Raw genomic sequence first — 111904 nt, forward strand, 5'->3', positions numbered from 1 at the left:
GGGTGTTGTTTAAAAGACACAGCGGCTTTATATGGACGCTGCTGAAGCCTGATCGTTGCCCCGGGTCGGCCCGCCCCCTCGCCGGCCGCTTCGCGGCCACCTCTCCCCCACTTTGTGGGGGCGAGGAACCCAGGCTTCGTGAGGCTTCGGCGATTGGCGGTTTCCTCGCCCCACGAAGTGGGTTGGGGGAGGTGGTTTGCGAAGCAAACCGGAGAGGGGTCTCTTGCTTGGCAACGTCGCGCGTCTTGCGGGCGCAAATGCGGGGATCACCTCTTCCACCCATCCCGCCGCCATGCCATGTTCCCTCACGCGGCCGGGCAGGCCGTTTCATTCCGGGGGGAATCATCATGTTATCCTACGCTTTCGTGCGCCGCGCTGCCGCGGCGCTTTGCCTTGCCGCCTTGTTTGCGCCCGTTGCGCATGCCGGCGATGTCACGTTCGAGATCAGGAACAGCCATCCGAACGCCATGCGCGTCGAGCTCTACAGCCAGGACCGCGACCATGTCTGGCCGGGCAACAATCAGGATTATTATCTCAATGACGGCGAGACCAAGTCGATCCCGCTGTCTTGCAAGGACGGCGAATCGATCTGCTACGGCGCCTGGGTCGACGGCGACGACAGCATCTATTGGGGCGTCGGTCCCGGCAACACGGAAAAATGCGACGATTGCTGCTACACCTGCAGCGGCGGCGAGACCGAGGAGATCGATCTGGTGCCGTAGCGCGCGAATCTCCCCCCTTGAGGGGGAGATGGCCGGCAGGCCAGAGGGGGTCGGTACGTCCTGATGCGACGTCCCATCGCGGACAGATGATGCCGGCGCTCCACGCGCAACGACCCCCTCTGTCGCCTTCGGCGACATCTCCCCCTCAAGGGGGGAGATCAGGCGCCCAGCCTCTCAGGCAGCTTGACGCCGTCCCGGCCGCCGCCATAGCGTGACGCCTTCAGCAAGGAGATGCACCCATGGCAGTGGTCGAAGGCGAAAAAATCGATATCGGCTTTTCCGGGCGCCGCTGCATCCATTCGCGCAATTGCGTGCTGGGCGATCCGCATGTCTTCGTGCCCAATGCGCCCGGCCAATGGATCCACCCCGAGGCGGCCAGCGTCGAGAAGATCGTGGCGCTCGCCGAAGCATGCCCGTCCGGCGCCATCACCTATGTCCGCAAGGATGGCGGGCCGCAGGAACAGCCGCCGGTGGTCAACACCGTGCGCATAAGGGAAAACGGTCCGCTGGCGGTCCACGCCGAGATCGTGCTGGGCGGCGAGACGTTCTTTCGCGCCACGCTGTGCCGCTGCGGCGCCTCGGAAAACAAGCCGTTCTGCGACGGCAGCCACACCAAGGCAGGCTTTGCCGCCACCGGCGAGCCGGCGCTGAAGGACACGCCGGCGCTGGAGGTGCGGAATGGCCCGCTGACCGTGACGCCGACGACCAACGGCCCGCTCAAGCTCGAAGGCAATGTCGAAATCGTCACCGGCACCGGCCACACGGTAGACCGCACCCAGCGCGCCTTCCTCTGCCGTTGCGGCCATTCCGCCAACAAGCCGTTCTGCGATGGATCGCACAAGCGCGTGGGGTTTGTGGGGTAGGAGGGCTGTCCGGCCAAGCTGCCAATCTCCCCCCAAGTGGGGGAGATGTCCGGCAGGACAGAGGGGGGCGCCATAGAGCGCCAATTTCAGCAGTACAATGCCTCATACGCCATTGCCTCCAAAACACCGCGCAAATGCCCGATCGATGCGTAAGGTCATGACCTCTGCTGAATTGAAGCTCTGGAACGAGCTTCGCGCGCACCGGCTGATGGGGCTTGGCTTTCGGCGACAACTTCCGGTCGCCGGTTACATTGTCGATTTCGCCTGCCCGGAGCAGAAGCTGATCGTGGAAGTCGACGGCTCCTAGCATACCGAAGCCGATGCTGTTGCCAGAGACGAAGCAAGGACAGTGCGCCTGGAACAGGACGGCTGGACCGTCCTGCGTTTCTGGAACGATGACATCATCCACATCGACAATGTCTGCCAGCATATCGTGATTGCGGCGGGGCTCGCCGAGCTGCCTTAGATCGTGGCAAGGTCGGCGGGACAGCGCCCCCTCTGTCCTGCCGGACATCTCCCCCACGAGGGGGGAGATTGGCCGTCACCACGATCATCGCCCGTGGCCCAGCCATCACGGCTTTATCGATCGGCCGGTATCCGCTAAGGGGCGGAGACGAATTCTCCGGACGCAAATATGACCGCCAGGCCCAAACCCTCACCCCTGTTCCTCGGCATCGACACCGGCGGCACCTACACCGACGCGGTGCTGTGGTCGGAGGCCGGTGGCCCAAGCGGCAAAGTGCTGGCAAAGGCCAAGGCGCTGACGACGCGCCACGATCTCGCCGTCGGCATATCGGGCGCGGTCGATGCGGTGCTGCAAAAAGCCGGCACCGACCCGACTGCGATAAAACTGGTGTCGATGTCGACGACGCTTGCCACCAATGCGCTGGTCGAGGGCCAGGGCGGGCGCGTAGCACTTGTGATGATCGGCTTTGCCGAAGGCGACCTGGCCCGTGACGGGCTGAAGACGGCGCTCGGCACCGATCCGGTGGTGTTCTGCCCCGGCGGCCACGATGTTCATGGCAATGCGGCAAAGCTCGACCTGTCCGGGCTGGAGGCAGCCTTGCCGGAACTGGAAAAGTCGGTGTCCGGCTTTGCCGTCTGCGCCTATTTCGCCACCCGCAATCCGGCGCACGAGCTAAGCGCGCGGAACCTGATCCGCGACATAACAGGCCTGCCGGTCACCGCCAGCCACGAACTGTCGGCCAAGCTCGGCGGGCCGCGCCGGGCGCTGACGACCTTGCTCAACGCCAGGCTGATCTCGATGATCGACCGGCTGGTCGCGGCAACCGAAGGCTTTTTGGCCGCGCGCAACATCGCCGCGCCGCTGATGGTGGTGCGCGGCGACGGCGCTTTGGTCTCGGCCGCCTTTGCCCGCCAGCGGCCGATCGAGACGATCCTGTCCGGCCCGGCCGCCAGCCTCGTCGGCGCCCGCCACATGACCGGCCTCGACGATGCCGTGGTCTCCGACATCGGCGGCACCACCACCGACGTCGCCGTGCTCGACAAGGGCCGGCCGCGGCTCGATCCGGAAGGCGCCACCGTCGGCGGCTTCCGCACCATGGTCGAGGCCGTCGCCATGCGCACCTTTGGGCTGGGCGGCGATTCCGAAGTGGCGCTGGAGGACGGCGTGCTCAGCCCGAAGATCCTGCTCGGGCCGCGCCGCCTGGTGCCGCTGGCGCTGGCCGGCATGATGCATGGCGAAGCGGTTACATCAGAGCTGGAACGCCAGTTGCGGGCTCCCAATCCTGGCCGCATGGACGGACGCCTGGCGGTTCGGACCGGGGTGCCGGAGCGGCTCGCAGCCGGACTGACCGGTGCCGAAGCCAGGCTTTACGAGCTGATCGGTGCCATGCCGCAGGCTCTCGACAGATTGCTGACCTCGAATGCCCAGAACGCCACCTTGAACCGGCTGGTGTCGCGCGGGCTGGTGCATGTCGCCGGCTTCACGCCGTCGGATGCCGCGCATGTGCTGGGCAGGCAGGCCAATTGGGATGCGGCCGCGGCGCGTCTCGGTGCCGAGCTGTTCGCGCGCAGGCGTGACGGCCGCGGCCAGTTCATCGCCGCGTCGCCGGAGGCGATCTCGGAACGGGTGCTGACCGCGCTGACCCGGCTGTCGGCGGAAGTCATCCTCGAAACCGCCTTCGCCGAGGATGGGCTGGATGGTGCGGCGACCGTGGCGCATGCGCTGGTGCAGCGTGCCGTAGACGCGCATCCCGGCATCGCCCGGCTCAGCGTCGCGCTCGACCGCCCAGTCATCGGCCTCGGCGCCTCGGCGCCGCTGCATTATGCCGGCCTCGCCGAGCTGGTCGGCAACGACTGCGTCGTGCCGGAGGATACCGATGTCGCCAACGCGCTCGGCGCTGTCGTCGGCCAGGTCCGGGTTTCGGCCGAGGCGCGGGTCAGTCAGCCCAAGGAAGGCCTGTTCCGCGTCGCCTCAGGCGAAAGCGTGCGCGATTTCAACGACGAAGCGGCGGCAATCGCGGCGGCGGAGAAAGATGTGCGCGCGATTGCCGCTGGACGGGCGAAGGACGCCGGCACCGACAGCGCGGAGATCGAAATCGCCAGCGAGTTCCGCGTCTCGACCGTCGAGGGCCAGCGCATGTTCATCGAGGCGCATGTCGTGGCGGTGGCGTCGGGACGGCCAAGGATTGCGGTGTGAGCGCGTAATCTCCCCCCTCGAGGGGGAGATGTCGCCGAAGGCGACAGAGGGGGTCGCCTCGCATGAAGCGCGACTTCCTTGTGCCGCAGGAGGCCGAGCCCGGTCGAACCGACCCCCTCTGGCCGCTTCGCGCCCATCTCCCCCTCGAGGGGGGAGATCGGCAGCGAAAACGCCCTACCTTCACCTAAGCCGAATTGACCCTGCCACCCTGACATGTCAAAGGCCCGGCCTAGCCTTCGTCTGGAGAAGCCCTGATGACCGATCGCGTCGAGATCGCCGGATTGCGGATTGCCCGCGAGCTTCATGATTTCGTCGTGAACGAGGCGCTGCCGGGCACCGGCATCGAGGCGGAGGCATTCTGGAACGGTTTTTCGGCCATCGTCCATGATCTCTCGCCAAAAAATCGGGCGCTGCTCGAAAAGCGCGACGCCATGCAGGACAAGCTCGACCGCTGGTACCGCGACAATGGCGCGCCCGTCGACATGGAGGCCTACAAGACGTTCCTCCGCGAGATCGGCTATCTCCTGCCCGAGGGGCCGGCGTTCAGCGTGACCACCGAAAATGTCGACCCTGAAATCGCTTCGGTCGCCGGGCCGCAGCTGGTGGTGCCGGTGATGAACGCGCGTTATGCGCTGAACGCCGCCAATGCGCGCTGGGGTTCGCTGTACGATGCGCTCTACGGCACCGATGCCATTCCGGAGACGGACGGCGCCGAGCGAGGCAACAAATTCAATCCGGCGCGCGGTGCCAAGGTCGTCGCCTGGGTGAAAAGCTTCTTCGACGAGGCGGCGCCGCTCACCACAGGCAAATGGGCCGGCGTCAACGGGCTTTCGGTCGCCAACGGCATGTTGCGGCTCGGCGAGGGTGCCGGCGCCACCACGCTTGCCGACCTCAAGCAGTTTGCCGGCTATCGCGGCGATGCCGCCAATCCCGAAGCCGTCCTGCTGGTCAAGAGCGGCCTGCACATCGAAATCGTTGTCGACCACAACAACCAGATCGGCCGCACCGATCCGGCCGGCATTGCCGATGTCGTGCTGGAATCGGCGCTGACCACCATCCAGGACTGCGAGGATTCGGTCGCCGCGGTGGATGCGCAGGACAAGGTGCTGGTCTACCGCAACTGGCTCGGCCTGATGAAGGGCGACTTGGCGGAAGAGATCACCAAGGCCGGCAAGAGCTTTGTCCGCAGGCTCAACCCCGACCGCACCTATACCGCGCCGGATGGCGGCACGCTGACCTTGTCCGGCCGCTCGCTGATGCTGGTCAGGAATGTCGGCCACCTCATGACCAATCCGGCGATATTAGACCGCGAAGGCAACGAGGTGCCGGAAGGCATCATGGATGCGGCGCTGACGGTGCTGATCGCGCTGCACGACATCGGCCCGAAGGGGCGGCGCGCCAATTCTCGCGCCGGCTCAATGTATATCGTAAAGCCCAAGATGCACGGGCCCGACGAAGTTGCCTTCGCGGTCGAGATTTTCGACCGCGTCGAAGCGCTGCTCGGCATGGCGAAAAACACCATCAAGATGGGCATCATGGACGAAGAGCGGCGCACCACCGTCAACCTCAAGGAGGCGATCCGCGCCGCGAAAGATCGCGTCGTCTTCATCAACACCGGCTTTCTCGACCGCACCGGCGACGAGATCCACACCTCGATGGAAGCCGGCCCGATGATCCGCAAGGGCGACATGAAACAGGCCGCCTGGATTGCCGCCTACGAAGCCTGGAACGTCGATACCGGCCTCGAATGCGGGCTGGCCGGCCGCGCCCAGATCGGCAAGGGCATGTGGGCGATGCCCGACCTGATGGCGGCAATGCTGGCCGAGAAAATCGCGCACCCCAAGGCCGGCGCCAACACCGCCTGGGTGCCGTCGCCGACGGCAGCAACCCTGCATGCCACGCACTACCACAAGGTCGACGTCCACGCCGTGCAGCAGGCTCTGAAGAGCCGGCCCAAGGCCAGGCTCGACGACATCCTGTCGGTACCGGTGGCAAGGCTGCCGAACTGGTCTCAGGAAGACATCCAGAAGGAGCTCGACAACAACGCGCAGGGGATTCTGGGCTATGTCGTGCGCTGGATCGACCAGGGCGTCGGCTGTTCGAAAGTACCAGATATAAACGACGTCGGCCTGATGGAGGACCGCGCCACGCTGCGCATCTCCTCTCAGCACATCGCCAACTGGCTGCATCACCGCGTCTGCACGCCCGAGCAGGTCATGGAGACGATGAAGCGCATGGCGGCTATCGTCGACCGCCAGAATGAAGGCGATCCGCTCTACCGGCCGATGGCACCGGAATTCGACAAGTCCATCGCCTTCCTCGCCGCCTGCGATCTCGTCTTCAAAGGCCGCGTCCAGCCCAACGGCTACACCGAGCCAGTGCTGCACGCGCGGAGGTTGGAATTGAAGGCGAAAGGGCAGGAGCGATAGTCGCCAGCGTCCCCCTCCCCTCAAGGGGAGGGTGGCCCGAAGGGCCGGGAGGGGTCCTGGGTGCAGTGCGCTGACGCCCATTCTGACGATGCGCCTCGGGAAGAGCACGGCAACGCTCCGCACGCGGATCGGTTTCGAAATACAGCAAGGCCGAGGGTCCCACCACTGACCCCACCCGGCCGCTTCGCGGCCACCCTCCCCTCAAGGGGGAGGGGAGCGTCCCTCACGCCGCTTGTGCCATCCGCTCCGAACTCATGCGGTAGGAAATCGCCTCGGCCAGATGGATGCGGCCGACCGTCTCGCTGGCCTCAAGATCGGCCAGTGTCCGCGCCACCTTCAAGACGCGGTGGTAGGCTCGTGCGGAAAAGCCGAGCTTTTCGCTGGCATCCCTCAGCAGCGACAGGCCGGCGGCATCCGGCATGGCGATCTCCTCGATGACCGACGGCGAGCAATGCGCGTTGGTGGTGGCGGAGGTCGCGCCGAGCCGTTCGAAACGCTCACGCTGGATCGTACGGGCGCGGGCGACGCGTAGTGCCACAGCTGCGCTCTTCTCCGCCCGGTCCGGCCGGATCAGATCGCTGGCCGAGACCGCCGGCACCTCGATCCTGAGATCGATGCGATCGAGCAGCGGGCCGGAAATGCGCGCCTGGTAGTCGGTGCGGCAGCGGTCGCCGCGCAGGCAGCGATAGCCCGGCTCGCCGGCCATGCCGCAGCGGCACGGGTTCATCGCCGCGACCAGCTGGATGCGCGCCGGATAGGTGACGCGATGATTGGCGCGCGCGATCATGCAGTCGCCGGTCTCCAGCGGCTGGCGCAGCGCATCGAGCGCCTGCGGCGAGAATTCGGGAAACTCGTCGAGGAACAGCACGCCGTGATGGGCGAGCGAGGCCTCGCCCGGCCGCACGCGCAACCCGCCACCGACCATCGCCGCCATCGAAGCCGAATGATGTGGCGCGCGGAACGGCCGCCGGTCGGTGAGCTTTCCTTCCCCGAGCTCGCCGGCCACCGAGGCGATCATCGAGACTTCGAGCAATTCCCTGGGCGCCAGCGGCGGCAGGATCGACGGCAGCCGCTGCGCCAGCATCGACTTTCCCGACCCCGGCGGCCCGACCATCAAAAGATTGTGGCCGCCGGCGGCCGCCACCTCCAGCGCCCGCTTGGCGGTCTCCTGGCCCTTGATGTCGGCAAGGTCGGGCAGGTCGCGCGCCGCGGCATGGATGCCGGCTTCCGGCCGTGACAGAACCTGCGTGCCGCGAAAATGATTGGCGATGGCAATCAGGCTGCGCGGCGCCAATATGTCGAAATCCTTGCCGGCCCAGGCCGCTTCCGGCCCGCAGGCGAACGGGCAGATCAGGCCCTTGCCTTCGGCATTGGCGCCGATCGCCGCCGGCAGCGCGCCGGCCACCGCGGCAATGGTTCCGTCGAGCGACAATTCGCCAAGCACGACATAGCCGGCGAGCATGTCGCCCGGAATGGCGCCGAGCGCCGCCATCAGCCCGAGCGCGATCGGCAAATCGTAGTGGCTGCCTTCCTTCGGCAGGTCGGCGGGTGCCAGATTGACGGTGACCTTCTTCGACGGCATCGACAGGCCGGATGCATGAAGTGCTGCCTGCACCCGCTCGCGGCTTTCGGCTACAGCCTTGTCGGCCAGCCCGACGATGTGCATGTTGACCTTGCCCGGCGCGATCATCACCTGCACGTCGACCGGCACGGCCTCGATGCCTTGGAAAGCAACCGTGCGAACCCGCGCCACCATGTCTTCACCCCGGATGCAGGCTTTTGCCCCAAGCCTTTGCGATCATGCCGCGAACGGCGTCACCGGAGACAACCACAGATTTCCGGCGAAGGCAAGAACATTTGGGGAACGGCTGAACGCAACGGCTGCGATGGTTTGCAACGCGGCCGCTCGCGAAGCGAGGCTAGCTGCGCTTCTCCTCCACCGCATTCCAGAACAGGCTGGCGATGTCGGCGCCGCCGAAGCGCTGCACTTCGCGTATGCCGGTCGGTGAGGTCACGTTGATCTCGGTCATGTAGTCGCCGATGACGTCGATGCCGACAAGGATGAAGCCGCGCTCCTTCAGCGAGGGGCCGATGCGGGCGCAGATCTCGCGTTCGCGTTCCGTCAGCTCGGTCTTTTCGGCGCGGCCGCCGACATGCATGTTGGAGCGCGAATCGTGCTCGGCCGGCACGCGGTTGATGGCGCCGACAGGCTTGCCGTCGATCAGGATGATGCGCTTGTCGCCAGCCCGCACCTCCTTGAGATAGCGCTGCACGATGTAGGGTTCGCGGAACATCTGGCCGAACATTTCGAGCAGCGAGGCGAGGTTGCGGTCGGCCTCATGCAGGTGGAAGATGCCGGCGCCGCCATTGCCGTAGAGCGGCTTGACGATGATGTCGCCGAACTCCTTGCGGAAGGCGGCGACCTCGAGCGGATCCTTGGTGATCAGCGTATCCGGCATCAGGTCGGGAAATTCGGTGACGAAGATCTTTTCCGGGCTGTTGCGCACCCAGGCCGGGTCGTTGACCACCAGCGTCTTCGGATGGATGCGCTCGAGGATATGCGTGGTGGTGATGTAGTTCATGTCGAAAGGCGGATCCTGCCGCAAAAGGATGACGTCCATCTCCGATAGGTCGGTGCGGACTTCTTCGCCTAGCGAATAATGATTGCCCTTCTCGTCGCGGACCTGCATCGCCTCGATACGGGCAAACACCTTGCCATCGCGCAGCGACAGCCGGTTGGGCGTGTAGTGGAACAGCTGGTGCCCGCGCCGCTGCGCTTCCAGCGACAGCGCAAACGACGTGTCGCCGGCAATCGACACGGTGGAGATGTGGTCCATCTGGACGGCGACTTTCAGGGGCATGGGTGCTCTCCGGCGCACTTGGAGCGACGTGCGTCCACCTGGACGCACATACGCTCCAACATTCTTGAATCTATGCATCGTGCTTTCCGAAAATAGATTCCGATTTTTCGGGCCGATGCATCGACGAGAGCGATATAAGGAAATCGGCGGCCTCTGCCAATCGGCCAAGGTCATGATAAGGCTGCGCTTCGCTTGGCGCAGGCCCCAATGCGATGTGCGTTCAGCGGTCGAAGACCAGCCTGGAATAGCCGAGGAAGGACAGCGCCATGGCAACCAGTGAGGCGACCGCAAGGGCGACGAGCGGCGGCACCATCGGCAGCGCGAACAGCATGGCGCAATAGACGAGATAATTGACGAGGCTGGTGGCAATGCCGACGCCGCCATAGCGTGCGCCCTCTTGCGCGACGCCGCGGCTGGAAGGCGAGAAGGTCAGATGGCGGTTGATCAGCCAGGTGACGGACAGGGCAAAACCGATCGAGATGATGCGAGCCGCGAAGGGGCCAAGCGGCGCTATCGCCAACACCAGCCAAAGCGCCGCCGCGTCGGCGACGAAGCCGATGCCGCCGGCGACAATGAAGCGGGCGAGGCGTCCCATTTAGGGCTCTAAGCCGCCCGCGGGGTCTTGCGCGGTCCGGTCTTCAAAGTCGCGAGCGCACTTGCGCGTTCACGTTCGACGCGGCCGGAAGGCATCGACAGATAGAAGATACGCTTCTGCTCGGCCCGGCCGCGCGACACCGAATCGAGGATTACCCCGGTCACCGCCGCCAGCATCGACAGCAGCAGCAGCCCGACCGACAGTACCCACGTCGGCATGCGCGGCACAAGCCCGGTTTCGGCGAACTCGATCAGCACCGGCGCCATCAGAAACAGGCTTGATGCCAGGAAGAACACCGAAAAAGCGCCGAAGAAACGCAGCGGCTGCGTCTCCTTCATCAGCATGGCGAACATCCACAGGATCTTCGCGCCGTCGCGAAAGGTCGATAGCTTCGACGAGGAGCCTTCCGGCCGTCGGCCATAGTCGAGCCCGATCTCACTGACCGGCAGTTTGAGTTGCGAGGCGTGCACCGACATTTCGGTCTCGATCTCGAAGCCGCCGGAAACCGCGGGAAAGCTCTTCACGAAGCGCCGAGTGAAGGCGCGGTAGCCGGAGAAGATATCGGTGAAGTCGGAGCCGAACAGCCGCTTGTAGAGGCTGTTGAAGATGCGGTTGCCGAAGGCATGACCGGTCCTGCCGCCATCGTCGGTGACGCCGCGCCGGGTGCCCACCACCATGTCGGAGCGCTCGGTCAGCAGCGTGTTGATCAGTTGCGGCGCGTCCTCCGGCGTATAGGTGCCGTCGCCGTCGGCCATCAGGTAGATGTCGGCCTCGATGTCGGCGAACATGCGGCGCACGACATTGCCTTTGCCCTGGCGCGGCTCACGCACCACGATGGCGCCGGCAGCGCGGGCTCGGAGCGCCGTAAGGTCGCGCGAATTGTTGTCGTAGACATAGATCGCGGCGGAAGGCAGCGTTTCGCGAAAGCGCCGCACCACTTCACCGATCGTCAGCTCCTCATTGTAGCAAGGCAGCAGCACGGCGATGCTCGGCTCATGGCGCACGTCTTGTGGCATTTTCGTCTCCGGATGCCCTGTGAGGCCCCTGACCGCTCAAACGCTGGCCTCGCTCGGGCGGCTTTACTATTTATTGAAGCTGTTAAGGCTAGGTTTAAACCGCCCCGTATTCCTTCCAAAGGTCCTGATATGAGCACAGCCGACGATGGCGCCTCCAGTTGGAGGTCCGAGATCGCGCTGGCGCTGCTTGCCACATTGCTGGCGCTTGCCGTCAATGCCCTTGCCGGCTTCCCGGAACTGACCAATGCCGGCGGCGACAACGACAATCTGCTGCGCCTCGTCGAAGTTCGCGACATGCTCGCCGGCCAAAGCTGGTTCGATCTCCACCAGTACAGGATGGGCCTGCAAGGCGGCTTCGTCATGCACTGGTCGCGGCTGGTCGATGCGCCGATCGCCGCCATCATCATCGCCGTATCGGCCCTGACCGGCAGCGCGGCGCTTGCCGAGAATGTCGCGCAAGTGCTGTGGCCGGCGCTGCTCTTCTGCCTGACCGTATTTTTCACCGCCCGCGCCGCACGCAGCTTTGCCGGTCACGGCGCTGTGCTGCCGGCTGTCGTCGTCGGCGCCGCCGCACTGCATTTCCTCGGCATTTTTTCGCCCGGCGCGCTCGATCACCACAATGTCCAGCTGATGCTGAGCATAGCCAGCCTGAGCTTTTTGCTTGAAGCGCCGTTGCGCAGGGCGGCGGCATTGCTCTCCGGCCTGTGCGCCGGATTGATGCTGGCCATCGGTATGGAAACCGCGCCCTACGTTGCCACCATCGGCGCCTATGTCGCCATGCTGTTTGCCCTCGACGCCAATGGCGAGAGGTCGATCGCCAGGGATTTCGGCCTCGGCTTTGCCGGCGTTTCCGCTCTCGTCTTTGTCGCCACCATTGCGCCATCCGCCTGGGACCAGGCGCAATGCGACGCCTTCTCGACCGTGCAGTTCGTCGTCGCAGCGATTGCCGGAACCGGTCTTGCAACCATAGCGTCGACCGAGCCGGCGGGCCGCACGCGCCAACGGCGCATCGCCTCACTTGGCCTGCTCGCCATGCTATTGAGCGCTGTCGTCGTCTTGTTGTTCCCACAATGCCTGGCAGCGCCCTATGCCAATCTCGATCCGCGCCTCAAGGAGCTATGGCTTGATCACATCGACGAGGCGCAGTCGCTGTTCAAGCTGCTCGCTGAAGATCCGGCCGGGGTGGTGGCGCGCTATGCCACGCCGCTCATTGCGCTCGTGCTGATGGCGCTTCGCCTTGGCCGCGGTGGCTGGCGGCGGCAGGACAGCCTTGTCGGCGTGCTGCTTGTCGTGGCCTTCATCGTCAGCGCCTGGCAGGTACGCGGTTCGACATTCTCGATCGCCTTCGCCGTCATTCCGCTTGCCGCCTGGATTGCCAAATGGCGTCAACGGGCCGAGGCCAGCGCGTCGCGCGGTGTGGCGCTGCGCATGGCTGCCGTCTGGCTGGTTTCGGTGAATGCGGTCTGGACTGGGGCTGCCGCGGCGACCTCGGTAGCCTTCGACCACAGCAACACCACGGCGGATAATGGCGACGGCACCGACGTCGCTTGCCAGCGCAAGGCCTCCTTTGCGGCACTCGGCCGCCTGCCCGGCACCACCGTGCTGGCAATTTCCAATCTCGGATCGCCTATCCTGGCCTATTCCGGACATCGCGTCTTCGCCGGGCCTTATCATCGCAATGTCGCCGGCAACCTGCTGGCGCTCGATGCCTTCCTTGGGTCCGATGCCGATGCCAGGACGGTCGTCGCGGATCATAACGTCGGCCTCGTCGCGCTGTGCCCCGGCAGCGCCGAAAGCAAGCTCCTCGCAGCCAAGGCGCCGGCAGGCTTTCTTGCCGGGCTGATGCGCGGCAGCGTGCCGGAATGGCTTGCGCCGGTTGCCGGGACCAGCGTAGCCGCCGTCGAATTGTACCGCGTCCGGCTGGGCGGCTGATCGATCGGCGGCGCGTGCGGCCTTTTGTCGGACATAAGTCGCGCCAATCCACTCTTTCGCCCTTGCCCGCCCGACACGGCTGGATAGGATGCGCGCCGGCCGACCGAGATCATTGGACCGGGAGAGAATTTCATGATGCCATCGGCACGCTTTGCCGACCTCGAAGGCGCTTCGGTGCTGATCACCGGCGGCGGCTCCGGCATTGGTGCTGCCTTGACCGAAGGTTTTGTCCGCCAGGGGGCAAAGGTCGCCTTTATCGATATCGCCGACCGTCCGAGCCTGGCGCTGGCCGATCGGTTGGACAAGGAACTCGGCCGGCGGCCGTTCTATCTCAAGACCGACATACGCGACATCGAGGCATTGCGGGTATCAATCGCCAAAGCCGCCGAGGCGCATGGCGACGTGACCGTGCTGGTCAACAATGCCGCTCAGGATGACCGTCATGCCGTCGAAGACGTCACGGTCGAGTTCTGGGACAACAACCATGCCATCAACCTGCGCCCGCATTTCTTCAGCGCACAGGCGGTGGCGCCGGGCATGAAGCGGGCCGGTGGCGGCTCGATAATCAATTTCACCTCGACCTCGTTTCTCATCAACCATCCCGATATGCCGGCCTATACCGCCGCCAAGGCCGGCATCGTCGGCCTTACCAAGGGTCTCGCCGGCAAGCTCGGTGCCGACGGCATTCGCGTCAACGCGATCGCGCCCGGCTGGGTAATCACCGAGCGGCAGAGAAAGCTCTGGGTCACCGAACAGGCGCTCGCCGCTCACGTCGCCAAGCAGTGCATCAAGCGTGTGATGCAGCCGGAAGACATTGTCGGCACCGTGCTGTTCCTGGCGTCGGATGCTTCACGCATGCTGACCGCGCAGATGCTGATCGTCGACGGGGGGTTCCTGTGATCTCACCGAGCAAGGCAGCTTCCGTCGCAGCCGTCGACTGGGGCACCACCCGCATGAGGGTATGGCTGCTCGACGGCACCGGCGACGTTCTCGCCGAGCGGCGCGGCGATGACGGACTGATCACCGCTCAGGCTAAAGGGTTTTCGTCCATTCTCGAAGGGCATCTGGCCGCCATGGGCGCACCCGAAAACCTGCCGGTCATCATTTGCGGCATGGCCGGCTCGCGCCAGGGCTGGCTGGAGGCGCCCTATGTCAGCGTTCCCACGCCAATCGGCGCTATCCTGGCCGAAGCTGCCCGCATTCCCGGCCAGCGCCGCGATATCCGCATTGTGCCCGGCCTTGCCCAGCGCCTCGCCGATGCACCTGACGTCATGCGCGGTGAGGAAACGCAGCTTGCCGGAGCCGGTTTGCCGGCAAAGGGACGTCACCTCGTCTGCATGCCCGGCACCCATTCGAAATGGGTGCTGGTCGAGGACGGCTCTGTTGCCGGGTTCGGCACCTGGCCGACCGGCGAGCTGTTTTCGGTGCTGGCCGCGCACTCGATCCTGCGCCATTCGCTGGGCGAGCCGCCGCAGCCGGTTGCCGCCGAAAGTCCGTTTTTTCGGGACTGGTGCCTGAAGGCGTTGGCCGAAGGCGGTGACGTCGTTTCAAGTTTGTTCTCGATCCGCGCTGCTAGCCTGTTGCAGGACCTGAAGCCCGAAGATGCCGCCGCCTGCCTGTCCGGCCTGCTGATCGGCGGCGAGATCGCTTCGGCAAATCGCCGTTATGAAGCAAGCGCTGTGCCCGTCGTGCTGATCGCGTCGGGCGCACTCGGCACGCTCTATGCCGAGGCGCTCGGCCTTGCCGGGCTCGCTTTCAGGGCCGTCGACGCCGACGAGGCGGTGCGTGCCGGCCTTGCCGAAGCCGCGCGCGAGAATGGCATGATCGCCAAAAATGGAGTTGCCGCATGACCGAAACCGCACCTTTTCCAAAGCTCGAGCGGGGTCTGGTCGCGATCCTGCGCGGCCTGAAGCCAAGCGAGGCGGTGGCGATCGGCCAGGCGATCTTCGGCGCCGGCATCGAAGCGATCGAGGTGCCGCTCAACTCGCCCGAGCCCTTTGCCTCCCTAGCCAGCATTGTCGAAGCGCTTCCTCCAACAGCTCTGGTCGGCGCCGGCACGGTGCTCACCGCCGCCGATGTCGACGGTCTGCACAAGGCCGGCGGGCGGCTGCTGGTCAGCCCCAATATCGATGCCGAGGTCATGGGCCGTGCCATGCAGTACGGTATGGTGACAATGCCCGGCGTGTTCACGCCGACCGAGGCATTCCAGGCCATCCGGCTCGGTGCTTCGGCACTGAAATTCTTCCCGGCGAGCGTGCTTGGCGCGGCAGGCATTTCGGCGATGCGCGCGGTGCTGCCGGCCAATGTGCTGGTCGGCGCCGTCGGCGGCGTTTCAGACAAGGATTTTGCCGGCTATAAGGCAGCCGGCGTCAGCGTCTTCGGTCTTGGCTCCAGCCTGTTCAAGCCGGGCATGAGCGTCGACGAAGTGGCAGCACGGGCGAAAGCCGCAGTTCAGGCCTGGGACGCGGCGTTTGGAGTGGCATGATGAGCGAGACAATCGTTTCGGTTTTTTCCGACCATGTCTGCCAATTGGGCGAGGGACCAAGCTATGACCCTGCGACCGACACGCTCTACTGGTTCGACATCGTCAACGGCCAGCTCCTGGAAAAGCGTTTGTCCGGCGGTGCGGTCAAGATCCACGAGCTCCGCCAGATGGCCAGTGCCATTGCCGTCATCGACGACCAGCGTCAGCTGATCGCCACCGAGACCGGCCTGCATGTCCGCGACGTCGCGACCGGCAAGCTGACGCTGCACACCCCGATCGAGGCCGATAATACGGTCACCCGCTCGAACGATTCGCGCGTTCATCCTTGCGGCGCCCTCTGGGTCGGCACAATGGGCAAGGGCGAGGAGAAGGCCGCCGGTTCGATCTACTGGTTCTTCAAGGGCGAGCTGCGCCGGCTCTATGCGGATATCACGGTGCCCAATTCTATCTGCTTTTCCGAGGATGGGTCGATCGCCTATTACACCGATACCAGCACCGGCCTGTTGATGCGCGTCGGCTGCGATCCGGCGACCGGCCTCCCGGTTGGCGAACCGAAGGTCTTCGTCGATCACCGTTCGGCCAAGGGCTATATCGATGGTTCGGTGCTCGACCGCGACGGGATATTGTGGAACGCTTGCTGGGGCGGCAGCGTCGTCGAAGCCTATGGACCCGACGGCAAGCTTGTCCGTTCGGTGGCGATGCCGACGACGCAGCCGTCCTGTCCGGCTTTCCTCGGCAGGAATGCCGACCGGATCGCGGTCACCTCCGCCTGGTCGGGCAAGAGCGAGAAGCAGCGCCTGCTCGACCCGCAAGCCGGCATGACGTTTATGCTCGACATTCCGGTCAATGGTCGCTTCGAGCCGCGCGTGCTGATCGCCTGAGGACAGTTGCTGTCGTGCAGGCGTCCGGCTGACGTCGGTTGCGCGCAAGCCGAATACGTTCGCCGTGCGATGGTAGGCAATCGTGCTGCCAGGAGCCGTTCCACCCATGTCAAGCCGCAAGCCGAAGCTGATCCTTGTCTACGAGCCGGAACAGGCCTGCTTCGATCGGCTGGTCGCCGATAACCACGTGCCGGAGCGTGCCGCCGAAATCGCCTCCTACCTAGCGCAATCGACCGACATCGCTGCTGAATTCGACGCACTTGCCGCCGCTTGCCAAACGCGCGACTTGTCGTTTGCGCCGGTGGCGCTCGACGACGCCGCAAGCGTTCTCGCCGGCGAAGTTCCGAAGACCTCGCTTGTCTGGACGCTGACCGATGGCATTGCCTATTTCCGTGGCGGCGCAGCACCGGCTCTGGCACGGCTGAATGGCCTGAAGGCGATCGGCGCCGACGATGCGTTGTTCGCGCTCTGCCAAGACAAGTTCCGGTCCGGCGCCGTGCTCGGCGCGCTTGGCCTGCCGGTGCCGCAGGCGGGCCTTGCCCGTGACGGCGCGTGGCTGGTCGCGCCACCGGCCTCGCCCGCCGGCTGGTTCGTCAAGCCGAACCGGCTCGGCGCCAAGATCGGCATCTGGCCGGATTCGCGCTGTCACGATCTCGGCCATGCGCTGAAGCTTAGCCGGCGGGTATTCGCCGCCTATAGCGACGATGTCGTCGTCCAGCCCTATGTCGCCGGACGCAATGTGCGGGCCAGCTTTCTCGGCCTGAAGCCGGATACCGGCATTGAGGCGCTCGGCGTCGCCTTTGTCGATTCGGGCGGCGATTTCCAAACCATGCAGGACAGCTTGGCGCTTTACGGCAATACCGGCGAAGCGGCCAAAGCCACAGGAAATTACGCTGAGCCGTTGCTGCTTCCCGTTGACGCCAGCCAGCCTCGAGCCGATGCAAGAATCCGTCGCATCGCCGAAAGCCTGATGGTCGGGCTTGGCCTGCGGGACGTCTTTTCCATCGACTTCCGGGTCGAAGCCGACGACAGCGTGCATCTCATCGAGTTCGAGGTCTGCCCGGGCCTGCCTTGCTTCGATTTTCGCGATTACTGTCGCAAGCAATGGGGCCTGAGCCTCGCCGATGCGATGGCGGAGGCAGCGGCGAACCGGCTTCGCGCCTAAATCCCCTCGACCAGGACGATTTCGCCATCGGCCACCTTCTGGCGGATCGCGATGGCGCGCTGGTATTCGGGCGAGTGGTAGCAGTCATGCGCCACCGCAAGCGACGGAAACTCGATGATCACGTTGCGGTCGCGGCCCGGTCCCTCTGCCTTCTCATGCGCGCCGCCGCGCGCCAGGAACTTGGCACCGAAGCGGTCGAAGGCCAGCTTGGCGGCTGCGACATAGTCTTTGTAGCCTTCCGCATCGCGCACATCGACGCGAGCGATCCAATATCCCTTGGGCATGGTATTTCTCCGGGTTAATTCCTGGCATCAGGCCGAGCGCATTTCATCGAGAATGGCTTCCGCCGCCGCCCGCCTGTCGGTGGCGCCGACGATCGGCCGGCCAACGACGAGATGGCTGGAGCCGTTGCGGATCGCCTGCGCCGGCGTCACCACGCGTTTCTGGTCGCCATGGTCGCTGCCCTTCGGTCGGATTCCCGGCGTCACTACCGCCAGATCGGGGCCGACGATGCGGCGTACCGCCTCCGCTTCCTCGGCCGAACAGACGATGCCGCCCATGCCGGCATGCAGCGCCTGCTCGGAGCGCCTCAGCACCAGCGTATGCGGGTCATATTCATAGCCGGCGTCGATCACGTCTTGCTCGTCCATCGAGGTCAGCACGGTAACCCCGAGCAGGCAAAGGTCGCTGCCCCTGGCAGCCTCGACCGCCGCCTTCATCGTCTTCGGATAGGCGTGGATGGTCAGCATGCTCATGCCCATCCTGACGATGTTGTCGACCCCCTTGGCAACGGTGTTATCGATGTCGAGCAGCTTCATGTCGAGAAAGATCCTGGTGCCGCCGCTGGCCAGCTCGCGGGCGAAGTCGAGCCCGCCGGCAAAGGCGAGCTGGTAGCCGATCTTGTAGAAGGAGACGATCCCGTCGAGCTCGCGCACCGCCTTCTCGGCTTCCCTCAGCGTCGGCAGGTCGAGGCCGACGATCAGCCTTTCCTGAATTGTGTCGGCACGCGCGGCGTCCGGGATCATGCCTCGATCCGCGTCGACAGCATGCGCGAGGTTTCGATCAGCGTTCGGCATAGGTGCTCCATCGATTGGCGTAGTCTTTCGTCCCGGAAGTTGCCTTCGTCGTCGAAGGCGCTACCGCCCTCCGGCACCGAACACTCCGGTGTCACGACCTCCATCCGGCAGCGCACCAGCACGGCGCGCAGATGGTTGATGCAACGTATCCCTGCAAAGGGTCCGCTGGAAGACGAGCAGAGGCCGGCGACCTTGCCGGCAAGCGGCCTGAACGTCCGGCCCCCATCCTTGCGCAGTTGGCTCACCCAGTCGATGGTGTTCTTGAGCAGCGGCGGAATGGAGCCGTTATATTCGGGCGTCGCGATCAGCAGGCCGTCATGGGCGGCGATCATCCGGCCGAGCCTGACGGCGTTTTCGGGAATGCCTTCGTCCTTTTCCAGATCCTGGTCGAGGATCGGCAACGGGTAGTCGGCAAGCGAGATGCGGGTCACCTCCGCGCCCTGCATGGCAAGTTCCTTCTGCGCCACGTCGGCAGTCCTGCCGCTATAGGCGCCGCTGCGCACCGAACCGGCGACGACGAGAATTTTCGGGATGATCGGCATCGCAATCCCTTGCTGTGGCGGCAGCTATAGGCGATGCGTGGGATGAATCAATAGCCGAGATTGCGGCACGCATTTAGCGCTGGCCGCTTTGGCGACCGGCGCCAGCGGATAGGGGCGGACCTCGTGGGATTGAAATGGGTAGGCTATGGTCTTGTCGCTCTCGCGGTGGCTGCTGCCGCCGGCTACGCCGCTTTCGTCCTCAGCCCGTGGCCTTCGGTCCTTCTGATCCGTTACGCTTTTCACAAGGATGCAGTGGCAAAGAACCGCGCGCTTGAAAAGCACGTGCCCGCCAATGTCGGCGAACTGCGCGACGAGCGCTATGGCGAGGACCCGGACGAGACCCTTGACGTCTTCTTTCCCGCGGATGCTCAGGCAAAGGCGTTGCCGACGGTGGTCTGGGTGCATGGCGGCGGCTTCGTTGCCGGAAACAAGGCCGACATCTCGGCATATATGAAAATACTGGCCGGTCGGGGCTACGTCACTGTCTCGGTCGGCTATTCCGTCGCCCCCGGCGCCCGCTATCCGACGCCAGTCCTCCAGGCCAACAAGGCGCTTGCCTTTCTTTCCGGTAATGCCGGCCGCTACCACATCGATCGCAACAGGCTTTTTCTTGCCGGCGACTCCGCCGGCTCGCAGATCGTCGCTCAACTGGCTGCCACAATCAGCAATCCCACCTATGCCGCCATGATGGACGTTGGTCCGGGCATAGAGCGCGCGCAACTGAAAGGCGTTGCACTGTTCTGCGGCATTTACCATCCCGCGATGATCTCGCCCGAAGGGCCTTTCGCCGGCTTCAACAGGACCGTTATGTGGTCGTATCTCGGCGTGAAGCGGCTGGACGATGACCCGCGCATTGCCGAATTTTCAGTCGACAGGCACCTGACGCCGCAATTTCCGCCGGCATTCGTCTCGGTCGGCAATGCCGATCCGCTGGCGCCGCAGTCGCGTCAGATCGCGCGCGCGATCGCGTCGCAAGGCGTCGCGGTCGACACGCTTTTCTTTCCGGACGACTACAGTCCGGCCCTGCCGCATGAATATCAGTTCGATCTCGACGGCAAGGCGGGAGAACAGGCGTTCGAAAGGCTGATGGCATTCCTGGACCGATTGGCCAACCAGCGGCAATGACCGGCATCCGGAACTCCGACATGCGTTCAGCCGCGCCGATAGATCCAAAGCTGCGTCGGCGGAATGTTGCGGATGACGAAATGGAAATGCTCGACCGTATAGTCGCCGCGGCCGGGCGGGATCGGCGACAGCGGCCCGTAAGTCAGTTGCACGATCGGCCGGCCCGCCGGGATACGGTCGAGCAGGCTCTCGACATAGGCGATGCGCTGGGCGACCGGGAAATTGAGCAGAGGCACGCCCGATATCACAGAATCGAAGATCAGGTCGCGCCTGTCGCCAAGCGTCGCGTCGAGATTGAAGGCGTCGCCCTCGATGACGTTGACGCCTGGATAAAGCTGACGCAGATGGCGCACGAAATCAGTGGAATATTCGATCGCATAGAGATTTTCAGGCTTTATGCCCTGGGCGAGGATGGCGCGCGTGATGACGCCTGTGCCGGGCCCGACCTCGAGCACCGGCAGGCCGGATTTCGGATCGACGATCGAGGCCATCTTGCGCGCGGTGACGGAACTGGTCGGGACGATCGAACCGACCGCCTTCGGCTTGTCGATCCAGCCCTTGAAGAACTTCAACTCGTCGTCGAACTTTTCCGCCAGCGTCTTTCGCAGTCCGGGACTACGCGTCATCGAAAGTCCTCCTCAACGCTCCCTCGCATGCTACTTAACAGCTACGAGGTGCAAGACAAGGCGAATCCCCGGATAAGGTGTTGATGACGCTCGGGAAGCGTTTTCCAGGGATCAGCTTCGGTGCTCGCCGAACGTTTCGAAAAAGTCCTTCATGCGGGCGAAAAATCCGCTCGACTGAGGCGAATTGTCCTTTGAGGAAAGCTGCTCGAATTCTTCCAGCAATTCGCGCTGGCGGCGCGAAAGGTTCTGCGGCGTCTCAACCACGGTCTGGATGTAGAGGTCGCCAATATTGGGCTGGCGCAGCACCGGCATGCCCTTGCCCTTGAGGCGGAACTGGCGACCGTTCTGGGTGCCTTCCGGCACCTTCACCTTCGTCTGGGTACCGTCCAGTGTCGTCACCTCGAACGAGCCGCCAAGCGCTGCCGTTGTCATCGAGATCGGCACCTTGCAATAAAGATCGGCGCCGTCGCGCTGGAAGAATTCGTGCGGCTTGACCGCGAGGAAGATGTAGAGATCGCCGGACGGGCCGCCGCGTAGGCCGGCCTCGCCCTCATTGGCCAGCCGGATGCGGGTGCCGTCCTCGATGCCGGCAGGGATGTTTACCGACAGCGAGCGCTCCTCGGTGACACGGCCCTGGCCGGCGCATTTCGGGCACGGATCCTTGATGGTCTGGCCGCGCCCCTGGCATTGCGGGCAGGTGCGCTCGATCGAGAAGAAGCCTTGCGTGGCGCGCACCTTGCCGTGGCCGTTGCACATCGAACAGGTGACGGGCTGGGTGCCGGGTTTAGCGCCGCTGCCGGAGCATTCCGAGCAGGAGATCGAGGCCGGCACGCGAATCTGCGCGGTCTTGCCGGAAAATGCCTCTTCCAGCGTGATTTCCATATTGTAGCGCAGGTCGGCGCCGCGCTCGCGGCCGCCGGACGAGCGGCGCTGGCGCCCGCCCATCATGTCGCCGAAAATGTCTTCGAAAATGTCGGCGAAGCCGCCGGCGCCAAAGCCCTGCGCGCCGCCATTCATGCCGCCGTGCTCGAAGGCCGCGTGGCCGAAGCGATCATAGGCGGCACGCTTTTGCGGGTCCTTCAGCGTTTCGTAGGCTTCGTTGATTTCCTTGAACTTGTGCTCGCAGGCATGGTCGCCTGGGTTGCGGTCGGGATGGAACTGCATGGCCAACTTACGGAAAGCGCTCTTGAGCTCCTTCTCGTCGGCGCCCTTTTGCACGCCCAGCGTTTCGTAAAAATCAGCTTTCATGTTTTCCCGCAGTCCGGATAGTCAACGTCTTGAAGCATCGTTGCGTCGTTTGCCGGCACGCTGTTCCGATTTAGGTGTGATGGAGCCGCGATGCCAGTGTCTACGAGGCTTTGTCCGCATTTTTTCGGGGAGCTCCGCGTTTTTCTGGCAAAGGGTTGCAAAAAAGCCCGGCTGCGCGCCGGGCTTTTTGCTTACCTGTACCGTCAGGCGGTTCAGGCCGACTTCTTCTTCTCGTCGTCCTCGTCGATTTCCTCGAAATCGGCATCGACGACGTCGCTGTCCTTGGCGGCGTCAGCCTTGGCGTCGGCGTCGGCGGCTTCCTTCTGCGAAGCCTCGTACATGGCCTGGCCGAGTTTCATCGAGACTTCGGCGAGCGTCTGCGTCTTGGCCTCGATCTCGGTCACATCGTCGCCTTCGGCAGCGGTCTTCAATGCCGCGATCGCATCGGCAATCGCCGTGCGGTCGGCCTCGGAAACCTTCTCGCCGTATTCCTTCAGCGACTTCTCCGAGGAATGCACCAGCGCCTCGGCCTGGTTGCGGGCCTCGACCAGCGCGCGCCGCTTCTTGTCCGCTTCGGCATTGGCCTCGGCGTCCTTGACCATCTTCTCGATGTCGGCGTCCGAAAGGCCGCCAGACGCCTGGATGCGGATCTGGTGCTCCTTGCCGGTGCCCTTGTCCTTGGCCGAGACGTTGACGATGCCGTTGGCGTCGATGTCGAAGGTGACCTCGATCTGCGGCACGCCGCGCGGCGCAGGCGGGATGCCGACCAGATCGAACTGGCCGAGCGCCTTGTTGTCGGCGGCCATTTCACGCTCGCCCTGGAAGACGCGGATGGTCACCGCCGACTGTGAATCCTCGGCCGTGGAGAACACCTGGCTCTTCTTCGTCGGGATCGTCGTGTTGCGTTCGATCAGCCGCGTGAACACGCCGCCCAGCGTCTCGATGCCGAGCGACAGCGGCGTCACGTCGAGCAACAGCACGTCCTTGACGTCGCCCTGCAGCACGCCGGCCTGGATGGCGGCGCCCAATGCGACGACTTCATCCGGGTTGACGCCCTTGTGCGGCTCCTTGCCGAAGAACTGCTTCACGATCTCCTGGATCTTGGGCATGCGGGTCATGCCGCCGACCAGGACGACTTCGTCGATTTCGCCGGCCTTCAGGCCGGCATCCTTAAGCGCCGCCTTGCAGGGATCGATCGTGCGCTGGACGAGATCCTCGACCAGGCTCTCGAACTTCGCCCGCGTCAGCTTCAGCGTCAGGTGCTTGGGGCCGGTGGCATCGGCGGTGATGAAGGGCAGGTTGATTTCGGTCTGCGTGGTGGAGGACAGCTCGATCTTGGCCTTTTCAGCCGCTTCCTTGAGGCGCTGCAGGGCGAGCTTGTCGTTCCGCAGGTCGATGCCCTGTTCCTTCTTGAACTCGGCCGCCAGATATTCGACCAGGCGCATGTCGAAATCCTCGCCGCCGAGGAAGGTGTCGCCATTGGTCGACTTCACCTCGAACACGCCGTCACCGATTTCGAGCACCGAAATGTCGAACGTGCCGCCGCCAAGGTCATAGACGGCAATCGTCTTGCCTTCCTTCTTGTCCAGTCCATAGGCAAGTGCGGCCGCCGTCGGCTCGTTGATGATGCGCAGCACTTCGAGGCCGGCGATCTTGCCGGCATCCTTGGTCGCCTGGCGCTGGGCGTCGTTGAAATAGGCCGGAACGGTGATGACCGCCTTCTCGACCTTCTCGCCGAGATAGGCCTCCGCTGTTTCCTTCATCTTCTGCAGGATCATCGCCGAGATCTGGCTGGGCGACTGCTTCTTGCCGCCGGCCTCGACCCAGGCATCGCCATTGTCGCCCTTGACGATCTTGTAGGGGACAAGCTTCTTGTCCTTCTCCGTCACCGGATCGTCGTAGCGGCGGCCGATCAGGCGCTTGACCGCGAAAATGGTGTTTTCAGGATTGGTGACCGCCTGGCGCTTGGCCGGCTGGCCGACGAGGCGCTCGCCGTCGCTGTTGATGGCGACGATGGAAGGGGTCGTGCGGGCGCCTTCCGCATTCTCGATGACCTTGGATTCCTTGCCATCCATGATGGCGACACAGGAGTTGGTTGTTCCCAGATCGATACCGATTACTTTTGCCATTGTTCTAATCTCTCCGCTAAGCAGGCTCTCAGGACCCGTACAGGCGTTCCGACGAAAGCCCCTGTTCACAAGAAATTCCGCTCCGGCAACCGGCATTCGGCGCTGGACGGCTTGGCGCGTATATAAGAACAGGCTGCGTGGCGCGCAAGCATTCTGCGCAAGGCGTTCACCATTCATCGTGGTTGATCGGATCCGGGACCGGCAGGCCCGTATTTTCCGGCGGTGATCCAGCCGGCCCGGCCCCGGCCCATGAACCTTTCCGCCTCGCCCCGCGACAGACGCTCAGGTGCCGCGTGGTGCGGCCCCGGAAAGGAAAACCCATGACCACAGATCCAGAGGCTCCATGGTCTCAGGGAACAGCAGGAGCTCAGCGCGACCATCGCCTTCGGGACCGGGTCGATGCGCTGGGCTTTTCGCTGGTTCCGTTGACCCTGCGCGGACGCGGGCATATCGTGACGTGAGGAAAGCAGACAATTCGATCAGGGATAAACGTGCCGGAACGCCGCGCCTTGCCCTGATTTGCGCGCAGGGACCGGATGTTTCTCCCATGACCTGTGGGGGGAGATCCATGTCTTGCGGCCACGGCGCGTTCGCGCGCTCTCGTGGCGGCCGTTTGCGCCGCGCCATCCAGGCTGCCAGCGGATTGTCGATCTTGGCGCTCGCCGCTGGGCTGAAGAAGCCCGATCTGCAGAAGGTGAAACCGGGCAACGGCAAACTCTTCCTGCCACGGCCGGCCAGGCCGCGGCTTCATCCGAACTGAAATCCAAGGCCTTGCCCTGGAAAGTCCTTGCACTGGCGGAGAGGAGACGTCTGCACCAGGAGAAGTGGCTCGCCACCGCTTCTCTCCTTCTGCGCAGATGCGATATCGACGCCGGATTCCTGTCGACAAGCGGCGTTGAGACGATTACGGCGAAGGCGGGCTCAACAACGGGAAGCGGACATGGCTCAAAAAACCCTGATTGCGCCATCGGTGCTGGCTTCCGATTTCTCGAAGCTCGGCGACGAGGTCGAGGCGGTGGCCGCCGCCGGCGCCGACTGGATCCACCTCGACGTCATGGACGGGCATTTCGTCCCGAACATCACCTTCGGGCCGCCGGTGATCAAGGCGATCCGCAACCGCACCAAGGCCTTCTTCGACTGCCATCTGATGATCGCCCCGGCCGATCCTTATCTGGCCGCCTTCGCCGACGCCGGCTGCGACGGCATCACGGTGCACGCCGAAGCCGGGCCACATCTCGACCGGTCGCTGCAAACGATCAAAAACCTTGGCAAGAAGGCCGGCGTGTCACTCAACCCCGCGACACCGGAGACGATGATCGAATACGTGCTTGACCGGCTTGATCTGATCCTGATCATGACGGTCAATCCGGGGTTCGGCGGCCAGGCCTTCATTCCGGCGATAGTCGACAAGGTGAAGCGGGTGAAGGCGCTGATCGGCGGCAGGCCGATCAGGATCGAGATCGACGGCGGCATCTCGCCTGAAACTGCGCCCCTGGTCACTGCCGCCGGCGCCAGCGTGCTGGTCGCCGGTGCGGCCATCTTCAAGGGCGGCAGCGTCGAGGCCTACCGGGCAAACATCGAGGCAATCAGGATAGCGGCGGACAAGGCGGCCGGCTGACCGCCGCCGTCCGGCCGGAGTCAGCCGCTCGGGGTAAACATGAGCAACCATCTGTTTGATGCTTTCCGTGCCCGGATGCCCGCGCCCGGACGCCTTTTGATGGAGGCAGAGGACGGGCGCTCGATCAGCTACGGCGAAATGCTGGCGCGCTCCGCACAACTGGCGCATGCGCTGTCGAGGCTGGGCGTCGAAGCCGGCGACCGCGTCGCCGTTCAGGTCGAGAAGAGCCCGGAGGCCATTTTCCTTTACATCGCTTGCCTGCGTGCCGGCGCGATCTTCCTGCCGCTCAACACCGCCTATACGCTGACCGAGCTCGACTATTTCTTCAGGGATGCCGAGCCACGCCTGGTCGTCTGCGACCCGGCGCGAGTGAGCGAAATCGGCGCCTTGGCGCAGGCCTCGGGCGCTGCGGTCGTGACACTCGGCAGCAAGGGCGAGGGTTCGTTGACCGATCGCGCCTCTGAGGCGGCCGTGGACTTCCACGATGTGGCGCGCGGGCCGGACGACCTTGCTGCGATCCTCTACACGTCCGGCACGACCGGCCGTTCGAAAGGCGCCATGCTCAGTCACGAAAACCTCGCCTCGAATGCGCGGGTGCTGGTCGACCTCTGGCGCTTCACTGCCGCAGACGTGCTGGTTCACGCGCTGCCGGTTTTCCACACGCATGGCCTTTTCGTCGCCACCAATGTCGTCCTGATGGCCGGCGCCTCGATGCTGTTCGAAACCAAATTCGACCCGGCCCGCATCGTCTCGCTGCTGCCGCGCGCCACCGTCCTGATGGGCGTGCCGACCTTCTACGTCCGCCTGCTGCAGCAGGACGGTTTGGACCGGCAAGCGGCGAAAAACATCCGCCTGTTCATTTCTGGCTCGGCGCCGCTTTTGGCCGAGACGCACAGAGCCTGGCGAGAGCGCACCGGCCACGCCATCCTCGAGCGCTACGGCATGACCGAGACCAACATGAACACGTCGAACCCTTACGAGGGCGAGCGGCGTGCCGGCACGGTCGGCTTCCCCTTGCCCGGCGTTTCCCTGCGCATCACCGATCCCGAGAGCGGCGAAACACTTGCCAAGGGCGAGGTCGGCATGATCGAGGTCAAGGGCCCGAACGTCTTTTGCGGCTACTGGCGCATGCCGGAAAAGACCAGGGCCGAATTCCGTGACGATGGTTTCTTCATCACCGGCGATCTCGGGCTGATCGATGCCGACGGCTATGTCCACATCGTCGGTCGCGGCAAAGACCTGATCATTTCGGGCGGCTACAATATCTATCCGAAGGAAGTCGAGAGCGAGATCGACGCGCTGCCTGGTGTTGCCGAAAGCGCTGTCATCGGCGTTGCCCATCCGGATTTCGGCGAAGGCGTCACCGCGGTCATGGTGCGGGCGCCGGGCTCGACCATCAGCGCCGCGGGGATCATCGAGGCTATCGCTGGGCGCCTTGCCAGGTACAAGCATCCGAAACGGGTGATCTTCGTCGACGAACTGCCGCGCAACACGATGGGCAAGGTGCAGAAGAACCTGCTGCGCGAGACCTATAAGGACCTCTATACGTCCAAAACCGGCTAAGCCGGAGGGATAGCGTTAGCTGCAAAAACTTTGGCGCCGTCGATCCAGACGCTTTTAATGTCCAGATCGTCCGACAGCGAAACGATGTTGGCGGCGGTGCCTTTGGCGAAACGCCCGAGCCGGCGCGACTGGCCGATCGCTTGCGCCGGATAGAGCGAGGCCATGCGCAAGGCTTCGTCGAGGTCGAGACCGACGACGCGGTGCACGAAGCGCACCGCGGAAATCATGTCGAGATCGGCGCCCGCCAGCGTGCCGTCGGCAAGTGTCAGCCTGCCATCCTTACGGTGGATGGTGCGGCCGTTCAGCGTAAACGAGGTCATGTCGGTACCGATCGTCGCCATCGCGTCGGTGACGAGCAGGATCTTGCCCGGCCCCTGCTTGGCGCGCAAGGCGATGGCCATGGTGGCCGGATCGACATGAATACCGTCGGCGATGATGCCGGCATAGAATGTGCCGGCATCGATTGCCGCGCCCGCCAGCCCCGGCTCGCGATTGCCGATCTGGCTCATTGCGTTGAACAGATGGGTGACCACCGTTGCGCCGGCCTCGGCAAAGGCGCGGGCCGTGGCATAGCCGATATCGGAATGGCCGATGCTGACGACAATGCTGGCCTTGCTGAGCGCCGACACCTGGCCGGGCTCGACCGATTCGGGCGCCACCGTCGTCAGCAGCACGGGCAGGTTTTTCCGTGCGGCGATCAGCATCGCCTGGTCGGAGTCCAGCATCGGCCGGATCAAAGCCGGGTCATGCGCGCCCTTGCGGGCGATCGACAGATGCGGCCCTTCGAGATGCAGGCCCAGGAACCCCGGCACCTTCCGTTGTGCCGCCTCGGATCCGGCCGCAACCGCCGCGGCGGTGATCTCGGACGTGTCGGTGATCAGCGTCGGCAACAGCGCCGTCGTGCCGAAGGGTGCGTGCGCCCGGCAGATGGTCTCGATCGAGGCAACGTCGGGATGGTCGTTGAGCATGACGCCGCCGCCGCCATTGACCTGCAGATCGACGAAGCCAGGCGCCAGCATGCCGCCGCCGGTCTCGATACGCGCAACATTTGATGGAATCGCGCCGGCGGCAACGATGGCCTCGACGAGGCCATCGCGCACGACAAGCGCCGCATTGTCGTGCCAGTGGTCGCCATCGAAAATCCGGGCGCCAGTCAGGGCGAAACGGTCGCTCATAGCGTTTCCGTCACCTTGCGCAGATTGGGCGGCGTGTCGGGGTCGAGGCCGCGATGGCGGGCAAAAGCCTCGACGAAACCATAGAACGACACGATCAGCGTCAGTGGATCGGTCAGCGGATGACCGGTTGCGACATGCGGCAGCGGCTGTGCGCTCTTTGCCTTGTTCGACGTCACAAAGACGGCGGCGCCCTTGCCGGCCAGGCTGTCGGCGGCATCGGCCACCGACGGTTCGGACGCATCGCGAGCAGCCAGAGCCAGCACCGGGAAGCCGGGGCCGACCAGCGCCAGCGGGCCGTGCATGACCTCGGCGGCACTATAGGCTTCCGCGTGCATGGCGCAGGTTTCCTTGAATTTCAGCGCCGCCTCGTTGGCGATCGCCGCCGACGGGCCACGGCCAAGGATGAACAGCGATTTCGGCGTCTCGAGTGCCGCAGCCAGCGCCATCCAGTCGCACGCGATCGCCTTGCGAAAATGCTCCGGCAGGCGGGCAAGTGCTGCCAGAAGTTTGTCGTCGCCGGTGCAATGCGCCATCAAGGCGAGCCCTGCGACGGCCGAATTGACGAAGGTCTTCGTCGCCGCAACGCTGCGCTCCGGTCCGGCCAGGATGTCGATCGCGTAATCCGAGGCTCGCGCGAGCGGCGAATCGGCAGTGTTGGTGATGGCGACGGTCAGCGACCCGCCGGCCCGCGCCGCCTGCGCCATTGCGACGATGTCCGGGCTCTTGCCGGACTGCGAGATCGCCAGGCAGGCCGAGCCGCCCAGCTTCAGCTTGGCGCCATAGATCGAGGCGATCGACGGGCCGACCGATGCAACCGCCAGCCCGGCGGTCAGCTCCACGGCATATTTCATGAAGGTCGCGGCATGGTCGGACGAACCGCGCGCCACGGTGACGACGAAATTCGGGTCGCGCTCGCGAATGTCGCGCCCGGCCTCGGTCAGCACCGCGGCCGAGCCGTCGAGCAGGCGCGCGGTGGCCTCCGGGATCTCGTCGATCTCGCGCCGCATATGGGTAACTGTTGCGCTCATGACCGGCCCTCTTCGCCCGGCCCGCTTAGCCGGAGTTCGGCGACAAAATCATAGGCGTCGCCTCTGTAGATGGAGCGGGTGAACTCGATCACCTTGCCGCTCGCCAGATAGGAGATACGCTCGATATGCAGCCCGGCAATGCCTGGCGGCACTTCGAGCAGATGCGCATCGCCATCGCCGAGATTGGTGGCGGAAATGCGCTGCACCGCCCGCACCGGTCTGTTGCCGGTCTGTTCCAGCGCCGCGTAGAGCGACGAACCGATCGCCGCCGGATCGGGCAGCACGCTTGTTGATAGCGAGGCGCGCTCGATCGCCAGCGGCGTGTCGTTGGCAATGCGCAGGCGCGCCACGCGCGCCACCAATTCGTTCGATGCCAGGCCGAGCACCATCATCTCGTCGGGCGACGGCGGATAGAGGCCGCGGTCGAGCCAGGCTGAACGCACCGCCATGCCGCGCCGCGCCATGTCTTCGGTAAACGAGGTCAGCATCGACAGCGACTGCTCGACGCGCTCCATGCGCGGCGCAACGAAGGTGCCGGAACCATGGCGCTGGACGAGGATGCCGCCCTTGACCAGGTCCTGCACCGCCTTGCGCACGGTGACGCGCGAAATGTCGGCCTTGCTGGCGATGTCGCGCTCGGAAGGCAGCGCATCGCCCGGTCCGATCAGCCCGCGTTTGACCGCATCCTCGATGCTCTTCCTCAGCTGCAGATAGAGCGGCGCGCCGCTTTGCGACGATTGTTTCAGCGCCGTGAATATCTGGTCGGCGGCCTCGCTCATCGCGCTGTCTCCGCCGTGTTTGCGAAAATCCGAACCGCCATCTGCACCGCGCCGCCCAGCGCGTCGTCGAGCGGCGGTTTCAGCAGCGCCCGGTAGCGGGCCGACAGGCGCGGCGCGTAAAGCGGCGCCAGCCCGCCGAGCAGGCAGAGCGGATCGTCGCCGCCCAGGTCGAGTACGCCAAGCGCTGCCTCGACATCGGCGACCGCCTTGTCGAGGATCCAGATAGCGACGACGTCGCCTTTTTCGGCGTGTTCGAACACCTTGGGCGCGAAGCCGCCGAAATCGCCGGGCTTGGCGTTGGTGGTGAATTCGACCACATCCTCGGGATTGTTGCGGAAGATGGCGAGCATGGCCTGCGTCAGCGGCGAGCCTTCGCGGATGCCGTCATAGGCGAGCAGCGTCTGCTCAAGCAGGTCGCGGCCGATGCGGGCGCCGCTGCCCTGGTCGCCGACCTGGAACCCCCAGCCGCCGATGGCGCGCGACTTGCCTTGTCTGCGCGCCATATAGGCGGTGCCGGTGCCGAGGATGGCCATGGCGCCGTCGCCGGAGCCGACCGCACCTTCCAGCGCGATTTCGGCGTCGGTCTCGACACGGCTGATGCGGAACGGCAGGATCGCTTCGAGCTGCTGCCTATAGGTGCCGACATTGGCGCCGGCCAGGCCGAGAACGGCCGGCGTTTGCGGGATCAGTGCGGGATCCCTGCCCGCGGCGACAAAGGCCTGCTGCGCCGCGTCGACGATGTTCGTCCTGGCGCCGGTGAGATCGGTGCGGATGTTGGCGGCGCCGCTTTTGGCGCGGCCGAGGACGCTGCCGTCGGCCGTTGCAAGGGCCGCCCTGCAGCTGGTGCCGCCGCCATCGATGCCGAGCACGAATTTCACGCGATTTCTCCTCGGGGCGGATAATACCAATAAAATACCAATAGCCAAGGGTTAATTTCCATTTCAAAAAAGTTAAGGCCTGGTTTGTTGAGAAATCAGCGGATTTCGTCTGCGGTCCTATCCCGACGCAGGGATTTCATTAATGCGTGTGGACAAGTGGTATTTTTTTGGTATTGTTTTCTGGATTGGAGGAAAGCGGATGGCCGAAACGCGCACCGAAGCGCTTCACCACAATGCCGAGGGACTGGACATCCAGGCCCCGGACGCCATCCTTTCCTCTTTGGCCAACGCACAGATCGAGGCCGCCAAGGCCGTACGTGGCGCCATTCCTGCCATTGCCGCGGCAGCCGAAATTATCGCAACCCGGCTGAAAAGCGGCGGCAAGCTCGCTTATGCGGCCGCCGGCAGCTCGGGCCTGATGGCATTGGCCGATGCGCTGGAACTGCCGGGCACTTTCGGTATCCAGCGCGACCGCATCGCCATCCTGATCGCCGGCGGCGCCGAAGCTTTCAGGACACTGGCCGGCGGGCCTGAGGATGACGTTGACGAAGCTTCGGCAGCGGTCGCCGCCGCCGGCATCGGCAATAGCGATTGCCTGATCGCCGTCTCGGCCAGCGGCTCGACACCTTACGCTGTCCGCGCGATCGAGGAAGCCAGGCGCCGCGGTGCGGCGACGATTGCCATCGCCAACAACAGGGATGCGCCGCTGCTGCGGCTGGCCGACATCGCCATCCTGCTCGAAACGCCGCCGGAGCTGATTGCCGGCTCGACGCGCATGGGCGCCGGCACCGCCCAGAAGATCGCGCTCAACATGCTGTCGACGCTGGCCGCCATCCATCTCGGCCATGTCCATGACGGCTACATGGTCAACCTCATGGCCGACAACATCAAGCTGCGCGACCGCGCTGCACGCATCGTTGCCGCCGTCAGCGGGCGCGACAAGGACGAGGCGGCGCGCCTGCTCGAAAAGAGCGGCGGCGCCGTCAAGACCGCCATTCTGCTCGCCGCCGGCGCCACCAGCGCCGATGCGGCCGAGAAGATACTGGAAGGGACCGGCCACAAGCTGCGGCCAGCCCTTTCCGCAATCGAGGGGAGCAAGGGGCGCAATGCCTCTGTTCTCATCAAAACCGAACCTGAAAAAGGTCAACAGGGAGACTGAGCATGACAACGAAGCTACTGACGGCACTTCTTCTCGGCACCAGCATTCTCGGCTCCGCCGGGGTGGCCTACGCCGACGACGTAACGCTCAACATCGAAAGCTGGCGCGGCGACGACCTTGCCATCTGGAAGGACAAGCTGATCCCGGCCTTCGAAGCCAAGAACCCGGGCATCAAGGTGGTGTTCGCGCCGTCGGCGCCAACCGAATATGACGCCGCCCTCGGCGCCAAACTCGCCGCCGGCTCGGCCGGTGACCTGATCACCTGCCGCCCGTTCGACAAGTCGCTGGAGCTCTTCAAGAAGGGCAACCTCGCCGACATATCGACCCTGCCCGGCATGGAGAACTTTTCCGACGTCGCCAAGGCCGCCTGGCAGACCGACGACGGCAAGTCGAGCTTCTGCGTGCCGATGGCCTCCGTCATCCATGGCTTCATCTACAACAAGGACGCCTTCGACAAGCTCGGCATCAAGGTGCCGGAGACGCGCGACGAATTCTTCGCCGCGCTCGACAAGATCAAGGCCGACGGCACCTACATCCCGATGGCGATGGGCACCAAGGACCTCTGGGAAGCGGCGACCATGGGCTACCAGAACATCGGCCCGAACTACTGGAAGGGCGAGGAAGGCCGCCTGGCGCTGATCAAGGGCGAGCAGAAGCTGACCGATCCGCAGTGGGTCGAGCCCTTCAAGGAACTGGCCAGGTGGAAGGACTATCTCGGCGACGGCTTCGAGGCGCAGACCTATCCGGACAGCCAGAACCTGTTCACGCTCGGCCGCGCCGCCATCTACCCGGCCGGCTCGTGGGAGATCGGCCTGTTCAACACGCAGGCGCAGTTCAAGATGGGCGCCTTCCCGCCGCCGGTGCAGAAGGCCGGCGACACCTGCTACATCTCCGACCACACCGACATCGGCATGGGCCTCAATGCGGCCTCGAAGAACGCGGATGCGGCCAAGACCTTCCTGTCCTGGGTGGCCTCGCCGGATTTCGCCACCATCTACGCCAACGCGCTGCCGGGCTTCTTCAGCCTGAACAACACCCCGGTGAAGATGGAAGACCCGCTGGCCCAGGAATTCGTCTCCTGGCGTGGCAAGTGCAAGTCGACGATCCGCTCGACCTACCAGATCCTGTCGCGCGGCACGCCGAACCTCGAAAACGAGACGTGGGTTGAATCGGCCAACGTCATCAACGGCACCGACACGCCGGAAGCTGCCGCCAAGAAGCTGCAGGACGGCCTCGACAGCTGGTATAAGCCGGCGAAGTAAGAGCGCGGCGAAGCGTTGTCTCCCCCCTCGAGGGGGAGATGTCGCCGAAGGCGACAGAGAGGGTTGGTCGAGGCAGGCTGCGGCTTGATCGCTGCTGGAAAGCACGGTCGAAACCACGATGGCGGGCCGCCTCGGCCGACCCCACCCGCCTCGCTGTGCGAGGCGCCCTCCCCTCGAGGGGGAGGGAGGCGCCGCGCCCTTTGACGGCAATTGCAAGACCTGATCCGCGGGGACCGAACGCATGGCCGCAGCACCGAAAAGACCGTTCCGTTGGCATATCGGCGTTTTCCTGGCGCCGGCGTTGCTGGTCTATACGGCGATCATGATCCTGCCTCTGGCCGGCACGCTGCAGCTTTCCTTGTTCCGCAACATCAATCAGTCGCAGGTCTTCGTCGGGCTGGAAAATTTCCGCATGCTGTTCGGTGACCCCAACTGGTCGGTCAACTTCTGGAACGCGCTCAGGAACAATGTCTGGTTCTTCATCATCCATATGCTGGTGCAGAACCCGATCGGCGTCCTTTTGGCCGCACTTCTGTCCAGCCCCAGGCTGCGGTTTTCCGCCTTCTACCGCACGGCGATCTTCGTGCCGACGATCCTGTCCTTCGTCATTGTCGGCTTCGCCTGGAAGCTGATCCTGTCGCCGCTATGGGGCGTGGCGCCGCATATGATGGACCTTGTCGGCCTGAAAAGCCTGTTCACGCCCTGGCTCGGCAAGGCGCAATATGCGCTGACCGCGCTCAGCCTGATCTCGGTGTGGCAGTTCGTCGGCATCCCGATGATGCTGATCTATGCGGCACTGCTGTCCATTCCCGAAGAGGTGATCGAAGCGGCCGAATGCGACGGCATCACCGGGATGGCGCAGTTCTGGAAGATCAAGCTGCCGCTCATCCTGCCGTCGATCGGCATCATCTCGATCCTGACCTTCGTCGGCAATTTCAACGCTTTCGACCTGATCTACACCGCGCAAGGCGCGCTGGCCGGGCCGAACTATTCAACGGATATTCTCGGCACCTTCCTCTACCGCGCCTTCTTCGGTTTCCAGCTGCAGGTCGGCGATCCCAACATGGGCGCGGCGATCGCCACGATGATGTTCCTGATCATCCTCGGCGGCGTCTGCGTCTACCTGTTCCTCGTGCAGACGCGCTTGCGTCGCTACCAGTTCTGAGGCGCGACATGAGCACCGCAACCCGCTCGCTGCCCCGCATCATTGGCGCCCACGCGATCCTGTTGACCTACACCGCCATCGCGCTGTTTCCGGTCATCCTCGTCATCATGAATTCGTTCAAATCGCGCGCAGGGATTTTCGGCGCGCCGCTGACGCCGCCAACGCCAGGGACCTTCGACCTGATCGGCTACGCCACGGTGATCGGCCAGGGCGACTTCATCCACTATTTCCAGAACAGCCTAGTCGTCACCGTCGCCTCGCTGTTCTTCGTGCTTCTGTTCGGCGCCATGGCTGCGTTCGCACTGTCGGAATACCGCTTCCGCGGCAATTCGCTGATGGGGCTCTATCTGGCGCTCGGCATCATGATCCCGATCCGCCTCGGCACCGTCGCCATCCTGCAGCTGATGGTGGCGAGCGGGCTGGTTAACACGCTGACGGCGCTGATCCTGGTCTACACGGCGCAGGGCCTGCCGCTTGCCGTCTTCATCCTGTCGGAATTCATGAAGCAGGTCTCGGACGATCTGAAGAATGCGGGCAGGATCGACGGCCTGTCTGAATACACCATCTTTTTCCGGCTGGTGCTGCCGCTGGTGCGCCCATCGATGGCGACGGTCGCGGTCTTCACCATGATCCCGATCTGGAACGATCTGTGGTTCCCGCTGATCCTGGCGCCGTCGGAGGAGACCAAGACAGTGACGCTCGGCGCCCAGCTGTTCCTCGGCCAGTTCGTCACCAACTGGAACGCCATTCTGGCGGCACTGTCGCTGGCGATCATGCCGGTGCTGATCCTCTACGTCATCTTCTCGCGGCAGCTGATCCGCGGCATTACTTCGGGAGCGGTCAAGTGAGTTCGCAACAACCTCTGCGCGTCGTCGTCGCCGGTCTCGGCAATATGGGCCGCAGCCATGCGCTGGCCTACCATACCAATCCGGGCTTCGAGGTCGCGGCGCTGGTCAATCGCTCCGACGTGCCCTTGCCGGCCGGGCTCGTCAGTTATGGCATCAGGCGCTCCTTTGACCAGGCGCTGCGCGACGAGAGTCCTGACGTCGCCTGCATCGCCACCTATTCCGACAGCCATGCCGACTATGCGGTGAGGGCGTTCGAAGCCGGCTGCCATGTCTTCGTCGAAAAGCCGCTGGCAACCACCGTCGCGGATGCAAAGCGCGTGGTCGCGGCAGCCAAGGCCAACGGCAAAAAACTGGTGATCGGCTATATCCTGCGCCATCACCCGTCCTGGATCCGGCTGATCGCCGAGGCGCGGAAGCTCGGCGGCCCTTACGTGTTCCGCATGAACCTCAACCAGCAATCCTCCGGCCATAGCTGGGAGACGCACAAGCAGCTGATGCAGACGACGTCGCCGATCGTCGATTGCGGCGTGCATTATCTCGACGTGATGCTGCAGATCACCGACGCCAGGCCGGTCGAGGTGCGCGGCATGGGGCTGCGGCTGACCGACGAGATTGCGCCCACGATGTATAATTACGGCCACTTGCAGGTGCTGTTCGACGATGGTTCGGTCGGCTGGTACGAGGCCGGCTGGGGGCCGATGATCTCGGAGACGGCCTTCTTCGTGAAGGACGTGATCTCGCCCAATGGCTGCGTGTCGATCGTCATGAAGGAGGGCGTCAGGTCCGACGACATCGACACCCACACTAAGACCTCGACCATCCGCCTGCACAGTGCGGCGACCGGCGCGGACGGCAAGTTCGCCAAGCCGGACGAGATGCTGTCGATGGAGGGCGAACCAGGCCATCAGGATCTCTGCGATCTCGAACAGGCATTTGTGCTCAAGGCGATCCGCGAGGATCTCGACTTGACCCGCCATATGGACGACGCGGTGAAGTCGCTCGCCGTCTGCCTTGCCGCCGACGAGAGCGTACGCAGCGGCCTCGCCGTGAAACTCTAGAACAGGGACGAAGCCGTGGGCTCGCTGAACATCGAGAATGTCAAAAAGGCCTTCGGGCCGGTAGAGGTGCTGAAGGGCATCAACCTCGAGGTGACGGATGGCGAGTTCGTCGTCTTCGTCGGTCCATCCGGCTGCGGAAAGTCGACGCTGCTCAGGGTCATTGCCGGGCTGGAGGACTCGACCTCGGGCCGCGTGGTGATCGATGGGGCGGACGTCTCCGCCACCCCGCCGGCCAAACGCGGCATCGCCATGGTGTTCCAGACCTATGCGCTCTATCCGCATCTGACGGTGAAGAACAACATGGGCCTCGGCCTCAAGCAGGCGGGCACACCGGCGGCCGAGATCGACCGCCGCATCGGCATCGCCTCGTCGATGCTGTCGCTGGAGCCCTACCTAGAGAGGCGGCCGGCCGAGCTTTCCGGCGGTCAGCGCCAGCGCGTCGCCATCGGCCGCGCCGTGGTGCGCGAGCCCAAGCTTTTTCTGTTCGACGAGCCGCTGTCCAACCTCGATGCCGCGCTGCGCGTCAACACCAGGCTGGAGATCGCCCAGCTGCACCGTCGGCTGAAGGCCACGATGATCTATGTCACCCACGACCAGGTCGAGGCGATGACACTGGCCGACAAGATCGTCGTGCTGAACGCGGGAAAGATCGAGCAGATCGGCGGACCGATGGAGCTTTACAATTCGCCGGCAAATGAATTCGTCGCCGGCTTCATCGGCTCACCGAAGATGAACTTCGTCGACGGGGCCAGGCTTGGCGAGACGGCCAAGACCATCGGTGTCCGTCCCGAGCACCTGACCGTCGATGCGAAATCCGGTGCCTGGAAAGGCACGGTTGTCCATGCCGAGCATCTTGGCGCCGACACCAATCTCTATCTCGACTGCGAGAAGGCTGGCTTGATCACCGTGCGCATCTTCGGCGTCTACAATGCCGAACCCGGCGCCACGCTCTACGCCACGCCGGATCCGGCGAAGACGTACCGGTTTGGGGCCGATGGGAGGGTGCTGAAGTAGCTGCTCTTTTTCCTTCTCTCACAAGGGGGAGAAGGGAGGGCGCGCTACGCATCAGCCCTGAACGTCTGCTTCTGGATGCCCAGCCCTTCGATGCCGAGCTCGACGACGTCGCCGGGCTTCAGGAACACCGGCGGCTTCATGCCGAGGCCGACGCCGGGCGGCGTGCCGGTCGAGATGATGTCGCCGGGGTGCAGCGACATGAACTGGCTGAGATAGGACACGAGATAAGCGACGCCGAAGACCATGGTCTTGGTCGAGCCGTTTTGCATCGTCTTGCCGTTGACCGTCAGCCACATCGGAATGTTCTGCGGGTCCTTGACCTCGTCCTTGGTCACCAGCCACGGACCGATCGGCCCGAACGTGTCGCAGCTCTTGCCTTTAGTCCACTGGCCCTGGCGCTCAGCCTGGAAGGCGCGCTCGGAGACGTCATGCGCGACGCAATAGCCGGCGACATAATCCAGCGCCTCGGCCTCGGTGACATACTTCGCTTTTCTGCCGATGACCACGCCGAGCTCGACCTCCCAGTCGGTCTTGACCGAGCCGCGCGGGATCAGCACGTCGTCATTTGGCCCGACGATAGCCGAGCTTGCCTTCATGAAGATGATCGGTTCCGGCGGCACGGTAGCGCCGGTTTCGGCGGCGTGGTCGGAATAGTTGAGACCGATGCAGATGAATTTGCCAGTGCCGGCGACGCAGGCGCCGATCCGCGGCTTGCCGGAAACCGCCGGCAGCGATTTCGGATCGAGCTTCGACAATGTCTCGAGCGATGCCGGGTCAAGCGCCTTGCCGGCAATGTCGGTGACATAGGCGGAGAGGTCGCGGATCGTTCCATCGGCATCGAGCAGGCCGGGGCGTTCGTTCCCCGCCTCGCCATAGCGCAGCAGTTTCATAGAATTCCTCTCCTTGATTTGAGATGAGCTTAGATCGACCAGCCACCGTCGATATTATAAGCCTGCCCCGACGTATAGGTAGCGCCGGCCAGATAGACGGCGAGATCGGCGATTTCCTCGGGCGTGCCGAGGCGGCCCATCGGCTGGCGGGCGATGAAGGCGGCGCGAGCTGCTTCGTAGTCGCCCTGCGCATGCATGCGATCCTGCAGTGACGGGCTTTCGACCGTGCCCGGACAGATCGCATTGCAGCGTATGCCCTTGCCGACATAGTCGGCGGCGACCGATTTGGTCAGGCCGATGACGGCTGCCTTGGTCAGCCCGTAAACGAAGCGGTTCGGCACGCCCTTGGTCGAACTGGCCAGCGACGCCATGTTGATGATCGAGCCGTCGCCGCGCTCCAGCATGCCGGGCAGCACGGCGCGGATGGTTCGGATCATCGAGCGGACATTGAGATCATAGGCGAAGTCGAGATCGCCGTCCTTCATCTCGAGGATCGAGCCGGAATGGACGAAGCCGGCGCAATTGAACAGCACGTCGACGGCGCCGATCTCGGCAAAAGCGGCATTCACCGCCTCGTCGTTCAGCACGTCGAGCTTGCGAGTCTTGATATCGGGCGTCTTGCCGAGATCGGCGAGCACCACCTCGTTGATGTCGGTGGCATGGACAACGGCGCCGGCCTTGGCGAACGCCAGCGCACTTGCCCGACCGATGCCTTGCGCCGCCGCCGTGACGACAACGACCTTGCCAGTCAGATCCGCCATGCTTTTCTCCTCGCCCGTCTGTGATCGTTCGGCTTTTTACCGGCACAAGGCCGGGGCGCAATGTGCCAGGCGGGCACTACCATCCCGCCTGTTTCGATATTCGCCTGCCGGCCAAATGTTTTTTCTCGGTAAAGAACATCTTTTGGCCCGTCAAGCCCGGACGTCCCTCCGGGACACTCAGTCGCCGTAGGGCACCCAGACGTTCTTGACCTCGATCGCACGGCGCAGCAAGGCATCGCCGGCTGCTTCGCTCGACGCCCAGTCGAGGCTGTGGCCGTTGCCGGTCCAGACACGCTTGAGATTGCCGATGGACTCGGCCTCCGCCTTGGCACAGGTCTCGGCATCGGCGAACATCCAGAGCCCGTCGACATCGTCGTGCTTGGCCAGCACGCCGGCCAGCTCGGCGCTACGGCCCGTAACGATGTTGATGGCGCCCGCCGGAACGTCGGAATATTCGATGACCTGGTAGAGGTCGGTGGCAAGCAGCGGGTATTTTTCGGATGGCACTGCGACTACGGTGTTGCCCATGGCAAGCGCCGGTGCCATCAGCGAGATCAGGCCAAGCAGAGGCGCATTGTCCGGTGCGATGATGCCGACGACGCCGACTGGCTCGTGCAGCGCCAGCGTGACGGCGCGGGCCGGCGGCTGGTGGACGCGGGCCTCGAATTTGTCGGCCAGGCCGGCGTAGAGGAACAGGCGCTCGATCGACAGCTCGACGTCTTCGCGCGCCGCCTTGGCGGTCGCGCCGGTGAGCTGGGTCAAACGGGCGGCAAACTCGTCGGCGCGGCCGGAAAGATTTTCGGCCACGTAGTAGAGTACCTGGCTGCGGTTGTAGGCGGTCGCCTCCGGCCAGGCCTTACAGGCGCGCGCGGCCGCGACGGCGTCGCGGATATCCTTGCGGTTGCCGAGACCGACCTCGCCGGCAAGCTTGCCCTTGGCGCTGGCGATGGCCAAGGAATAATTGCCGTCCGGCCGGACCTGCTTGCCGCCGATGAACAGCTTTGCCGTGCGGTCGATGGCGCCACCTTCCGCCTGCTCGACAGGTTGGGCAGAAGACGTCGCGGGTTTGATGATTGGGCCGAGCGGCAGTTTTGCCGAGAGATATTCGAACATGCCCTCGCGCCCGCCTTCGCGGCCAAAGCCGCTCTCGCGATAGCCGCCGAAGCCGCAGGAGGCGTCGAACATATTGGTGCCGTTGACCCAGACGACGCCGGCCTTCAATTGCGGCGCGACGTGCAGGGCAAGATTGATGTTCTCGCTCCACACCGAAGCGGCCAGGCCATAGCGTGTGTTGTTGGCGAGCTCGATCGCTTCCTCGGTGTTGCGGAAGGTCATAGTGGCGAGCACCGGCCCGAACACCTCTTCCTGTGCCAAGATGTTAGCCGGCGAAACACCGGTCGCCAGCGTTGGCAGATGGTAATAGCCCGCGGCAGGCAGTGCCGAGTCCGGCTGCCAGCAGATCGCGCCCTGCTTGGCGCCCTCGGCAATCAGGCCCTTGACGCGATCGAGCTGAGTCAAATCGACCAGCGGGCCGATATCGGTGTTCTTGTCGAGCGGGCTGCCGACGCGCAGCCGGCTCATCCGCGTCTTGACCTTGGCGATGAAGGCGTCGGCGATGCCTTCCTGCACCAGAAGGCGCGAGCCGGCACAGCACACCTGGCCCTGGTTGAACCAGATACCGTCGACCAGACCCTCGACGGCGCTGTCGAGGTCGGCATCCTCGAAAACGACGAATGCCGACTTGCCGCCGAGCTCCAGCGAAAGTTTCTTGCCCGAGCCGGCAGTGGCCTTGCGGATGATCTTGCCGACCTCGGACGAACCGGTGAAGGCAATCTTCTGGACGCCGGGATGGTTGACGATGGCCGCGCCCGCCTCCGGCCCGCCCTGGACGATGTTGACGACGCCCTTCGGCACGCCGGCGCGTCCGCAGATCTCGGCAAAGAGGATCGCCGTAAGCGGCGTGAATTCCGCAGGTTTGAGCACCACGGTGCAGCCCGCGGCGAGCGCCGGCGCGATCTTCCAGGCGAGCATCAAGAGCGGGAAGTTCCACGGGATGATCTGGCCGACTAGGCCGACGCCCTTGTGGCCGGGAAAATCCCGGTCCAGCGCCTGCGCCCAGCCGGCATGATGGATGAAATGGCGGATCGCCAGCGGCACGTCGATGTCGCGGCTTTCGCGGATCGGCTTGCCATTGTCGATTGTCTCAAGCACCGCGAACAGCCGTTGGTGGCGCTGCATGGCGCGGCCGATGGCATAGAGCACCTTGGCTCGGCTGTAGCCGGTGCTGGCGCTCCATTTCGGCAGCGCCTTTGTGGCGGCCGACACCGCCGCGTCGATATCGGCGGCACCAGCGTCCGACACCTTGGCCAGCAGCTTTCCCGAGGACGGATCGCTGGTGTCGAAGGTCTTGCCATCTGCGGCTCCTTTCCAGTCGCCGCCGATGAACAGCGCCTTGCCGAAATCCCGCGCGGCCAGCCAGGCATCGGCCTCGTTGCGGGCTTCCGGCGCCAGCCCGTAATCCATGGCGTGATAGCGTTCGAGGATGTTCATGAAGCGCTCCGAATCACGCCATCGCGTGGCGATGATTGGCCGAGTAGTGGCCGGTCAGATGATGCTCGAGCTGGCGCTCGATATCGGTCAAAAGGCTCGATGCTCCGAAGCGGAACAGCTCCGGCTCCAGCCACGGCCGGCCAAGCTCTTCCTTCATCAGCACCAGCCAATCGAGCGAGGCTTTTGCCGTGGAAATGCCACCGGCCGGCTTGAAGCCGATGAGATAGCCGGTTTCCTCGAAATAGGCGCGGATGGCGCGCACCATGGCAAGGCCGACCGGCAGCGTCGCGTTGACGCTTTCCTTGCCGGTCGAGGTTTTGATGAAATCTGCACCCGCCATCATCGCCACCATCGAGGCGAGCATGACGTTGCGCAGCGTGGCGAGGTCGCCGGTACCGAGGATCACCTTCAGATGCGCCTCGCCGCAAGCGGCGCGCATCGAGACGATCTCGTTATAGAGCTCCTGCCATTTCGCCCCGAATACCAAGCCGCGCGGGATGACGACGTCGATCTCGTCGGCGCCGTCGCGGACCGATGCTTCGATCTCTTGCAGGCGCGTCGAAAGCGGTGCAAGTCCATGCGGAAAGGCGGTCGAAACGGCGGCGACATGGACGCCGCTGCCGCGCAGCGCTTCGACGGCGGTGGCGACGAAGGGATGATAGACGCAGACCGCCGCCGGGCGGATCTTTTCACCGGTAATGCCGAGCCCTTCGACGATGTCGCGACGGAACGGGTTGACCGCCTTGGCACAGAGCCGGCGCACGCGCTCTTCCGTGTCATTCGAGTTCAGCGTCGTCAGGTCCATGCAGGCGACGGCGCGCAGCAGCCAGGCCGCCTGGTTATCGGCCTTAATCGACCGTCTTTTGGTCAGGCTGGCAACGCGGCGTTCCAGCGCCGAGCGGTTGACGCTGCGCATCGATTCCATGAAGCCGAGATCGAGCCTCATGCCGGGATTGCGGGCAATGCCATGGGCTTGCGGCATCGGCGCATTGGCGGCGGCGCGCGCCGGCAGCGGCGTGATCTTGGACGTGCCGAGATCGGTTTCGCGGATTGTGCTGCTCATCTCCTGCCTCTTGTTCAGCGAGTTATGCCGAAGATAGACCGTGAAGCAGCGCTTCACGAGTCCTTCAAGCGGTCATAGCGGAAAAAGACGGTCGAGGCAGCCGACTTTTGACCGTGTGGTCAAAATCAGGGTCGCAAACCAGTAGACTCTGAACTGCCGCGTCTCAGCCGACGAAGGCGCGCTCGACGACGAAGCTTGCCGGATGATGCAGCGAGCCTTCCTGGAAGCCGTGGCTTTCAGCCAGCTCCTTGACGTCCTTGAGCATATGCATCGAGCCGCAGATCATGATGCGGTCGGTCTCGGGATTGAGCCTGTCGATGCCGAGATCGGTGTAGAATTTGCCCGAGCCGATCAGCGCGGTGATGCGGCCCATGCGCTCGGAGGTCTCGCGCGTCGTCGAATTATACAGCGTGACGCGGCCGCCGGTCAGCTCGCCGATCAGCGGATCGTTCTCCAGTGCGGCCACCAGTTCCTGGCCGTAGGTCAGCTCGGCATTGTCGCGGCAGGTATGGGTCAGGATAACCTGCTCGAACTTCTCATAGGTATCGGGATCGCGCAGCAGGCTGGCGAAGGGAGCAATGCCGGTGCCGGTCGAGATCATGAACAGGCGCTTGGCCGGGGTCAGCGCGTCCACCACCAGCGTACCCGTCGACTTCTGCCGCATGATGACGGTATCGCCGATCTCGATTTTCTGCAGCTCCGAGGTAAGCGGGCCGTCCGGCACCTTGATCGAGAAGAATTCGAGTTCGTCGTCCCAGGACGGGCTGGCGATCGAATAGGCGCGGAACACTGGCTTCTCGGCATTGGGCAGGCCGATCATGACGAATTCGCCGGAGCGGAAGCGCAGCGACTGCGGCCGGGTGATGCGGAACGAAAACAGCCGGTCGGTATAATGCTTCACCGAGACCACGGTTTCGGCATAGACATTGGCCGGTATCGGGAACTGCAACGGCCGGGCGCCGGCTGTGTTGAACGCGGATGTGGTGTTCATCAAACCTAACCTTCTGGGCCGGCTCAGCGCCGGCGCCAAATCTCCACCTGCGCGCCCGAACCGGTCAGGTTCCAGCGTGCCGTTTGCACACTCCGAAGCGGTAAGCTCTTGTGTCCGGAATTTATTAGTATACAAACGATATTTGCGTCAAGACGCCGCCGTAAAACAGCTTTCCAAACTAAGGCATGTAGGCAGTTCGGGCATTTCGGGTTTCGACAATGGGACAGAATTTTTCGGCGCAAGCGCTGGATTCGACTGGCAGCGTCGTCGCCGGCATCGATGTCGGCGGAACTTTTACCGACCTCCTTCTGATCGACGGCCGTGACGGTGGCCGGGTGCACATCGCCAAGACCCCGACGACAGTCGACAACCAGGCGTTCGGCGTCGTTTCGGCACTTGGCGCCACCGGATTTCCGGTCGACGGCATCGACCTCATCGTGCACGGCACGACGACGACCACCAACGCGGTCCTGGAGCGCCGGCTGGCCAAAACCGGCATGATCACCACACGCGGCTTTCGCGACGTCATCGAGCTTGGCCGGCGGACACGGCCGCAGGCCTATGGCATGACGGGCACCTTCGTCCCGATCATTCCGCGTAATCTGCGGCTCGAACTGTCGGAGCGGGTCGAGGCCTCGGGCGCGGTGCGCATCCCGCTCGACGAGGCCGAGATGCGGACAGCGGTTTCACAACTGATCGCAGCCGGCTGCGAATCCCTGGTCATCCATTTCCTGCATTCCTACGCCAACCCGGCGCATGAGTGGCGCGCCGCCGAGATAGCGGCCGAGCTTTGGCCGAACGGCTACATCACGACAGGCCACGCCCTGCTTTCGGAAGCGCGCGAATTCGAGCGCGGCGTGACCGCTTCGGTCAACGCTTCGGTGCAACCGATCCTCGAACGCTATGTCGAGCGGCTGCGCAAGGAGCTGGCGTCAAAAGGCTACGCCCGCGACTTCCTGATCATGAACGGCAACGGCGGCATGATCTCGGCCCGCTTTGTCACACGTGAGTCGGCCAAGACCGTCATGTCCGGCCCCGCTTCCGGCGTCATTGCTGCCGCCTATACCGGCAAGCGCGCCGGCTTCGAAAACCTAGTCACCTACGACATGGGCGGCACCTCGACCGACGTGGCGCTGATCCGCAACGCCGAGCCGGCAGTGTCGAACGAGATCGAGATCGAATATGCGATGCCGATCCACGTGCCGATGGTGGCGGTGCATACGGTCGGCGCCGGCGGCGGCTCGATCGCCCGCATCGATGCGGCCGGCCTGATCCAGATCGGCCCGGAAAGCGCCGGCGCCAATCCCGGGCCAATCTGCTACGGACGCGGCGGCTTGGAGCCGACCATCACCGACGCCAATCTGGTGCTCGGCAGGCTGGCGCCGAAGAAGCTGCTCGCGGTGGAAAACCCGGTCACCGTCGAACGGGTCACCGGCATATTCGAGGACAGGATCGGCCGCGCCACAGGCTTGTCCGGCGTCGAGGCGGCGGGTGCGGTGCTGCGGCTCGGCAACGTGAAGATGGCCGGCGCCATCCGCATGGTCTCGGTGTCGCGCGGCCACGACCCGCGCGATTTCGCGCTGTTCGCCTTCGGCGGCGCCGGTCCGCTGCATGCGACGGCATTGGCGCGCGAACTAGGCTTGCCGAAAGTGCTGGTGCCGGCGCGGCCAGGCATCACCAATGCTCTCGGCTGCGTCGTCGCTGATCTGCGCCATGATTTCGTCAACACGGTCAACCAGCCGGTGGCCAGTCTCGATGAAAACCAACTCCGCGAGACATTGGAACGGCACCGAAACGAAGGCGAGGAGCTGATCGGCAAGGAAGCGGTGAAGCCGGAAGCAATCCGCGTCACGCATTCCGCCGACATGCAGTTCGTCGGCCAGACGCATATCATCAACGTGCCGCTGCCGTCGTCTGCGGTGACACGCCAGGTACTGCAGCAACTGTTCGAGAGTGCCTATTTCGCCCGCTTCAAGGTCGAGCTACCGGAAATCCGCGCCAATCTGGTCAACCTCAACACGTCGGTCACCGGGGTGCGGCCGATGATCGATCTGTCCCGGCTGATCGACCCGGCTGGGCGCGCCAAAACGCTCGAAGGGGCGCGGCGCGAGATCCGGCCGGTCTGGTACGGCGGGCGCTGGTACGATACGCCGGTCTACAGCAGGGAAAAGCTGCCGCTCGACGCAGTCATCATGGGGCCGGCGATCCTCGAACAGATGGACGCCACTACCGTGCTAGAGCCCGGCGACCGGGCGCGGTCGGATGCCGACGGCAACATCATCATCGATATCGGTGAGGCCTGAGATGGCGCAGCTTGACACTATTACGCTTTCGGTCCTCCAGGCGGCCCTGCAGCAGGTCTGCGACGAAATGGACCTGACGTTTTCGCGCGCCGCGTTCTCGCCTGTTATCGCCGAGGCCAATGACCGTTCGGATGGCATCTATTCGGCGCTCGATGGTTCGCTGATCGCGCAAGGCAGCCAGGGCCTGCCGGTGTTCGTCGGCGTCATGCAGTATTCGACCAAAACGGTGATCGAGATGATCGCCGACGGACGCTGCCTGCCGCCCGAGCCGGGCGATATTTACATCGTCAACGATCCCTATCTCGGCGGCACCCATCTGATGGATGTGCGCTTCGCCATGCCGGTCTACCGGGACGGGAAGATCTTCTGCTGGCTGTCGAACACCGGCCATTGGCCCGACATTGGCGGTTCGGTGCCGGGCGGCTTCTCCGCCTCGGCAACGGCGGTCGAGCAGGAAGGCTTGCGGTTGCCGCCGGTGAAACTGTTCAAGAAGGGCGTGCTTGACCCGGAGATCTACGCCATCATCTGCTCCAACATCCGTGTTGCCGACCAGCGCATTGGCGATATCCGCGCGCAAGCGGCGGCACTGCTGATCGGCCAGGACAGGCTGAACGGAATTCTGGATCGTTACGGAGACGAAACAGTTGTCGAAGCGATCGCCGAATTGCGGCGCCGCGCCGCTGAACAGATGCGCGTCAACATATCGGCCATTCCCGACGGTATCTATCGCTCGCAGGCCTTCGTCGATTCAGACGGCGTGGTAAACGAGCCGCTGATCATCGCGCTGGCAGTCGAGAAAAAAGGCGACACGCTCAGCTTCGACTTCTCGGGCTCATCAAAACCCTGCGCCGGGCCGATGAACAGCGTTCTGGCGACGACCTTGTCCTCGGTCTATCTCGCCATGCGCCATATTTTCCCGGATGTGCCGATCAGCGCCGGCGCCTTCGAACCGCTGATCGTCAAGCGGCCGGAAGGCACCTTCCTCGACGCCAAATATCCGCGCCCTGTGTCGGGCTGCGCAGCCGAGGTTTCGCAGCGCATCGCCGAGGCGGTGTTCGCGGCGATGGTGCAGGCTCTGCCGGACAGGGTGACGGCGGCTCCGGCTGGCTCCAGCGGCAATTTCGCACTCGGCGGCAACGACCCGGCGCGCGGCCGCGACTACGTCATGTACCAGATTTCCGGCGGCGGCTATGGCGGCAACGCCGATCACGACGGCCTAACCAATGGCTGCTCGACCATAGGCATCTCCAAGTCGCCGCCGGTCGAGATCATGGAGCAGGCCTTTCCGGTGCTCTACCGCCACTATGCGCTGCGCGAAGGCTCCGGTGGCGCCGGCAAGCATCGCGGCGGTTTCGGGCTCGCCTATGAGGTCGAAATCCTGCGCGGCGACGCCCGCGCCTCTTTCGTCATGGATCACGGCCGGTTCGGCCCGCAAGGCGCGCTCGGCGGCAAGGACGGCGCGGTCAACACGGTCACCGTGTTCTGCGACGGCAAGGAACATGTGCCGCCACACCTGTCCAAGGAACAGGACATCGCGTTGAAAGCCGGCGACCGCGTGCGCGTCGGCACGCCGGGCGGCGGCGGCTACGGCGATCCCTTGCAGCGGGACGCCGATCTGGTGGCGAGGGATGTCGCGCTGGGCTATTACACGCCCGCAGAAGCCGCCGAAAGGTTCGGGGTCGCTCTCTCGGCGGATGGATTGGGGATCGACCGGGCAGCCACGGAAAAGAGGCGCGCCGGCTGACGGCGCGACCCCGGATTTCCTTCATTTGCGGCCAACGATCAGTTGCGGTGATCCAGCCTCGCGACCAGCCGGTCGCCGGCCCACTGGATGCCGCAGACCAAGGCGATCAGGACGATGACCACGGCGATCATGACTGACGTTTCGAAGCGCTGGTAGCCGTAGCGGATGGCGAGGTCACCGAGACCGCCGGCGCCGATGGCGCCGGCCATCGCCGAGGCGCCGATCAGTGTCGCAAGCGTCACCGTGAAGCCGGCGACGATGCCGGGCAGCGCTTCCGGTACCAGCACCTCGCGAATGATCGTCCAGCGGTTGCCGCCCATGGCGCGCGCCGCTTCGATCAGCCCGTGGTCGACCTCACGCAGCGACACTTCGGCGATCCGGGCATAGTAGGGCGTCGCCGCGATCGACAGCGGAACGATCGCTGCCCAGGTGCCGATCGAGGTGCCGACGATCAGCCGCGTCACCGGGATCAGCGCAACCAGCAGGATGATGAAAGGTACAGAGCGGAAGCCGTTGATGACAGCGCCAAGCGCGCGGTTCACCCACAGGTTTTCGGCGATGCCGCCGCGGTCGGTTGCGACCAGCGCCAGGCCGAGCGGCAGCCCGAAAACCAGCGAGACGAGGCCGGAGGCGGCCGTCATCAGGATCGTTTCCCAGATCGAACGGACGAGAAGCTCAAACAGAACCGGCGACATGGCCAAGCACCTCCACCCGCGCTTGGCGGGCTTTCAAGAACGCGATCACCTCTGCCAGGTGAGCTTCATTGCTGCCGGCGACCGCAACGAACAGTGTCCCGACAGGCTGCTGCTGGACGTGATCGATGCCGCCATGCACGAGGCGGAACGAGCCGGGAACTGCCGAGGCAAGATCGGACAAAAGCGGGCTTCGCGCGGCCTCACCGGCCACGTCGATCCTGAGGATCGCCTCCACGCCGGCGTTCCGCGTTAGCTGGCTTGCGATCTCCGCCGGCAATTGCGGCCGGATGCCGCCGAGCAGGCTCTGCGTGATCGCCGACTTGGGGTCCGCAAAAATCGACCAGACCGGGCCTTGCTCGACGATCCGCCCAGCGTCGATCACCGCGACACGATCGGCGATCGAACGGATCACCTCCATCTCGTGCGTGATGAGCAGGATGGTCAGGCCGAGCTGCCGGTTGATGTCTCTGAGCAAGGCAAGGATGGAGCGCGTCGTCTCCGGGTCCAACGCCGAGGTCGCTTCGTCCGACAGCAGCAGCGCCGGGCGCGCCGCAAGCGCCCGGGCAATGCCGACGCGCTGCTTCTGCCCGCCCGACAGCGACGCCGGATAGGCTTTCGCCTTCTCCGTCAGGCCGACAAGCTCGAGCAGCTCCGCGGCGCGCGCCAGGCGTTCGGCCCTGGGCCGGCCTTCGATCTTGAGCGGCAGCGCTACATTGTCTTCGACCGTCTTGGCGGACAGCAGGTTGAAATGCTGGAAGATCATGCCGATGCGCCGGCGCAGCGGCTGCAATTCGCGCTCGCCGAGCCGGCTGATGTCGCGGCCTTCGATGAAGACTTGTCCTGAATCCGGCCGCTCCAGGCCGTTCAGGCAGCGTATCAGCGTCGACTTGCCGGCGCCGCTGCGGCCGATGATGCCGAGGATCTCGCCCTGGCGCACGCTGAGCGACACGCCGTCCAGCGCCGCTGTCGCGCCGAAGCGGCGCTTCAGCTCGATGAGGCGCACGACATCGTTCGGTCCCGCGGAGCGGCCGCCGACGGGATGCGTGACTTCGGTGACCGAGGCGAAATGCTGGTTCATGAAAGTTCCTGTATTGGTGTCCCGCAAACGCGATCGCGGTCCGCGTTGAAGCGCGGACCGCTTTATCATGCCGGGCTTCAGCGCCCAGTCGAGCTCGGCATCAATAGGCGCTGATGCCGGTTCCCTTGTAGACCCGGTCGAATTCGGCCTTTACCTTTTCGTTCTGATAGGAGGCGACCAAGGTCTTTACCCAGGGCTGGTTTTCGTTGCCGGCCTTGACCGCGATGAAATTGCGATAGGGATTGTCGGCCACCGCCTCCTGGGCGATGCGGTTCTCCGGTGTGAGGCCGCTTTTAAGCGCCCAATCCGTGTTGACTACGGCCCCGTCGAGGTCTTCCACCGAGCGCCCGACGATGCCTGCGTCCAGCTCCTTGATGACCAAGTGCTTCGGGTTTTCGGCGATGTCGGCGGTCGTCGCCAGAATGCCGGTGCCTTCCCTAAGCTTGATCAGATGTTCGCTCTGCAGGACGCGCAGTGCGCGGCCCTCATTGGACGGGTCGTTCGGCACGCCAATGACCGCGCCTTTGGGCAGGTCGGCAATATTCGCGTACTTCTTGGAATAAAGGCCGATCGGCCAGACCCCGGTATAGCCGACCGGGACGATGTGATAGCCCTGCGTCTTGATCTGGTTGTCGAGATAGGGCTTGTGCTGGAAGGCATTGGCGTCGATTTCGCCACGCTCGAGCGCTTCATTCGGCTGGGTATAGTCGTTGAACACCACGGTCTCGATCGTCAGGCCCCTCTCCGCCGCCTGGGCGGTGACGACGCGCCAGACGTCCTCGTCCTCGCCGCTCATGATGCCGACCTTGACCGCCGTCTTGTCCTCGGCGAGCGACGGCGCAGCAAGGCTGACAATCGAAACCGCTGATGCGAGAAGTACAGCGAGACCTGAACGCCGGCTTATAGTTGCCGAGAAGAATGGAAGCAAAGTGTTGGTGTTCCCAGGCATGGTCAATCCTATCGGCTCTGCAATCGTTGCGGCCAGGCGGAATGCGAAGCCTTGCGGGCATCATCGGAAATGCTGATCTCCAGATCAAAGAACAGTATTTCACGCCAGATGGGGAGCCGGGAATATTCTCTCAAAGTTTCTGGCCTGGCGAGCACAGGACCCTGCCGCCTGGCGTGCTGACTCGGCTATGTGGCCCGCCGTGCGTCGGAACGGCGGGCCTTTCTGCGTCGGAATGCCCAACGAGGGCAGCAGTCTGGGATGTCGACAACGCTGGACGCGCCGCATGTCCCTTCAAAGCGGCGCGCTTGTTCACTCGATGACCTTCACGATCCTGCGCGTGCCAGGATCGACCAGGACGGTCCGATTGTCGACGACGACGTAGCGGTATTTGACGCTGGGAACTTCATGAAGCTCCACGGTATCGGGCAGTGTCGAGCCGACATTGAGCTCCACGCCGGGAAGCTGGACGGACGCCAGAGGCTGCTTTTTCACATACTCGCGTACGATCGTCTCCTGCTGCGGTTCGATGACCACGTCCTGGGCGGCAGCGGCGCCGACGCCCGCTAGCAACAAGAACCCAGCCGCGGCCGCGGAAAGATGCATTCTCATGATCGTCTCCTTTCGTCGTGAGCCACCTCTGCGCTGCGCTGCATTATGCCGTTCGCAACGGGGTCGCTAGGTCGGTAACGTCACCGGGTGGAGCTTGTTCCGCCGCTCGGATCGCTTGCCGTTTCGCTCGGTTAATTTGGAACAAAGTTTTTTAGCCGCAGTTTTACGCGGTGAAGGGACGCATTTTCCAAGGAGATCTCTCATGAAAGGCGTTCTGATTACCAGCATGCTAGCAATCAGCGTCAGCTGCGGAGCGGCACTTGCCCAGACGCAGCAGTCGACCGACGACCAGTCCGGCGCCAATTGCGCAGCCGGCACTGCCAACTGTCCAAATGGCGCCAAGATGGGCGAGCAGGCTCAGGGCAAGGCCGGCGCTACGACTGAACAACAGGCGCAGGGCAACAAAAAGCTGAAGACCGACGAGCAAGCCCAGGGCAAGGCTGGCGCTACGACTGACCAGCAGGCTCAGGGCAAGCCGAAAATGAAGACCGACGAGCAAGCTCAGGGCAAGGCTGGCGCCACGACTGACCAGCAGGCCACGGGCAACACCAAAATGAAAACCGACGAGCAGGCCCAGGGCAAAACCGGAACCACCACTACCGAGCAGGCCCAAGGCAACACGAAAATGAAGACCGAGGAGCAGGCTCAGGGCAAGACTGGGACCACGACCAGCGAGCAGACTCAGGGCAACGCCTCTACGCAGACGCAGGACCAGAGTTCGACCGCTTCCATCAGCAATGTGACCGTTGAACAGAAGACAGAGATTACCCAGGTCATCAAGGAAACGAATGTCCAACCGGTTTCCAATGTCGATTTCGACATCTCTGTCGGCGTCGAGGTTCCGCGAAAGAAGGTCCGGCTGCATCGTCTGCCGGCGCGCATCGTCAAGATTGTTCCGGCTTACGAATCCTATGAATATTTCGTGCTGGCCGATGGCCGAATCGTCATCGTCGATCCGAATACCTACAAGATCGTGCTTATCCTGACCTAGTTGTAGCCGGACGGTTTGCAAGACCGTTTGGATTGCACCGGTAAGCCCGCGGCGCGACTTGCGCGGCGGGCCTTACCGCATCCCGCTCCACAGCGTTGCAGCGTCTGCAAATCCAGATCACGGTCCGTCCTCGGGGCGAGGAGCCAGCATGGTCTGATCGATGGTGTCGGGCAGGCATGGACTTGGAGCGCACCTTGTTCGGAATGACGCGGTGGCCATGGCATCAATATTCGGGACCAGCACCATTCTCGCGTAGTGCCGCGGCCACAGCGGTTCTCCAAACAAGATGAAGATGCCGCCAACCATCAGCGCCAGCAACAAGAGCGCCGTTGCGTTTGCAAATATCTCGCCGTAGCGCATGGTAACCTGTCCCGGCCGGAAATCGATTCAGCCTGTGACAGCGGCAATCGGAACGGCGCCGAAACCCAGCTCTACTGCCCTCGGCGCCTCGCGAATGCCGCCTCCCATTGGATCCTCCCCGGGAATAGGCCAAGTGAATAACGGCACTCTCGGTACTTTGTTCCCGGGGCCGACGACAGCCGCTCCCTTCAAGCCCGGCGTCTCCGTTGGCGAAACCGCTGGCGGTCGTCGCCCTCATTGATGCGCGGCAGCGAGATCCTTCACGTGACGTTCGTGCATTTGCAGCACCGGCAGCGTCTTTTTGGCAAATTCCTTCATCGCCGGATCGTCGCCGGAATTCGCGTAAGCGGAAAACAGCGCCACCGCTTCCTTATGCGCCTGGGTCTGCATGTCGATATATTTCGATTGGAAGCTGTCCCCGCTGGCCTCCTTGAGTTGGTCGAGCAGCGCCTGGTGCTTGGTGTCCAGCGACGGGCCGGCCGGCGCGGTGGCCGAAGTCGTCTGACCCTTGCTGAGCGCCGCCTTGAAGTCCTCGCCGGCCTTGGTGTGGTCCGTGACCATTTGCGCCGCGAATGCCTTCACGTCGTCGGCAGTCGCCTGCGTCTGCGCAAGTCGGCTCGATTCGATTTCGAATGTATTGGCGATGGGCACGGTCTTGACGAACGTCGCGGTGTCAACCTTGCTCATGGTGTCGGTCGTTAGAGGCGTCAGCGTCGCCGATTGGGCAAAAGCAGCCAAAGGTGCGCCAGCCATCATCGCTGCCGCAGTGATGGATAGAAGGGTTTTCATGGGGGTTCTCCGAGGCTGATGTCATCCCTCCGATGGTTCAACGCGAAAGCTGCGGCGAGGTTGCCTGGTCGTGGCGGCCACAGCCGCCGCCACACCAACCAGTGGTTTGGAAACGCAAAACAAAAGACGCCGGCTGCGTCCTGCAAAGTGTAACGCAAGCCACGAGATCGTACGAAATCGTACAAGCTCTTTCGCTTTGCGGCAGTCTTGCTATCGTTGGCTGGGAGAGATGGGTGGAGGCTTCCGTGGGGCAGATCAGGTCGCCGCTAGGAATCGGTATTGACACCGACGCTGCCGTCCATACAGTCATGGCCGACTACCATTCGGGCGATATTCTCTCGACCACCGTCGTCATAGCCGATTTGCGTAAACGCTTTCCCTGGTTCCGGCAAACCGACGAGGAGCTGGTTGGCTTCATCGTTCGGGCGCTGGACGGTCGGGACATCGCGGTCAGCTTTGACCACCGCGGCCGTTAGGCGCTAATTTGCGGCAAAAACCCAACTGCCCGCGGAGCCTATGCTCCGCGGCCTGGTCAGGCTGTGATCACCGGGCCCTTACTTGCCGCAGTGGTTGTCGTTCACCGTCGGGGCCATCGTGCCCGGAGCCTTGCCGGTTGCATCGGGCATAGCCCCCTGCGGGCCTGGCGGGCAATTCCGGTCGGCATTCGAATTCGTCGTTGAGAAATCGCGAATGCTGTTGGTGATGGTCGAATCCGTGCCCGTGTCCGGGCCGCCATTATCCGGGACCACGATCGTCCGCCCGCTGCCGTCGGCAGCGTCTCCGGACGGGTCGCCGACGTTCTGGGCCATCGCTGACGTGGCCAGACCGATCGTAAGCGCCGAAGCTGCGAGAATTTTCGTGAGCATGATGCTTCTCCTTTTTACGAGGGTCGTCGCGTTGCGACTACGAAAACAACCGTTCGGGTGAGCGAAGGTTCCGACAAATTCCCCATGAAATTCAGCATGTTCTCAGGTGTTCAAGGCGGCCGCCGTGCCATTCTCCGCGGGCATCCTTCTGTGGACTTTTCTGACGGCACAGCCCGGCATTTTGCTCGCCGCATGAGCGTACGCCTTACCGTTCCGCCGGAACAGGAATGCTCCTTGCGAGTTCATACCTTTGTACAATGCGACGCGCTGATGCGAATGGCGGCAGCGCAAACAAGGAGAGCAGACATCATGGGCCTTGGAACCATTCTCATCATCATCTTGGTCCTTGCCTTGCTTGGCGGCTTCAGCGGCTTGGGCGGCGGACCGTTCTATGGCACCGGCTATTACGGTGGTGGCGGCCTCGGCCTGGTGCTGCTTATCGTCATTATCCTGGTCCTGCTTGGGCGCATTTGATGCATGGCGCGCAAAAGCATGCCCTCGGGCTTGACCGAGGGTGTGCAGCGGTTTTGTGATAACGACATGCATAAAACAGGAACCTAAAGTGCATCGCATGAGGCCGGTCAAGCGCGACACGCGTTAGTGTCACGCTCGCGACAAAAACGCCTGCCGCTTGGTAATAAGCGCCGGGCGTTTTGTCGTGAAAAGACAAGATTTCCAAGATCCTTGGCAAACCAGGATCCCAGGCTAAAAAGGGCGACCCGGTGCCGAACCTTTTGGCACCGAGGACACCACCATAGCAGCAGCTTAGTGTTGGCGATCGGCGGCCAGCGCCTCTTTCAGATCGGCGCTGAGCACACCCTCGTTGAACAGCGACATGATACGGGCGGCCAACCGCTCGCGGACAGGACTGTCGTCCGCAACACCCAACTCGCGGCAGCAGTCGTCGAGCGCTTTTTTTAGCACGCTCAGTTCGGCTGGAGTTGCTGCACCTTGCATCGACATGCCATCCTCCCTTGAAAAAGGGCGAAAGCGCGAAGGGTCTTTCAAGCGTCCACTCGCCATGTCTGTGTGGACGACTCCAATTCAATTAGCGCCGCTCTCGTCCAAACTCAATGTACGGAAATTACCAAACAGACAGGTTGGGAACGACTGCCTTGCACCTGCATTGTTGCTGCGATCCAACCCACCCCTCATTTGGATCATTGGGCGTAGCCCACGACGCCCGAATGGAGCCCGTTGCATCCCTCGCGACGGGCTCTTTCGCGTCCGGCGACCTCAATTGTCGTTTTCGTACCAAACCGTCTTTGGTACGTTTCCAACTCTAACTTTCAGTCGGATGTTTTCGTAGGCAAGCGGCAGGAGAAACTGCCGTGCATCGATTCATTTTTTTATTTAGTAGGCTCCATACCTTTCAGTGCTTATATAAGCGCTATCGTCCGCAGGTTATACCGGGCGCGGACGGCTGGGAGATAAAAAAGCTCTTGCCCTGTTTTGGGCCCAGCTATGTCTGATCCAGCAACTTCCAATAGAAATCCATACAAAAACAAGCTGTTGCGCCGGATGAGCGCCGGCGATTTCGCATCTCTCGAGCCGCACATCGAGCGCTGTTCGCTGGAGTTACGGCAATCGCTCGAAGTGTCCGGATCGCCGATCGAAGCCATCTATTTCTTCGAGGACGGCATCGGTTCGGTGGTTGCTAAAATGCCGAACGGCAGCGATGCGGAAGTTGGCCTTATTGGCTTGGAAGGTATGACCGGTTCGGCCCTGGTGATGGACGACGACCGTGCGGTCCATGATTGCTATGTGCAGCTGGCGGGAGAAGCCGCCAGGATCGAGGCCGAGCCGTTCAAGGCGGCGCTGACGCAAAGCCCGACGCTGCGGCTGTTCTTGCTGCGCTACGTGCAATATCTGCATGTCCAGACTGGCTATACCGCGCTGGTGAACGCGCGATCGAAACTTGAAGACCGGCTGGCGCGCTGGCTGCTCATGTGTGACGATCGGGTGGACGGCGGCCGGCTGACGATCACTCACGAATTCCTGTCGATCATGCTTGGCGTAAGGCGCCCGGGTGTCACGGTCGCGCTGCAGCTGCTTGAGGGGCGAGGGCTCATCCGGTCCCGCCGCGGCGAAATTATCATCCGCGACCGCGATGGTCTCGTCGCACTGGCAGATGGCGGCTACGGCTTGGCCGAGGCCGAATACATCCGCCTGTTCGAGCATATCGGCGAGCGCTGACGGCGCTTTCCTCGCCGATTGCTGCCGTAAGTCGAGGCCCTTGCGACACCGCACGCGGGTCGGAAAAATTTTCAAAGCTCCCGTAGCGTCAGGGAACTTGTTTCCCGTCGAAGGGTTATCGGACACCTCCACTTTGCGAGGCGGCACCAACCATTCGGGAGAGGATCATGGCGACCACGAAAAAGGCCGCGAAGGCGGCAAGCAAGGGCCTTGAGGATCTGTTCCTCGACGGGCTCAAAGACCTCTACTACGCCGAGAAGAAGATACTGAAAGCGCTGCCCAAAATGGCCAAGGGCGCGGAGTCGGAAGAAGTGACCGCCGCTTTCGAGAAACACCGCATGGAAACCGAAGGACATGTCGACCGCCTCGAGGAGGTGTTCGAGAAATTCGGCAAGCCGGCCCGCGGCAAAACCTGTCCGGCAATTGACGGCATCATAGAAGAGGGCTCGGAAATGCTCGAGGAGTATAATGGTGCTCCCGCGCTCGACGCCGGGCTTGTCGGTGCGGCGCAAGCTGTCGAACATTACGAGATCGCTCGCTACGGCACTTTGATCGCGTGGGCGGAAGAACTTGGCAAGAGCGACGTTGTCGAGCTGCTCAGGGCAACTCTCAAGGAAGAGGTCGCGACCGACGAAGCGCTTTCCAAGCTCGGCGAAAGCGGTGTCAACGAACGCGCAATGCAAGAAGCCGCTTGATTTCAAAACCGCAACCGAGCCTCGGAAATGTTGCCAAGGCTCGGTTGGCCGCGGCGAACCGGTGAATTCTGCATTGGTCCGTCATGAACGGTAGAGCGGGCGGCTAGAGCCTTGAAGCGGTGCCTCGGAGCCGACTTACTCGATCTGCTCGAACGTGCATTGCCGGGGCTCCTTGTCCGGCCGCCAGCGCAACAGCTTGGTTCCGTGCCGGAATCGGTCGCCGGTCACATGGTCGAACCGAACCTCGACCACCAGTTCAGGCTTTATCGGTTCCCATTGTCCGCTCCGCTCCGTGCTCCAGCGGCTTGGTCCGCCCGGCGCCTTGCCGGTGAAACCCGGTTTGGCCCGCAGTTTTTCCAGCCGTCTGGTCAATGCTGCCCTGTCGTCCTTGCCGATGGTCGAGGTGAACCCGACATGGTCCAGCCTGCCTTCGTTATTGTAGAGGCCAAGCAGCAGGGATCCGACTTCGTTGCTGCCGGCGAGATAGCGAAAGCCGCCGACCACGCAATCCGCAGTGCGCAGTCGCTTTACCTTGACCATGGCGCGCTCGCCGGGCCGGTATGGCCCGGCGATCAGTTTTGCAACAACACCGTCGGTGGAGCCGTGGCCGGCGCCCTGCAGCCAGCGCTCGGCGGTGGCGGCGTCGTGCGTATATTTGGACAGGTGCAGTTCGGGCCGTGCCGCCGTCGCGACAAAGGCCTCAATCGCCTGCCTCCTGGTGGTGAGAGGCTCTTCGATGATGATGCTGCCGCCGGGTTCGGCCAGCATATCGAACAGGACCAGCATGGCAGGCGTCTCGAGGCTCAACTTGCGGATCCTGCTTTCGGCGGGGTGAAGGCGCATTTGCAGGGCCTCGAACGAGGACGATCCGTCGACCTCGATGACGATCTCGCCGTCGGCAACAAACCGTCGCGAGCTCACATCGCGCAGCACCGCGACCAGTTCGGGAAAATAGCGGCCAAGCGGCTTGCCCGATTTTGCTCGCAGGTCGACGGCATCGTCGCCCTTGAACGCGAGGCAGCGAAACCCGTCCCATTTCGGCTCGTATTGCCAAAGCCCGTCGCCGCCAGGAATTGCATCGGCGGCTTTGGCTTCCATCGGACGAAGGTCGAGCGGCAACGGAAATGTGGTCATGGCTGGTCCGCGCCGCCGCTACGGCATTCGCTACCGCCGTCGGCCATTCCTCTGTGCCCCGCTTTGCCGCCTCGGCGCCTTGCGGCTGGCTTGGTCGGCGGAAGGCGACAGCGGATCGACCTCGCCGGATCCACCGATCTCCTTGGTGATGCGATAGGCCAGATAAGCGACGGCTCCAGCAAGCAGCAAGCGGACCATGACTGCAAATCCTTCGTTGGCGTGAACCACCAACCCGCAGGCCGAAGGTTTTGTTCCGCCGCTGCCCATCGCCGGGTGAATCGTCGGCGGCGCAACCAAAATCCAGGCGCATCGTTTGTTGCCTATCGACGAAAAGAATTTGCGATGAAGACGCTCTTGCCCTTGTTCGCTTTGACCATGGCGCTATTCCTGGCCAGCAGCGCCTGGCCCGACGGGTGACCGCGATGCTCCTCGTTGTTCCGGTTTGGCAGGACATCGCGGCACGACTGCTTCTGACCGCGCTCGCCGGCCTGTTGATAGGCCTCAACCGGGAAGCGCGCGGGCACGCGGCGGGGCTACGCACCACCGTGCTGGTCGGGTTGGCGGCCGCCATCGCAATGGTCCAGGCCAGCATTCTGCTTGGAACCGTTGGCAAGCACCCGGATTCGTTTGCATCGATGGACGTCTTGCGCTTTCCGCTGGGCGTGCTGACCGGCGTCGGCTTTATCGGCGGTGGCGCCATTCTTCGCCGTGGGAGTCTCGTCAGCGGCGTCACCACGGCGGCCACCTTGTGGGTGATGACGGCGATCGGATTGGCTTTCGGTGGTGGCCAATACGGCTTGGGCGCGGCCGGCACCGCACTGACGCTGGCCACCTTGCTCGTCCTGAAATGGGTGGATCTTCGAATTTCGCGCGAACACCACGCCCAGTTGGCGGTGACCTGGAAGGCCCCAGCCCGACAGGAACTCGATACGATGATCGGGCCGCTTGGCTACCGGTCACGCCTCGTCGCGATAGAGAGGCGCCCGGATATCAAAGACCCTGTTTTCTCGTTCGAGATCAGTTGGAGACGGCCGGACACTGGCGCACCGCCAATAGATCTGCTGGAATCGGTGGGCGAGCATTGCGAGATCCAGAAGTTTGATCTCCTCAGCGAACCTGCCCGCTAGCTGGCGGCTTGCAACGATCGCGGCCTGAATCAGGCCATAGCTTCTCCACACTTCTTTCGATACCTATCTGTCGAGGCAGGACTCAAGGAGCAAGCAAAAGACCGTGGCACAGCGATCGGGAAGTGCTGATCTCCCACTTCACGGCGGGCGCGTACCGAAATGGCTTGGCGACCGCATGACGCGGCTTGGCGCGGTCATGTGCGAGGCGATCATCCACCATTACGGCCGCGATGAATTGCTGCGCCGGCTGGCGCATCCGTTCTGGTTCCAGTCTTTTGGCGCCGTGATGGGGATGGACTGGCATTCCTCCGGCATCACCACCAGCGTCGTCGGAGCGTTGAAGCGCGGTCTGTCGCCGCTTTCCGGCGAACTCGGCATCCACGTTTGCGGCGGCCGCGGCGCGCATTCGCGCAAGACCCCGCATGAGCTCGCCCTGATCGGCGAGCGTGTCGGTCTCGACGGGCAAGGCCTCGCGACTGCCAGCCGGCTTGTCGCCAAGGTGGACAGCGCCGCGGTCCAGGACGGTTTCGATCTCTATCTGCACGGCTTTATCGTCACCGACGACGGCAAGTGGGTGGTGGTGCAGCAAGGCATGAACGGCGACAGCAAGGTGGCGCGCCGCTATCACTGGCTGTCCGAGGGCCTGAAGAGCTTTGTCGACCAGCCGCATGCTGCCATCGAGGGCGCCAATCAGGGCGAGATCGTCAACCTGACCGACCGCCGCGCCGAAGCGTCGCGCCAGGGACAACTGGACCTTCTGCACGACCTTGGACCGGATCGCATCGTGAGGGAACTTGCCGCTTTGGAGCGGGGTTCGGCGCCAGCGCCGGACCCGGCACAAAAGCTGCTGCCGCATCTGGTCATGCCGGCGCACCACGATGTGCGCGAAAGTGATGTCGTCATGCGCCGCCTGCACGGCAATATCGCCGCGGCGGCTGAGCGCGGTCCGACGGATTTCGCCGAGCTTCTCCTCGTGCCCAATGTCGGCGCGCGCACGGTGCGGGCGCTGGCGTTGGTCGCCGAAGTCGTGCATGGCGCGCCGTGCCGTTTTTCCGATCCAGGACGCTTCTCGCTAGCGCATGGCGGCAAGGACAGGCACCCGTTCCCTGTGCCGCTGAAGGTCTATGACGAGACGATCGGCGTGCTGAAGTCGGCTGTCCAGAAGGCCAGGCTGGGCCGTGACGAAGAGATCGGCGCCTTGCGGCGGCTGGACGACCAGTCGCGGCAGGTCGAGCGCTATGTCACCGGCCCAAGCCTGAAGGAAATCGTCGCCGGGGAGTTCGAGCAATCGCATCTGCTCGGCGGCCGCAGCGTCTTCGGTTGGGAGGGTGTACCCGAAACGGCCGCAGTCAAATCAACGAAGTGATCGGCTCGGATCAAGGCTCCAGGTCGATCAGGGCGACGCCGAGTTCGGGACGATGCCTGCGGCGCAGATGGCCAGGCGTCTCCACCAATGTGACCTCGAGCGTCGGCCGCACGATTCCGTCCAGCAGATGACCGCCCCTCGTGGTGCCGTCACTCAATCCAAGGACTGCGTGGACGTGCAGGCTGGGCCTGCCGTCGTCGCCGATGGCAACATCGCCGATCGCGCTCAGCACTTCGCACTGTTCCTGGATGGGGATTTTCCGGTAGGTCCTTTCTCCAGGGTCGAACCAGCCGACGGTTGCCCTTTCGAAAGCGCCGAGCGCAGTCAGCGACGCGCCGCCGACGCCACGCTCGACCGCAAACGACGTCAGCTGCGCAAACGCCTCTTCGCCGGGATCAAGCACAACCACAAACGTTCTCTGCCCGGCGCTTTCGGCAACAAGTTGTGATTTCATGATTTCGCTCCAGCCGTCAGGAATTCAAACCCACCACACCAGCAATGCCAGAAAGACGAGACCCACCAGGCCGGCGATGAAAATGATCCGGCGCGCCCGCGTCCGCAGGATGATCTCGCCCTGCCGCGCCTGCTCCGCCGAAAAGACAGACCATTCTTGTCCGGGTCGCTGCTCATCCATCGTCTCTTTCCGGGGCGATTATTCGGCATGGATTGGATCTGGCGCCCGATAGAACACAATTTCGTTTGGCGGATGAGGTTCCACGGCTGGGCGCCGTTTGCATCTATTCCTTTGGCGCGGTGGCGGGCGCGGTATAGCGGCGGCGCACTGCGTCCAGGATGTGGTTGCGGCTCTCCTGCGCCGAAAGTGTGCCGTCTTTCTCCGCCTCCGCGGTCTCGCGCGCCAGTTCCTTGTCCCTGATCTGGTGGCGAAACCACTCGGAATAGTCGCCGGCGCGCAGATGATGTTCCCAGGTCCTGTCATCGATGCCCTCGGCGATCTGGGCGAAAATCATCAGATTATGGGCGCGGAGGTTCATTGCATTGTCGGGGCCGCGGAAATAGAAGCTGCCCTTCTCGTCGAGCTGGCCCTCGGCATATTTGCGGCTGTGGCGCTTGAGCGACTGCCGCGGCTCGATTGGCTCGACAATGGCAGGTTTCTTGTGCGCCTGCGGCCGCCAGAACAGCACTCGCTGGTCTTTTGGAGAGCTCCGATCCTTGTCCTTTGGCGGTTCGGTGCCGGTCTCGCGGCAGAACGTCTTGATGACCTTTTTTGCCTTGGGGCCGAGTGCGATGACGGCGGTGACCAGCCGCAATGCATCGGTTGAGATCGCGTCCGGATGAACCGTGATCAGGATCGTGCCGGGCAATTCCATCGCCAGCACCATTGGGGTATCGTCGCGCCGCTTCGGCAGGAGGTGATGCGCCTCGTCGATGATCAGCCAGTGCGGTCGTGCCGTACGGAAACGAAGACTGCCAAGGCCCGGCAGCAGGTCGGCAAAGAAGTCTGGCCGCTCATTGACGCGCAGCGCCAGGCCATTGACGACAAGATTGTTGTCGGGCTTCTCCAGGAGATCGAGCAATTGCGTTTTCGTCGGCGCGTTCGAGCCGTCGCCCAGCCGGACCGCGCCTTCGAGGCCATCGTAGTCGCCTTCCGGATCGAAGATGCAGAACTGAAACTTTCTCTCGACGAAGCGCTCCGTCAGTGCGGTCGCCAGGGTCGATTTGCCGATGCCGGAGCTCCCGGCGATCAGCACCGTATCGGTTGGCGACAGATACACCTCCTTGCCGTCCTCCGAGCCAAGCACAATGCCGTCGCGGCTCGGCACAAGCTCGCGATCGCGCTCCACCACCTTGGCGATCAGTTCCTCGACGCCTTTTCCGCGCGCGCCGCGTGTCACGAGATCCGCCGTTTCCTTGACTGCCGGCAGTGCGTTGTCGACGGCGACGCTGAAGCCGCAGGCGCGCAGGAAGGCGTGGTCGTTTTCGGCGTCGCCGACACCGACGACGTTGTGCGGCGACAATCTGAGGTCCTGAAGCGCGGCTGTCAGGCCGGTCGCCTTGTTGATGCCGCTGGGCAGGATCATCACCGCGCCCTTGTTGAAGATGATTTCCAGCTCCAGCCCCAATTTCTTGATCACCTCGAGCGCGGTAGCCTGATGCGGTTCCCAGGTTGCGACGATCGAGCGTCCGACCGAAAGCGGTTTGACACCGCGTTTCCTGAGTTTGGTGATGAGCTCGGGGGCGGGCGGCGGAGATATCGTCCGCTCCTCCTCGCTGGCCGGCGTGTAGATCAACGCGCCGTTTTCGGCGACGACCTTGTCGAAGATCGCGACTTCGGGAAAGACGCGTTTGAGGTCGGGCAGCTCGCGCCCGGTGACGAGAATGAGTTTGCGGCCGCTCTTCTTGAAGCGTTCAAGCGCCGCAAGCGTCTTCTCGGCAACGATCCCCTCATGCGCCAGCGTGCCGTCATAGTCAGTGGCCAGGGCAATGAAATACATGCCGTCAGTAGCCGCCCACGATCGGCAATATCTCGCCGGTGATATAGCTCGAGCAGTGCGGCGAGGCGAGGAACACGTAGGCCGGCGCGATCTCCTCCGGCTGGGCGGGCCGTTTCATCGGCGTATCGGCGCCAAATTTCGAAACATCGCCGGCTTCCTTGTCCGAGGGGTTGAGCGGCGTCCAAACCGGCCCCGGCGCCACGGCGTTGACCCTTATGCCCTTGTCGACAAGGTTGCCCGAGAGCGCGCGGGTGAAGGCATGAATGCCGCCCTTGGTCATGGAGTAGTCGACCAGTTGCTTCGAGCCCTCGATGCCGGTCACTGAACCGGTATTGATGATTGCCGAACCGGGCTTCATGTGCGGTACCGCTTCCTGCGCCATGTGGAAATAGCCGTAGAGGTTGGTCTTCAGCGTCGTGTCGAAATGCTCCTCGGTCAGCTCGCTGAAATCGCTGGAGTGGATCTGGAAAGCGGCGTTGTTGACCAGCACGTCGATGCGCCCAAACTCCTGCACGATCTCAGCCACCGCGTTGTGGCAGTGGTCGCGTTCGCTGACATCGGCCTTGATCAGGATGCAGCGCCGGCCTTCGGCTTCGACGGCCCTTTTGGTCTCTTCGGCGTCCTTGTCCTCCGAGAGATAGACGATCGCCACATCGGCGCCTTCACGCGCATAGAGCACGGCCACCGCACGGCCGATGCCTGAATCGCCGCCGGTAATGACGGCCACTTTGCCGTCGAGCTTTTTCGATCCGACATAAAATGGCGCATCATAAAGCGGCGCCGGCTCGATCGCCCATTCATGCCCCGGCTTCGGCTGGTGCTGCTCGGGGAAGGGCGGCTCGGGATATTTGCGGGCGCCGGCCTGCATGGCGCCTTTTTGCTTGCCATTGGATTTGGACTTGTCCTTCTCGTCGATACGGCGCTGGATATGCCGCTGCTTGGCGGCCTCGCCGGCGATTTCCGATTTCATCTGCATGGTCATCTCCCTGGCTTGAAACCCAACAACGCATGTCCGGCGAAAAGGTTTATGCCATGGCGTCATTCCTTCAGTCCGGAGCGGATCGTGCGAAGTCTGAGCCACGGCAACCCGCTGCAGTACGAACCCGCTGAAAATGCCCAGGAGATTGCGGCGTCCTCAGCGACGCATTTGTTCGGCCCGCCCTGAATCACAGATTGTTCTGCAGTGTCGCCCGACCGCTGGCTCCAGCCGTCCTATTCATGTCGCTGCCCTTGCCATTGAGTTGCCTGGCCTCGTCCTCGGCTGCGTCTTCGAGCTTGGCGACGAGCAGATCCTTTAGGTCGCCAACCTCTTCCTCGATGTCTTCGATGGGTACCCCGGCGTTGGCCGCCTCTTGCTTGCATTCCCTGGCGAGTATTTCCGCCTCCTTTTCAAGCCTGATCGGAGGCGGCGGCACATGAACGTTTTCGTGAATCCAGTCCTGCAAGAATTCTATCGCATTAGCACTCATGGTGCTCACCTGTAGCGGCAAACTGTAGTGTCATTAACGTACGTGCTGCAAAATGGATGCTTGGCAACGCCGAATTTCAAAAAGCGATACTTAACGATAGCGTGATCGCCAAAGAGCTAGAGCTTTGCAGTCAAGGGAAATCATTTGGCGTCGCAGAATGCCGCTAACCAGACATTTGGGGCGGGGTGTAATTTGCAGGCATCCCGCCCTAAGACGCGTTGCGCCGTCGCGCCGGTGTTGCGCGGTTCGGGTCGCCTGACGGCCGAACATCGTCACCTGCGGCAGATCGTGTCGGACGCTCAGCGACACTGTCGGCGCGCATTTTGCGTTTGTGCGCCATCCAGAATGGCAAGAGCTCGGCAAGAAAACTGTATATCGTGGTCTTCATCGGCATGCTCCGGACAACGGTTACAACTCGTCATCCCGGAGTTCCGTTCCAGCAAAGAGTTGCGTTCCGACAAATCCGTCGCTTCTACAATTGCGATTCGATCGGCAGGCACCCAACCAGCGCTGCAACGATGCGCCGATAGAGACTGGCCTCCGGTTCACGCGAATATTGCCGCATCTCGCCATCCGCCAAGCCGAGCCACCGCAAGGCGCCTTTGTCCAGGACCAGCTGGTAGCTCGTCTGCGGTGACTTTTCGTGCTCGAACAGCCGGCGCAACTCCCTCACCAGATTGGTATCGTGGAAAAGCACCCCCATTTCCGCATTCAACGACACCGAACGCGGATCGAAATTGAAGGAACCGACAAACCCCAGCGTGTCGTCGACCGTAAAGGCCTTGGTATGCAGGCTGGCTCCCTTTGAGCCGAAAACGGAGATGTTGGCCTGGCGGTCGAAGGGCTGCAATTCGAAAAGCTGGATACCTTTTTTAAGCAGCTTGCGGCGGTATTTGGCATAGGCGCCGTGCACGGCGGCGACGTCCGTCGCGGCGAGCGAGTTGGTCAGGATTGCAACCTCGGCGCCACGGTCCACCAGCTTCGACAGGATGGCCAACCCGGTGCGGCTGGGGATGAAATAGGGCGAGACAATTTCGAGGCGCTGCCTGGTCGCCGCGATAGCGGGAAGCAGCTCCTTTGTCAGCCAATTCCTGCGCCTCTTGCCGCGCACCTTTTCCGGCGGATCGGAAATGACGCGAACCCCTTTCGTCCAGCAGACGTCGCTATGCGCCGCAACGAACTCCGTGATCGTGCGCCAAGCACTGAGGCTGTTCAGAAGCTGGCCATCCGTGGTCGCATCGAGATTGTTGAGGAAATCGGCGCGCGAACCCACCGCAGCCGGGTTGAGCAGCTGAATCGGCTTTGCCGCCTCGCAATTCCAGAACGCCTCGAAGATACGCATCGTCTGCCCTACGGCAGGACCGAGAAGCAACAGGTCGAGATCGCGAAAATTCGTCTCCGCAGCGTCGAAATAGGCATCGCCGATGTTTCTTCCTCCGACAATGGCCAGGCCCTCATCGGCGATCCAGGCCTTGTTGTGCATGCGGCGGGTCATCGCAAACAGCCGGGCGACCATCTCCAGCGAGCGAAAGATGCTGCCGTTCCTCATGCCGCTGGGGTTGAACAGCCTCAGCTCGATGTTCTTGTAGCTGTTGAGCGCCAGGTAAGCGGCGTCGCTGTTGCGCGGATTGATATCGTCCAGCAGCATGCGGACGCGGACACCGCGCTCCGCCGCCTTGACGACCTCCTGCATCAGCAGCCGGCCGCTATGGTCGTCGTGCCAGAGATAGTACATCAGGTCGAGGCTGCTTGTGGCACTGCGCGCAGCAAGGATTCGCGCGGCAAACGCGTCATAATTGTCGGCGATCAGCAGCAACCCGCTATTGCCGGCCGCGATCTTGTCCCGGGCAAACCGCGAAATGGCTGTATCCATCAAGTGCACCGGCAAACATCAGCGAAGCAAACGATCTGAAATCTGACTAACAACCCTTCAGGTTTATTCTGGTTGCAGTCGCGGCTGCCGTATCGCGTCCAGGTTCAGTCGGGCCTTGATCGGCAGATGATCGGAAGCGCGCTGCGCCAGCGGCGTCTTGTGCACCTCGATGCTGGAAATCAGGTGGGGCGGCCTGGCCAGGATGCGGTCGAGCGCAAACAGTGGAAAGCGCGACGGAAAGCTCGGCAGAACCGCATCGATCGGACCGAAATGCGGCAGCAAGGCCAGCAGCGAAGACCTGTTGCGGACGCGCCATTCGTTGAGGTCGCCAAGCAGGATTGTCGGCCGCAGAACCGGGTGCGTGGCTTCGACCAGCGCGTTGGCCTGCTGCGAGCGCGACCGCCGCAGCAGGCCAAAATGTGCGGCTATGATCCTGAGCGAGACGCCCTTCAGCTCCAGATCCGCGATGACCGCACCGCGCGGCTCAAGGCCGGGCAGCCGGATCTGGTTCACGCTTTCGACCACGCCGCGGCGCGCCAGGATCAGATTTCCGTGCCAGCCATGGCTGCGGCGGTTTTCCGGGACATGTGTGGGGACGAGGTCGCTGTCCCGCTCGAGCGCTGCGAGATCGAGCAAACCCTGCCTGCTTCCGGTTCTTTCGTCGGCCTCCTGCAAGGCAATGATATCGGCGTCGAGTTCCTTGACCACGGCCGCGACCCGCTCCGGATCGAACCTGCCGTCGGTGCCGACGCATTTATGCACATTGTAGGATGCAACCGTGGTGCACGAAATTTCATTGCCGGGCGCCGTAAACCGCGGCACTTCCCTTCGCAGCGCAGCGCCAAGCGACCTTGGAAGGGTAGGCGATCGATCCAGCATGTGATCCATTTGCTGTTGAGTCGGCGAGTGGCGGCCATTGCGATTATGGCGCGTGCGGAGGTCTGAAACAACGACGACCTTGTAAAACCGTTCCACCGCCGGCGTCGGCGCGCCCGAGTCTGGAACCCTGACGGGCAACAACACGTTTCGGGAGGGCAGCGCAGTCTACGGAGAAGTCGAATGCAGCCCTTAGCCGCAAATTCCGCCCCCCGCTCAGGCCCGCTCAGGATTGTCCCGTTCGATGGAACCGTAACCGTTCGGTTCTCCGACGCCATTATTGCGTCGAGCGCGCGGGCAAAGCTGCTCTACGAAGACGGTCATGATCCTGTCTTCTACATACCCTTCGAGGACATCTATTTCGACCTTCTGGAGAAGACAAACACAACGAGCCACAGCCCGCTGAAGGGCACGGCAAGTTATTGGCGTGTTCATGCGGTCGGCTCGTCGGCAGAAGACTTCATGTGGGCCTACGAGACGCCCGACACCGCGGCACTGGCGATCGCCCGCCACGGTGCGTTTGATCCCGGCCGGGCGCGGATTGAGGCCGATCCCGCGGAGGACAAGCGGCATACGCCGCACGTCACCGAATAGACCCACATCGGCGACAGCCGTCAGCTTTCCGTCAGCTCGCGAACTCTTCTCTGAGAATGCGCAAGCCGGCTTCGTATTTCGCTGTCGAGGCACCGATCTGCCGTGCCTGCCATAGATTGTCGGCGAGATCGGCGCGCTTGACCGGCAACGCCAGCGGGTTGGCCGCAGCCCTGCGAACGAACACAGCATCGTCCTCGTTCGGCCGCCGTGTCAGTGCGTCGACGGCCGATACGATGGACGGCCCGAACCCGGCCGCCTCAAGCCGGTCGCGATTCCAACCGTCGCCTTTTTCGATGACGTCGTGAAGATAGGCGATGGCTTTCTGGTCGAGCGTTTCGACGGCATCGACGACCCGGCGGCAATGTTCGATATAAGGCCGCCCTGTCTTGTCCGTCTGCCCGGCATGAGCCTGTTCGGCGATTTTCGCTGCGCGATAAAGCACGCTCATTGGGTCGATCCCGTAACGAACAGCGCATGTCCTGGCGCACCAACGCGCCATTGTCAGTGCGAGTTCCTACGCGCCGCGGGATCCTGCTGCCTCGCTTGCGAGCTGAATGCCGCGGTGGCGGGCGCGATAATCAGGAGACGCGTTCAAAACTGTCGAGGCTGGTTCCAAAGGCACGCCAGGCGGGGAGTTTCCTGGCTCGGGCCGGGGCACCTTCCTTTTCCGCCGACAAAGCGGCATCCGCAACGGTGTGCCATAGCATCTCCAGCTTGCCCTCCCTGAGGATGCCGGTATAGCTCACCGCTGCGGCTCCGACACGCCCTTCGGCCGCGCAGGTGAATCCGATGACATCTCCATGGCAGGCTCCGAACAGCGGCACCGTCGTGCCGAAGAAGGCGCTGTCCTCCAGCGCCGTCCTGAAGGTTCCGCTGATCCGTCCGCCCTCTTCGCTGGTCAGTTCGACGACCGACCCGTACTGGTTCCGCCAGGTGCCCAGCCAACTCATCGCTGCTCCTCCTGATTGCTGCCATAGCGATTGCGTTGCCACACGGCCTCCAAGCCGCGGCCGAGATAGCGGCTTTCAATCAGCCGCAATGCCAGCCATCGACATCTGAACGAAGCGCAGCGGCGCTTCCAGCGTCCAGGTGATGCCGTGCCTCTCAAATTCCAGGCGGCCGGTGCCGCTGAGCGCCTGCGGGGTGACGCGTTTGAGCACGACCGTTCCGAAACCGCGTCGCGTGTTTTCATCGACCGATGGTCCGTCCAGTTCCCGCCAGACAAGGCGGAAGCCGTCGCTGCCGTCGGCGGCTGGCGTCACGGTCCATTCGACCTCGACCCGCCCGTCGAGGCGCGACAGCGCTCCGTGCTTTACCGAATTGGTGGCCAGCTCATGAAAGGCAATGCCGAGATATTGCACCGCATTCGGCTGCAGCATGATCATCGGCCCGCTCATCGACAGCCTGGCCTGTGTCGCGAAGGCCTTGGTCTGGGCATGGATTAGTTCGCCGATAGTCGCGCCACGCCATTCGGCATCGACCAGCAGATCGTGTGATTCCGAAAGTGCCATGATGCGTTCCCGGACCTGGGAAAGGAAAGCCTCTGGCGTACCCGCCAGCTTGCTGGTCTCGCGGATCATCGAGACGATCACCGAATACTGGTTTTTAACGCGATGGTTGACTTCGCGCATGAGTGTGCGGATACGCCGTTCGCTGTCCTTGTGCGGGCTGATGTCGCGCGCGATCTTGGAAGCGCCGACGATACGCCCAGTGCCGTCGCGTATCGGCGAGATGGTGAGCGAAACCGGAACCAGGGTGCCGTCCTTGCGCTGCCGAATAGTCTCATATGAAGGAATCCGTTCGCCGGCGCGAATGCGGCTGATGATCATGGTCTCCTCATCCAGGTGGTCGGGCGGGATGAGCATCGTCACCGGGCGACCGATCGCCTCCGCGGGCGTGTAGCCGAACAGGCGTTGTGCCGCGTCGTTCCAGCTGGTGATAATGCCGTTCAGGTCTTTCGACACGATCGCGTCCATCGAAGATTCGACGATGGCAGCGAGCCTTATGCTGGCGTCGTCAGCCAGCGCCTGGGTGCGCAGGTCGAGCAGGGTGTTAATGGCGCCGACGACCTCGCCGTTCGCATCGCGAAGCAGGACCGGATGCGCGCTGAACGGGATGAACTGGCCGTCCGGCCGCTCGGCGATCGCCCGGCCCCCAAGAACGTCCCGCTCCTCCAGCAAGGCAACGGCCATCGGACATTCGTCGTGCGCCATCGGCCGTCCGTCGAGGTGACGAAGCTTCCATGATCCGCACCAGCGGTCCTGGCCGATAACCGGACGATATCCCCAGAGATCGGCAGCGGCTTCATTGAAGAACGAGATGTAGCCTTGTCTGTCGGTGGTGTAGACAGCCACAGGCAACGCCTGCATCAGATCGGCGGAGGAAACTTGCGGGATTCCGCCAGTCTTTAGTTCAACGACGTCCACCAGTCCCCCGCTCCGCTTGGCTTGCCGACGGATTGCTACCTCATCTAAATGCGCGCGAGCGTTTTCGGTTCCGTTCGATCCGCTTTCGGACATTCAGGCTGATCTGCGTTTCGCGGCCGTTCCCGGACCTTTGTTAGGAGCCTTGCCGCCTTCCTGCGCCAGGCTTCTGCGCAGAATATCGGCGAGGTTGACGACATTCGTCCTCGGCGCAGGTGCCGGCTTGGGCGGTTTCTTGCCCTTGCGCTTGGCTTCGATCATCGCAACCAGCGCCTGTTCATAAGTGTCTTCGAACTTCGACGGGTCGAATTTGGCGGGCTTCTTGTCGATCAGCAATTGCGCGATTTCCAGCATCTCGGGATCGACCTTGCGAGCCTTCAGTCCTTCGAACACCGCGTCGGTTGCGACCACTTCATTGTGGTTGCGTAATTCCGTCATCACCATGCCCTTGCCCAGCGGCTGGATCAGCACCTCTCGGCCTCGCTGGTACAGCACGACGCAGGAGCGGGCTGCCACTTTCTTCCTGGCCATGGCGTCCCGGATCACCGCGAAGGCCTCCGTGGAGGGCGCGTCGGCCGGGACCAGATAATAGGGCTTTTCGAGGTAGCGTGCGTCGATTTCGGCGGTGGGCACAAACTCGCCGATCTCGAGCGTGTGCTGCGATACCATCTTTAGTTTCTTGATTTCGTCCGGCTCTATGCGGATGAATTCGCCCTTCTCGACTTCATAGCCCTTTACCTGGTCGGCAGCCTCCACCGTATCGCCGGTCTCCTCGTCGATATAAGCGCTCTTGACCGGGAGACCGTCCTTGCGGTTCAGGATCCTGAAATGCACTTTCTCGGCCTCGCTGACGGCGCCGATGATCTTGACGCCACAGGAAACCGATCCGACTTTCATAAAGCCCTTCCAGGCAGCTCGCGGCGTCGCCATGTCAATCACTCATTTGCCGAACGGACGGAACGGCTGCGAGCCGAAATCGTTCCGCCGTGGCAGGCTGGTCCATACGCCGGCCCGGACGAGAACATTCGGTTCATTTTCGTCAGGGGAATAGCGGAATGGCCAAACGCAGCGCAGGGTTGCTCATTTATCGCCAAAACCGAGGTTCACTTCAGGTGCTGCTGGTGCATCCCGGCGGCCCATTCTGGGCGAAGAAGGACGACGGCGCATGGTCGATCCCGAAGGGCCTGGTCGACGGGAACGAAGACGAACTGGCGGCGGCAAAACGCGAAGCCGAAGAGGAGCTCGGGGTCGCCATCGATGGAGTTTTCGAACACCTTGGCAGCTATCGGCAGCCGGGCGGCAAGCTCGTCGTCGCATGGTGCGTCGAAGCGGACTTCGACAGCGACGCCATAAGCAGCAACACCTTCGTCATGGAATGGCCGCCAAGGTCCGGCTCGATGAAGGAATTTGCCGAAGTCGACAGAGCGGGCTGGTTCTCCCTGCCTGAAGCCAACCTCAAGATCCTGAAAGGCCAGCGCGCCATGCTGGCGGATTTGGCCGGTCGGCATGGCGACCGATGAAATCGTATCGGCTCAGTACTTCAGGGCGGCGCCTGGCTTGCCTTACGGCGCTATCCCAAGCGAATTTTGAGCGCGCAGCGTGCGTAATGTGATCGAATAGCGGTGCTCGGCGACCGGCGGAATGCTGTGCTCCCATTCGTTGCGCGCAGCACCCGTCATCAAATAGGCTGATCTTGGCTCGACGGTGACCGTCTTGCGATCCCATCGCGTGCCGTTTTTCCGGCGCAGGCGGAAGCTGCAGGCGGCCAGCAGCGAAACGCCGGCGACCACTTCGAAATGAGGCTTGTCGCGGTGCCAGCCGATACCGGCGCCCGGCCGGTACTCGTTGATCAGCACCTGCACGAAGGTTTCGGCCGGCAGGCGGGCAAAGGCTGCAACTTTGTCCCTGAGCGGCAGCAGAAAGCCGGGTATCGGCGGTGCTTCGACGACTTCGCGCCGGTCGTAGTCGTAACGCAGCCCGAAGCCGACCACCCGCCGGTTTGCCAGATGGCCGTGAAAGTCGAAGGGCTGAAAAGGCAGGCCGTCGAGCTGGCTTGCCAACGCTGCTTCCTCCTCCGGCGTGATCAGTTCGGGCCGGTAGCGGAATCCTTCCGGCAGGTCGTCGGTGGCGGCAAAGAGATCGCCCTGACGGGCTGCAGCCGATGTCTTGAGTGGTGGCATCAACTGTACTTGGTGAAGCCGGCCCGTAGCGGCAAGGCTGCTTCGGCAGCAAGGAACCTCGCTCTCCGTGCAGGGTTATTCACACGATGGCGTGGATTGGAGCACTGCCGAGCATTGGAGCTGTCGAGATGCCTTCAACTGCGATCAGAAACATCGACTACCAGCCGGCGACGAGGGTACTCTCGGTGTGGTTCGTCCCGAGCGGAAACCGCTATGATTACGAGGACGTTCCGCCGCAGGTCCACGCCGCGTTCCGCAAGGCTTCGTCGAAGGGCCGGTTCTTCAACGAACATATTCGCGACCAATACAAGTATCATCTGGTCGAGCAGAGCCATTCGAACTGAGCCTTCAGACGCTTTCTCAACCATGATCTCGGCTGTCCGCCCATGGGCGGCGCAACGGCAATGAGCGGACTTCGCAGTTGGCGAATGACCTGATATTGATCATGGTCCCACCCGAAGACATCGAAAGCCTGGAATGTCCGCCGAAGCCGAAAAAACCGAGCAGATCCAGCAATTGCTCGACACCCCCGATCTGGCGGGCGTGCTGGATAGCGAACAATTCAAGAGATTTCTCGACCAGCTGCCGATCGCGATCGCAATTTCCGATCTCAGCGGCGACGAACGTGTCGTCTATGTCAATTCCGAGTTCCAGAAATTGTCAGGCGTATCCGTCGCCGAGCTCGAGCGCTGGAACTGGGCCGCACTGAGCGGAGGAGGCTTGAGCGAATACAAGGACCGGCCGCTGGCCCGGGCCATCGTCGAGGATATCGATCGCGCGGGAAGATTCAGGATACAACGTGCCGCAGCAGCGCCAGCCATCGTCGATGTCTATTCGAACCTGATCGAGGACGAGCGTGGGCGACGGTCCTTTCGACTGGTCGCCCTTGTCGACGTTACCGCGCACAAGGCAAGCGACAGCGAGGCCATCGAACAACGCATTCGGGAAAAGGACATGCTGCTGCGCGAGTTGCAGCATCGGATGAAGAACAATCTCCAGATGATCACGGCTCTCATCAGGTTGGAGGCCCGCAGTGCGGCGTCACCCGATCAGAAACGCTTCGAGCGCCTCGCCGGCCGCGTCGACGCGCTCGCAATTCTCTACCAGACGCTGTCGGTCGACGAACAGAAGGCCGAAGTGGACCTTGGCGTCTATCTCAGCCAGATCGCTTCCGCCGTGATGACGTCGCACGCCATGCAGGGCATCCGGCTGGACATGAAGGTCGATGCCTATCCCGTGTCCATCAACGTGGCGATGCCAACGGGTCTGGTGGTCAATGAGCTTTTGACGAACGCGCTGAAACACGCCTTTCTGGGTCGCGAAGGCGGGACGATCACGCTGCGCAGCATCGTCGACGGAGACGGTTTTCGCATCGTAGTCGCCGATGACGGCATCGGCCTGCCCGAAGGCGAGACCTGGCCGAAACCCGGCAAGCTCGGAGCGTTGATCGCTCAATCGCTGACTGAAAATGCCAAAGCCCGGTTCGAGGTGGATTCTGCCCCCGGCAAAGGAACGCGGGTGACCATCGTGTTCAACAGATCGGCCGCCGTCGCGACGTAGCCGGCCGAGCAAGCGCCATTCAAGGCCATCCGCATCAGCCAGGCCCGTCGATCACCTTGCGCGTGTGGCGGGCGATGACGCCTTCTTCGTCGGTCGCGATGACGCGGACTTCGACCTTGCTGTCCGCCTGGCTTATGAGCGCTTCATGGGAGTTGTTGTCGGCTTCGTCGATCGCCACGCCGAGCCAGCCAAGCCTGCCGCAAATCGCTTTGCGGGCCGCGGCAGAGTGCTCGCCGATGCCGCCGGTGAAGACCAGGCATTCCAGCCCGCCCAGCGTATTGGCGAGGGCGGCAACTTCCCTGGCGGCGCGGAAGGCGAAAAGCTCCACCGCTTCGCGCGCCCGGCGGTCGTCGCTGGCCTCCAGCGTGCGCATGTCGCCGGAAATGCCGGACACGCCGAGCAGGCCGGATTCCTCGTAGAGCATGTCTTGCAGCGCCTCTCCCGAAACGCCTCTTTCCAGCAGGAGGTACAAAAGCACGCCCGGATCGATGGCGCCGCAGCGTGTGCCCATGACCAGGCCGTCAAGCGCCGAAAAGCCCATCGTCGTATCGACGCTTCTCCCATGGCGCATGGCGCACAGGCTCGCCCCGTTGCCGAGATGGGCGACGATGGTTCTTTTCGCCGCCAGATCGGGCGATATCTGCTTGAGCCGGCCCGTGACATATTCGTAGGAAAGCCCGTGAAAGCCGTAGCGGTGGATGCCGTCTGCCTCATAGCGACGCGGCAGCGCAAAACGGCTGACCAGAGGCTCGATGGTCCGATGGAAGGCCGTGTCGAAGCATCCGACCTGCGGCAGGTCGGGCCGCAACGCGGCAAGTGCACGGATCGGCGCGAGGCTGCGCGGCTGGTGCAGCGGCGCAAGCGGCGTCAGCCTGTCGAGAGCCTCGATAACTGTCGGCGTCAGGCGGACAGGTTCGACGAACTCGCGTCCGCCATGGACGATGCGATGGCCGCCGGCGATCAGTTTCCTTCCGCCAAGTTCGTTCTCGATCCATTGCAGCATCTGGCCGATGCCCATGTCGCGTGATGCGTCAGCGGCAAGTGGCCGATCGCACTGCAGCTCGCCATCGGCGGCTTTCGCGGTCAGCCTTGGCGCATCGCCCAGATCCAGCGAGCCGCGCGAGGCAAGATCCAGCTCGGCGGATGCTGCAAGGTCGTAAAGTCCGAACTTGATGCTCGACGAGCCGGCATTCAACGCAAGGATGGATCGTCGCATCAATCGCCGGCCCTTGTCGCGCCGTCCTGCGGCCAGGACCATTTCTGGATCTCGGGCATGTCCTCGCCATGTTCGCGGACATAGGCTTTGTGCTCAGCCAATTTCCCATGCAGCGCCGCGGCAAGCTCCTTCGCCCGCTCGGCCAGCCCCGGCACACGCGCGATCGCGGCGAGCGCCAGATGATAGCGGTCGAGCTGGTTGAGCACGACCATATCGAACGGCGTCGTCGTCGTGCCTTCCTCGCGAAAGCCATGCACATGCATGTTGTCGTGGTTGGCGCGCCGGTAGGTCAGACGGTGAATGAGATAGGGGTAGCCGTGATAGGCGAAGATGACCGGCTTGGCCTTGGTGAACAGCGCGTCGAATCTGTCGTCGGCAAAGCCATGCGGATGTTCGGAATTCGACTGCAAAATCATCAGGTCGACGACATTGACGACGCGGATCTTCAGGTCCGGAACGCCCGAGCGCAGGATGTCGGCTGCGGCAAGCGTCTCCAGCGTCGGCACGTCGCCGGCGCAAGCCAGGACCACATCCGGATCTTCGCCCTTGGCAACCGTCCCGGCCCATTCCCAGATGCCCGCGCCGGCCTTGCAGTGCGCTTCCGCGTCCTCGGCGGACAGCCATTGCGGCGCCGGCTGCTTGCCGGCGACGATGACGTTGATGCGGTTGTAGGTTTTCAGGCAATGGTCGGTTATCCACAGCAGCGTGTTTGCATCCGGCGGGAAATAGAGCCTTACCGTGTCGGCCTTCTTGTTGGCGACGAAATCGGCAAAGCCCGGATCCTGATGGCTGAAGCCGTTGTGATCCTGCCGCCAGACATGCGAGGTCAGCAGGTAGTTTAGCGAGGCGATCGGCTTGCGCCAGGCAAGTTCGCCGGAGGTCTTCAGCCATTTGGCATGCTGGTTGACCATGGAATCGACGATGTGGACGAACGCCTCGTAGCACGAGAACAGGCCGTGGCGGCCGGTCAGCAGATAGCCCTCCAGCCAGCCCTGGCAAAGGTGCTCGCTGAGCACTTCCATGACGCGGCCGCCGCGGGAAAGATGAACGTCGTAAGGCTCGATCCGCTCCATCCAGACCCGGTCCGTAACCTCGAACACGTCGTCGAGGCGGTTGGAGGACGTCTCGTCGGGTCCCATCAGCCGGAAATTCCTGGCCTCGGCGTTCAAGCGGATCACGTCGCGAAGATAGCTCCCCACGGTCCGCGTTGCCTCCCCAACAGTGCCGCCCGGACGCGGTACGTCGAGCGCCAGGCCTTTCCAGTCGGGAAGCACGAGGTCTTGCTTCAGCAGGCCGCCATTGGCGTAGGGGATTGCGCCCATGCGTCTTGGCCCTGTGGGCGCCAGCGCCGCGAGCTCCGCCAGGAGATGCCCGCCTTCATCAAACAGCGTCTTCGGTTCGTAGCTGCGCATCCAGTCTTCGAGGATCTGGCGATGCGCCGCGTCGCCGCGCGCGTTCGACACCGGCACCTGGTGCGAACGCCAGAAATCCTCGACTCGTCTGCCGTCGACCTCTTTCGGCCCGGTCCAGCCCTTTGGGCTGCGCAGCACGATCATCGGCCACAGCGGCCGCTCTCCCTTCCAGCCCGCGGCTCGTGCAGGCTCCTGGATGGAGTGGATCCGGTCGAGCACGGTATCGAGCGTGCGGGCCATCTCCCGATGCATCGGGGCAGGCTCGTGGCCTTCCACGAAAAAGGTTTCGTAGCCATAGCCGAGGAACAGGCTGCGCAACGCCTCGTCTTCCATACGGCCGAGGATCGTCGGGCTGGCGATCTTGTAGCCGTTGAGATGCAGGATCGGCAGGACGGCACCGTCGGATGCCGGGTTCAGGAACTTGTTGGAATGCCAGGCCGCGGCGAGCGGGCCGGTCTCGGCTTCGCCGTCGCCGACGACGCAGGCAACCACAAGGTTCGGATTGTCGAAGGCGGCGCCGAAGGCATGGACCAGCGCATAGCCGAGCTCTCCGCCTTCGTGGATCGAGCCGGGTGTCTCCGGGGCCGCGTGGCTCGGCACTCCGCCGGGGAACGAGAACTGCCGGAACAGCTTTCGCAGGCCGTCTTCATCCCTGCCGATCTCGGGATAAATTTCGCTGTAGGTGCCCTCGAGCCAGGTGTTCGCGACCATTGCCGGGCCGCCGTGACCCGGCCCGCAGATGAACAGAACCTCGAGACCACGTTCACGGATGATCCGGTTCAGATGCACATAGATGAAATTGAGGCCGGGCGTCGTGCCCCAATGGCCGAGCAGCCGCGGCTTGATGTGCTCGGGCCGCAAAGGCTCGCGCAAGAGCGGATTGTCGAGCAGATAGATCTGGCCAACCGAAATGTAGTTCGCGGCGCGCCAGTAGCGGTCCATCAGATCCATCTGGTCAAGGCCGGTTGTTTGCGCAGTGGTGCGGGCCTCGTCGTTCATGGAAATGCCTCCGGAATACCCTCGTCCGTCGTTATCTGGAGTGGCGTCGCCTCGGAGAAAGGATTTGCCTCGAAATAAGTTTGGGCGGGCGCGGCCAGCTCCCGCTCGCCGATCCTGCAATCCGCCTCGCCCGACAAAAAGCGGGTCGGTCTTTTGAGGAACCTCGGGGCTTGCCAACGGTTAGGAAGATGCACCGCATTGCATGAATCCAAGGGGACTGCCGAGGCCCCCGGGACATCGACTGGCCAAAGTGCCGTTGAGCAGCTTGGGCGATTGTGGCGGAGGCCCGTAGGAGGAGCAAAAAATGCTCGATCTCTCCCATGCCCGCAACCAAATGGTCGACATTCACCTAAGCCGCCGTGGCATTCGCGACCGCAATGTCCTTCAGGCGATGCGCGAGGTCCCGCGCGAGGCTTTCGTCGAGCCCGGTTTTGAAGAATTTGCCTATGAAGACGGGCCGCTGCCGATCGCCGAAGGTCAGACGATATCGCAGCCCTATATCGTTGCGTTGATGATCGAAATGGCCGAGGTCGGAGCCGGTGACCATGTTCTCGAGGTCGGCACCGGCTCGGGCTATGCGGCTGCCGTAATGAGCCGGATCGTCGAACGTGTCTACACCATCGAGCGCCACGCCGCGTTGGCTGAAGCGGCAAGGCAGCGGTTTAAAAAGCTTGGCTACGACAATATTGAAGTCCGCACTGGCGACGGCACCAAGGGCTGGCCAGAGGCTGCACCCTTCGATGCTATCCTGGTTGCCGCCGCTGGACCCGGCGCACCGCTCGCGCTGCAGGAACAGCTCGACGTCGCCGGCGGGCTTATCATCCCGGTCGGCGACGAATTCGACGCGCAGCGCCTGCTCAAGGTCACCCGGACCGGCGCAGCAACTTACACCGAGGAGGATTTCGGCGGCGTGCGGTTTGTTCCGCTGATCGGCGAGCAAGGCTGGGGCGAGCCAGGCAGCGACAGCCAGATAGCGGCCGATCTTCCGCACCGGCATCAGCGCAGGAGCAGCCTGCCGCAGATGATAGCGGCCGCCGCCGAACCGCTTCCGGATTTCGACGATCCGGCCTTCGGTGCGCTGTTCGACCGGTTTGCCGACCGCCGCGTCGTCTTGCTCGGCGAAGCCAGCCACGGCACGTCGGAGTTCTACCGTGCGCGCGCGGCGATCACTCGCAGGCTGATCGAGAAGCATGGCTTCACCATCGTCGCGGTCGAGGCCGACTGGCCCGATGCCGCGGCGATCGACCGTTACGTCCGCCACCGGCCACCACGGCCGGGCGCCGATCCGCCGTTCCAGCGCTTTCCCACCTGGATGTGGCGCAACACCGACGTCGCTGCGTTCGTCGACTGGATGCGAGAGCATAACGAGCGGATCAGGATATCCTCCCGGCGGGCCGGGTTCTATGGCCTCGACATCTACAATATGGGCGGGTCGATCGCGGCGGTCCTGCAATATCTCGACCGGGTCGATCCGCAGGCGGCGAGGATCGCACGCGAACGCTACGGCTGCCTGACGCCGTGGCAGAACGACCCGGCCACCTATGGCCGTGTCGCACTCACCTCCGGCTACCAGAAATGCGAGAAGGCCGTGCTCGAGCAATGCCGGGAACTGCTTGCCAGAGAGCTCGACTATGCGCAGCAGGACGGGTTCGATTTCCTCGACGCCACCCAGAACGCCCGCCTGGTCGCCTCCGCCGAGCGCTATTACCGCACCATGTATTATGGCGGCGCGCAATCCTGGAACCTGCGCGACACCCACATGTTCGAAACGCTGGAGCACCTGCTGCAGGCCCGCGGCCCGAACGCCAAGGCGGTGGTGTGGGCGCATAATTCCCATATTGGCGATGCCCGCTATACCGAGATGGGGATCGTCAGGGACGAATTGAACATCGGCCAGCTCTGCCGCCAGCGTCTTGGCGACGAGGTTGCCTTGATTGGGCTCAGTACGCATTCCGGGATGGTGGCCGCTGCCACCGACTGGGACGGCGACATGGAAGTGAAACCGGTTCGGCCTTCCCACAACGACAGCTATGAGCGGCTTTGCCACGACAGCGGCGTCTCGCCTTTCCTGCTCGATTTCGAGCGCGACGACACGCTGCGCCAACGGCTTCTGGAGCGCCGGCTGGAACGCTTTATCGGCGTCATCTACCGGCCCGAGACCGAGCTCCACAGCCACTATGCCGACGCCTCGCTCGCCCGCCAGTTCGATGCTTTCGTCTGGTTCGATGAGACCAATGCCGTGACGCCGCTTGGGCCGGAGCATGCGGGGACAGGCCTTCCCGAGACTTATCCTTTCGGGCTGTAGCGAATCTGGAACTTGGGGAAGCGGAAAATCGAAAGGAAGGAGGTCACCAATGGCCGGAAAGAAGACTCATGAGCAGCAATTGCGCATCATCGAAGAGCGCGAGAACACGAAAAACGCCGGCAAGGATTTCGACGCGGAAGCGGATTTGAAAAAGACCAGGCAAGAGCGCGAGGCGTTCCGGCGCGGTGCCGAGCTCAGATCGGACCCGAAGGATATTGCCGATCCCGACGATCGCAACATCATCCGCGGCGAGCACCAGGAAAGCGCCCACAACAAGCATCGCGCCGACCGCTGAACGGCCGGATCGCTTGACGTTAAGACAATACGATGCCGGGTACGTCCCTTGACCTTAATCCCTGGGGCTATTCGGCAAAAAATGTCGCGGCGACAGCAATTGAGACGAGGCTCAGCATTGCCAGGCCTGCCCTGACCACATGCGAAGCCTCCCAGACGTTGCGCAAATCTCTCCAGTCGCCGGTCTGCTTTCGAGAGAACATTGAAAAAAACGTCGCGGCGGATTTCGGCAGGACAGTGTCTTGCACCCAGAAATTATTGACGGGGTGGGTGACCAACCAATAGGTCGCGTGCTCCGCCAGCAATGAGACAAGCGCCGCCAAGGTCCACCAGAATCGGGCGCTTGGATAGGGCGTCAGATAAAGCAGGACGGCGAGTGCAATGATGCCGCCGATCTCGGCGAACCCGCCGATCGTGAAGCCGGGATAGTAGATCGCCTGCACTGATCTGTAGGTGGCCTCCTTGAGGCGCAACTTGCCGGGCAATTCCAAAGCGTGCGCGAGCGAGAGCGCCATCGAGACGGCGACCAACAGAAGCGTGGCGATCGTCAATGCGCGCATGTTCCTGCTCCCGACCATGCGCTCGTGGTGCGCGCGTAGATAGGGTGGTTGGTGATCCTGAAAAGGCGCCCGACTTCGCCGGCAGGCTGTTCGGTCATTCCCCGATCTGGCTGGTCGAGCGTTCGTGGAGCCTGGCGCCGGTCTGCGCGTCGACCGCGACCATGCTGACCTCGTAGCCCCAGAGCTTGCGGATATGCCGCAGCGTGGCGTCGCGGCTGCCGCCTTCCAGCACGATGCCGTCCTTGACCTTGTGCTGCAGGCGCAGATGCCGGTCGCCGAGCAGGTCCACATCCACCACCTGGATGTCCGGCCGGCTGGCGCCGATGTCGTAGCTGTGGGCGAGTGCGCTGCGGATACTCTCGTAGCCGCGCTCATTGTGTATCGAGGCGACTTCGTAATGGGGGTCGTTGGCAGCGTCGGCAAGCACAAAGAACCGCCATTTCCGTATCAGGGTAGGGCTCAGATATTGGCGGATGAAGGACTCGTCGCGATGGTTGGCCCAGGCGTCCAGCAAGGTCTGGCGCCAGTCGCCGTTGCCGGCGATATCGGGGAACCAGTCGCGGTCCTCGGCCGTCGGCGCGGTCGAGATGCGCTGGATGTCCTGCATCATGTCAAGACCCAGCGCGTAAGGGTTGATACCGGAAAAGCGCGGATCGTCGAAGCCCGGCTGGAAGATCACGTTCGAATGGTTGCGCAGGATCTCCAGCATGGCACCTTCGCCGATCAGCCCGCGGTCGAACAAAAGGTTCATCAGCGTGTAATGCACGAAGGTGGCGCAACCCTCGTTCATCACCTGCGTTTGGCGCTGTGGATAGAAATACTGCGCGATAACGCGGACAATCCGGATAACCTCACGCTGCCACGGTTCTAGGATCAGGCTGTTCTTCTCCAGGAAATAAAGCAGGTTCTCCTCGGGCAGCTTGAGCGATTTCTTGCGCTCCGCCATGGTGTCCGTCTCGCGGACCTTGGTGCCGTCCTTGGACGGCGGCAGCGTGCGCCACAGATCGTTGTAGGAGCGCTCCTCGTATTCCAGGCGCTCGCGAAGGCCCTCGCGCTGCTTTTCCGACGACAGCTTCGGCGGCCGGTGATATCTGAACACGCCCTGTTCCATCAGCGCGTGTGCGGCATCGAGGATCTCTTCCACCGCATCGACGCCATGCCGCTCCTCGCAGCGGGCAATGTAGCCCTTGGCAAAGTCCAGATAGCTGAGGATAGCGCCGGCGTCCGTCCACTGCCGGAAAAGATAATTGTTCTTGAAGAAATGGTTATGGCCGAGTGCTGCGTGGGCCGTCACCAGGGCCTGGAGGGCCATGGTGTTTTCCTCCATCAGATAGACGATGCAGGGATTCGAATTGATGACGAGTTCATAGGCGAGCCCGCGCCCGCCTTTGCGATAGAGCAGTTCCTGGTAGAGGTAGTGCTTGCCGAAGGACCAGTGCCGGTACATCAGCGGCATGCCGACCGAGGAATAGGCGTCGAGCATCTGTTCGGACGAGATGATCTCCATCTGTACCGGATAGGTGTCGAGGTGGAGCTCTTCGGTGGCGATCGCCTCGATGGTCTCGTAGGCGCGCGACAGCGTCCTGAAATCCCAGTCGGAACCGGAAAACAGCAGCCCGGATCTGCTCGCCATCAGCCCCCTCTTTCACCGCTCTTTTGATAGCCCGGCTGTCTGGCGAAGAGCTGGCGGAAAACCGGGTAGATGTCGGCCGCGGTGGCGATGCGGCTCATCTGGAAATTCGACCACCTCAGCTTGACCGCACTGTAGGCACGCCACAGCGACGTGCCGTTGTCGGTAGCGCCGAAGATATGGCTCTCGCGCTCGTCGAGGATCTCGACATAGGCGAAATACTGGCACAGCCGCATGATCTGTTCGTCAAGCAGGGCGATGCAGCGCTCGGAATCGGTGACGAAATTGTCACCGTCCGAGGCCTGGGCGACATAGATGTTCCATTCGCGGCTGGGATAGCGTTGCTCGACGATGCGGTGCATCTCCTCGAGCGCGGTGGAAACCACCGTACCGCCGCTCTGGGTGTTGTAGAAGAAGGTTTCCTCGTCGACCTCCTGCGCCTCGTGGGTGTGGCGGATGAAGACCACCTCGGTCCGGTCGTAGCGCCGCTTCAGGAACAGGTGCAGCAGCACGAAGAAGCGCTTGGCCAGATCCTTCTCGCGTTCGCCCATCGAACCGGACACGTCCATGAGGCAGAACATCACCGCGTTGGCGTTCGGCACCGGCTGGGCGTCGAAGCGGTTGAAGCGGATATCGACCGGGTCGACATAGGCGATCCGCTTGCGGCGACGCTCCAGTCGATCGAACTCTTCCTGCAGCGCCACGATGCGCTGGCGCATCTCGACGTTTTTCGGCTTCGCCTCCAGCGACGCAATCTCCTGCGCGATCGCATCGAGGTCCTCCTGCTTGGGACGCCTGAGCGCTATGCGGCGGCCATGGCTGTTGCGCATCGTGCGCCCGACATTGATGTTCGTCGGCGAGCCGGTCGCGGCGAAGCCGGCCCGGCGCGGCTTGAAGGCGAGGATCTCCTTGAGGTTGAGCTTGACCATGTCAGGCAGTTCGAGGTCTTCGAAAAAGAGGTCGAGCACCTCTTCGCGCGACAGCACGAAACGGAAATCGTCCTCCGATTCGGTTCTCCCCGGGGCGGACCCCATGCCGCCGCCCTGGCCAGGCTTGGGCAGCCGGTCGCCTGGGGAGAAATGCTTGTTGCCGGGCAGGACGTGCTGGCGGCTGCCGCTGTTCCTGGCATCGTTGAAGCTCGGCTCGCCGGTGCCTCGCGCCGGCATCGAAACGGCATGCTCGGCGTCCACATCGGCGATCTTGCCGGTGCGGATCTGATCGCGGATGGTGCGCTTCAACTCTTCGCGCGCCCGCCGCAGGAAACGCTGCCGATTGCCGAGGCTTTTGTCCTTCGGGTTCAGTCGGCGATCGATGAAGATCGGCATATGTTACCCCGGGCTGGCTTCAACCCGCCTTGTTCACCCGCATGTACCAGTCCACCAGCCGGCGAACCTGGCGTTCGGTGTAACCGCGCTGGATCATCCGCTGCACGAATTCGGTATGCCGCTTCTCCGTCACGCTGTCCTGCTTGGAGCCGAAGCTGATCACTGGCAGCAGATCCTCGACCTGCCCGAACATCCGCTTCTCGATGACTTCGCGCAGCTTTTCATAGCTTGTCCATGACGGGTTGCGGCCATGGTTTCTGGCCCGCGCGCGCAGCGTGAACTTCACCACTTCATTGCGGAAGTCCTTGGGATTGGCGATGCCGGCCGGCTTTTCGACCTGCGACAGTTCGTTGTCCAAAACCTCGCGATTGAGGATCTGGCCGGTATCGGTATCCTTGTAGTCCTGATCCTCGATCCAGGCATCGGCATAGGCGATGTAGCGGTCGAACAGGTTCTGGCCGTATTCGCTGTAGGATTCCAGATAGGCCTTCTGGATCTCGTGGCCGATGAACTCGGCATAACGGGTGGCCAGCTCCGACTTTATGAAATCGAGATAGTCCGCCTCTGTTTCCTTCGGGAACTGCTCGCGCTTGATCGCCTCTTCCAGGATGTACATCAGATGCACCGGATCGGCGGCCACCTCTTCGGTGTCGTAGTTGAAGGTTTGCGACAGGATTTTGAAGGCGAAGCGGGTGCTGACGCCGGTCATGCCTTCATCGACACCGGCGGCGTTTCGGTACTCCTGGACCGACTTCGCCTTGGGATCGGTTTCCTTGAGGTTCTCGCCGTCATAGACGCGCATCTTGGTGTAGAGCGGCGAATTGTCGTGTTCGGCCAGGCGGGTCGAGACGGTGAACCGGCTGAGGATGTCGAGCACTTCCGGAGCGCAGGGGCTGTTAGCCAATTCGCTTTCGCGCAACAGCTTCTCGTAGATCTGCCGCTCTTCGGTTACGCGCAGGCAATACGGCACCTTGACCACCAGGATGCGGTCGAGGAACGCCTCGTTGTTCTTGTTGTTCTTGAACTGCAGCCATTCCGATTCGTTGGAATGGGCAACGATGATGCCCTGATAGGGGAAAGCGCCGAAATTCTCGGTGCCGTTGTAGCTGCCTTCCTGGGTGGCGGTCAGCAGCGGATGCAGCACCTTGATCGGCGCCTTGAACATCTCGACGAATTCGAGCAGTCCTTGCGTCGTCCGGTTCAGCCCGCCGCTATAGGAATAGGCGTCCGGATCGGACTGGCTGAAGTTTTCCAGCTGCCTGATGTCGACCTTGCCGACCAGGGCCGAAACGTCCTGGTTGTTCTCGTCGCCCGGCTCGGTCTTGGCGATGCCGATCTGGCGAAGCCTGGACGGCATAAGCTTGACGACGCTGAATTTGGAGATGTCGCCGGACAATTCGTCGAGACGCTTGGCCGCCCAGGGCGAGATCAGGCCGGTCAGCCGCCGCCGGGCGATGCCGTATTTGTCCTCCAAAAGGTCGCCCATGCGGTCGGGATCGAACAGCCCGAGCGGCGATTCGAAGACCGGGCTGACCTGGCCGCCGACCTTCAGCGTATAGATCGGACGCTGCTCCATCAGCCTTTTCAACTGCTCCGCAAGCGAGGACTTGCCGCCGCCGACCGGGCCGAGGAGATAGAGGATCTGCTTGCGTTCCTCGAGCCCTTGCGAGGCATAGCGGAAATAACCGGCGATACGCTCGATCGTATCCTCCATGCCGTAAAAGTCGGCGAAGGTCGGATAGATCTTGATCGTCCGGTTCGAAAAAATACGGCCGAGCCGCTCGTCCTTGCTGGTATCGACAAAGGTCGGCTCGCCGATCGCCTCGACCATCCGCTCGGGCGCCGAGGCGTACATCGACTTGTCCTCGCGGCAGGCAAGCAGATATTGCTGGAGGCTTATCTCCTCCTGCGCCGCATTCTTGTAAACCTCGGAAAACAGATCGAAGACGTCGGATTGATTCTCACGCATGGTATTCCTAGCCCCGGAGCCGATGTGGCTGCATGTTTGTCTCTTGAACAACCAAATGTTGGAAAGCCCTTGTGGTTCCCTTCACTTCGCAGAGAGTGCATGTGACCGAACGATAAGAGTCTAGATAAGGGCATCCTGAGTGCAGACAAGGCGTGGAACGTCCTGCTCGCGGCACAAAATCCTGAATCGCACGACGTCCTGCGGGCGACATCCAACAAGACGGAGGAACGGTTCGGGTCCTTTCCGGTTGTGAGGGAAAGGAGACGGTCGATGTCTGGGAATAGTTTGTGGTTGCTCGTTGTTGCAGGCGGTCCACTGCTGCTGGCAGTCCTGATCGCCTACGCCCTGCTCACGCAGCGCCGTCGCGACCCGGCGGAGCGCAGGGAAAGCGAGCGTGCGACCGAGCGCCTGTACCAGGGAAAGAAGGACTGACCGACGGGATCGCAGCTCAGCTGCCGGCAACCGCCAGCCCGGTCGCTTTTTCGGCGCGCAGCAGCATGCCGAACAGGTCGCGCGGCTCATCGGGATCGGCCAGAAGGTCTAGTTCCTCGTAAAGGCCGGTCCGCTGCAGCTGATCACGGACGTAGCGCAGCGCGGAAAAATCCTCGATCGCAAAGCCGACGGAATCAAACAATGTGATCTGTCGGGCGTCCGTCCGGCCTGCTGCCTTTCCTGTTATCACCTGCCATAATTCGGTGAGCGGATGATCCGCATCGAGCTGCTGGCTCTCGCCTTCGATGCGCGTCTGCGGCGGATATTCGACGAAGATGTCCGAGCGCAGCAGAATGTCGCGATGCAGCTCGGTCTTGCCCGGGCAGTCGCCGCCCACCGCGTTGATGTGCACGCCGGATCCAACCATGTTGTCGGTCAGGATTGTTGCCGACCGCTTGTCGGCGGTAACCGTGGTGATGATCTCTGCACCTTCGACGGCTTCCTGCGCCGACGGGCAGAGCTTGACGTCGAAACCCATGCCGGCAAGGTTCTTCATGCATTTCGCCGAGGCCGCCGGGTCGATATCATAGAGACGCAGCCTGTCGACGCCAAGCAGCGCCTTGAACGCAATCGCCTGGAATTCCGATTGCGCGCCATTGCCGATGATCGCCATGCACCTGGCGGCCTCGGGAGCGAGGTATTTCGCCGCGACCGCCGAGCTTGCGGCGGTTCTGAGCGCCGTCAGGATGGTCATTTCCGAAAGCAGCATCGGATAGCCGTTGCCGACATCGGCAAGCACGCCGAATGCGGTCACGGTCTGGCGGCCGTCACGCGTGTTCTTCGGATGCCCGTTGACGTATTTGAACCCGTAGAGCTGCCCGTCGCTGGTCGGCATCAGCTCGATCACGCCGTCAACGCTGTGCGAGGCGACGCGCGGTGTCTTGTCGAACAGCTCCCAGCGTCTGAAATCCTCTTCGATATAGGTGGCAAGCTCGACCAGGAAGCGCTCGATGCCGATGGCAAGCACCAGCTTCATCATGCGGTCGACGCTGACGAACGGGACGATGTTCAAATTGACGGTCATGGCTCAGAACCCCCTCGTCGGACGGTCCATGATCCGCCGGCCCATCAGGCTCGCGGTCAGGTCGACCAGAAGCGTGGCGGTGCGGCCGCGTTCGTCGAGAAAAGGGTTGAGCTCGACCAGGTCGAGACTGGTGACGAGGCCGCTGTCATGCAGCATTTCCATTGCCAGATGCGCCTCGCGGAAGGTGGCGCCACCTGGAACGGTGGTGCCGACCGCCGGGGCGATCGACGGGTCGAGAAAATCGACGTCGAGGCTGACGTGCAGCATGCCGTTGGCGGCGCTCACCCGCTCGAGAAAGGCGCGAAGCAGTTGCGCAATGCCGTGCTCGTCGATCGAACGCATGTCATGGACCGTCACGCCGGCTCTGCGCAACGCTTCCCTTTCCGCCAGGTCCACGCTGCGGATCCCCAGCGCGCATATGCGAGCCGGGTCCACCTGCGCTGCAAGGCGGGGGAAATAGCCCTCGAAGCCGGGCTGCCCGCTGGCATAGGCCAGCGGCACACCATGCAAATTGCCGCTGGTGGTCGTGTCGAGCGTATGAAAATCGGGGTGCGCATCGAGCCACAGCACGAAGAGCGGCCGGCCGGCATTCGCCGCCCGGCGGGCAATGCCGGCGAGCGTACCGGCCGAAATGCTGTGGTCGCCGCCGAGAAAGATCGGCATCGCATCGGCGCTCGCGGCATAGGCCGTTTCGCTGATTGCTGCCGTCCAGGCGGCAATTTCCGGCAGCGCCTTCACCGCCGCGTTGCCGTGTACGACAGGACGCATGTCGGCCGGGACGATCGTTCCGAGGTCGGTCAGCGTATGGCCGAGCTCGGTCAGTGCGGTGGCCAGGCCGGCCGTGCGCAGCGCACTCGGCCCCATCTCGCAGCCCATGCGGCCTGAGCCGGCCTGGATCGGTGCGCCCACGATCGTGCAATGCATTCTCATACCCCGCCAATTACGATGCCTTTATTGAAGCCCGCATCGCTGGCAGAATGAACATGTCAAATTGGCAAATTTGTCGAAATGCCTTACCATAGTGGCATCATCTACTTCCGTTGTGAGCAATCATGGACCAGCTCGACGAGCAGATCATCACCTCTCTGCGGCACGACGCCCGGCGCAGCATTTCCGATCTTGCCGTCGGCCTGGATGTCTCCCGGGCAACGGTAAGGTCCCGGATCGAGCGACTTGAGAGGGACGGCGTCATCGTCGGCTACACCGTCATTCTGCGCGCCGACGCGGTCGATCAGCGCGTGCGTGGCATCATGATGATCGAGATCGAAGGCCACGCCGCCGATCGCGTCATTCGGGCGCTGGGTGGCTTCTCCGAGGTCTCGACCATCCACACCACCAATGGCCGCTGGGATCTGGTGATAGAACTCGGAACCCAGACCCTGAGCGAGTTCGACGCGGTGCTGAGACGTATCCGCCTGATCCCCGGAATTACCGGCAGCGAAACAAGCCTGCTCCTGGCAACGCCACGCACCACCAAGGCTCGGCTGTGACTTCGAGGAACTGCGCTTGACCTGCAGCGGTAACGAAATCCGCCAAGGAACCTTCAGCGTTTCCGGGAAACGACGAACCGTTCTGGGCCGGACAGGCCTCCTTCGAGGTAGAACAATCATGGCTCACGCCCAGCAGGAATTGGTCGAATTCGTTATCAGCAAAGCCTTCAATCCGGTCATGCGGGCCAAACCGGACGGAAAATCCGATGCCGAGCGCAAGACGCTCGAACATGTCCAGCAAGCCACGAAGACCGAGATAGAGCGCTATCGCCGTTACGGCTCGGCCGAGGAGGTCGCGACCAATTTCAAGCGCGACCTGAATTCCGACGCTGCCAAAAAGTTGCACGCCCAGCTGCGGCGACTGCATCTGCCGACGATCGAGGACATTCGTGACGACTTCGAGGACAAGGCCCGCAAGCTCGGGGTCAAGGCCTCGTCGTAGATCCGCGACCGGTCGCCCCGGTGATGTCCGTCAAGCCGTCATCACAATCCGTCCTTGGTCGGAGGCCACCCTGACCGAGCTGTTTCGGCGGTGTTGTCCGACGTCAGCTCGCCGCGATTGAGCTTTTCAATCGCTTCATCGGCCTCGCTTTCGTCGAGACCGGAAAGCGGCAAGCCATCGACCACGACGGCTTCGTCGCTCTCGCTGTCATAGACCTCCCAGAGGCCTTCCGGATCCTGTCGTTTGTCGTAAACGGTTGGCATGGCCATTTCCGTAAACACTCCTGCAGGCAACGTCGCTATTGCACGCCCGCCACCCCATTTCAGGGCCTGGGCCTTTCTGACTTGCTGCTTGCCCGAAACAAACTCGGGCCATTGGGGGATGTTCCCTGCCGGAGGCGTGCTTGACTTCAACCTGACATGGCTAGGATGACGATCGGCCGGCTTCCCCGATCGGCCCTCGGATCGCCTGGGTGACGACGGTATAACGCGTGATTTGGCCCTCCTCGGGGTCCTCCCCGTGGAAATGGATTGCTGCGTTCGGCGGCAACCGCGCAGTGCTGCCGAACTGCTTGACGGCGGAGACATGCACGATCTGGATGTCGGGGTCGCGCTTCATGGCGTCCATCGCTGCCAGCTCGGCGCTGCTGCTGCCACCGATCCGCCAGCTGGCTTCCAGCACACCCGATCGCCAGATGCCCGAGGAATCGACACCTTGGCCGATGTCGTAGTTGCGTCGCGAAGCGAAGAATCCGGGATAACCATCCATCGCTGCGTCATAGGTCCTCGCCTGCGCCACGGCCAAACCCAGCGCCGGAGATAATCGCAGCTCATCCAGCGCCTCCCATCCGCCGCGCACCACAACCAGATCGGATCCGCCGTAAACGGGCTGTCCGTCGTTGTCGGTCGTCGTCCGCTGGGTGCCGTAATAGCTGATCGACAATTCGTCGATCATGGTTCTGCCAACGCTCAGCGTAACGATGTCGCGAAGCTGCGTTTCGAGAACAAGGCCGTATTCGCTTAGCTCAGACGATGGATATTGGTCCAGCAGCCTTTCGACATCGCCGACTGTCGCGGCGGTGTGCTGGTCGCGGCCCCGCGAAGCGCGCGGTGGCTTGAACCGGACCAGCCCGAGCTCCAGCAGACGTTGCGCTGCGCGCAGCGCGTCATGGCGTGAAAATGCAGTGTAGCCGGGCAGTACGGCCGCGGCGACGGCGCTGCCGAAGCCGGCGGGCCATTCTTTTGGCCGTGCCGCCGATCCGTCCACCAGCTCGTGGGTTATGGCCTTGGTGGTTGCGAGGCGCCAAGGCACCACCCCGCCGAAGAGATCGTCGGGCCCGTTTATGCCCAGTTGAACCGCATCGGCAGCAAGCAGGCTGTCGTCCGGCACGAAATACAGCCCGCCGCTGTCACCGCCACCTTCACGCAGGCCCTCGCGGAAGGAAAATCCCTTCAACGCTGCAATCGTGCGCGCGACGGCAGCGACGGTTTCCCGTTCGTGGGCGTAGATGGTCTCGCCGCCCGGCGCGGAGAATGCGACCACAACACCTTTCGCCCCGCTTGGTTGCCTACCGCTTAGCCCGGTCATGTCGCGCCCTTCGTCCATTGCCGAGCCCATTGCCGTTTCCGCGGCAATGCGTCCAAACCAAAAAACCCGTTGACGCGGCGAATGTTCCGGCCAACGGCCGGCTGCGGGTTTGACCGGGTGGCTGCCCGGAGCTTCTTGCGGTCGACGTCGAGACGCTGCGTCCCGGCGAGAAGGCTGCGGTGGACAACGTGCTGAACGAGGCCGCCCCACACGTCCTGGGAGACGCCGAGCTCGTGGGAACATTCGAACGGGCTTGAGACCGGAGTTCGCTGTCGCATGAACTGCGGCCGATGGCCGGAATAATCGCTAAATCAGCGGTTCATGTTCATGATCGCGTTCATCGGCATCAAATTGTGGTCGAGATTGGCCATGATCCAGATCGAGCCGCCGATCACCAGAACTACGATCAGCACGCCGAAGGCAAGCGCCAGGGCGTTGTTGGTGTTGTCCGGTCCCGTCGTGATGTGCAGGAAGAAGACGAGATGCACGCCCATCTGGGCGATCGCCAGCACGACCAGCGCCACCGGAACGCCGGGTGCCCATACCAGGTCGGTTCCGGGCAACCAGAACGAGGCGATGGTCAGCAGCGTTGCCAGCCCGAGGCCGATCACATAGCCGCGTAGCCCGGATCCGACGTCGGTGTCGCCGAGGTATTCGTCACCCGGCGCCGTATCTATGTCGTAGCGCTCCAGGCCATGGGTGTCGCGCCGTTGCGCGTGGCGATCGTCCGCATTGCTCATCGACTTGCTCCCAGGAGATAGACCACGGTGAACAGCGCGACCCAGATGATGTCGAGGGCGTGCCAGAACAGGCTGAAGCACATGAAACGCCGAAGAATATCGTCGCGGAATCCCTTGGCGAAGATCTGCGCCATCATCGTGAGCAGCCACAGCAGCCCCGCCGTGACGTGAAGGCCATGGCATCCAACCAGCGTGAAGAACGCCGACAGGAAAGCGCTGCGCGTCGGTCCGGCACCGCTGGCAACCATATGCGCGAACTCGCGCAACTCGAGCAGGATGAAGGTGGCGCCGAGCACGAAGGTGACAGCCATCGCGACATAGAACCAGGAGCTTCGCCGCGCTGTCACGGCGAGGCTGGCGAGACCGCAGGTGAAGCTCGACAACAGCAAAGCGGCCGTCTCGATCGCGACGTTGCGCAGGTCGAACAGCTCGGCTCCGCTTGGTCCGCCCGCCGTCTTGCCCGCCAGCACGGCATAGGCCGCGAAGAAGGCCGAGAACATCACGATGTCGCTCAGAAGGAAGATCCAGAAGCCGTAGCCCACGACGATCCGGATCGGTGCCGGGCCGCCGTCGCCGTGGCCGGGTGCATGGCCGTGCCCGCCATGGAGGCGGTAAGGGTCACGCTCTCGAACATCGATCGCGGTCATGGCCTTGGCCCTGTGTAGGTAACCAGCGCCTCGCGGCGGGCACTTCGGTTGGCGCGGTCGATCCGGGCGACTTCGGCGGCAGGAATCACGTATTCGGGGATGTCGCGCCACGCGAATACGACGAAGGTGGCCAAAGCACCGAGCGCGCCGAGCGCCACCATCCACCAGATGTGCCAGATGAGGGCAAAACCCATCACGGTCGCAAAGAAGGCGCAGATGAACCCGGTGGGACTGTTGCGCGGCATCTCGATCGGCTCGTATTCAGGCTCGTCGCGCAGGCGGTTTTGCTCGCGTGCCCGCTGCTTGATGCTCCAGTAGGGCTCTTCGCCCTCGACATGCGGAAGCGCGGCGAAGTTGAAGACCGGCGGCGGCGAGGGCGTGGCCCATTCCAGCGAGCGGCCGTCCCAGGGATCTCCGGTGGCGTCGCGAAGCGCCGCGCGCTGCCGGATGCTGACGACGAGCTGTACGATCTGCGCGACCACGCCGGCGGTGGTGATTAACATGCCGACGCCGGCAACCAGCACCCAGGGATGCCATGCCGGCACGTCGAAATGCTGCATGCGGCGGGTCATGCCGAGCAGGCCGACGGCGTAGAGCGGCACGAAGGTGGCGTAGAAGCCGATCAGCGTCAGCCAGAAGGCCAGCTTGCCCCAGCCCTCGTGCAGCCGGAAGCCGAATGCCTTGGGAAACCAGTAGGCATATCCCGCGAAGGCGCCGAACAGCACGCCGCCGATGATGACGTTGTGGAAATGCGCCACCAGGAACAGGCTGTTGTGAAGCAGGAAATCGGCCGGCGGCACGGCCAGCAACACGCCCGTCATGCCGCCTATGACGAAAGTCACCATGAAGCCCAGCGACCACAGCATCGGCGTCGCGAAGCGGATGCGGCCGCCATACATGGTGAACATCCAGTTGTAGATCTTCACGCCGGTACCGACAGCGATGATGCTGGTGGCGATGCCGAACGCGGCGTTGACGTCGGCGCCGGCGCCCATGGTGAAGAAATGGTGCAGCCACACCATGAAGGAGACGATGCAGATGAAGAGCGTCGCGGCCACCATCGAGCGGTAGCCGAACAGCGGCTTGCTGGAGAAGGTGGAGATGACTTCCGAGAAGATGCCGAACGCCGGCAGGACGAGGATGTAGACCTCGGGATGGCCCCAGGCCCAGATCAGGTTCACGAACATCAGCATGTTGCCGCCGGCTTCATTGGTGAAGAAATGAAAGCCGAAATAGCGGTCGAGCGTCAGCATCGCGAGCGTGGCGGTGAGGATCGGGAAGGCGGCGACGATGAGCAGGCTGGCGGCGAGTGAGGTCCAGCAGAACATCGACATCCTGAGGTAGCTCATGCCGGGCGCCCGCATCTTCAGGATCGTGGTGACGAAATTGATGCCGGTGAGCAGCGTTCCGACGCCCGATATCTGCACCGCCCACAGATAATAGTCGACGCCGACGCCCGGCGAATAGGCGGTCTCGCTGAGCGGCGGATAGGGCAGCCATCCGGTACGGGCGAATTCGCCGATCACCAGCGAGATGTTGACCAGCAGCGCACCGGTGGCGGTGAGCCAGAAGCTCACCGAGTTGAGCGTCGGAAAGGCAACGTCGCGGACGCCGAGCTGCAGCGGCACGACCAGGTTCATCAGGCCGATGACGAACGGCATCGCCCCGAAAAAGATCATGATGGTGCCGTGGGCGGAAAAGACCTGGTTGAAGTGATCGGGCGGCAGATAGCCGGGCGCCTGGAAGGCGAGGGCCTGCTGGGACCGCATCATGAGGGCGTCGCTGAAGCCGCGCAGCAGCATCAGCAGCGCCAGCAGCGTGTACATCACGCCGATCCGCTTGTGGTCGACGCTGGTGATCCATTCGCGCCACAGATAGGGGAAATGGCCGGCCAGGAAGACCCAGGCCAGCACGCCGATGATTGCCAGGGCGACGACCGCCGAGGCGATCATCGGCAGAGGCTGATCGAACGGAATGACGTCCCAGCTCAATTTTCCGAGCATTGTCAGCCTCCTGTCTTGGGCGATACGCTCGGCTCGGGGCGACTGGCCTGGGGACCGGGCGCGGGCGGAACGCCCTGCATCGCGATTTCATGGAAAAGGTCCGGCTCGACCGAGCGATAGGTCGAAGGCGGCACGTCGATGCTCTGTCTGGCCAGTTCCTGGTAGCTGGCCTTGTCGAGTGCCTGTCCCTGGCTTCGCGCCGAATTGACGAACGCGTCGAAGGCATCGGCCGCGACGGCATGCAGCACGAATTGCATGCCTGGAAAACCGTCGCCGCTGAAATGGGCCGACCGCCCATAGAATTCGCCCGGCTGATCCGCCTGCAGGTGAAGCTGCGTCGTCATGCCGTTCATCGTGTAGATCATGCCGCCGAGCTGAGGCACGAAGAACGCATTCATGACGCTTGCCGAGGTGAGCGAGAAATGCACCGGCCTGCCCGCCGGCACCACAAGCTGGTTGATGCTCGCGACGTTCTGCTCGGGGTAGATGAACAGCCATTTCCAGTCGAGCGAGACGACCTGCACCTCAAGCGGCCTTTGCTGGGAATCCAGCGGCTTCATTGGGTCGAGGTCATGCGACCCGATCCAGATGATGCCGCTCAGAAACAGGATGACGAGGATGGGGATCGACCAGACTACCAGTTCGATGCGTCCGGAATAGGCCCATTCCGGCAGGTACCGCGCTCTTGTGTTGGTCTCCCGAAACCACCAGGCGAAACCCAGCGTCGCCACGATTGTCGGGATGACGATGGCCAGCATGATGGCGACCGAATTGAGCAGGATCGTACGCTGCGCCGCCCCCACCGGCCCTTGCGGGTCGAGCACGCCTCCCTGGCAGCCGGCAAGCAGCGCGGCAACAAGCATCGTCGCGCAGACGCGGCCAACACGGATGGCGGCACAGTTTCGAACGATCGCCCTCAGCAGCATGAGATCTCGCCGTTTCCTGAAAACCGATGGAACGTTGCAGGCAGCGTGGCTGCCAACCCCCGAATGTGCGCGCCGGTGTGCTCCTGGCGACAGTTTCTTCACGCACGCGGCTCCGGCTGGCAGAACCGCATGCCGTGGATGTTGTCGTTAAGCGGTCGACCTGTCGAGAACCCCTCCAAATCCTAACAAACCAGAGCCAAATCCTGAAAAACCAGAGCCAAATCTTAAGAAACCAGGAACAGGACCCAGATCGAAGTTATCGCCAGAAACGTGGCGAATGCCAAGGCGGTAAACCGGTTCATGGCCGCGCCCACGGTTGGTCCATTTAGTCCGCTCCCTGCGACGTGGCTGCTGATTCCAGTGATGCTGCTCCAGATGGCCGCGCCAACCGAACGAATGTTCGTCGCGAAAGTTCCCCAAAAGCCAGATCCATCGCAGCCTTTGGTTGCAGGCCGGCGGCAACGCGATGCGCACCAAGGATGGTTGGGCGGCTTTCTCGCCAAACGGAAGCGAGGACTGGCTTTGCGTATGTAAAAACTACTTGTCTAGGTGAAAATAGTTGCTACTAATCGGCTGGGCCGGCGCATGGCCGCCTCTGGGAGGAATTTCGGGCATGACAAGACTGCGCGGTCTCGCGTGGGATCACCGACGCTGCTGGGGTCCGCTCGACGCCAGCATCGGGCCGTATTGTGCCGGCAATCCCGGTCTTGAGATCGAATGGGACCGCCGCAGCCTCTACGAATTCGGCGAGGGCGCGCTTGGTCCGGTGCTCGGCGCCTATGATCTTGTCGTGTTCGACCATCCGTTCATCGGCGATATTGCCGAAGGCGGGCTGATGGTGCCGTTCGATTTGTCGGCCGAGCAGCGCCGCGGCTTCGAACGGGATTCGGTTGGCGCGTCCTGGCAATCCTACGCAAGGGACGGGCTTCAATGGGCGTTGCCGATCGATGCTGCCTGTCAGGTTGCCTCGTATCGCCCCGATCTGCTGGAGCGCTACGGGCCGCTGCCGCGCAGCCATGACGAGGTGCTGGAGCTCGGCCGGCGCGCCTTGAAGGACGGCAAATGGCTTGGGCTGCCGTTGGTGCCGACTGACGCCATGTGCCTGCTTTTGACGCTGGGTGAGCCCCGGGAAGACGGCGACGAGTTCATCGCCGGGGAAAAAATCGCGCAGGCCGTCGGGCAGTTGCGCCAGCTTGCAGCGCTGTCGCATCCGGATTCGCCGAAATGGAACCCGATCCGCTGCTACGATCACATGATCGCGCATGACGACGTGGTCTACGTGCCGTTCGCCTTCGGCTATGTGAACTACGCCTCTAAGGCAGACAGGCCGTATCTGCGCTTCGCCGACGTGCCGACGCCGCGATCCGCCGGCGCCTTGCTCGGCGGCGCCGGCATCGGCGTCAGCGCCCAATCGAAACACAAGCAGGCAGCCATCGATTACGCGCTATTTCTGTGCTCGCCCGGCTATCAGCGCGGCGACTATGTGAAATCCGGCGGACAGCCGGGGTCGCTGGCGGCGTGGCAGGATACCGAGGTCAACGCTCTCTCGGGCGGCTTCTTCGCCTCGACGCTGGCGACGATCGAAGCCTCCTATCTGCGCCCGACCCATCCGGGTTTCATCAGCTTCTTCCGCCAATGCGCCCCTCATGCCGCGGCGGCGATCGCCGGCGAATTGCAGGCGGCCGAGCTCGCGGATCGGCTGAACCGGCTCTATCGCGAGACCAGGCATGGCCAGCCGCAACGGAGCGTCGCGTAATGGCCGCCGATATTGCCCAGATCGTCGACGAAGGCGAAAGCGGCCGCAACGGCTATCGGGTGCCGGCGGTGGAGAAGGCGCTCGACATACTGGAATTCATGGCTGCCAGCGGCGAGCCGCTGACCCAAACCGAGATCGCCACCGGAATGGGGCGCTCCATTCACGAGATCTACCGCATCCTGCTGTTGCTGGAGAAGCGCGGCTACATTTTCCGGACGCAATCGGACCGCTTCCGCCTGTCGCTGAAGCTGTTCGAGCTGGCGCATATGCATCCCCCGGTGAACCGCCTGGTCGAATGTGCGCTGCCGGTGATGCGCGGCCTCGCCGCCAATGCCGACCAGAGCTGCCATCTGGTCGTGCGCGAAGGCGAGAGCGCACTGGTCGTGCTGCAGATCGATTCGCCTTTGCCGATGCGTTATTCGGTTGCCCTTGGCTCGCATTTCCCGATCCTCGAAACGAGCTCCGGCGCGGTGCTGCTGGCGCATTCGAGCCGCGCCGAGCGCGACCGCATCGTCGAACGGATCGTCGCCGCAGGCGAAGGCCAAGGCAGCCGGGCGGAAATCGAAGCGCGGCTGAACGAGGTCGCAAGGCTCGGCTATGAAATGCGCGCCTCGCTGGCTGTCGAGGGCTGCACCAACATCTCGATGCCGGTGCGCGACCATACCGGCGCCGTCATTGCCGCGCTCACCGTCCCCTTCCTGCCGCAAAAGGCCGCCCGCTTCGATCGCAGCACCGTCTTCGAGCGGACGAAGGCGGCGGCCGAGACGATATCGGCGGCGCTGGGCGCGGGCGAAGCTGCCGCCTCTTCACGTGCCGACCCGGAACGGCGGGACTATCCGTTCAGCAACTGACAAGAAATACAGGGAGAAGAAACATGAACTGGTCCAAATCGATGCTGTTTGCCTCGGCGGCGGTGCTTGCTCTGAGCGCCGCCGCGGCACACGCCGAAAACATGCCGAAGCGCATCGGCTACGTCACCAACTACGCCACGCATGAGTGGTATCAGAACGTCATCAAGGGCATGCAGTCCCGCGCCAAGGAACTCGGTATCGAGCTCGAGGTGCAGGACGCCAATCTGGACGTTGCCAAGGAGGTCTCCGCCGCCGAAGACTTCATGGCCAAGGGCGTCGACGTCCTGATCATCACGCCCGTCAACGAGGAAGGCGTCGTGCCGCTGCTGCGCCAGGCGAAATCCAACAACGTTCCAGTCGTGCTCGAAGGCAATCCGGTCAAGGGCATGACCACAATGGTCGCGATCTGCGACTACGACACCGGCTACACCGCCGGCGTCGAAGCCGGCAAATACGCCAAGGAAAAGCTCGAAGGCAAAGCCAAGGTGATGAATGTCGGCCTGCCGCTGCTGTCCGCCACGGTGCTGCGGTCGCAGGGTTTCATGGATGGCCTCAAGACCATCATCCCCGACGCGGTCATGGTCCACGACCTCGACGGTGGCGGCAATCCCGATCGCGCGCTCGAGGTCTCTTCGGCGGCACTTGCCAAGAACGCCGACATCAACATCATCTACGGCATCAACGATTCCTCCTCGCTCGGCGGCCTTCAGGCTTGGAAAGCGGCCGGCAAGTCGCAGGACGGCCTGTTGACGGTCGGCACCGGCGGCGAAGGCCTCGCCTTCATCAATGCAATGCAGAACGAGCCGTCCTATCGCATCGAAGCCGCGATGTTCCCGGAAAAGGAAGGCTACACCGCCATCGATGCAGCGGTTAAGCTCTTCAACGGCGAAGAGGTGCCGGAACACATCGTCAGCCCGACCACGCCGATGAACGGCGACGACTGGAAGAAGTTCTACGACTACGATGGCACCACACGCAAAATCAAATGGGATGCCGTCAATGCGCTTCAGCCACCGGAAAAATGCATGAAAACTTCCGCCGATCTGAAGAAGTAAGGATTCCGGGTAGCCCTTCCCGCACGGCGGGAAGGGCGGCGGATCGGATATGCCGACGGCAAAACAGGGCAACCGTCCTGTTTTGGCCGGCAGTTCCAGACGGCGACGGCACCGATACGGGCCCGGAAATGAAATGGACATGAGCGAGCTTACGCAATCCTCCGCGCCAAGGCGTTTCATCGGCGGCCAGCTGCTGGGCAGCAGCCAGCTGGTGCTCGGCGTGATCCTGGCCGTGCTCTGCATCGCCATTTCGATTGCCGCGCCGCAATTCTATTCCGAGGCCAACATCATCGCCATCCTGCGCCAATGCGCGCTGGTGCTGATCGTCGCCTCCGGCATGACGATGCTGATCATCACCGCGGAAGTCGACCTGTCGGTCGGTGCATCGCTGGCTTTTGTCGGCTGCATCGGCATGGCCGTGCTGAATTCAACGCACAGCCTGACGCTCGGGCTGCTGGCGGCGCTCGCCTTTGCCGGTGCCGTCGGCCTGTTCAACGGGCTGGTCGTCACCAGGCTCAAAGTGAACTCGCTGATCGCCACCATCGGCACCATGATGATGCTGCAGGGCGGCGTTTATCTGTTCACCCGCGAGGCGGTGCAGAACCACCACCGGCTTGCCGGCTTCACCGATCTCGGCGCCGGCTATCTCGGCGCGATCCCGCTGCCCGTAGTCATTGCCGCGCTGATTTTCGCGCTGGCCGCGGCAACGCTGCGCTTCACCACGCTCGGCCGTTATCTCTACGCTGTCGGCGCCAACGAGCGCGCGGTTCGTCTCTCCGGCGTGCGCTCGCAACGGCTGAAACTGTTCGCCTTCGTCGTCACCGGCCTGTGCGTCGGCATCGCCGGCATGATCCTGTCGTCGCTGATGAATGCCGGCCAGCCGACCGCCGGCCGCGGCTTCGAGCTGACGGTGATTGCCGCCGTCATCCTCGGCGGCACCAGCCTGCTTGGCGGCCGCGGCTCGCTGCTCGGCACGTTGCTGGGCGTGCTGGTGCTGAAGGTCATCGACAACGGCATCATCATCCTCGGCTGGAACCAGGACCTGCAGATGGTGGTGCCCGGCATCGTCATCATCCTGGCGACCTATCTCGACATCGTGCGGAACAGAGCCAATGTCGGTTGATTTCCTTCACCCCGGCGAAACCGTGGCTGTCGACAAAAGCGTGCCGGCGCTGGAGATGCGCGGTATCGGCAAGCGTTTTCCCGGCGTGGTGGCGCTGGACAATGTCGATCTGACCTTGGAACCCGGCAAAATCCATGCCCTGATGGGCGAGAACGGCGCCGGCAAGTCGACGCTGATCAAGATCATGGCCGGGGTCTACGGCAAGGATGCCGGCACCATCCGCCTGCGCGGCCGCGAGGCCGACATCAAGTCGCCGCGCGATAGCCTGAAAGAGGGCATCAAGGTGGTGTTCCAGGAGATCGCGCTGATCGCCGAATTCAGCGTCGCCGAAAACATCTTCCTCGAAGGCTATCCGACCGGCAAAGGCGGCTCGATCGACTGGAAGAAGATCCGTGCCGATGCGGCCGCTCTGTTCAAGCGTATCGGCTTCAATGTCGACCCGGCGGCGCGCACGGGATCGCTGCCGGTCAGCCAGCAGCAGATGGTCGAGATCGCCCGCGCACTCGCCCATGAGGCCCGCGTCGTGGTGATGGACGAGCCGACCTCCTCGCTGACGCCGAACGAGGTCTCGCTGCTGTTCACCGTCATCCGCCGGCTGGCCGCGCTCGGCATCGCGGTGCTCTATGTCAGCCACAAGCTCGACGAGGTCTTCGAGATCGCCGACACCGTGACCGTGCTGCGCGATGGCCGCCACGTCTCGACCAGGCCGATCGGCGAGCACACCAACGACACGCTGATCCAGGACATGATCGGCCGGCGCATCGAAAACCTGTTCCCTCGCAAGCGCGGCGCGCCGGGCAGCAAGGTCGCGCTTTCCGTTGAAGGGCTCAGCACCGCCAAGAAGCTGAAGGATGTGTCGTTCGAGGCGCATGCCGGCGAGGTCCTCGGCTTCTTCGGCCTGATGGGGGCCGGCCGGACCGAGCTCGCCAAGGCCATCGTCGGCTTCGACCCGATCACTTCCGGCGCCATTTCGGTCGATGGCAGCCGGCTGCTGCCGCACGAAACGCACACCGGCGTCCGGCTCGGCATCGGCCTGCTCACCGAGGACCGCAAGAGCGAGGGGCTGATGGGCGAGTTGCCGGTCTACCAGAATGCCAGCCTCGCCTCACTCGGCGCCTTCGCCAGAATGGGCTTCGTCGACAAGGTCAGCGAACGCAAGGCGGTGCAGGACTATGTCGACCGTTTCCGCATCCGGACGCCCAGCCTGTTCCAGCAGGTCAAGAATCTGTCCGGCGGCAATCAGCAGAAGGTGCTGATCTCGCGCTGGCTGATGCGAGGCCTGAAGGTGATCGTCGTCGACGAGCCGACCCGCGGCATCGACGTCGGCGCCAAGTCGGAGATTTTTGCGCTCATCGACCGGCTCGCCGGCGAGGGCCTGGCGGTCGTCATGATGACGTCCGAAATGCCCGAGCTGCTGGGGCTTGCCGACCGCATCGCGGTGATGTGCGAAGGCCGCCTCACCGCGATCATGCCTCGCGACGAGGCCACGCAGGAGAACATCCTCAATGCGGCGATCGGCTAAGACGATGACGCTTCGCAAAGGGACCAAGCGATGAGCCTGGCAAGCACCGACACCATGAAAGCTGGACCGTCCATGCTGGCGCGGCTCGTCGCGCGGCAGGAATTGGCATTGCTCCTCTGCCTCATCCTGGTGATCGCGTTCTTTTCCTTCACCGCCGAGAATTTCTTCTCCGTGCGCAACATCACCAATGTGCTCGGTCAGGCTTCGCTGGCGCTGACAGCCGGCATCGGCTGCGCCATCGTCTTCATATCAGGCGAGGTCGACATCTCGATCGGCTCGCTGCTGGCGACGATCGCGCTGCCGCTGATCATCATCATGAACGACACCAACTCGCTTGTGCTCGGCATCAGTGGCGCGCTGCTGTTCGGGCTGATCATCGGCGTCGTGAATGGCTATCTGACGGCCTATGCCGGCATCAACTCGCTGATCGTGACCCTGGGCACGATGTTCATCATGCGCGGCGGCGTTTATCTCTATACCGGCCAGCGTGCTATTCCAGACGATGCCGCGCTCGACAGCTTCATCGCGCTGTCGGACGGCCGCCTGTTCAACGTCGTTCCCTATTCGGCTGTCATCGCCATCGTCCTGCTCGCCGTCTTCGCCTACGTGATGCAGCACCGGCCGTTCGGGCGGCAGATCTATGCCGTCGGCGGCAATCCGGAAGTGGCACGGCTGGCGGGTTACGACGTGCGCCGCGTCAAGTTCACCTGCTTCATCATCAGCGCGCTGCTGGCGACGGTAGCCGGCATCATCCTGGCAGCCCGCGTCGGTTCGGCGCAGCATACGGCCGGGCTGAATTTCGAGTTCCAGGTCGTTGCCGCCACCGTGCTCGGCGGGGTGAGCCTTGCCGGCGGCATAGGCAGCCTGACCGGCATGGCGCTCGGCGTGCTGATCCTGCAGTTCCTGTCCAACGGGCTGCGCGGTCTCGGCCTGCCGACCGAGTGGCAACTGGTCATCACCGGCATGATCATCATTGCCGCCGTCGCCTTCGACGAAGCAAAGCGCCGGCACGCCATTGGAGGCTGATATGGATCGTCTCAAAGGGAAAACCGCAATCGTCACCGGCGCCGCCGACGGCATCGGCCACGCGATCAGCGAGGCGATGGCAAGGGAAGGCGCGCACGTCTTCCTCGGCGACATCGCCGACGAGAAGGGTGAAAAATTCGCAGCCGAGCTGCGCGCCGCCGGCCACCGCGCCGACTACATCCATTGCGACGTCGCGGACGAGGCCGATATCGCCGCTCTTATCGCCGCAGCCGTCGGCAAGACCGGCCATCTCGACATTCTCGTCAACAATGCCGCCATCGCCATCGGCGGCATGCCGGTCCATGAGATGACCGACGAGCAGTGGCACCGGCTGATCGCGGTCAACCTGACCAGCGTGTTTCGCGGCTGCAAATATGCGCTGCCGCATATGATCGCGCAGAAATCGGGCTCGATCATCAACATGGCCTCGGCGCAAGGTCATATCGGGCTCGACGGCTGGACCGCCTATGCCGGCGCCAAAGGTGCGGTGATGGCGATGACGCGTCAGATGGCGGTCGAGTTCGGCCCGCTCAACATCCGCGTCAACTCGATCTCGCCCGGAACCATCAACACGCCGATGAACGACAAACTGATCAAGGAGATCGGCGGCAATCTCGCCAAGGCCTGGGTGAAAATGCATCCGCTCGGTCGCATCGGCAAACCGTCCGAAGTGGCAGAAGCCGCCGTCTATCTCGCCTCCGACGCCGCCGGCTTCACCACCGGTACGGACCTGCGCGTCGACGGCGGCCTCACCGCGGCACCCCGCTACGTACCCGACCTGCTTTGACAACCAATGAGACAAAAATGAACAAGGCCCTCGAAGGCGTCCGCATCCTCGATTTCAGCCATCTGCTGCAGGGGCCGTTCGCCACGCAGCTGCTCGGCGACATGGGCGCCGACGTCATCAAAATCGAGCGTTCAGGCGCCGGCGACATGTTCCGCGGCATGACCTTCTTCGCCAAATGGGTCGGCGGCTCCGAAAGCCCGAATTTCCTCGCCTGGAACCGCAACAAGCGCTCCATCGCGCTCAACCTGAAAAGCCGCAAGGTGCATGCCATCATCATGGACATGGCCAAGAAGGCGGATGTGGTGGTGCAGAATTTCCGCCCCGGCGTGCTCGCCAGGCTCGGCTATGGCTACGAGGATTTCAAGGCGGTCAACCCCGCCATCATCTATTGCTCTGGCTCCGGCTATGGCGAGGAAGGCCCCTATGTCGAGCGTCCCGGTCAGGACATGCTGATCCAGGGGCTGTCCGGGCTGATCTCCAACACCGGCCGCGGCGATCAGGCCCCTGTTCCGGCCGGTGCCGGCCTCGCCGACCAGATCGGCGCCATGAACATGGTCTACGGGATATTGTCGGCGCTCTACTATCGCGAGAAGACCGGCAAGGGCCAGAAGATCGAGGTCAATCTGCTGGCCGGGATGCTGGCGCACCTCAATCAGGAATATGTCGCCGTGCTCAATCTCGGCGAGGATTTCGTGCGCCCGAATTCAGGCATCGGCCACCCCGGCATGCAGGCGCCGTTCGGTATCTACGAAGCGAAGGACGGTGGCTATGTGTCGATCGCCATGAGCCCGTTCAAGACGCTGTATGAAGTGCTGGAGGCGCCGCAGCTTGCTGTCTACGATGATCTGAAGACGCTGTTCGACAAACGCGACGAGGTGTTCGACAAAGTCAACGCCGAAACCAGGAAGTTTGCCACGCAGGACCTGCTGGTGCGGCTGCTGGCAGTCGACATCTGGTGTGCCGAGGTGAAGGACATAAGGCGCGCAGCCGAGGACCCGCAGGTCAAGCACTTGGGCATGATCACCAGCTACGATCATCCGCGCGGCGGTAAGGTCAGGGTGGTCGCACCGGCGGTCAAGATGAGCGAGACGCCGCCTACCATAGAGCGGCCGGCGCCGCTGGTCGGCCAGCATGGCCGCGAGATACTGGCCGAGTTCGGCCTCTCCAGCGGCGAGATTGCAGCGCTTGAGGCGTCCGGCGACATGACCGTGGATGCTGTCTGACGATGAGCGTTTACCAGACACTCAGCTTGGAAATATCCGGGCGCGTCGCAGTCGTCACCTTCCGTCGCGCCGATCAGCTCAACGCCATGAACCGGCTGATGCAAAGCGAGATCACCGATGTTTTCGAGGTGCTGTCGCGGGATGACGGGGTCGGCGCGATCGTGGTGACCGGCGAGGGGCGCGGCTTCATGGCCGGCGCCGACATCAAGGAATACGCCGCCCAGACAGCTGCCGAGTTCGATGTCTTCCAGACCGCCGGCACGCGCATGTATGCGGCGATCGAGCAGAACCGCAAGCCGGTCATCGCCGCGGTCAATGGTTTTGCGCTCGGCGGCGGCATGGAGCTGGTGCTGTGTTGCGACATCGTCATCGCCAACCAGTTCGCGAAGCTCGGCCTGCCCGAGATCAAGCTAGGGCTGGTCCCCGGCGGCGGCGGCACGCAGCGCAGCGTCCAAAAGCTCGGCCGCAACCGCGCCAACCTTTTGCTGATGACCGGCGCCATCGTGCCGGCTTCCGAGCTCGTCGCCGCCGGGCTGGTCAACGAGGTCGTCGACGCCGAAAAGCTGATGCCGCGGGCGCTGGAACTCGCCGGCATGATAGCCGCCGAACCGGCTGCCGCGATCGAGGCATTGAAGGCGCTTACAGCGCACGCCGTGTCGGGCGACTTGGCGGGAGGCCTTGCCATGGAGCGCGACGTACTGGGCGGGCTTTATCGTAGCGAGACCGGCCAGCAGCGGGTGAAGGCGTTCGCCGAAAAAAGCGCCGTGCGGGCGAAGGCTGGGCAATGACATCCCTGGTCAAGCCGAACCGGCCGCGCTTCACCGATGTCGAGAGCCTGGCGGCGATGGTCGGCGGCGGCGATGTCTTCGGCGTCGGCGGGCATCATTTTGCCCGGCTGCCGATCGCCCTGCTGCGCGCCATCGCCCGCTCGGGCGTCAAGGGCCTACGCTATGTCTGCTGGGCCGGCGGCCTGCCGCTCGAACTGCTCCTCGAAGCGGATGCCGTGGCGGAGATCGACATCTGCTTTTCCAGCCTCGACATTTTTGGCTTGCCGCCGCGCTTCCGCGCGGCCGCCGAGACCAATGCCGTGCCGGTCCGCGACTGGACGGCGCTGGCCATGATCCAGGCGTTGCGGGCGGCGCAGCAGAACCTGCCGTCGATGCCGTTTCAGCTTCCCGAGGGCTCGGACATGCTGGCGCGCGTGCCGGGCGCGATCGCCGTGCCAGATCCCATTGCCAGAACCGAGATCGGGTTCATCCCGGCCTTGCGGCTCGACACGTTCGTCGTCCATGGCCAGCGCGCCGACGAGAGCGGCAATGTCCAGATCATCGGGCCGCGGGCGCTGGATTTCGCCATGGCCGGCGCGGCGCGCCAGGTGCTGGTCACGGTTGAGGAAATCGTCCCGGTCGGGGCGCTGCGCCATGACGGCCGGCAAAGCATTTTGACCCGCAATCAGGTGTCGGCCATAGCGCTGGCGCCGGGCGGCGCCTATCCCGCCTCCTGCCTGCCATTCTATGTGACGGATTATCAAGCGTTGGCGGGGGCGTTCGCGGTCAAGGAAATACCTTTGTCGGACAGCCTGAGCATGCCTTCGGAAGGCGTGCCGGAGCGGGTTCAAGACGCTGCAAAAGTCCGGGCTGAGACAGTCCTCGCCATGCCCCGGCTCGTGCACAGCGAAAAGCAGGCGTCCATCGACGAGATCATCGCCGCCCGCATCGCCGCCGAACTCGACAATGACAGCTTTGCCAGTGCCGGCGCGGTGTCGCCGCTGGCCAATGTCGCCTATCGGCTGGCCAAAGCGACGCACGCGCCGGACATGATCATCGCCACCATGAGTTGCGGCCATCTCGACATCGCGCCGAGCCCGATGATCCTGTCGCTGATCGAAAGCCTCGATTGCGAAACGGCAGTGGCGCATGCCGGCGGCGACGACACCTATTCGACCTACTACCAGGCCGGCGCAGTGACGCATGAGATCGTCGGTGCCGCGCAGGTCGATCGACGCGGCCGCGTCAACACCATAGCCTTGCGCAAACGCGATGGCAGCGCCATCCGTCTGCCCGGGCAAGGCGGCATGGCCGATGTCGCGAACATGCACTGCGATTATCTGCTCTACGTCCCCCGCCATTCCGTGCAGTCGCTGGTCGAGACGGTCGAGATCGCCAGTTCGGCGCGCGGACTGTTGACGCAGGCCGAACGCGAGCCGATGGGCTATCGGACCGGGGCGGCGCTAGTGTTCACCGACCTTTGCGTGTTTCGGCTCGACCGGGAGAGCCGGCAACTCGCCGTCATCGAGACCATGCCGGGCGTGACGCGCCAGCAGATCCAGGATGCCACCGGATTTGCTGTGATATTCGCTGCCGATTGCCACGAACTTGCGCTACCCTCGAACGAGACGCTCGATATCCTGCGAAACCGCATCGACCCGCTCGGCCTGCGGCGACTGGAATTCGTCAGCGCCAAGGAGCGCGGCGCGCTGATCGCCGAGATCCTCGCGGCCGACCGGCTGATGGTCGAGCGCTGCATCGCCGCGCAGGCCGCAGGAGGCTGAAGGTCCCATGGCAAAGCCGTTGCTCGAAATGTCGGCCGCGAAGGTCTTCTTCGACGGCATCTTCACCAGCCCGCGCGTCGCGCATCCTGAAGGCGTGGCCATCCATAGCGACGGCTCGATCTGGTGCGGCACCGAAACCGGCGACCTGTTGCGGCTGGCCGCCGATGGCGGCTCGGTCGAACGTATGGGTGGCACGGAAGGCTTTCTGCTTGGCATCGCCTTCGATAGCGCAGGCAACTGTTTTGCATGCGATTTGAGACATGCGGCGGTCTTTCGCTGGGATGCCGCGGTGGCCGAGATGCAACGCTTCGCTTCGGCCGGCATCCGCGTGCCGAACTACCCGATCGTCGACGAGGCGCGCGGCTGGCTCTACGTTTCCGACAGCCTCGGCGAAGGCAACCGCTCCGGCATCTTCCGCTATGATCTGCAGACCGGCGAAGGCGGCCTGTGGTGCCGCGAGGCCATGGCCTTCGCCAACGGCATGGCGTTGGCGCCGGATGGCAATGGGCTTTACGTCGTGGAAAGCCACGCGGCCTGCGTCAGCTATGTGCCGATCCGTGCCGACGGCACGGCAGGACCTCGCCAGCTCGTCGTGGACGGCGTGAACAACGTCCCCGATGGCGTCGCCGTGGCGCCGGACGGTTCGCTGTTCATCTCGTGCTACGAGCCGAGCCGCATCTATCGCTGGCGACAGGATAGCGGGCTCGAGGTGCTGATCGAGGATCCGGCGGCAACCACGCTCGCCCATCCCACCAACATCGCCTTCAAGGGCGACAAGCTCTACACCGCAAATCTCGGCCGCTGGCACATTACCGAAATCGACTTGACGGCGATTTCCTAGATCGGGCCGAACCGGGCGGCGCTGCCCTATCCCAGCCGCCCGTGACTCGATCGGATGCGCAACACCTGCACCCGCGACGGCAGCTCGATCAGGAACTCTTCGTCCCGCTCGAGATGGTGGATTTTCGTCGGATCGCCGCCGGTGAACGCCGCCATCGCCTCGACGTTTTCCCAGTAGGAGATCGTCACGAATTCCGAATGGCTCGGCGTGTCCTCGCGAAAGGTCTGCACGCCCAGTGCCTTCTCGATCAGCGACTTGATGCCGGCTTCGTAATTGTAACTCTCATAGGCATCCGCCTTTTCAGGCACTGTTCTGCCGCGCCAGATACGGGCGATGGTCGGAGTTTTCTCCGTAATTTTCTCTGTCATGGCCAACGAATCCCTGCTTGGTCTGATTGGTCCGCCGGCGTTCGAATGCCAGCCAAGGAACGGATCTCCCCGGCTGGCAGCCTGGTATCCCGTTGCCAGCGACGTTTCATCTTCCCGGCCGACGTAGGTGGCGCTGCCCGGATAGGCCTCCTTGCCGACCCGTGGGAGACTTACTCCTGATCCTCGGCGCCGCCTCCGTGGAAGAAGGACCGGATTTCCTGCATGTCGACGCTGCCGTCACCGTCCTCATCGACGGCGTTGAATATCCGCCCGACGAAATCCTGGAGTTCGGTCTGGGAAAGCGCGCCATCGCCGTCGGCATCGACTATGGCGAACATCATTCGCATCCTCGCGCCATGCATCCCCCGTCCCATGCCACCACCCGTCTCCCAGCCTCGGTCAGGCGGGCCCATCCTGTAGTCATGATGCCAGCGGTCGCGACCACGCCGTTCCGCCCGGGGCGCGCGATCCTCTTGCATTCTCTCCTCCAGCATCTCGGTCATCATCTGGCGCATCATTTCGCGCATGGCATCCTGGCTCTGCCCGCTCATTCCGGGCGACGGTTCGGCGCCACGATCCGGTGCCGGCGCGGCCGGCGCAGGTGGGCTCGTCTGGCCGAATGCCGGCGCGGCCAACATGGCCAGCGCCGCGGCAATTACGGTGGTTTTGCTTGCGAACGTCATCGTAGTCTCCATCGGTATGAATTGGTGGCTGAACGTATCTGCATCCAGCCAAACCGGCTGCTCGCCTCATGGTTCCTGGGCAGTCGGCACGGCGGCGGAAAAGTCCGCCCGATCGCGGCAACAAAAGCCGCTTGCCCACGTTGCCATTGATGCAAAGCTCCACCAGGAGGAAAAAATGGCCGACGATAAGAGCAAGCGAGATTTCCGCGAGCGCGACCGCGTTGCTGCGGAAGACGACCGTGAAATCGAGTATTTTGCCCAACAGAACGGCATCACCGCCGACCAGGTCCGCCAGCTGATCAAGAGCTTCGGCAATGATCGCGGGCGCCTGACCGTAGCTGCGAAAGCGTTGCGAGGGATTTCACCTGCCGGAGCCGACGAGGTGACCAGGGAAGCCCGCCAGCAGGCGACACCCATGCATCTCGGCAAACCCGACGAGTGATGCCGGGGGCAACTGCTCTGCCGCTGCCGCAGGCGTCAGAACTTGCGGCTCAGATAATCCGAGCCGCGCAGGCCGAACCGCCACTCCGCATCGACAGCCTTGGAAATGCCGATCCGGCGGCCTGTAAGAATGGCGCTGGCGTCGCCCGGCTGCCTGAATTCGAATGGCGGCACGTCCAGTGGCAGCCCGTCATGGGATTTGTCGATTGCCAGCGCCTGGCAAAGGCGACCCGGTCCCGAGCAAAGCAGCCGGGGGTCGTCAATGCCGCGATTGGCCCGCATCACCTCCAGCCCGGATTGCGGTTCGATTGCGCGGATGAGCACGGCGCTGCCGGGCAGGCACACGGCATTGAGACACCAGTGCAGGCCATAGGAGCGATAGACATAGGCGCTGCCCGGGGTGCCGAACATTGCGCCATTGCGCACCGTCCTGCCACCGAAAGCATGCGAAGCCGGGTCATCGGGGCGATAGGCCTCGGTCTCGACGATGATGCCGCCAACGCTGTGCAAAAGCAGCGTCGCGCCAATCATGTCGCGCGCCACGGTGGTGGCGTCTCGGGCAAAGAATTCGTGGTTCGTGGTCAACGTGCACCGGACTGATCGCGCCTCAACCTGGCGCGTCAGCAAATTCTCGGACCGGAAGCAAAATGTCCAGCCACTGCTCTCGGATCTGCGATATTCAGCGCAGCATCGCTGCGCCGATGAAAACCGCCGCGGCCAGCACGACGATGGCGGCAATCACCAGCACCGGCCCATATCGGCGCGGCTGGACGTCGGGCTCATCCTTCAGCGGACGCATCGCATTGGCATAGCTCGCCTGGTTGGTGAACTCCGGCTTTTCATGAGGCGCAGACCGATCCTCTGCCGGAACGCTGCCGGCCGATTCCGCGTCCGTCTCCATGGGAGCCGCGGCTGGGTCGATCCCCGGTGTCTTATCCCCTCCGCGCCCGGCGTCGATATCGCCCCGCGCTTGAGCCGGGCTTCGCCCAACAGGTGCTGCGTCGGTCATCGTCGAGGTCCTTTCAGAGCATCGGCCTCAAGCATTCTAACCTGCGTCTCATTTCAAAGTTCCCCCGTTTCAAAGTTCCCCTTTTTAAAGTCCCCCTTCTTAAAGTTCCAACAAGCGGAAGCCGCCTGGGCCTGTTTACAGGAACAACCGGCGATCGAGCGGGTTGAGCAAGCATTGGGGAGAGCAACATGGACTTGGTGCGCCACGCGCCCAGATCGGCAGTTCGAAACAGGCTCCAGCGCATGATCTACTTCACCGCCGACACGCATTTCAGCGACCCGCGCATTTTGCGCATCGACCGCCGCCCGTTCGGCTCGCTGGCGGAGCATGATCGGGCGCTCATTGCGTTCTGGAACGAGACTGTCGGCCCGGACGACGAGGTCTGGCACCTCGGCGATTTTGCCAAGGGCTCGGCGTCCTTCGTGTCGTCGCTGCTGTCGTCTCTTCATGGCAGCAAGCACTTGATCATCGGCAACAACGATGCTGCGGCCACCATTGACGCGACGGGTTGGGCGAGCACGCAACACTACAAGGAGCTGACGCTCGGCGGCAGCCTGCTGATCCTTTGCCACTATCCTTTTCGCACCTGGAACCAGATCGGCAGGAGGTCGATCGACCTGCATGGCCATTCGCACGGCCGGCTCACCCCGGTCACGCGCCAGTATGACGTCGGTGTCGACAGCTGGGATTTTCGTCCGGTCACGCTTCCCACCATCCTCGCCAGCCGCGGCCGCCGGCCGTCGCGGGCAAAACCCGGCTGAAGGCGGCTGGCCGCAACCGGAACCTCCGCGGAGCTGAGGCGTTCGAAAAATTGCAAGGCGTAAAGGCAAACGCAATGGCTCAGAAGATCACGACAGGCGCGAACGACCGGCCGCGCAATGAAACCATCGGCCAATCCGGCGAAGGCCTGCCGGACGACAGCAGCAGGCCGCTCGAGGTCGACGAAGGCTGGGTCGCCCGGCTGAGAAACAAGCTGCAGGGCAAGCCCCGGCAAGCCGGTCAGACCAACACGGACGAAGTCCCCGCAAGCACTCCAGGCGCTGGCCGAATGCGGCGGAACCGGCAAGGTGACGACGCCGATAGGCGGAGGCTGAGCAATTCCAGGAAAAGTGTGAAGC

General features: G+C 63.3%; 111 protein-coding genes and 1 pseudogene (1 of these 112 cut by a window edge). 53 read left to right on the forward strand and 59 right to left on the reverse strand.

Features of this window, described 5'->3' with window-relative positions:
• The first annotated feature begins 347 nt into the window (after positions 1–347).
• The 5 genes and pseudogenes from NKH50_RS12845 (at position 348) to NKH50_RS12865 (ending at position 6676) form a co-directional block, all read left to right on the forward strand.
• Complete coding sequence (locus tag NKH50_RS12845; RefSeq protein WP_352879145.1) at positions 348–722, forward strand: hypothetical protein; 375 nt, start codon at positions 348–350, stop codon at positions 720–722.
• A 239-nt stretch (positions 723–961) separates the two neighbouring features.
• Entirely contained in the window at positions 962–1585 is a 624-nt protein-coding gene (locus NKH50_RS12850; RefSeq protein WP_352824068.1) for a CDGSH iron-sulfur domain-containing protein, read from the forward strand.
• Between the two features lie 97 nt (positions 1586–1682).
• Positions 1683–2051, forward strand: a pseudogene (locus NKH50_RS12855) (endonuclease domain-containing protein).
• Between the two features lie 168 nt (positions 2052–2219).
• The gene (locus NKH50_RS12860; protein WP_352879147.1) at positions 2220–4247 is read left to right on the forward strand and encodes a hydantoinase/oxoprolinase N-terminal domain-containing protein; all 2028 of its coding nucleotides are present in this window, start codon (positions 2220–2222) and stop codon (positions 4245–4247) included.
• Positions 4248–4501: 254 nt separating this feature from the next.
• On the forward strand, positions 4502–6676 hold the full coding sequence (locus NKH50_RS12865) for a malate synthase G (protein WP_352691908.1): 2175 nt from the start codon (positions 4502–4504) through the stop codon (positions 6674–6676).
• A gap of 223 nt (positions 6677–6899) precedes the next feature.
• On the opposite strand, the gene NKH50_RS12870 is transcribed toward NKH50_RS12865, so the two are convergent.
• The 4 genes from NKH50_RS12870 to NKH50_RS12885 all read right to left on the reverse strand — a co-directional run bounded on the left by NKH50_RS12870 (position 6900) and on the right by NKH50_RS12885 (position 11148).
• On the reverse strand, positions 6900–8432 hold the full coding sequence (locus NKH50_RS12870) for a YifB family Mg chelatase-like AAA ATPase (RefSeq protein WP_352686193.1): 1533 nt from the start codon (positions 8430–8432) through the stop codon (positions 6900–6902).
• Positions 8433–8595: 163 nt separating this feature from the next.
• Positions 8596–9537, reverse strand: a complete 942-nt coding sequence (gshB, locus tag NKH50_RS12875; RefSeq protein ID WP_352879150.1) for a glutathione synthase — start codon at positions 9535–9537, stop codon at positions 8596–8598.
• 220 nt (positions 9538–9757) lie between these two features.
• Positions 9758–10132: a GtrA family protein gene (locus NKH50_RS12880; protein WP_352879152.1), complete on the reverse strand. Its 375-nt coding sequence runs from the start codon at positions 10130–10132 to the stop codon at positions 9758–9760.
• 8 nt (positions 10133–10140) lie between these two features.
• Positions 10141–11148: a glycosyltransferase gene (locus tag NKH50_RS12885; RefSeq protein WP_352879154.1), complete on the reverse strand. Its 1008-nt coding sequence runs from the start codon at positions 11146–11148 to the stop codon at positions 10141–10143.
• Between the two features lie 129 nt (positions 11149–11277).
• Between NKH50_RS12885 and NKH50_RS12890 the strand changes: the two genes are divergently transcribed.
• The 6 genes from NKH50_RS12890 (at position 11278) to NKH50_RS12915 (ending at position 17611) form a co-directional block, all read left to right on the forward strand.
• Positions 11278–13080, forward strand: coding sequence for a GtrA family protein (locus tag NKH50_RS12890; protein ID WP_352879156.1), 1803 nt, complete (start codon positions 11278–11280; stop codon positions 13078–13080).
• Between the two features lie 132 nt (positions 13081–13212).
• On the forward strand, positions 13213–13980 hold the full coding sequence (locus NKH50_RS12895; RefSeq protein ID WP_254815718.1) for an SDR family NAD(P)-dependent oxidoreductase: 768 nt from the start codon (positions 13213–13215) through the stop codon (positions 13978–13980).
• The gene (locus tag NKH50_RS12900; RefSeq protein WP_352507090.1) at positions 13980–14930 is read left to right on the forward strand and encodes a 2-dehydro-3-deoxygalactonokinase; all 951 of its coding nucleotides are present in this window, start codon (positions 13980–13982) and stop codon (positions 14928–14930) included. The genes NKH50_RS12895 and NKH50_RS12900 overlap by 1 nt, the downstream gene beginning before the upstream one ends.
• On the forward strand, positions 14927–15565 hold the full coding sequence (locus tag NKH50_RS12905; protein WP_352507083.1) for a 2-dehydro-3-deoxy-6-phosphogalactonate aldolase: 639 nt from the start codon (positions 14927–14929) through the stop codon (positions 15563–15565). Before NKH50_RS12900 ends, NKH50_RS12905 begins: the two co-directional genes overlap by 4 nt.
• On the forward strand, positions 15565–16446 hold the full coding sequence (locus NKH50_RS12910) for an SMP-30/gluconolactonase/LRE family protein (protein WP_352686199.1): 882 nt from the start codon (positions 15565–15567) through the stop codon (positions 16444–16446). The genes NKH50_RS12905 and NKH50_RS12910 overlap by 1 nt, the downstream gene beginning before the upstream one ends.
• Before the next feature lie 106 nt (positions 16447–16552).
• Positions 16553–17611, forward strand: a complete 1059-nt coding sequence (locus NKH50_RS12915) for a D-alanine--D-alanine ligase family protein (RefSeq protein ID WP_352879159.1) — start codon at positions 16553–16555, stop codon at positions 17609–17611.
• Here the strand turns inward: NKH50_RS12915 and NKH50_RS12920 are convergent.
• Genes NKH50_RS12920 through NKH50_RS12930 form a run of 3 tightly spaced genes read right to left on the reverse strand, consistent with a single transcriptional unit; the run spans position 17608 to position 19229 of the window.
• Positions 17608–17895, reverse strand: a complete 288-nt coding sequence (locus NKH50_RS12920) for a DUF1330 domain-containing protein (RefSeq protein ID WP_352879161.1) — start codon at positions 17893–17895, stop codon at positions 17608–17610. The genes NKH50_RS12915 and NKH50_RS12920 overlap by 4 nt on opposite strands.
• A 27-nt stretch (positions 17896–17922) precedes the next feature.
• The gene (gene pyrF, locus NKH50_RS12925) at positions 17923–18636 is read right to left on the reverse strand and encodes an orotidine-5'-phosphate decarboxylase (RefSeq protein WP_254815723.1); all 714 of its coding nucleotides are present in this window, start codon (positions 18634–18636) and stop codon (positions 17923–17925) included.
• Positions 18633–19229, reverse strand: coding sequence for an NADPH-dependent FMN reductase (locus NKH50_RS12930; protein ID WP_352507080.1), 597 nt, complete (start codon positions 19227–19229; stop codon positions 18633–18635). The genes pyrF and NKH50_RS12930 overlap by 4 nt, the downstream gene beginning before the upstream one ends.
• 165 nt (positions 19230–19394) lie before the next feature.
• Between NKH50_RS12930 and NKH50_RS12935 the strand changes: the two genes are divergently transcribed.
• Positions 19395–20354: an alpha/beta hydrolase gene (locus NKH50_RS12935; RefSeq protein WP_352879163.1), complete on the forward strand. Its 960-nt coding sequence runs from the start codon at positions 19395–19397 to the stop codon at positions 20352–20354.
• 26 nt (positions 20355–20380) lie between these two features.
• Here the strand turns inward: NKH50_RS12935 and pmtA are convergent, their stop codons facing one another.
• The 3 genes from pmtA to dnaK all read right to left on the reverse strand — a co-directional run bounded on the left by pmtA (position 20381) and on the right by dnaK (position 24357).
• Positions 20381–20980: a phospholipid N-methyltransferase PmtA gene (gene pmtA, locus NKH50_RS12940; protein WP_352879165.1), complete on the reverse strand. Its 600-nt coding sequence runs from the start codon at positions 20978–20980 to the stop codon at positions 20381–20383.
• Between the two features lie 111 nt (positions 20981–21091).
• Positions 21092–22228, reverse strand: coding sequence for a molecular chaperone DnaJ (gene dnaJ, locus NKH50_RS12945; protein ID WP_254815727.1), 1137 nt, complete (start codon positions 22226–22228; stop codon positions 21092–21094).
• Between the two features lie 212 nt (positions 22229–22440).
• Positions 22441–24357 (reverse strand): molecular chaperone DnaK, encoded by a 1917-nt coding sequence (gene dnaK / locus NKH50_RS12950; protein WP_352879168.1) that lies wholly within the window; start codon positions 24355–24357, stop codon positions 22441–22443.
• Positions 24358–24925: 568 nt separating this feature from the next.
• On the opposite strand from dnaK, the gene NKH50_RS12955 reads away from it, so the two are divergent.
• The 3 genes from NKH50_RS12955 to NKH50_RS12965 all read left to right on the forward strand — a co-directional run bounded on the left by NKH50_RS12955 (position 24926) and on the right by NKH50_RS12965 (position 27538).
• Complete coding sequence (locus tag NKH50_RS12955; protein ID WP_352879170.1) at positions 24926–25117, forward strand: hypothetical protein; 192 nt, start codon at positions 24926–24928, stop codon at positions 25115–25117.
• Between the two features lie 180 nt (positions 25118–25297).
• Positions 25298–25975 (forward strand): ribulose-phosphate 3-epimerase, encoded by a 678-nt coding sequence (rpe, locus tag NKH50_RS12960; RefSeq protein WP_352879173.1) that lies wholly within the window; start codon positions 25298–25300, stop codon positions 25973–25975.
• A 39-nt stretch (positions 25976–26014) separates the two neighbouring features.
• On the forward strand, positions 26015–27538 hold the full coding sequence (locus NKH50_RS12965; RefSeq protein ID WP_352879175.1) for a malonate--CoA ligase: 1524 nt from the start codon (positions 26015–26017) through the stop codon (positions 27536–27538).
• Here NKH50_RS12965 and nagA read toward each other — a convergent pair.
• From nagA to NKH50_RS12985, 4 genes are read right to left on the reverse strand one after another with little or no spacing between them, the layout of a single operon-like run.
• Positions 27535–28713 carry an N-acetylglucosamine-6-phosphate deacetylase gene (gene nagA, locus NKH50_RS12970; protein ID WP_352879177.1) on the reverse strand — a complete coding sequence of 393 codons (1179 nt, stop codon included), beginning with the start codon at positions 28711–28713 and terminating at the stop codon, positions 27535–27537. The two genes, NKH50_RS12965 and nagA, sit on opposite strands and share 4 nt — an antisense overlap.
• Positions 28710–29741, reverse strand: a complete 1032-nt coding sequence (locus NKH50_RS12975; protein WP_352879179.1) for an SIS domain-containing protein — start codon at positions 29739–29741, stop codon at positions 28710–28712. The genes nagA and NKH50_RS12975 overlap by 4 nt, the downstream gene beginning before the upstream one ends.
• Positions 29738–30520 (reverse strand): GntR family transcriptional regulator, encoded by a 783-nt coding sequence (locus NKH50_RS12980; protein WP_352507073.1) that lies wholly within the window; start codon positions 30518–30520, stop codon positions 29738–29740. The genes NKH50_RS12975 and NKH50_RS12980 overlap by 4 nt, the downstream gene beginning before the upstream one ends.
• Positions 30517–31398 carry a glucosamine kinase nucleotide-binding domain-containing protein gene (locus tag NKH50_RS12985; RefSeq protein WP_352476905.1) on the reverse strand — a complete coding sequence of 294 codons (882 nt, stop codon included), beginning with the start codon at positions 31396–31398 and terminating at the stop codon, positions 30517–30519. Before NKH50_RS12985 ends, NKH50_RS12980 begins: the two co-directional genes overlap by 4 nt.
• A 199-nt stretch (positions 31399–31597) precedes the next feature.
• Between NKH50_RS12985 and NKH50_RS12990 the strand changes: the two genes are divergently transcribed.
• From NKH50_RS12990 to NKH50_RS13015, 6 genes are all read left to right on the forward strand, one after another.
• A complete protein-coding gene (locus NKH50_RS12990; RefSeq protein WP_352879181.1) occupies positions 31598–32557 on the forward strand; it encodes an N-acetylmuramic acid 6-phosphate etherase in 960 nt (319 codons plus the stop codon).
• Between the two features lie 2 nt (positions 32558–32559).
• Positions 32560–33819 (forward strand): ABC transporter substrate-binding protein, encoded by a 1260-nt coding sequence (locus NKH50_RS12995; RefSeq protein WP_352476907.1) that lies wholly within the window; start codon positions 32560–32562, stop codon positions 33817–33819.
• A 241-nt stretch (positions 33820–34060) separates the two neighbouring features.
• Positions 34061–34984 carry a carbohydrate ABC transporter permease gene (locus tag NKH50_RS13000; protein WP_023718922.1) on the forward strand — a complete coding sequence of 308 codons (924 nt, stop codon included), beginning with the start codon at positions 34061–34063 and terminating at the stop codon, positions 34982–34984.
• A gap of 8 nt (positions 34985–34992) precedes the next feature.
• Positions 34993–35832, forward strand: coding sequence for a carbohydrate ABC transporter permease (locus NKH50_RS13005; RefSeq protein WP_352507069.1), 840 nt, complete (start codon positions 34993–34995; stop codon positions 35830–35832).
• On the forward strand, positions 35829–36890 hold the full coding sequence (locus NKH50_RS13010) for a Gfo/Idh/MocA family protein (protein ID WP_352879184.1): 1062 nt from the start codon (positions 35829–35831) through the stop codon (positions 36888–36890). The genes NKH50_RS13005 and NKH50_RS13010 overlap by 4 nt, the downstream gene beginning before the upstream one ends.
• 15 nt (positions 36891–36905) lie before the next feature.
• Positions 36906–37904: an ABC transporter ATP-binding protein gene (locus NKH50_RS13015; RefSeq protein WP_352476910.1), complete on the forward strand. Its 999-nt coding sequence runs from the start codon at positions 36906–36908 to the stop codon at positions 37902–37904.
• A gap of 44 nt (positions 37905–37948) precedes the next feature.
• Here the strand turns inward: NKH50_RS13015 and NKH50_RS13020 are convergent, their stop codons facing one another.
• The 5 genes from NKH50_RS13020 to NKH50_RS13040 all read right to left on the reverse strand — a co-directional run bounded on the left by NKH50_RS13020 (position 37949) and on the right by NKH50_RS13040 (position 44159).
• Entirely contained in the window at positions 37949–38794 is an 846-nt protein-coding gene (locus tag NKH50_RS13020; RefSeq protein ID WP_352879186.1) for a fumarylacetoacetate hydrolase family protein, read from the reverse strand.
• A 29-nt stretch (positions 38795–38823) separates the two neighbouring features.
• Positions 38824–39555, reverse strand: coding sequence for an SDR family oxidoreductase (locus NKH50_RS13025; protein WP_352879188.1), 732 nt, complete (start codon positions 39553–39555; stop codon positions 38824–38826).
• 177 nt (positions 39556–39732) lie between these two features.
• Complete coding sequence (locus NKH50_RS13030) at positions 39733–42105, reverse strand: aldehyde dehydrogenase family protein (RefSeq protein ID WP_352879190.1); 2373 nt, start codon at positions 42103–42105, stop codon at positions 39733–39735.
• A gap of 13 nt (positions 42106–42118) precedes the next feature.
• Entirely contained in the window at positions 42119–43168 is a 1050-nt protein-coding gene (deoC, locus tag NKH50_RS13035; RefSeq protein WP_352476913.1) for a deoxyribose-phosphate aldolase, read from the reverse strand.
• Between the two features lie 163 nt (positions 43169–43331).
• Positions 43332–44159 carry a ferredoxin--NADP reductase gene (locus NKH50_RS13040; protein ID WP_352476915.1) on the reverse strand — a complete coding sequence of 276 codons (828 nt, stop codon included), beginning with the start codon at positions 44157–44159 and terminating at the stop codon, positions 43332–43334.
• Between the two features lie 218 nt (positions 44160–44377).
• On the opposite strand from NKH50_RS13040, the gene NKH50_RS13045 reads away from it, so the two are divergent.
• A complete protein-coding gene (locus tag NKH50_RS13045; RefSeq protein ID WP_352879192.1) occupies positions 44378–46462 on the forward strand; it encodes a hydantoinase/oxoprolinase family protein in 2085 nt (694 codons plus the stop codon).
• 1 nt (position 46463) lies between these two features.
• Complete coding sequence (locus tag NKH50_RS13050; protein ID WP_352879194.1) at positions 46464–48206, forward strand: hydantoinase B/oxoprolinase family protein; 1743 nt, start codon at positions 46464–46466, stop codon at positions 48204–48206.
• Between the two features lie 38 nt (positions 48207–48244).
• Here the strand turns inward: NKH50_RS13050 and NKH50_RS13055 are convergent, their stop codons facing one another.
• The 4 genes from NKH50_RS13055 to NKH50_RS13070 all read right to left on the reverse strand — a co-directional run bounded on the left by NKH50_RS13055 (position 48245) and on the right by NKH50_RS13070 (position 51537).
• Entirely contained in the window at positions 48245–48901 is a 657-nt protein-coding gene (locus NKH50_RS13055; protein ID WP_352879196.1) for a methionine ABC transporter permease, read from the reverse strand.
• Complete coding sequence (locus tag NKH50_RS13060; RefSeq protein WP_352879198.1) at positions 48882–49979, reverse strand: methionine ABC transporter ATP-binding protein; 1098 nt, start codon at positions 49977–49979, stop codon at positions 48882–48884. The genes NKH50_RS13055 and NKH50_RS13060 overlap by 20 nt, the downstream gene beginning before the upstream one ends.
• A 100-nt stretch (positions 49980–50079) precedes the next feature.
• The gene (locus tag NKH50_RS13065; protein ID WP_352879200.1) at positions 50080–50928 is read right to left on the reverse strand and encodes a MetQ/NlpA family lipoprotein; all 849 of its coding nucleotides are present in this window, start codon (positions 50926–50928) and stop codon (positions 50080–50082) included.
• A gap of 309 nt (positions 50929–51237) precedes the next feature.
• Entirely contained in the window at positions 51238–51537 is a 300-nt protein-coding gene (locus tag NKH50_RS13070) for a DUF1236 domain-containing protein (RefSeq protein WP_254815751.1), read from the reverse strand.
• 202 nt (positions 51538–51739) lie between these two features.
• Here NKH50_RS13070 and NKH50_RS13075 point away from each other — a divergent pair, with 202 nt between their 5' ends.
• Complete coding sequence (locus NKH50_RS13075) at positions 51740–52528, forward strand: DUF1236 domain-containing protein (RefSeq protein ID WP_352647978.1); 789 nt, start codon at positions 51740–51742, stop codon at positions 52526–52528.
• Positions 52529–52645: 117 nt separating this feature from the next.
• Here NKH50_RS13075 and NKH50_RS13080 read toward each other — a convergent pair whose 3' ends face one another.
• Together NKH50_RS13080 and NKH50_RS13085 are read right to left on the reverse strand one after the other, a co-directional pair.
• The gene (locus tag NKH50_RS13080; protein ID WP_254815753.1) at positions 52646–52888 is read right to left on the reverse strand and encodes a polymerase; all 243 of its coding nucleotides are present in this window, start codon (positions 52886–52888) and stop codon (positions 52646–52648) included.
• Positions 52889–53122: 234 nt separating this feature from the next.
• Positions 53123–53677: a DUF4142 domain-containing protein gene (locus tag NKH50_RS13085; RefSeq protein ID WP_352449588.1), complete on the reverse strand. Its 555-nt coding sequence runs from the start codon at positions 53675–53677 to the stop codon at positions 53123–53125.
• Between the two features lie 308 nt (positions 53678–53985).
• Between NKH50_RS13085 and NKH50_RS13090 the strand changes: the two genes are divergently transcribed.
• The gene (locus NKH50_RS13090) at positions 53986–54153 is read left to right on the forward strand and encodes a hypothetical protein (protein ID WP_352879203.1); all 168 of its coding nucleotides are present in this window, start codon (positions 53986–53988) and stop codon (positions 54151–54153) included.
• Positions 54154–54231: 78 nt separating this feature from the next.
• Here the strand turns inward: NKH50_RS13090 and NKH50_RS13095 are convergent, their stop codons facing one another.
• Positions 54232–54543, reverse strand: a complete 312-nt coding sequence (locus NKH50_RS13095; protein ID WP_352879205.1) for a hypothetical protein — start codon at positions 54541–54543, stop codon at positions 54232–54234.
• Positions 54544–54852: 309 nt separating this feature from the next.
• Here NKH50_RS13095 and NKH50_RS13100 point away from each other — a divergent pair, with 309 nt between their 5' ends.
• Positions 54853–55017 carry a DUF3309 family protein gene (locus tag NKH50_RS13100; RefSeq protein ID WP_023677107.1) on the forward strand — a complete coding sequence of 55 codons (165 nt, stop codon included), beginning with the start codon at positions 54853–54855 and terminating at the stop codon, positions 55015–55017.
• A gap of 291 nt (positions 55018–55308) precedes the next feature.
• On the opposite strand, the gene NKH50_RS13105 is transcribed toward NKH50_RS13100, so the two are convergent.
• Entirely contained in the window at positions 55309–55506 is a 198-nt protein-coding gene (locus tag NKH50_RS13105) for a hypothetical protein (protein WP_292655400.1), read from the reverse strand.
• A 558-nt stretch (positions 55507–56064) separates the two neighbouring features.
• Here NKH50_RS13105 and NKH50_RS13110 point away from each other — a divergent pair.
• Together NKH50_RS13110 and NKH50_RS13115 are read left to right on the forward strand one after the other, a co-directional pair.
• Positions 56065–56739, forward strand: a complete 675-nt coding sequence (locus tag NKH50_RS13110; RefSeq protein ID WP_502906859.1) for a Crp/Fnr family transcriptional regulator — start codon at positions 56065–56067, stop codon at positions 56737–56739.
• A gap of 167 nt (positions 56740–56906) precedes the next feature.
• Positions 56907–57434: a YciE/YciF ferroxidase family protein gene (locus tag NKH50_RS13115; protein ID WP_254815759.1), complete on the forward strand. Its 528-nt coding sequence runs from the start codon at positions 56907–56909 to the stop codon at positions 57432–57434.
• A 135-nt stretch (positions 57435–57569) separates the two neighbouring features.
• Here the strand turns inward: NKH50_RS13115 and NKH50_RS13120 are convergent, their stop codons facing one another.
• Entirely contained in the window at positions 57570–58568 is a 999-nt protein-coding gene (locus tag NKH50_RS13120) for an ATP-dependent DNA ligase (RefSeq protein WP_352879209.1), read from the reverse strand.
• Positions 58569–58598: 30 nt separating this feature from the next.
• A complete protein-coding gene (locus tag NKH50_RS13125; protein WP_352879211.1) occupies positions 58599–58766 on the reverse strand; it encodes a hypothetical protein in 168 nt (55 codons plus the stop codon).
• A 224-nt stretch (positions 58767–58990) separates the two neighbouring features.
• Here NKH50_RS13125 and NKH50_RS13130 point away from each other — a divergent pair, with 224 nt between their 5' ends.
• Entirely contained in the window at positions 58991–59695 is a 705-nt protein-coding gene (locus NKH50_RS13130) for an MgtC/SapB family protein (protein ID WP_352879213.1), read from the forward strand.
• Between the two features lie 103 nt (positions 59696–59798).
• A complete protein-coding gene (locus NKH50_RS13135) occupies positions 59799–61061 on the forward strand; it encodes a DUF763 domain-containing protein (protein ID WP_352879215.1) in 1263 nt (420 codons plus the stop codon).
• 10 nt (positions 61062–61071) lie between these two features.
• Here NKH50_RS13135 and NKH50_RS13140 read toward each other — a convergent pair whose 3' ends face one another.
• The 7 genes from NKH50_RS13140 to NKH50_RS13170 form a co-directional block, all read right to left on the reverse strand.
• Positions 61072–61515: a PPC domain-containing DNA-binding protein gene (locus NKH50_RS13140; protein WP_352879217.1), complete on the reverse strand. Its 444-nt coding sequence runs from the start codon at positions 61513–61515 to the stop codon at positions 61072–61074.
• A 24-nt stretch (positions 61516–61539) separates the two neighbouring features.
• Positions 61540–61695: a hypothetical protein gene (locus tag NKH50_RS13145; RefSeq protein ID WP_352879219.1), complete on the reverse strand. Its 156-nt coding sequence runs from the start codon at positions 61693–61695 to the stop codon at positions 61540–61542.
• A 103-nt stretch (positions 61696–61798) separates the two neighbouring features.
• Positions 61799–63514 carry an HAD family hydrolase gene (locus tag NKH50_RS13150; RefSeq protein WP_352879221.1) on the reverse strand — a complete coding sequence of 572 codons (1716 nt, stop codon included), beginning with the start codon at positions 63512–63514 and terminating at the stop codon, positions 61799–61801.
• Between the two features lie 4 nt (positions 63515–63518).
• Positions 63519–64490: an SDR family oxidoreductase gene (locus tag NKH50_RS13155; RefSeq protein WP_352879222.1), complete on the reverse strand. Its 972-nt coding sequence runs from the start codon at positions 64488–64490 to the stop codon at positions 63519–63521.
• A gap of 190 nt (positions 64491–64680) precedes the next feature.
• The gene (locus tag NKH50_RS13160; protein WP_352647955.1) at positions 64681–64983 is read right to left on the reverse strand and encodes a hypothetical protein; all 303 of its coding nucleotides are present in this window, start codon (positions 64981–64983) and stop codon (positions 64681–64683) included.
• Positions 64984–65455: 472 nt separating this feature from the next.
• Positions 65456–66856, reverse strand: coding sequence for a phospholipase D family protein (locus NKH50_RS13165; protein WP_352820313.1), 1401 nt, complete (start codon positions 66854–66856; stop codon positions 65456–65458).
• 63 nt (positions 66857–66919) lie between these two features.
• On the reverse strand, positions 66920–67735 hold the full coding sequence (locus tag NKH50_RS13170; RefSeq protein WP_302893445.1) for an endonuclease/exonuclease/phosphatase family protein: 816 nt from the start codon (positions 67733–67735) through the stop codon (positions 66920–66922).
• A gap of 180 nt (positions 67736–67915) precedes the next feature.
• Here NKH50_RS13170 and NKH50_RS13175 point away from each other — a divergent pair, with 180 nt between their 5' ends.
• Entirely contained in the window at positions 67916–68326 is a 411-nt protein-coding gene (locus NKH50_RS13175) for a DUF427 domain-containing protein (RefSeq protein WP_352820311.1), read from the forward strand.
• 31 nt (positions 68327–68357) lie between these two features.
• Here NKH50_RS13175 and NKH50_RS13180 read toward each other — a convergent pair whose 3' ends face one another.
• The 4 genes from NKH50_RS13180 to ku form a co-directional block, all read right to left on the reverse strand.
• Positions 68358–68774, reverse strand: coding sequence for an HD domain-containing protein (locus tag NKH50_RS13180; RefSeq protein ID WP_254815772.1), 417 nt, complete (start codon positions 68772–68774; stop codon positions 68358–68360).
• Positions 68775–68904: 130 nt separating this feature from the next.
• Positions 68905–69276 carry an avidin/streptavidin family protein gene (locus tag NKH50_RS13185; RefSeq protein ID WP_352820309.1) on the reverse strand — a complete coding sequence of 124 codons (372 nt, stop codon included), beginning with the start codon at positions 69274–69276 and terminating at the stop codon, positions 68905–68907.
• A 75-nt stretch (positions 69277–69351) separates the two neighbouring features.
• Positions 69352–70752, reverse strand: a complete 1401-nt coding sequence (locus NKH50_RS13190; protein WP_352879225.1) for a PAS domain-containing HWE histidine kinase family protein — start codon at positions 70750–70752, stop codon at positions 69352–69354.
• A 93-nt stretch (positions 70753–70845) separates the two neighbouring features.
• Positions 70846–71679, reverse strand: a complete 834-nt coding sequence (ku, locus tag NKH50_RS13195) for a non-homologous end joining protein Ku (protein ID WP_352476937.1) — start codon at positions 71677–71679, stop codon at positions 70846–70848.
• A gap of 125 nt (positions 71680–71804) precedes the next feature.
• Between ku and NKH50_RS13200 the strand changes: the two genes are divergently transcribed.
• A complete protein-coding gene (locus tag NKH50_RS13200; protein ID WP_352736897.1) occupies positions 71805–72269 on the forward strand; it encodes an NUDIX hydrolase in 465 nt (154 codons plus the stop codon).
• A gap of 42 nt (positions 72270–72311) precedes the next feature.
• On the opposite strand, the gene NKH50_RS13205 is transcribed toward NKH50_RS13200, so the two are convergent.
• Positions 72312–72929: an alpha-ketoglutarate-dependent dioxygenase AlkB gene (locus NKH50_RS13205; protein ID WP_352777721.1), complete on the reverse strand. Its 618-nt coding sequence runs from the start codon at positions 72927–72929 to the stop codon at positions 72312–72314.
• A gap of 128 nt (positions 72930–73057) precedes the next feature.
• Between NKH50_RS13205 and NKH50_RS13210 the strand changes: the two genes are divergently transcribed.
• Positions 73058–73273: a KTSC domain-containing protein gene (locus NKH50_RS13210; protein ID WP_352736894.1), complete on the forward strand. Its 216-nt coding sequence runs from the start codon at positions 73058–73060 to the stop codon at positions 73271–73273.
• A 133-nt stretch (positions 73274–73406) separates the two neighbouring features.
• Entirely contained in the window at positions 73407–74489 is a 1083-nt protein-coding gene (locus NKH50_RS13215; RefSeq protein ID WP_352736893.1) for a sensor histidine kinase, read from the forward strand.
• 34 nt (positions 74490–74523) lie between these two features.
• On the opposite strand, the gene NKH50_RS13220 is transcribed toward NKH50_RS13215, so the two are convergent.
• Positions 74524–75705, reverse strand: coding sequence for an acetate/propionate family kinase (locus NKH50_RS13220; RefSeq protein ID WP_352879228.1), 1182 nt, complete (start codon positions 75703–75705; stop codon positions 74524–74526).
• On the reverse strand, positions 75705–78116 hold the full coding sequence (locus NKH50_RS13225) for a phosphoketolase family protein (RefSeq protein ID WP_352879230.1): 2412 nt from the start codon (positions 78114–78116) through the stop codon (positions 75705–75707). Before NKH50_RS13225 ends, NKH50_RS13220 begins: the two co-directional genes overlap by 1 nt.
• A gap of 304 nt (positions 78117–78420) precedes the next feature.
• On the opposite strand from NKH50_RS13225, the gene NKH50_RS13230 reads away from it, so the two are divergent.
• Positions 78421–80421, forward strand: a complete 2001-nt coding sequence (locus tag NKH50_RS13230) for a protein-L-isoaspartate(D-aspartate) O-methyltransferase (RefSeq protein WP_352879232.1) — start codon at positions 78421–78423, stop codon at positions 80419–80421.
• Positions 80422–80470: 49 nt separating this feature from the next.
• On the forward strand, positions 80471–80716 hold the full coding sequence (locus tag NKH50_RS13235) for a hypothetical protein (RefSeq protein ID WP_023720508.1): 246 nt from the start codon (positions 80471–80473) through the stop codon (positions 80714–80716).
• A gap of 67 nt (positions 80717–80783) precedes the next feature.
• Here NKH50_RS13235 and NKH50_RS13240 read toward each other — a convergent pair whose 3' ends face one another.
• The 4 genes from NKH50_RS13240 to NKH50_RS13255 all read right to left on the reverse strand — a co-directional run bounded on the left by NKH50_RS13240 (position 80784) and on the right by NKH50_RS13255 (position 86199).
• Positions 80784–81275, reverse strand: a complete 492-nt coding sequence (locus tag NKH50_RS13240; RefSeq protein ID WP_352476945.1) for a DUF1772 domain-containing protein — start codon at positions 81273–81275, stop codon at positions 80784–80786.
• Between the two features lie 94 nt (positions 81276–81369).
• Entirely contained in the window at positions 81370–82908 is a 1539-nt protein-coding gene (locus NKH50_RS13245) for a SpoVR family protein (RefSeq protein ID WP_254815784.1), read from the reverse strand.
• Positions 82908–84230 carry a YeaH/YhbH family protein gene (locus tag NKH50_RS13250; protein ID WP_352879234.1) on the reverse strand — a complete coding sequence of 441 codons (1323 nt, stop codon included), beginning with the start codon at positions 84228–84230 and terminating at the stop codon, positions 82908–82910. The genes NKH50_RS13245 and NKH50_RS13250 overlap by 1 nt, the downstream gene beginning before the upstream one ends.
• Before the next feature lie 19 nt (positions 84231–84249).
• Positions 84250–86199, reverse strand: a complete 1950-nt coding sequence (locus tag NKH50_RS13255; RefSeq protein WP_254815786.1) for a PrkA family serine protein kinase — start codon at positions 86197–86199, stop codon at positions 84250–84252.
• A 270-nt stretch (positions 86200–86469) separates the two neighbouring features.
• On the opposite strand from NKH50_RS13255, the gene NKH50_RS13260 reads away from it, so the two are divergent.
• Positions 86470–86631, forward strand: a complete 162-nt coding sequence (locus NKH50_RS13260) for a hypothetical protein (RefSeq protein ID WP_352879236.1) — start codon at positions 86470–86472, stop codon at positions 86629–86631.
• 16 nt (positions 86632–86647) lie between these two features.
• Here the strand turns inward: NKH50_RS13260 and ocd are convergent, their stop codons facing one another.
• Both ocd and rocF read right to left on the reverse strand, forming a co-directional pair.
• Positions 86648–87715, reverse strand: a complete 1068-nt coding sequence (gene ocd / locus NKH50_RS13265) for an ornithine cyclodeaminase (RefSeq protein WP_352879238.1) — start codon at positions 87713–87715, stop codon at positions 86648–86650.
• 3 nt (positions 87716–87718) lie between these two features.
• A complete protein-coding gene (gene rocF / locus NKH50_RS13270) occupies positions 87719–88639 on the reverse strand; it encodes an arginase (protein WP_352476948.1) in 921 nt (306 codons plus the stop codon).
• Positions 88640–88767: 128 nt separating this feature from the next.
• On the opposite strand from rocF, the gene NKH50_RS13275 reads away from it, so the two are divergent.
• Together NKH50_RS13275 and NKH50_RS13280 are read left to right on the forward strand one after the other, a co-directional pair.
• Positions 88768–89205 carry an Lrp/AsnC family transcriptional regulator gene (locus NKH50_RS13275; protein WP_352879240.1) on the forward strand — a complete coding sequence of 146 codons (438 nt, stop codon included), beginning with the start codon at positions 88768–88770 and terminating at the stop codon, positions 89203–89205.
• 118 nt (positions 89206–89323) lie between these two features.
• Positions 89324–89647: a hypothetical protein gene (locus tag NKH50_RS13280; RefSeq protein WP_352588770.1), complete on the forward strand. Its 324-nt coding sequence runs from the start codon at positions 89324–89326 to the stop codon at positions 89645–89647.
• A gap of 41 nt (positions 89648–89688) precedes the next feature.
• Here NKH50_RS13280 and NKH50_RS13285 read toward each other — a convergent pair whose 3' ends face one another.
• The 6 genes from NKH50_RS13285 to cyoA all read right to left on the reverse strand — a co-directional run bounded on the left by NKH50_RS13285 (position 89689) and on the right by cyoA (position 95550).
• Positions 89689–90060, reverse strand: a complete 372-nt coding sequence (locus NKH50_RS13285) for a hypothetical protein (RefSeq protein WP_352879242.1) — start codon at positions 90058–90060, stop codon at positions 89689–89691.
• A 10-nt stretch (positions 90061–90070) separates the two neighbouring features.
• Positions 90071–91264, reverse strand: coding sequence for a DUF3182 family protein (locus NKH50_RS13290; RefSeq protein WP_352879244.1), 1194 nt, complete (start codon positions 91262–91264; stop codon positions 90071–90073).
• Between the two features lie 281 nt (positions 91265–91545).
• Positions 91546–91974 (reverse strand): cytochrome o ubiquinol oxidase subunit IV, encoded by a 429-nt coding sequence (gene cyoD, locus NKH50_RS13295; protein WP_352476953.1) that lies wholly within the window; start codon positions 91972–91974, stop codon positions 91546–91548.
• On the reverse strand, positions 91971–92621 hold the full coding sequence (gene cyoC, locus NKH50_RS13300) for a cytochrome o ubiquinol oxidase subunit III (RefSeq protein WP_352455884.1): 651 nt from the start codon (positions 92619–92621) through the stop codon (positions 91971–91973). The genes cyoD and cyoC overlap by 4 nt, the downstream gene beginning before the upstream one ends.
• Entirely contained in the window at positions 92618–94624 is a 2007-nt protein-coding gene (gene cyoB, locus NKH50_RS13305) for a cytochrome o ubiquinol oxidase subunit I (protein ID WP_352879246.1), read from the reverse strand. The genes cyoC and cyoB overlap by 4 nt, the downstream gene beginning before the upstream one ends.
• Before the next feature lie 2 nt (positions 94625–94626).
• The gene (gene cyoA, locus NKH50_RS13310) at positions 94627–95550 is read right to left on the reverse strand and encodes a ubiquinol oxidase subunit II (protein WP_352879248.1); all 924 of its coding nucleotides are present in this window, start codon (positions 95548–95550) and stop codon (positions 94627–94629) included.
• Positions 95551–96163: 613 nt separating this feature from the next.
• Here cyoA and NKH50_RS13315 point away from each other — a divergent pair.
• From NKH50_RS13315 to NKH50_RS13365, 11 genes are all read left to right on the forward strand, one after another.
• Complete coding sequence (locus NKH50_RS13315; protein ID WP_352879250.1) at positions 96164–97306, forward strand: extracellular solute-binding protein; 1143 nt, start codon at positions 96164–96166, stop codon at positions 97304–97306.
• Positions 97306–98157 (forward strand): IclR family transcriptional regulator, encoded by an 852-nt coding sequence (locus NKH50_RS13320; protein WP_352449531.1) that lies wholly within the window; start codon positions 97306–97308, stop codon positions 98155–98157. The genes NKH50_RS13315 and NKH50_RS13320 overlap by 1 nt, the downstream gene beginning before the upstream one ends.
• A 23-nt stretch (positions 98158–98180) precedes the next feature.
• Positions 98181–99212, forward strand: coding sequence for a sugar ABC transporter substrate-binding protein (locus NKH50_RS13325; RefSeq protein WP_352879252.1), 1032 nt, complete (start codon positions 98181–98183; stop codon positions 99210–99212).
• A gap of 139 nt (positions 99213–99351) precedes the next feature.
• The gene (locus NKH50_RS13330; RefSeq protein WP_352571838.1) at positions 99352–100335 is read left to right on the forward strand and encodes an ABC transporter permease; all 984 of its coding nucleotides are present in this window, start codon (positions 99352–99354) and stop codon (positions 100333–100335) included.
• A complete protein-coding gene (locus tag NKH50_RS13335; RefSeq protein WP_352879254.1) occupies positions 100325–101857 on the forward strand; it encodes a sugar ABC transporter ATP-binding protein in 1533 nt (510 codons plus the stop codon). The genes NKH50_RS13330 and NKH50_RS13335 overlap by 11 nt, the downstream gene beginning before the upstream one ends.
• 30 nt (positions 101858–101887) lie before the next feature.
• Entirely contained in the window at positions 101888–102883 is a 996-nt protein-coding gene (locus NKH50_RS13340; protein ID WP_352571836.1) for an ABC transporter permease, read from the forward strand.
• Position 102884: 1 nt separating this feature from the next.
• Positions 102885–103670, forward strand: coding sequence for an SDR family NAD(P)-dependent oxidoreductase (locus tag NKH50_RS13345; RefSeq protein ID WP_352879257.1), 786 nt, complete (start codon positions 102885–102887; stop codon positions 103668–103670).
• A 17-nt stretch (positions 103671–103687) separates the two neighbouring features.
• Positions 103688–104893, forward strand: coding sequence for a CaiB/BaiF CoA transferase family protein (locus tag NKH50_RS13350; RefSeq protein ID WP_352879259.1), 1206 nt, complete (start codon positions 103688–103690; stop codon positions 104891–104893).
• A gap of 2 nt (positions 104894–104895) precedes the next feature.
• Positions 104896–105681 carry an enoyl-CoA hydratase/isomerase family protein gene (locus tag NKH50_RS13355; RefSeq protein ID WP_352879261.1) on the forward strand — a complete coding sequence of 262 codons (786 nt, stop codon included), beginning with the start codon at positions 104896–104898 and terminating at the stop codon, positions 105679–105681.
• On the forward strand, positions 105678–107444 hold the full coding sequence (locus tag NKH50_RS13360; RefSeq protein ID WP_352879263.1) for a CoA-transferase: 1767 nt from the start codon (positions 105678–105680) through the stop codon (positions 107442–107444). Before NKH50_RS13355 ends, NKH50_RS13360 begins: the two co-directional genes overlap by 4 nt.
• Positions 107445–107451: 7 nt before the next feature.
• Positions 107452–108285 (forward strand): SMP-30/gluconolactonase/LRE family protein, encoded by an 834-nt coding sequence (locus tag NKH50_RS13365; RefSeq protein ID WP_352879264.1) that lies wholly within the window; start codon positions 107452–107454, stop codon positions 108283–108285.
• 26 nt (positions 108286–108311) lie between these two features.
• On the opposite strand, the gene NKH50_RS13370 is transcribed toward NKH50_RS13365, so the two are convergent.
• Both NKH50_RS13370 and NKH50_RS13375 read right to left on the reverse strand, forming a co-directional pair.
• On the reverse strand, positions 108312–108653 hold the full coding sequence (locus NKH50_RS13370; RefSeq protein ID WP_352879266.1) for an antibiotic biosynthesis monooxygenase family protein: 342 nt from the start codon (positions 108651–108653) through the stop codon (positions 108312–108314).
• Positions 108654–108823: 170 nt separating this feature from the next.
• Positions 108824–109291, reverse strand: coding sequence for an EF-hand domain-containing protein (locus NKH50_RS13375; RefSeq protein WP_352879268.1), 468 nt, complete (start codon positions 109289–109291; stop codon positions 108824–108826).
• Between NKH50_RS13375 and NKH50_RS13380 the strand changes: the two genes are divergently transcribed.
• Positions 109290–109778 (forward strand): DUF3606 domain-containing protein, encoded by a 489-nt coding sequence (locus NKH50_RS13380; RefSeq protein WP_352879270.1) that lies wholly within the window; start codon positions 109290–109292, stop codon positions 109776–109778. The two genes, NKH50_RS13375 and NKH50_RS13380, sit on opposite strands and share 2 nt — an antisense overlap.
• Before the next feature lie 35 nt (positions 109779–109813).
• On the opposite strand, the gene NKH50_RS13385 is transcribed toward NKH50_RS13380, so the two are convergent.
• On the reverse strand, positions 109814–110362 hold the full coding sequence (locus NKH50_RS13385; RefSeq protein ID WP_352879272.1) for a DNA-3-methyladenine glycosylase: 549 nt from the start codon (positions 110360–110362) through the stop codon (positions 109814–109816).
• A 94-nt stretch (positions 110363–110456) separates the two neighbouring features.
• Positions 110457–110786 carry a hypothetical protein gene (locus NKH50_RS13390; protein ID WP_352879274.1) on the reverse strand — a complete coding sequence of 110 codons (330 nt, stop codon included), beginning with the start codon at positions 110784–110786 and terminating at the stop codon, positions 110457–110459.
• 242 nt (positions 110787–111028) lie between these two features.
• On the opposite strand from NKH50_RS13390, the gene NKH50_RS13395 reads away from it, so the two are divergent.
• Together NKH50_RS13395 and NKH50_RS13400 are read left to right on the forward strand one after the other, a co-directional pair.
• Positions 111029–111547: a metallophosphoesterase gene (locus NKH50_RS13395; RefSeq protein WP_352879276.1), complete on the forward strand. Its 519-nt coding sequence runs from the start codon at positions 111029–111031 to the stop codon at positions 111545–111547.
• Positions 111548–111621: 74 nt separating this feature from the next.
• Positions 111622–111904 carry the 5' portion of a hypothetical protein gene (locus tag NKH50_RS13400; protein ID WP_352879278.1) on the forward strand. The gene runs 38 nt beyond the window's last position, so the window shows 283 of its 321 coding nt (coding positions 1–283); it begins with the start codon at positions 111622–111624; its stop codon lies beyond the right edge, outside the window.

The organism is Mesorhizobium sp. M1027 (genome assembly GCF_040318745.1).
GTDB lineage: Bacteria > Pseudomonadota > Alphaproteobacteria > Rhizobiales > Rhizobiaceae > Mesorhizobium.

Bases quoted from the DNA above. Each gene is read 5' to 3' on its own strand.
- NKH50_RS12845 (WP_352879145.1), top strand. From the start codon at position 348: ATGTTATCCTACGCTTTCGTGCGCCGCGCTGCCGCGGCGCTTTGCCTT.
- NKH50_RS12850 (WP_352824068.1), top strand. From the start codon at position 962: ATGGCAGTGGTCGAAGGCGAAAAAATCGATATCGGCTTTTCCGGGCGC.
- NKH50_RS12860 (WP_352879147.1), top strand. From the start codon at position 2,220: ATGACCGCCAGGCCCAAACCCTCACCCCTGTTCCTCGGCATCGACACC.
- NKH50_RS12865 (WP_352691908.1), top strand. From the start codon at position 4,502: ATGACCGATCGCGTCGAGATCGCCGGATTGCGGATTGCCCGCGAGCTT.
- NKH50_RS12870 (WP_352686193.1), bottom strand. From the start codon at position 8,432: ATGGTGGCGCGGGTTCGCACGGTTGCTTTCCAAGGCATCGAGGCCGTG.
- gshB (WP_352879150.1), bottom strand. From the start codon at position 9,537: ATGCCCCTGAAAGTCGCCGTCCAGATGGACCACATCTCCACCGTGTCG.
- NKH50_RS12880 (WP_352879152.1), bottom strand. From the start codon at position 10,132: ATGGGACGCCTCGCCCGCTTCATTGTCGCCGGCGGCATCGGCTTCGTC.
- NKH50_RS12885 (WP_352879154.1), bottom strand. From the start codon at position 11,148: ATGCCACAAGACGTGCGCCATGAGCCGAGCATCGCCGTGCTGCTGCCT.
- NKH50_RS12890 (WP_352879156.1), top strand. From the start codon at position 11,278: ATGAGCACAGCCGACGATGGCGCCTCCAGTTGGAGGTCCGAGATCGCG.
- NKH50_RS12895 (WP_254815718.1), top strand. From the start codon at position 13,213: ATGATGCCATCGGCACGCTTTGCCGACCTCGAAGGCGCTTCGGTGCTG.
- NKH50_RS12905 (WP_352507083.1), top strand. From the start codon at position 14,927: ATGACCGAAACCGCACCTTTTCCAAAGCTCGAGCGGGGTCTGGTCGCG.
- NKH50_RS12910 (WP_352686199.1), top strand. From the start codon at position 15,565: ATGAGCGAGACAATCGTTTCGGTTTTTTCCGACCATGTCTGCCAATTG.
- NKH50_RS12915 (WP_352879159.1), top strand. From the start codon at position 16,553: ATGTCAAGCCGCAAGCCGAAGCTGATCCTTGTCTACGAGCCGGAACAG.
- NKH50_RS12920 (WP_352879161.1), bottom strand. From the start codon at position 17,895: ATGCCCAAGGGATATTGGATCGCTCGCGTCGATGTGCGCGATGCGGAA.
- pyrF (WP_254815723.1), bottom strand. From the start codon at position 18,636: ATGATCCCGGACGCCGCGCGTGCCGACACAATTCAGGAAAGGCTGATC.
- NKH50_RS12930 (WP_352507080.1), bottom strand. From the start codon at position 19,229: ATGCCGATCATCCCGAAAATTCTCGTCGTCGCCGGTTCGGTGCGCAGC.
- pmtA (WP_352879165.1), bottom strand. From the start codon at position 20,980: ATGACGCGTAGTCCCGGACTGCGAAAGACGCTGGCGGAAAAGTTCGAC.
- dnaJ (WP_254815727.1), bottom strand. From the start codon at position 22,228: ATGAAAGCTGATTTTTACGAAACGCTGGGCGTGCAAAAGGGCGCCGAC.
- dnaK (WP_352879168.1), bottom strand. From the start codon at position 24,357: ATGGCAAAAGTAATCGGTATCGATCTGGGAACAACCAACTCCTGTGTC.
- NKH50_RS12955 (WP_352879170.1), top strand. From the start codon at position 24,926: ATGTCTTGCGGCCACGGCGCGTTCGCGCGCTCTCGTGGCGGCCGTTTG.
- rpe (WP_352879173.1), top strand. From the start codon at position 25,298: ATGGCTCAAAAAACCCTGATTGCGCCATCGGTGCTGGCTTCCGATTTC.
- NKH50_RS12965 (WP_352879175.1), top strand. From the start codon at position 26,015: ATGAGCAACCATCTGTTTGATGCTTTCCGTGCCCGGATGCCCGCGCCC.
- nagA (WP_352879177.1), bottom strand. From the start codon at position 28,713: ATGAGCGACCGTTTCGCCCTGACTGGCGCCCGGATTTTCGATGGCGAC.
- NKH50_RS12975 (WP_352879179.1), bottom strand. From the start codon at position 29,741: ATGAGCGCAACAGTTACCCATATGCGGCGCGAGATCGACGAGATCCCG.
- NKH50_RS12980 (WP_352507073.1), bottom strand. From the start codon at position 30,520: ATGAGCGAGGCCGCCGACCAGATATTCACGGCGCTGAAACAATCGTCG.
- NKH50_RS12990 (WP_352879181.1), top strand. From the start codon at position 31,598: ATGGCCGAAACGCGCACCGAAGCGCTTCACCACAATGCCGAGGGACTG.
- NKH50_RS12995 (WP_352476907.1), top strand. From the start codon at position 32,560: ATGACAACGAAGCTACTGACGGCACTTCTTCTCGGCACCAGCATTCTC.
- NKH50_RS13000 (WP_023718922.1), top strand. From the start codon at position 34,061: ATGGCCGCAGCACCGAAAAGACCGTTCCGTTGGCATATCGGCGTTTTC.
- NKH50_RS13005 (WP_352507069.1), top strand. From the start codon at position 34,993: ATGAGCACCGCAACCCGCTCGCTGCCCCGCATCATTGGCGCCCACGCG.
- NKH50_RS13020 (WP_352879186.1), bottom strand. From the start codon at position 38,794: ATGAAACTGCTGCGCTATGGCGAGGCGGGGAACGAACGCCCCGGCCTG.
- NKH50_RS13025 (WP_352879188.1), bottom strand. From the start codon at position 39,555: ATGGCGGATCTGACTGGCAAGGTCGTTGTCGTCACGGCGGCGGCGCAA.
- NKH50_RS13030 (WP_352879190.1), bottom strand. From the start codon at position 42,105: ATGAACATCCTCGAACGCTATCACGCCATGGATTACGGGCTGGCGCCG.
- deoC (WP_352476913.1), bottom strand. From the start codon at position 43,168: ATGAGCAGCACAATCCGCGAAACCGATCTCGGCACGTCCAAGATCACG.
- NKH50_RS13040 (WP_352476915.1), bottom strand. From the start codon at position 44,159: ATGAACACCACATCCGCGTTCAACACAGCCGGCGCCCGGCCGTTGCAG.
- NKH50_RS13045 (WP_352879192.1), top strand. From the start codon at position 44,378: ATGGGACAGAATTTTTCGGCGCAAGCGCTGGATTCGACTGGCAGCGTC.
- NKH50_RS13050 (WP_352879194.1), top strand. From the start codon at position 46,464: ATGGCGCAGCTTGACACTATTACGCTTTCGGTCCTCCAGGCGGCCCTG.
- NKH50_RS13055 (WP_352879196.1), bottom strand. From the start codon at position 48,901: ATGTCGCCGGTTCTGTTTGAGCTTCTCGTCCGTTCGATCTGGGAAACG.
- NKH50_RS13060 (WP_352879198.1), bottom strand. From the start codon at position 49,979: ATGAACCAGCATTTCGCCTCGGTCACCGAAGTCACGCATCCCGTCGGC.
- NKH50_RS13065 (WP_352879200.1), bottom strand. From the start codon at position 50,928: ATGCCTGGGAACACCAACACTTTGCTTCCATTCTTCTCGGCAACTATA.
- NKH50_RS13070 (WP_254815751.1), bottom strand. From the start codon at position 51,537: ATGAGAATGCATCTTTCCGCGGCCGCGGCTGGGTTCTTGTTGCTAGCG.
- NKH50_RS13075 (WP_352647978.1), top strand. From the start codon at position 51,740: ATGAAAGGCGTTCTGATTACCAGCATGCTAGCAATCAGCGTCAGCTGC.
- NKH50_RS13080 (WP_254815753.1), bottom strand. From the start codon at position 52,888: ATGCGCTACGGCGAGATATTTGCAAACGCAACGGCGCTCTTGTTGCTG.
- NKH50_RS13085 (WP_352449588.1), bottom strand. From the start codon at position 53,677: ATGAAAACCCTTCTATCCATCACTGCGGCAGCGATGATGGCTGGCGCA.
- NKH50_RS13090 (WP_352879203.1), top strand. From the start codon at position 53,986: ATGGCCGACTACCATTCGGGCGATATTCTCTCGACCACCGTCGTCATA.
- NKH50_RS13095 (WP_352879205.1), bottom strand. From the start codon at position 54,543: ATGCTCACGAAAATTCTCGCAGCTTCGGCGCTTACGATCGGTCTGGCC.
- NKH50_RS13100 (WP_023677107.1), top strand. From the start codon at position 54,853: ATGGGCCTTGGAACCATTCTCATCATCATCTTGGTCCTTGCCTTGCTT.
- NKH50_RS13105 (WP_292655400.1), bottom strand. From the start codon at position 55,506: ATGTCGATGCAAGGTGCAGCAACTCCAGCCGAACTGAGCGTGCTAAAA.
- NKH50_RS13110 (WP_502906859.1), top strand. From the start codon at position 56,065: ATGAGCGCCGGCGATTTCGCATCTCTCGAGCCGCACATCGAGCGCTGT.
- NKH50_RS13115 (WP_254815759.1), top strand. From the start codon at position 56,907: ATGGCGACCACGAAAAAGGCCGCGAAGGCGGCAAGCAAGGGCCTTGAG.
- NKH50_RS13120 (WP_352879209.1), bottom strand. From the start codon at position 58,568: ATGACCACATTTCCGTTGCCGCTCGACCTTCGTCCGATGGAAGCCAAA.
- NKH50_RS13125 (WP_352879211.1), bottom strand. From the start codon at position 58,766: ATGGTCCGCTTGCTGCTTGCTGGAGCCGTCGCTTATCTGGCCTATCGC.
- NKH50_RS13130 (WP_352879213.1), top strand. From the start codon at position 58,991: ATGCTCCTCGTTGTTCCGGTTTGGCAGGACATCGCGGCACGACTGCTT.
- NKH50_RS13140 (WP_352879217.1), bottom strand. From the start codon at position 61,515: ATGAAATCACAACTTGTTGCCGAAAGCGCCGGGCAGAGAACGTTTGTG.
- NKH50_RS13145 (WP_352879219.1), bottom strand. From the start codon at position 61,695: ATGGATGAGCAGCGACCCGGACAAGAATGGTCTGTCTTTTCGGCGGAG.
- NKH50_RS13150 (WP_352879221.1), bottom strand. From the start codon at position 63,514: ATGTATTTCATTGCCCTGGCCACTGACTATGACGGCACGCTGGCGCAT.
- NKH50_RS13155 (WP_352879222.1), bottom strand. From the start codon at position 64,490: ATGCAGATGAAATCGGAAATCGCCGGCGAGGCCGCCAAGCAGCGGCAT.
- NKH50_RS13160 (WP_352647955.1), bottom strand. From the start codon at position 64,983: ATGAGTGCTAATGCGATAGAATTCTTGCAGGACTGGATTCACGAAAAC.
- NKH50_RS13165 (WP_352820313.1), bottom strand. From the start codon at position 66,856: ATGGATACAGCCATTTCGCGGTTTGCCCGGGACAAGATCGCGGCCGGC.
- NKH50_RS13170 (WP_302893445.1), bottom strand. From the start codon at position 67,735: ATGCTGGATCGATCGCCTACCCTTCCAAGGTCGCTTGGCGCTGCGCTG.
- NKH50_RS13175 (WP_352820311.1), top strand. From the start codon at position 67,916: ATGCAGCCCTTAGCCGCAAATTCCGCCCCCCGCTCAGGCCCGCTCAGG.
- NKH50_RS13180 (WP_254815772.1), bottom strand. From the start codon at position 68,774: ATGAGCGTGCTTTATCGCGCAGCGAAAATCGCCGAACAGGCTCATGCC.
- NKH50_RS13185 (WP_352820309.1), bottom strand. From the start codon at position 69,276: ATGAGTTGGCTGGGCACCTGGCGGAACCAGTACGGGTCGGTCGTCGAA.
- ku (WP_352476937.1), bottom strand. From the start codon at position 71,679: ATGGCGACGCCGCGAGCTGCCTGGAAGGGCTTTATGAAAGTCGGATCG.
- NKH50_RS13200 (WP_352736897.1), top strand. From the start codon at position 71,805: ATGGCCAAACGCAGCGCAGGGTTGCTCATTTATCGCCAAAACCGAGGT.
- NKH50_RS13205 (WP_352777721.1), bottom strand. From the start codon at position 72,929: ATGCCACCACTCAAGACATCGGCTGCAGCCCGTCAGGGCGATCTCTTT.
- NKH50_RS13210 (WP_352736894.1), top strand. From the start codon at position 73,058: ATGCCTTCAACTGCGATCAGAAACATCGACTACCAGCCGGCGACGAGG.
- NKH50_RS13215 (WP_352736893.1), top strand. From the start codon at position 73,407: ATGTCCGCCGAAGCCGAAAAAACCGAGCAGATCCAGCAATTGCTCGAC.
- NKH50_RS13220 (WP_352879228.1), bottom strand. From the start codon at position 75,705: ATGCGACGATCCATCCTTGCGTTGAATGCCGGCTCGTCGAGCATCAAG.
- NKH50_RS13225 (WP_352879230.1), bottom strand. From the start codon at position 78,116: ATGAACGACGAGGCCCGCACCACTGCGCAAACAACCGGCCTTGACCAG.
- NKH50_RS13230 (WP_352879232.1), top strand. From the start codon at position 78,421: ATGCTCGATCTCTCCCATGCCCGCAACCAAATGGTCGACATTCACCTA.
- NKH50_RS13235 (WP_023720508.1), top strand. From the start codon at position 80,471: ATGGCCGGAAAGAAGACTCATGAGCAGCAATTGCGCATCATCGAAGAG.
- NKH50_RS13240 (WP_352476945.1), bottom strand. From the start codon at position 81,275: ATGCGCGCATTGACGATCGCCACGCTTCTGTTGGTCGCCGTCTCGATG.
- NKH50_RS13245 (WP_254815784.1), bottom strand. From the start codon at position 82,908: ATGGCGAGCAGATCCGGGCTGCTGTTTTCCGGTTCCGACTGGGATTTC.
- NKH50_RS13250 (WP_352879234.1), bottom strand. From the start codon at position 84,230: ATGCCGATCTTCATCGATCGCCGACTGAACCCGAAGGACAAAAGCCTC.
- NKH50_RS13255 (WP_254815786.1), bottom strand. From the start codon at position 86,199: ATGCGTGAGAATCAATCCGACGTCTTCGATCTGTTTTCCGAGGTTTAC.
- NKH50_RS13260 (WP_352879236.1), top strand. From the start codon at position 86,470: ATGTCTGGGAATAGTTTGTGGTTGCTCGTTGTTGCAGGCGGTCCACTG.
- ocd (WP_352879238.1), bottom strand. From the start codon at position 87,715: ATGACCGTCAATTTGAACATCGTCCCGTTCGTCAGCGTCGACCGCATG.
- rocF (WP_352476948.1), bottom strand. From the start codon at position 88,639: ATGCATTGCACGATCGTGGGCGCACCGATCCAGGCCGGCTCAGGCCGC.
- NKH50_RS13275 (WP_352879240.1), top strand. From the start codon at position 88,768: ATGGACCAGCTCGACGAGCAGATCATCACCTCTCTGCGGCACGACGCC.
- NKH50_RS13280 (WP_352588770.1), top strand. From the start codon at position 89,324: ATGGCTCACGCCCAGCAGGAATTGGTCGAATTCGTTATCAGCAAAGCC.
- NKH50_RS13290 (WP_352879244.1), bottom strand. From the start codon at position 91,264: ATGGGCTCGGCAATGGACGAAGGGCGCGACATGACCGGGCTAAGCGGT.
- cyoD (WP_352476953.1), bottom strand. From the start codon at position 91,974: ATGAGCAATGCGGACGATCGCCACGCGCAACGGCGCGACACCCATGGC.
- cyoC (WP_352455884.1), bottom strand. From the start codon at position 92,621: ATGACCGCGATCGATGTTCGAGAGCGTGACCCTTACCGCCTCCATGGC.
- cyoB (WP_352879246.1), bottom strand. From the start codon at position 94,624: ATGCTCGGAAAATTGAGCTGGGACGTCATTCCGTTCGATCAGCCTCTG.
- cyoA (WP_352879248.1), bottom strand. From the start codon at position 95,550: ATGCTGCTGAGGGCGATCGTTCGAAACTGTGCCGCCATCCGTGTTGGC.
- NKH50_RS13315 (WP_352879250.1), top strand. From the start codon at position 96,164: ATGACAAGACTGCGCGGTCTCGCGTGGGATCACCGACGCTGCTGGGGT.
- NKH50_RS13320 (WP_352449531.1), top strand. From the start codon at position 97,306: ATGGCCGCCGATATTGCCCAGATCGTCGACGAAGGCGAAAGCGGCCGC.
- NKH50_RS13325 (WP_352879252.1), top strand. From the start codon at position 98,181: ATGAACTGGTCCAAATCGATGCTGTTTGCCTCGGCGGCGGTGCTTGCT.
- NKH50_RS13330 (WP_352571838.1), top strand. From the start codon at position 99,352: ATGAGCGAGCTTACGCAATCCTCCGCGCCAAGGCGTTTCATCGGCGGC.
- NKH50_RS13335 (WP_352879254.1), top strand. From the start codon at position 100,325: ATGTCGGTTGATTTCCTTCACCCCGGCGAAACCGTGGCTGTCGACAAA.
- NKH50_RS13340 (WP_352571836.1), top strand. From the start codon at position 101,888: ATGAGCCTGGCAAGCACCGACACCATGAAAGCTGGACCGTCCATGCTG.
- NKH50_RS13345 (WP_352879257.1), top strand. From the start codon at position 102,885: ATGGATCGTCTCAAAGGGAAAACCGCAATCGTCACCGGCGCCGCCGAC.
- NKH50_RS13350 (WP_352879259.1), top strand. From the start codon at position 103,688: ATGAACAAGGCCCTCGAAGGCGTCCGCATCCTCGATTTCAGCCATCTG.
- NKH50_RS13355 (WP_352879261.1), top strand. From the start codon at position 104,896: ATGAGCGTTTACCAGACACTCAGCTTGGAAATATCCGGGCGCGTCGCA.
- NKH50_RS13360 (WP_352879263.1), top strand. From the start codon at position 105,678: ATGACATCCCTGGTCAAGCCGAACCGGCCGCGCTTCACCGATGTCGAG.
- NKH50_RS13365 (WP_352879264.1), top strand. From the start codon at position 107,452: ATGGCAAAGCCGTTGCTCGAAATGTCGGCCGCGAAGGTCTTCTTCGAC.
- NKH50_RS13370 (WP_352879266.1), bottom strand. From the start codon at position 108,653: ATGACAGAGAAAATTACGGAGAAAACTCCGACCATCGCCCGTATCTGG.
- NKH50_RS13380 (WP_352879270.1), top strand. From the start codon at position 109,290: ATGGCCAGCGCCGCGGCAATTACGGTGGTTTTGCTTGCGAACGTCATC.
- NKH50_RS13375 (WP_352879268.1), bottom strand. From the start codon at position 109,291: ATGTTGGCCGCGCCGGCATTCGGCCAGACGAGCCCACCTGCGCCGGCC.
- NKH50_RS13390 (WP_352879274.1), bottom strand. From the start codon at position 110,786: ATGACCGACGCAGCACCTGTTGGGCGAAGCCCGGCTCAAGCGCGGGGC.
- NKH50_RS13395 (WP_352879276.1), top strand. From the start codon at position 111,029: ATGATCTACTTCACCGCCGACACGCATTTCAGCGACCCGCGCATTTTG.